The sequence below is a fragment of the Nocardioides coralli genome (genome assembly GCF_019880385.1).
GTDB lineage: Bacteria > Actinomycetota > Actinomycetes > Propionibacteriales > Nocardioidaceae > Nocardioides > Nocardioides coralli.
In genome coordinates this window covers 3,145,650-3,259,119 of record NZ_CP082273.1, presented here as the reverse complement: position 1 = coordinate 3,259,119, position 113,470 = coordinate 3,145,650, and the positions used below count along the sequence as shown (strand labels likewise).

Genomic DNA, 113,470 nt, shown 5'->3' with positions numbered 1-113,470 from the left:
ACCCACGGTCGTCGGCACCTCCGAGTCGCCGTCGATCGTCGAGGTGCGCCCCGAGGCGAGGTCGACGACGGTCGCGACGTTCGGCTGCTCGGCACGCTCGTGCTCGGCCACGACGACGGCGTGGTCGGTGTCGAGGAGCGCGTCGGTGACCCGGAAGTCCCGGGGGACGTCGAGCGCGACCTCGCGGGGGCCGGTCAGCGTGGCCTCGCCCCCCTCGGTGAGGCTGAGCCGCCACCTCCCGCTCACCGTGGTCTCGGCGGTCGGATCACCCTCGACCGGCTGCCAGTCGAGGACCGCCGGGGCGTCCGGCTCGCCGGACGCCGTCGGCGACGGGGTGTCCGACGGCGGTGCGGTGGTCGGTTCGGCGCTCGGCTGGCGGCCCAGGTCGTAACCCGGGAGAGTTGACGAGTCCGAACCGGAGCACCCGGCCAGCAGGAGGGCCGCGGCGAGCACGGCGGCGACGCGGCGCACTCAGACCCCGATGTTCTGGTGCGGGTGAGCTCGGTTGGCGCGGTAGCTCTTGTAGGCGTCGCGCCACTGCACCCGGCGGATGTAGGGCTCCGAGGGGTCGAAGCGCTGCTGGTTCCACGGCTCGAAGTAGCCGATGTGGGGCGGCTTGTCACCGCGCTTGTCGTAACCACGGCCGACCTGGAAGTGCCCCGAGGCATCGTCGTCGAGGTAGGGGTAGTACTTCTTCAGCAGCATCGGGTGGAGCACGACCGGCGCCCGGTAGTCGTGGATGTGTCGCATCTGCAGCAGGAGCCACCGGTGGAAGTTCCAGTCGGAGATGTCGAGGACGATGTAGGTGCCGGCGTACTTCTTCCGGTCGTAGCCGGTGTCCCGGTTGACGAGGCGCACGATGTCGGAGATGGCCGTGCCGCTCGTGGTGGTGCCGAGCTGGCGGGCCCAGTGGCGCTGTGTCCTCTTCCGGCCCTGCCACCCCCACGCGATGGCCTGCATCGTGGTCGGGCCGCACCAGTAGGTGGTGTGCTGCTCGCGCATCTGCCGGGAGTTCAGGATCTTGGACCGCTGCGGGTAGTCCTTGATCAGCTTGTTCTTCTTCCTCGGGGAGGTGGGGGTGCTGGCGCTCGCCCGCGCCTCGGGGTGGCGCTCGAGGAAGCCCTCGGGGAGCGGCTCGCCGAGCAGCTGGTGGCGCAGCAGCACGACCTTGGCCACCGACCGCGCCGCCTCCTCGAGCTCGGCACGCTCCACGGCAATCCGCTCCGCGGTCGGGAGGGCCGCGCGCTGCGCCAGCAGGTCGGCGGTGGCGAGGTCGCCCGTGGTCTCGCCACCGGGGCGGGTCGGGCGGGCGAGGGCACGGCCTGCGGCCTGCTGCGGAGTCACCTCGGTCCAGCCGACGCCGAGGCAGTACTGCTGGTCCTCGAACTCCGCGCACCGCACCAGGTCGCGGGCCAGGGCAGTCGGGGCCACCCGGGCGCTCAGCCGGGCAGGAGCGGTGGCGAGGACGCGGTCGATCTCCGCCTCCGCCTCCGGCGTGAGCACCCCACGCCCCGGGGCCGAGTCGAGGGCGACGTACTCGCGAGCCGTGGTGGGCGCGAGACCGTCGCCGGGGTCGTCGCCGGCTGGCACGAACAGCGCTCCGGTGACGATCAGGACCAGGGCGGCGGCGGCCGCGAGGGCGGCGCGGTCACGGCCGCGGAGCTCGGCGTAGGAGGGCAGGAACGAGGGTGTCCGAGACATGTGGGCAGGTCTCCGGTCGGGGAAGAGGGCAATACCACTGTCCCCATGAGTAACACAAGACGTCAAGCGTCACAGCCGAGGTGCGGACGTGTGTGGGAGTTGGCGAGGGGCGGCCCGGGGGTTTCGAGGCTCGCTGCGCTCGCACCTCAACCACCGGCGGTGTCGCAAGTGCGGGGAACGGAGGTCGAGCCTGTCGAGACCTGGTGCGGCACCGAACGGAGGTCGAGCCTGTCGAGACCTGGTTTCGACAGGCTCAACCAGCGTGTGGTTGACCAGTGGTTTCGACGAGCGCGACCAGCGGTGGGGCGTGTGGAGCGGATGACGAGGCTCGAACTCGCGACATCGACGGTTCGGCGGAGCGTCGCGCTCGAGAGCGCGACCAGCGGTGGGGCGTGTGGAGCGGATGACGAGGCTCGAACTCGCGACATCGACCTTGGGAAGGTCGCGCTCTACCAACTGAGCTACATCCGCGTGCGGTGCGGCCGGGTCTGGCCTCACTGCGGAGTGGATGCTACCCGACGTCCCGGCGCGCGGCGCACCGGCGGGTAGGTTACGTCGCGTGCTGCTGAGCGACCGCGACATCCTCGCCGAGATCGACGCCGGGCGGATCACCATGGAGCCCTGGGAACCCGCGATGATGCAGCCGTCGTCGATCGACGTGCGGCTGGACCGCTACTTCCGGGTCTTCGAGAACCACCGCTACCCCCACATCGACCCGGCCGCCGACCAGTCCGACCTGACGCGCATCGTCGAGCCGGAGGGCGAGGAGCCCTTCATCCTGCACCCGGGTGAGTTCGTGCTGGGCTCGACGTACGAGGTCGTGACGCTGCCCGACGACGTCGCGGCGCGTGTCGAGGGCAAGTCCTCGCTGGGACGCCTGGGGCTGCTCACCCACGCGACCGCCGGCTTCGTCGACCCGGGGTTCTCCGGGCACGTCACCCTGGAGCTGGCGAACGTCGCCACGCTGCCGATCAAGCTCTACCCGGGCATGAAGATCGGGCAGTTCTGCTTCTTCCGGCTCTCATCGGCCTCCGAGCACCCCTACGGCTCGGCGAAGTACGGCTCCCGCTACCAGGGCCAGCGCGGCCCCACGCCGTCGCGCTCGTTCCAGAACTTCCACCGCACCTCGATCTGACCGCCGAGCTCGGGATAGCCTTTGGTTAGGCATACCTAACCAACAGCGCAACGCGGCGCTGGACGGAGAGCTCGATGACGACGACCACCCACGCCCTGCCGATGATCCTCGACGAGGTCGAGGTCGTGTCCGTCGAACGGCTCTCGCCGACCTTCCTGCGGGTCGAGCTCGGGGCACCGGTGCTCGCCGACTTCGGGGTCGACGGGCCGGTGTACGACCAGCGCATCAAGCTGGTCCTCCCCAACGACCACGGCACGCTCCCGTCCTTCGAGGACGCCGACGAGTCGTGGTTCACCACCTGGCTCGACATCCCCCCGGCGGAGCGCGGCCACATGCGCACCTACACGATCCGTGAGGTGCGCGGCACCGGCAGCGGCACCACCCTCGTCGTGGACTTCGCGCTCCACGTCGACGGGGGCGACACCGGCCCGGGCTCGGACTGGGCTGCGCGGGCACGCGTGGGCGACCGCGTGGTGCTCGTCGCGCCCCGGAGCGGCCAGTTCTTCGGCGGCATCGAGTTCGTGCCGGGCGAGGCCGAGCGGCTGCTGCTGGTGGGCGACGAGACCGCCGTGCCGGCCATCTGCTCCATCCTCGGCTGCCTGCCAGCCGACGCCACGGGGGCGGCGTTCCTGGAGGTCCCGGTCGGCGACGACGTCCTCGGCGTCGATGCGCCCGCCGGGGTCGACGTGGTCTGGCTCCCGCGCGACGGCGCGCCACTCGGCGAGCGGCTGCACGCCGCGGTGGTCGAGCACCTCGGCGAGTCGGCGGGCGCGGCGCCAGCCGTCGAGGATGCGGAGGTCGACCCCGACCTCTGGGAGACCCCGACCTACTCCTCCTCGGGCGAGCAGCTCGCAGAGGACGTTTCCGCGGCCTCGCCGTACGCCGGGCTCTACGCCTGGATCGCGGGGGAGTCGAAGGTCGTCACCGGGTTGCGCCGCCACCTCGTGACGGAGCTCGGCATCGACCGCCGCCAGGTCGCCTTCATGGGCTACTGGCGCCGCGGCGTCGCCATGCGGTCCTGATCCACCGCGCCCGCGAGGCGGTGGTCCCCGGCGTGGTGGCCGGCGTGGTGGCGGCCGATCGGCAGCACCAGCGGCTTGCCCGAGACCGGGTCGCTGATGACCTGGCTCTCCATGCCGAACACGTCGCGCACCACCTCGGCCGTCAGGACGTCGCCCGGCTCGCCCACCGCGTGCAGCCGCCCGTGGGAGATCGCGATCAGGTGGTCGGCGTACCGGGCCGCGAGGTTGAGGTCGTGGAGCACCATCACGATGGTGGTGCCGCGCCGCCGGTTGAGGTCGGTGAGCAGGTCGAGGACGTCGACCTGGTGGCTCACGTCGAGGAAGGTCGTGGGCTCGTCGAGGAGCAGGATGTCGGTCTGCTGCGCGAGCGCCATCGCGATCCACGTGCGCTGGCGCTGACCTCCGGAGAGCTCGTCGACCGGCCGGTCGGCCAGCTCCGTGGTATCGGTGAGCCGCAGCGCCTCGACGACCGCCGCCTCGTCCTCGGGCGTCCACCGCGACAACATCCGCTGGTAGGGGTGTCGTCCGCGTGAGACCAGGTCGGCGACGGCGATCCCCTCGGGCGCGATCGGCGACTGCGGCAGCAGGCCGAGCACCCGCGCCACCTGCTTGGTCGGCAGCCGGTGCAGCTGTTTGCCGTCGAGCACCACCTGCCCCTCACGCGGAGCCAGCAGCCGGGCCATCGCCCGCAGCAGGGTCGACTTGCCGCAGGCATTGGCGCCGACGATCGCGGTGATCCGACCGGGAGGGACGACGAGGTCCATCGACTCGACGACGGTGCGCTCGCCGTAGCCGAGCGTCGCTCCGTCGACGACGAGGGTGTGGGTGTCGGTCACAGGGAACCTCCCGCGCGGTTGGTGCGGATCAGCAGGTAGACGAGATAGGGCGCACCGAGCACCCCGGTGATGACACCCACCGGATAGCGGGCGTCGAAGGCGAACTGCCCCGCGAGGTCGGCGCACAGGACCAGCAGCGAGCCGGTGAGTGCCGCCGGCACCATCAGCGACCCGCCGGGGCCCACCAGCCGGGCTGCGATCGGTCCGGACAGGAAGGCCACGAAGGCGATCGGACCGGCCGCCGCCGTGCCGAAGGCGACGAGGGCGACCGCGGTGAGGATCGCCAGCAGCCGGGTCCGCTCGACGCGGACGCCGACAGCGGCTGCGGCGTCGTCGCCGAGCCGCAGCAGGTCCAGGTTGCGCGCCTGCGTCAGCAGCATCGGTCCCGTCACGGCGACGGCGACGGCGAGGGGCAGCACCTGGTCCCAGCTGGCGTTGTTGAGGCTGCCGGTCAGCCACCGCATCGCGGTCTGCAGGTCCCAGACCGCGGCCCGGATGATGACGTAGGCGACCACGCTGTCGAGCATCGCGGCGATGCCGATGCCGATGAGGATCAGCCGGGTACCGACGACACCGTCGCGGAACGACAGCACGTAGATCGTCAGCGCGGTCGCCAGCGCTGCCGTGATCGCGAGCAGCGAGACCCGGGCCTCGTCGACGCCGAGCACCACGATGCCGATGACGGCCGCGGCGCTCGCGCCGGCGCTGATGCCGATCACGTCGGGCGCCGCCAGCGGGTTGCGGAGCATGGTCTGGAAGGTGACGCCGCCGAGGCCGAACGCTGCCCCCGCCAGCACCGCCAGGACGGCCCGCGGCAGCCGCAGCTCGCCCACGGTGAAGGACGCTCCGGGGACGACCTCGCCGAGGACGACCCGCACGACCTCGGCCGGGCCGTAGAAGGTGTTGCCCACCATCAGCGAGACGGCGAGGACGACGAGCACGGCGGCCAGCAGGGCGAGGGTGATCGCCCGTCGTCGTCGCTGTCGCCGCCGGCGACCGGTGCCGACGCTCTCGCCGGGGACGGCGGGTCCGGTCGGGGACGTGACGGTCAGGCTCACAGTGAACGCACCTTCTGGCGACGGACGATCCAGATGAAGACGGGGGCACCGACCAGCGCGGTGATGATCCCGACGTCGACCTCGGCCGGCCGCGCGACCAGCCGGCCGATCACGTCGGCACTGGTCAGGAGCAGCGCACCCACCAACGTCGAGAAGGGCAGCAGCCAGCGGTGGTCGACCCCGACGAGGAGTCGACACACGTGAGGGACCGCCAGGCCCACGAAGGCGATCGGTCCGGCCACGGCCGTCGCGGCGCCACACAGCAGGATGGCTCCGGCCGCTGCCAGCAGCCGGGTCGTCGCGACCCGCTGGCCGAGGCCGGCCGCCAGGTCGTCGCCGAGGGCCAGCGAGTTGAGGCCGCGGGCACTGCCGATGCTGATGAGGGCACCGACCACGAGGAACGGCAGCACCTGCAGCGTCTTCTCGGTGCTGGCGCCCCCGACGCCGCCGATCTGCCAGAAGCGGAAGGCGTTCATGACGTCGATGCGGGGCAGCAGGATGGCGCTGATCAGGGAGGCGAACGCCGCGGAGCAGGCGGCGCCAGCGAGCGCCAGCTTGAGCGGGGTCGCGCCGCCCCGGCCCGGCGACCCGACGGCGTACACGAGGACGGCGGCGACGGCCGCTCCGCCGACGGCGACCCAGATGAAGCCGTCGGGGGAGGAGAGGCCGAAGAAGGCGATGCCGGTGACGACCGCCAGCGAGGCACCCGTCGTGACGCCGAGGATGCCCGGGTCGGCGAGCGGGTTGCGCGTGACGCCCTGCATGACGGCGCCGGCCAGCCCGAGGGCGGCGCCGACGACCATCGCCAGCACGGTGCGGGGGACACGCTTCTGGACGGCGGCCTCGGCGATGGTCGCCTCACCGCCGCCGATGCCGGCGACGATCTCCGACCAGCTGACGGCCCGGACGCCGAAGGCCACGGACGCCAGGCCGGCGAGCACCAGGACGGCGATCGTCAGGGCCACCCACGCGAGCCGGACCGGCGCCGGACGCCGCTGCGGGGCAGCGGCCTCCAGCGCCGGTCCTGGTGCCAGCGTGGCGGTCACCGTGGTCAGGCCGCGGCCTCGGCCAGCAGCGCGAAGTAGTCGTCGATGCCCCACGGGATGGACAGCGGCGACGGGTTCGCGGACGCCGCCAGCGGCGTCGAGTCGACCAGCGTCGCCACGTTGCCGTTCCCGATGGCGTCGATCTTGGAGAGGAGCGGGTCGGACTCCAGGGTCTCCACCAGCTGGCCCTCGGCGTCGCCGTAGGTGACGAGGATGTCGGCGTCGTCGAGCTGGTCGCCCTTCTCCGCGCTGATGCTCGTGTAGAACTCCTCGGTCCCGGCGGACGCATCGGCGACCGCCTCCGGCACCTCCATGCCCACGGACTCGAGGAAGCCGGGCCGGGTGTCGTGGGTGGTGTAGAACCCGACCTGGCTCAGGTCGTTGGGGTCGATGTAGGTGAAGACCGCGCTCTTGCCGGCGAGCTCCGGGTGGGCCTCGTAGGCCTCGGTGATGGTGGCGTCGAGGTCCTCGATCAGCTGGTCGCCCTCGGCGGCCATGCCCATGGCCTCGCTGTTGAGGCGGATCATGTCCTGCACCGACGTACCCCACGCGACGTCGGGGTAGGCCACGACGGGCGCGATCTTGCTGAGGGTGTCGTAGTCCTCCTGCGTCAGGCCGGAGTACGACGCCAGGATCACGTCGGGCTGGGTGTCGGCGACGGCCTCGAAGTCGATGCCCTCGGTCTCGTCGAAGAGCACCGGGGTCTCGGCGTCGAGCTCGGCCAGCTGCTCCTCGACCCAGGGGAGGACGCCGTCGCCGTCGTCGTCGCCCCAGGTGGCCTTGCTCATGCCGACCGGGACGACGCCGAGGGCCAGCGGCACCTCGTGGTTGGCCCAGGCGACGGTGGCGACGCGCTCCGGCTTCGCCTCGATCGTGGTCTCGCCGTAGACGTGCTCGATGGTGACCGGGAAGGCGTCGGCCGACCCGGCCGCGACATCGTCGTCCCCAGCCTCGGAGGAGGTGGCGGACCCGCACCCGGCCAGGACCAGGGCGGTGGCGGCCGCGGTGGCGGCGGACAGCAGGCGCGTGCTGCGCATGACGGGCTCCTTCGTGAGATTAGGTAAGGCAACCCTAACCACACCGTCGAGCGATGCGTCAGTGGGGTGTCCACCCGTCGTCGGGGAGACGGCTCACTGGTCGAGCTGGTCTGCGACGCGACGCAGGGTGGCGGCCACGCGGGTACGCGGGCGCGGTCCCCGCTGGCGGGGAGGGCGGTGCCGGGCCTGCTCGAGCCGCGCCCTGCGGGCGAGCTCCTCGGCCTCGATGATCTGGATGCTCATAGTGGGACCTCCGGTGGTCGTGCTCAGTGCTGGACGAGGAAGACGTCGCCGCTGACCGTGGTCGCGCGCAGCTCGAGGTGGTCGGCACCGTCGGCCGGCTGGCCGGTGCCCTGCACGGCGTTGTGGATCCGACCGGTCACGGTCGAGATGTCGGTCCAGACGGGGAGCCCCGCGGGGATGCCGACGTGCACCGAGCCGGACGCACCCTTGGCGCTGAACCGTCCGCGACGCGCGGTGTCGACCTTGAGGTCGCCACTGCCCGTCGTGAGGGACAGGTCCGTGCTCGCCTCGACGACGTGGACGTCGCCGGAGCCCGTCTTGACGACCGCAGGCCCGGCGTGGCTGCCGATCTCGACGTCGCCCGACCCGGTGGAGATGCCGACCGCGCCGTGCGCCCGGCCCAGGGAGACGTCGCCGGAGCCGCACTTCACCCGCAGCTCGGCCCTGGCCTCGTCGATCGCGACGTCGCCGGACCCGGTCTCGACGCTGCCGGTGCCGGCGACCAGGTCGAGCCTCACGTCGCCGGAGCCGGTGCGGACCATGCACATCCCGACCTCACCCGTGGCCGACACCTGGGCGCTGCCGCTGTGCACGGCCAGGTCGGAACCCGTGGGCACGGTCACGGCGATCGAGAGCCGGTCGTCCCCGAGGAAGAAGCCGCTGCGTCGGCGTGGCACGACGATGCTGAGCTCGCGGCCCTCGTGGCGGACCTCCACCTCCTCCGCCTCCCGGCCCGTGATCTGGACCCGGCTCTCCGTGGTGGCGGTGGCGGTGACCCGGACATCGCCAGACCGGGTGTCGACGTACAGCGCCACGGGGTCGGGAGTGTCGAAGTGGTGCTCGGTCATGGCTGCTCCTGGGTGTGCTCGGCCAGGGGGCCGGCCGGCGGCCGGTCCCTTGGCGGGGTGCTGGTCGTGGTGTGGTGTCAGAGCCAGCCGGTCAGGCGGCGGCTGCCCTTGCCCTTCCCGAAGGGGTCGAAGCCCCCTCCGAACGGGATGCTCGTCAGATCGATGTCGACGTCGACGGCGTGCTCGCGGGTGGCCGCGCGCACCACCCGGACGAGCCAGGTGTTGAGGCTGTCGCCTGCCTGGGCCGCTTTCTCCTCCGCGCGTGCCTTGACCGCCTCCGGGAGGCGGAGCGTGATCCGGGCCAGGGAGCCCTCCTCGGCCTCCTCCGGGGCCGGGGGCGGGTGTGGCGCGGGCGGGGCCGTGGCGGCGCCGGTGTGGACGAGGAAGTCGAGGTCGCGTCCGGTGAGGCGAACGTCGACGCCACCGGCGGGCAGCTCGGCCGTGATCTCGGCGGCGGCCTGTGACACGGCTTCCATGAGCGCGAGCCGGGCAGCCGGGTCGAGGGCCAGGAGCAGCCGCTCCGCGGCCAGCCGGATCTCCTCGCCCCCGGCCTCGGCGGCGGCCAGCAGGTCGCGCCGGAGGCCGTCGACGTACGGCGTGATGTCCATGCGCACCACTATGGCGTCAGTATGACGTCACGTCAAGGCAGACATGGCGTCACCATGCCGTCGCCTCGCTCGAAGGGGTGAGTACGCCGGCCGCCCCGGGCCCTACCGTGGGCCCGATCACCTGCTCGGGAGGAGACCGCATGACGCCCCAGTCACCGCTGCTCACGGTGATGGCGGAGACGCTCATCGACGCGGACGTCGTCGACTACGCGATCCTCGCGATCTACTTCGCCTTCGTGCTGGGCATCGGGTTCCTCGCCCGCCGCCAGGTCTCCGACTCCGTCGACTTCTTCCTCTCCGGGCGCTCGTTGCCGGCCTGGGTGACCGGACTGGCCTTCATCTCCGCCAACCTCGGAGCGGTCGAGATCATGGGGATGTCGGCCACGGGCGCGGAGCTGGGGCTGCCGACCGTGCACTACTTCTGGGTCGGCGCCATCCCGGCCATGCTCTTCCTCGGCGTCGTGATGATGCCCTTCTACTACGGCTCGAAGGTGCGGTCGGTCCCGGAGTTCATGCTCCGGAGGTTCGGGCCCGGGGCCCACCTGGTCAACGGCATCTCCTTCGCCCTCGCCCAGCTGCTCATCGCGGGGGTGAACCTCTACCTGCTCGGCACGATCGTGCGTGCCCTGCTGGGGTGGCCGCTCCCGGTGGCGCTGCTGGTCGCGGCGGCGGTCGTGCTGTCCTACATCACCCTCGGTGGCCTCTCGGCCGCGATCTACAACGAGGTGCTGCAGTTCTTCGTCATCGTCGCCGCGCTGCTGCCCCTGACGCTGCTCGGCCTCCACCGGGTCGGTGGCTGGGACGGGCTCACCGGGCGCATCGCCGAGGCCGCCGCCGGAGGTGCCGGGCCGCCGGCCGAGCAGCAGCTCAACTCCTGGCCGGGCCAGGCGCTCTCGGGCTTCGACTCCCCGGTGCTGTCCGTGTTCGGCATCGTGTTCGGCCTCGGCTTCGTGTTGTCCTTCGGCTACTGGACGACCAACTTCGTCGAGGTGCAGCGGGCGATGGCGTCCGACTCGATCTCCAGCGCCCGGCGTACGCCGATCATCGGCGCGTTCCCCAAGATGTTCATCCCCTTCATCACGATCGTGCCCGGCATGATCGCGGCGGTGCTCGTCACCGAGATCGCCGACCTCAAGGGCGGGGGCTCACCGGAGGGAGTGGCGACCGGGGCGGCCGTGACCTACAACGACTCGCTGCTCTACCTGATGCGCGACCTGCTGCCCAACGGGCTGCTGGGCCTGGCGATCACGGGGCTGCTCGCGGCGTTCATGGCCGGCATGGCCGCCAACATCTCGGCCTTCAACACCGTCTTCAGCTACGACCTGTGGCAGGACTACGTGGTCAAGGACCGCGAGGACTCCTACTACCTGCGGGTCGGGCGGATCGCCACCGTGGGCGCGACCCTGGCTGCCATCGGCACCGCCACCTTCGCGGCCAGCTTCTCCAACATCATGCAGTACCTGCAGACCCTGTTCGGGTTCTTCAACGCCCCCCTCTTCGCGACCTTCATCGTCGGCATGTTCTGGCGGCGGATGACCGCCACGGCCGGCTGGACGGGCCTGGTCGCCGGAACGCTGTCGGCCGTCGTCGTGGCGTTCCTCAGCGAGGACGCCTTCGGCTCGCTGAGTGCGGGCGTGCTGCCGATCGGGGGACAGGGCGCCGCGTTCCTGGCGGCGTCGACCGCCTTCGTCGTGGACGTGCTCGTCAGCGTGGCGGTCACGATGGTGACCAGGCCCAAGCCGGCCGAGGAGCTGGTCGGCCTGGTCTACAGCGAGACCCCGCGGGAGATGCGCACCGACCCGCACGAGTCGTCCCACCCCTGGTACCGGCGTACCGTCCCCCTGGCCGCGGTCGCGCTGGCCATGGTCGTCGCCCTGAACGCGGTCTTCTGAGGAGGCACCGATGTCCGACACACAGACCCGCAGGAAGACCGCCGGCGCCTTCGACGTCAGGGCGATCATCGGCGCGCTGCTGGGCACCTACGGCGTGATCCTGCTGCTGATGGGGCTCTTCGCCGACACCGCACCCGACAAGACCGGTGGCGTCAACGCCAACCTGTGGGCGGGCCTGGCCCTGCTCCTCGTCGGCGGGACGTTCCTCGCCTGGTGGCGGCTGCGCCCCATCGTCGTGCCCGCGACCGACGACAGCGACGAGCTGCGGGGTCCCGGCCTTTGACCTGATCCCTCAGCGCATCGTCGACACCGGTCACGCCGTGAGGGACGTGACGTGGCCGGACCCGGTCCGGGTCGGTCGCCGCTCGGGGGGACGGGCGCGCAGGGGAGCCGCGTAGGCGACGGCGATCCCGAGGAACAACCACGTGGGCGGGTGGGGCACGGGAAGCCCGAGGCCACCCAGCATCGCGCCGAGGACCGCGACCGGGATCGCGGCCAGGCTCAGCGCTGGTCGCCACCAGGGCAGCAGCCGGTGCCGGAGGACGACGCCGGCCAGTGCCACGAGCCCGAGCAGGAACAGCGGCAGGCCGACCATGGCGAGCGGTGGGACCCAGGCGGCCCACCCGGAGTACGCCGCCTCGAGCCTGGACTCGACGGCAGCTGCGCCGCCGTCGGTGCCGATGAGGACCTCGACCGCGCTGTAGGGCCCGGCCCCGGCTGCGGTTCCTGCCGCCACGGCTCCGGCGGCGAGGAATCCCACCCGGCCGAGCGCCTGGCCGTGCCTGGCGGCCATGGACAGCATGCCCGCCACGAAGACCGCCACCGCCACGAGCTTGAGCACGTGAACCGCAGGATTGAGCTCGACGAGCGTGCGGAGCTCGCCGTAGGGAGCGGTGACCACTTCGGCTGCGGTGGTCACGGCGATCCCCAGGGCGCCGACGGCGACGTGATGATGCGAGTGTCTGGACAGTGGCACGGTGGTTCCTCCTTGTCGGCTGCTTCCAGCGTCGTGCGTCGCGCGCCACGGCCGCCACGGTGCTCGCCACCGACCCGTCGGCGGCTGGCCTCATGGGTTCCTCCGGCTGGCCTCCTCCCGGACCGGGGTCGGACGGCGCACAATGACCGGATGAGGGGGAGGGCGTTCGTGACGCTCCAGCTGGTCGTGGGCGCCGTCGGGGCGTTGCTGCTCCTCGCGTCCCCGGCGTTGTTCGCGACGGCCGGGACCGACGTCCTCTTCGCCGGGGTGCTGCCGGGGGCCTTCTTCGGCTGCGGAGCAGTGGCGCAGGTGCTGCGGCCGCAGCACGTGGTCGGTGAGCGGCTCCTGCAGACCGGGGCGCTGCACCTCGTGGCGATCTCGCTGGGGCTCCTCGCGTCCGGGACGACGGACAGCCGCTGGGCGTCGTTCGGCCTGGCCGGAGTCGCGATCCTGCTCTTCGCGCTCGGGTTCGTCGCCCTCCTCGACGCCCTGGCCCGGTTCCCGGACGGCCGGTACGGCCACCCGCTCGTCGTCCCGGTCGTCCGCGGAGCGGCGGGCGCCGGCCTCGGGCTGGCCGCGCTGGCACTGCTCGCCTCCGTCCGGGTGCCGTCGATGGTCGACGAGACCGGGCCGGCCAACCCGCTCCACGTCCCGGCCCTGGCCTCTACCTTCGCGGACCTCGGAGGGGCGGCCTTCCTGCTCCCGGTGCTCGGGCTGCTGCTCCTCGCGGTCCGCTACCGGGACGCCGACGCGGGCGAGCGCGGCCAGATGCGGTGGCCCCTCCTGACCGCTGCCGCGGTCGCGGTCGGGCTGCTCACCACCAGCCTCCTGGAGGAAGCCCTCGGGCCCGACGGGCAGGCCGCGCTGTTTGTGACGGCGGCAGCGGCCCTCCCGGCGTCCTTGCTCGTCGGACTCCTCCGGCACGACGAGGAGGCCGAGCGGCGGATGGCAGTCGAGGAGTCCCGCGCCCGTCTCGCCGAGGCCACCGCCGAGGAACGGCGACGGCTCGAGCGGGACCTCCACGACGGGGCCCAGCAGCACCTGATCGGGCTGCTGGCGCAGGTCGAGCTGGTCCGCGAGCGCCTCGACGCCGTCGATCCAGAGGCTGCGCGTCAGCTGGTCGAGATCCGCGACGGACTCAGCTCCGCACACCGAGAGCTGCGCGAGCTGGGTCAGGGGATCCATCCGTCCGCACTCACGGACCACGGGCTCGCCGAGGCCGTGCGCTCGGCGATGGCGCGGATGCCCGGCCAGCCGACCTTGACCATCGACCCCAGGGTCGAGTCCGCGCGCTACGGACCGGGTGTCGAGTCCGCGGTCTACCTGTTCATCCTGGAGTGCCTCACCAACGCGATGAAGCACACCGACGACGACGCCGTCCGGGTGGAGCTCGCTGCGTCTCCCCGTGGCCTCGTCGCCACGGTCGCCGACCGCGGTCCCGGGATCCCGCCCGACGCTGCGAACGGTTCCGGCCTGACTGGCCTGAGGGACCGGCTGGCCGCCGTAGGCGGCACGATCGAGGTGGCGAGCGGGCGGGACGGCACCACGGTGAGCGGCGTCGTTCCGGCGGTGCCCCGTGGCTGATGTCGAGGGTGAGGCTCGCGGGGATCGGCTGCGTGCGGTCGTGGCTGACGACGACCTGATCGTCCGGGAAGGCGTGTGCCGGCTCCTGCAGCGTGGCGGCCGGGTCGAGGTGGTTGCGGCCGTGGGTGACGCCGAAGCGCTACTGGCGGCGGTCGTCGAGACCGCACCCGACGCCGTGCTCACCGACATCCGGATGCCGCCTGGGCGTGCGACGGACGGGATCGTGGCGGCGAAGCGGATCCGCAACGACCACCCGGGCACCGGCGTGGTCGTGCTCTCCCAGCACGCCGACGCGTCCTACGTCGTCGACCTGCTCGAGGACGGTGCGGAGGGGCTGGGCTACCTCCTCAAGGAGCGGATCGGTGATCCCGTCCAGCTCGTCCACGCGCTCGAGGAGACCAGTCGAGGCGGGTCGGTCGTCGACCCGGTGCTCGTGGACACGCTCGTACGCCGACGTCGACTCAGCGCGGAGTCGGGCGTCGACACGCTGACTCCTCGGGAGCTCGACGTGCTGCAGCACATGGCCGCGGGGCTGTCCAACGCGGCCATCGCCCAGGCGCTCGCAGTCTCCGAATCGTCGGTCGAGAAGGCCAGCAACGCGCTCTTCGCCAAGCTGGGGCTGACGTCCGAGCCCACCACTCACCGCCGGGTGAGCGCCGTGGTCACCTATCTGCGGGCGATGGGCGGAGCCCGATAGTCGACGTCAGCGAGCTGGTGAGCCGGCAGCTCAGAGGTCGAAGAGCGATCCCGAGTCGTTGATGTCGACGTCGGTCTTCGGCTGGTGACCCGGACCGTCGGCGCGAGCGGCAGGCTTCGGCTCGTCGTCCTCCGGCTCGTCGCTGTCGCCGTCGCCGTCGTCGCCGTCGCCCGACGCCGGCTGCTCCGGCTCGGGCTCGGTGTCCACCGGCTCCGCAGCGGGCTCGTCGTCACTCGCAGCGGCCGTCGCCGCCTGGCTGAGGGCGGCCGGGTCCGGCCTGTCGTCCGCGGCGGACGGCGACACGGTCGGCTCGGGGTCCTCCGCGGCCAGGGCATCGGCGTCGGTCGAGACGTCGGTCTCCGTGTCCGCGTCCGCTCCCTGGGTCGACTCCGGTGCCGCGGGGGCGTCGATGTCGAAGAGCGACCCGCCCTCGGGGATGGAGGAGCCCGGCGAGGCGGGAGCCTCGGTGATCTCCGGCGCAGCGTTCTTCTCGGACTGGTTCGTCTCCGTGGGCGTGGGAGTCGCGGGCTCCGCGGTGTCAGTGCTGCCAGCGGTGTCAGTGCTGCCGGTGCCCCCGGGCTCGTCGGTGCCGAGGTCGAAGAGCGAGCCGCCGGCGCCGAGGTCCTGCGCCGGCTCGTCCGCGGGCGGTGGCCCAGGCTTTGCGGCCGGCTCCGCAGCTGCCGCCTCCGATGCCGCGGGGGCGGGCTCGTCGCTGCCCAGGTCGAAGAGCGAGCCCCCACCGAGGTCCTGCTCCGAGGACTGGGCCTTCGTCGCCTCGGGAGCTGCCGGCTCGTCGTCGCCACCGAGGTCGAAGAGCGAACCGCCGGAGCTCGCCGGTTCGGCAGCCTTCGCCTCGTCGGGGACGGACTTGTCCTCGGCCGTCGTGGCCGGCTCGGGCTCGTCCTCGCCGCCGAGGTCGAACAGCGAACCGCCACCCGAGGCCTTGGCCGCGGGGCCCGCGTCGGCGGTCTCGGTGACGGTGTCGGCGGTCTGGGTGGCGTCGCCGGCGGCGGGCTCGGCCGCGGTGGCCTCGTCGCGCTCGAGGGTCGCGGTCCCGGCTCCGCCACCGGCCGCGGCGCCGGCCTTGGCGGTCGCACCGGCGGCGGCCTTCCTGGGCTTCGTCGCCGGCTCGCCCTTGACCGAGGCCAGCAGCATCTGGGCGACGTCGAGGACCTCGACCTCCTCGCGGGCCTCGCCGGAGTCCTGCAGCGCGGTCAGGCCGTCGGACAGCATCACCCGGCAGAACGGGCAGCCTACGGCGATCTGGTCGGCGCCGGTGCCGACGGCCTCGGTGGTGCGGTTGAGGTTGATCCGCTCACCGATCGTCTCCTCCATCCACATCCGGGCACCGCCGGCGCCGCAGCAGAACGAGCGCTCGGAGTTCCGCTCCATCTCGACGAGCTCGGCACCGGGCATGATCTGGAGCAGCTCGCGCGGGGGCGAGTAGACCTGGTTGTGGCGGCCGACGTAGCACGGGTCGTGGTAGGTGATCGATCGCTTGTCGGTCCCGGCGCCGTCGGTGACGGGCGTGAGCTTCCCCTCGCGGACCAGCCGGTTGAGCAGCTGGGTGTGGTGGACCACCTCCAGCTCGATGCCGAACTCCTTGTACTCGTTGCGCAGCGTGTTGAAGCAGTGGGCGCAGGTGGAGACGACCTGCTTGACCTTGAACTCCTTGAAGGTCTCGACGTTCTGCTGGGCCAGGCCCTGGAAGACGAACTCGTTGCCAGCCCGGCGGGCGGAGTCGCCGGTGCAGGTCTCGCCCTTGCCGAGGACGCCGAACGAGACGCCGGCGATGTTGAGCAGCTCGGCCACCGCGCGGGTGGTCTTCTTGGCGCGGTCCTCGTAGGCGCCGGCGCAGCCGACCCAGAACAGCCAGTCGACCGACTCCAGCGACTCGAGGTCCTCGCCCACGACGGGCACGTCGAAGTCGAGGCCCTGGGCCCAGTCCATGCGCATGTTCGGCGAGAGGTTCCAGGGGTTGCCCTTGGACTCCATGCCCTTGAAGAGCTGGTTGAGCTCGGCGGGGAAGTTGGACTCCACCAGCACCTGGTAGCGGCGCATGTCGACGATGTGGTCGACGTGCTCGATGTCGACCGGGCACTGCTGCACGCACGCACCGCAGGTGACACAGGACCACAGCACGTCGGGGTCGATGACCCCGCCGCCGGTCGGGTGCCACGCCTCGCCCTCGGTCGCGCCGACCAGCGCCCGCTCCACCTCCGCGGCCAGCTCGGGGTCGGCCTCGAGCATCTTGTCGCGCTTGGCCTGGTCGGCCTGCAGGTAGGACCCGATGTGGAACGCGTGGTCCCGCAGGTTCATGATCAGCATCTTGGGGCTGAGCGGCTTCTCGGTGTTCCACGCCGGGCACTGGTCCTGGCAGCGGCCGCACTCGGTGCAGGTCGCGAAGTCGAGCATCCCCTTCCAGGAGAAGTCCTCGATCGAGCCGATGCCGAGGGTGGTGTCCTCGTCCATCTCCTCGATGTCGTCGAGCGTGACGGGCCGACCGCCGGAGGTGAGCGGCTTGGCGGCGCCCAGGGCGACCGGGTCGCGCTTGAACAGCACGTTGAGCGGCGCCACGAAGATGTGGAGGTGCTTGGAGTTGAGCACGATCACCAGGAAGACCAGCATGACGCCGATGTGGAGCAGCAGCCCGATGCCCTCGAGCACCCGCAGGGTGCCCTCGCTGAGACCGTCGAGCGCGTTGCCCAGCAGCACCGAGGCGAACGCCCCGATGTCGTAGGGCAGGTGGCCCAGCGCGGAGGCGGCGCCGCGGAACAGGAACATCGTCCAGATGACGTTGACGATCATGAACAGCACGAGCCACGCCCCACCGAGGTGCGAGCCCTTGAAGCGGGAGCGGCGGCCGAGCTTGGCCGGGTCGTTCTGCAACCGGATCTTCGCGAAGACGCCGAGGCTGACCAGGGCGAGCAGGGCGATCAGGTCCTGGGCGAATCCGAGCAGCTCCCACCGGCCGATGACCGGGATCGCGAAGTCGTCGGCGACCAGCAGCACGCCGTACGCCTCGACGTAGACCGAGCCGAGGATCACGAAGGCCCAGAACACGAAGAAGTGGGCGGCGCCGGGCACCGTCCACTTCAGCAGCTTGCGCTGGGCGAAAACCTCGGTCACCTGGTTGCGGACCGCCAGCCCGAGCCGGCCGGTGACACCCTCGATCCGGTCCGGCGCCGGCTGCCCGCTGGTGATCAGCCGGACCAGCCACACCACCCGTCGTGCGGCGATCGGGAGTGCGATCGCGTTGATCAGCAGGCCAACGATCAGGACCCAGTCCACTTCGGTCTCCTCGGTCCGGCGGGGGAGCGCCGGGTTGGTGCACGACTCGTCGCGCCGAGACTACGGCGAAGGGGACGCCGCGGTCAGTCGGGCGGACGTGTGAGAAAGGCTACTCCTCGGTAACCGGTGGCGGCGCGGGGGGTGCGCCGCCGCCTCAGCCGCGGCGTACGCCGGCGACGCGACCGGCCGGGGTGAGGTCGACGACCATCCGGTCGGCGCCCCCGCGGGTGCACCAGGTGTAGCTCAGGCCGCGCCGCTCGAAGGGCTGACCGAGCCGCCGCAGCAGCCGCGGCGTGGTGAGTCCCGGCTCCGCGGCTGCGCGGAGCTGCTCGGGGGTCATCCGCAGCTCGGGGTTGCGGCAGGAGTCGGGGTCGATGCCCTGCGCCCGCTCCCACGTCTGCAGGTAGGCCTCGGCACCGCGCGCCATGTCGGTCAGGATCGCCTCGCCGTCTCCCTGCTCGGCGTCGGCGACCTGCCGGAGGTCCTCGATCCAGTCCGGGTAGAGGCCGTACTGCGCCACCCCGTCGGCGTTGATGTCCCACACTCGTTCGCCGGCACGCTGCCGGTCGACGGTCACCCCGCCGAGCCCCTGGAACGGGTAGGTCACCGGGTTGGGCACGTCGGTGCCGCGCCGGTCGCCCTGCGCGCCCAGACCGTTCATGTCGGCACCGAACCCGAGCCCGAAGTAGAAGCGCGGGTTGGCCCACTCGACGTGGCGACGCCACTTCTCCACGAACCCGGTCGAGTCGCCGGCGTACGGCGCGATGAAGCCGCCCAGGTCGTAGATCCGCGGGTAGGCGTCAGGCGTCGACCACGAGTGGCTGCTGATCACGCCGGGGTAGGCACGCTCCTCGACCAGGTCGAGCAGCGAGTCGCGCGCCTTGACGCTCATGTGGTCGGGGTCGACGAGCATGTGGTGCTGCGCCAGCCGCTCGACCAGGTGGGCGCCGAGGCTGCTCAGGCCGCGCTGGTTGCAGTGGTCGGGGCGCGGGTAGACCGGCAGCGTGGTGCCGAGCGTGCCGTACAGCTTGCTGATGGCGCCGAAGAGGGCGTCCTGCTGCTCGGCCGAGATCTCGGGGGCGGCCATCTGGTTCTTGTCGTGCTTGCCCGGCTGCGCGGGCTCGCAGTGCTCCATGTCCCAGTAGGTGCGGGTCTCGAGGAAGTTGGCGCTGTTGACCGCCGTGCCGACCTCGCCGTTGTCGCCCGCGACGCCGGACAGCGCGTTGTCGAACTTGTTGACCAGCTCCATCTGCCGCACGCCGAGCTTGCGCACCTCGGCGAGCTGCCGGTCGATGGACTCGGCGGTGCACTCGGCGGCCGGGACGTCGCCACCGGGCCCGGCCTTGAACGTGCAACCGAAGGGCACGCTGGTCTCGATGCCCATGACGATCGCCATCTTGCCGGCGTTGATGACGCGGCGGGCCTGCCACGGGTTGCGCACGATGCGGTACCAGCCGCGCCCGGGGCCGCCCCACTGCGCGTCGATGTAGTCCTGGAACTCGTACATCCGCTGCGCCTGCAGCCGGATCGAGTCCATGTCGTCGCAGGAGTTCTTCCGGGGCGTGCCGTCGGGTCCGTAGGGGTAGAGCTGGCACAGCTGGTTGTTCTCGACGAGCAGGTTGACGAAGAGCCGCTGCCCGCCGCGCCAGGCCCGCTCCATCCACGTGTGGTAAGTGCCCTCGTGGGTCAGGGAGTTGGGGGCCGGCCAGTCACGGAACGTCGGCCAGCCCACGGGGTCGTGGTAGGGCTCCCCGGACAGGAGCGCCTCCAGCGGGTTGTGCCCGGTCTGGTGGTCCTCGCAGTCGACGAGGGCGTACGGCGCGCCGAACCGGTGCCACGGCCGGCCGCAGTGGGCACCGCCGCCGAGGAACTCGAAGGCCATGCCGTGGGTGTGGGCGTCGACGTAGCCGCGCACCTCCTGGAAGGGCGAGGTGCCGGCGAAGGGGTCGCCCGTCACGTTGACCTCCGGCTCGGGATAGGCCGTGCAGCCGTCGGTGAGGGTCAGCCGGAACGCGGAGCGGTTGCCCACCCGCAGCCGGCTGTCACCGTTGGTGAACGCCGTGCGGCCGCGACGCCGCGTCGCCCGCCACACGGTGTCGTCACCGGGCTCGGCCACCTTGTCGCCGGAGACGCTCACGAACCGGCGCTCGGCGTCGTAGAGCAGGTAGGAGCCGAGGTCGGTGGCCTGGAAGTGGAGCGGTTCGCCGCCCGGCACGAGGCGGTAGCAGCCGCCAGCCATCTCGTAGCGGGTGCGGGGGTGGCGGGCACGCGGCTGGCGCACCGGCGTGGTGGTGAGCTCGGGCTCCCGGGTCGTCTGCCGGCGCGCGGCAACCGCGGTGGCGTTGGCGACCTTCTCGGTGGGGCTGGTCGGGTCAGCCGTCCCCTCCGTCTCGCCGGACCGTGAGAGCGCGTTCTTGGTGGCGGGGTCGGCGTGGTCGTGGCCATGGCCGTCCTCCGCGGCGGCGTGGACCGCCGGGTCCTCCTCTGCCTGCGCGGCGTCCTGTGTCCCACGGTCGTAGCCGCGGAGCAGGTCGCCGACCCGGTCACCCGCGGTGGCGGTGGTGACCGCCCCGGTCACGAGGACGGCGGCGGCGGTGGCGCTGACGGCGAGCCGACGGACGGTCCTCCGGCGTTCGGACACGGTTACCTCCCGGTAGGCGATGCCGGTCCAACGAGCGGCCGAGCCGCAGGTCACTCCGCGCACGTCGGCCTGCTTCCGCCGTGCGCGAACAGCGGAATCCGCGGGTGGGGACGTCCGTTCTCCCGGCGTGGAGCCCGCGGACGCCATGGACGCCTACTCGTCGGTCGTGACGAGGGTGGCCGCCACGCTCACTCCCCGGGTCGCGGCGCTGCGGATGCGGGGCCCGCGCGGCACTGCCGCCGGCTCGGGGGTCGTGCTGACCGGCGAGGGCCACCTCGTCACCAACGCCCACGTCGTCGGGTCGGCGGAGGGCGGCGAGGCGGAGTTCGCGGACGGCACCAACGCCCGGATCTCGGTCGTGGGTCGCGACCCGTTGTCCGACCTGGCCATCGTGCGGGCCGACCGGGACGTGCCCGACCCGGCGGAGTACGGCGACGCGGACGCCCTCCTCGTGGGCTCCCTGGTCGTCGCTGTCGGCAACCCGCTCGGGCTGGCGGGCACCGTCACGGCCGGGGTGGTCAGCGCCCTCGGCCGCAGCCTGCCCGCGCGTGGTCGGTCGACCAGCCGGCTGATCGAGGACGTGATCCAGACCGACGCCGCGCTCAACCCGGGTAACTCCGGGGGCGCGCTCGCGGACTCCCGTGGCCAGGTGGTCGGCATCAACACCGCGGTCGCCGGCGTCGGGGTCGGCCTGGCCATCCCGGTCAACGCGACGACCCGGCGGATCATCCACGCCCTGATGCACGACGGCCGCGTGCGTCGCGCCTATCTGGGCCTGGTGACCGCACCCACGTCGCTGACGCCGGTCCTCGCCGAGCGGACCGGGCAGCGGACCGCGCTGCGCGTGGCCGAGGTCATCGAGGCGAGCCCCGCCGACCTCAGCGGGCTGCGCCGCGGCGACGTGATCCTGGCCGTCGACGGCGTCCCGCTGCGCGACGCGCAGTCGCTGCAGAAGCAGATGTTCGCCGAGGCCATCGGCCGGCGCACCGAGATCACCGTCGTCCGCAACGGCGCCCTGGTCGACGTCGTCGTGGAGCCGGCGGAGCTCACGGACTGACGCGGCCGCCGAGCCGGGTGGTGAGCGCCCGGGCGGTGCGGCGTACGTCGGGAAGCAGGGTGGTGGGCGCCGCCCCCTCGGCCGCGACGGTGACCGCGACCGCGGCGACCGGGTGGCCGGTGTGGTCGAGCACGACGTGCGCCACGCTCGCGAAGCCGGGGGTCACCTCGCCGTCCTCCACGGCGTAGCCACGCTGCCGTGTCTCCACGAGCAGCGCCCGCAGCGCGCTCGGGGAGGTCGGCCCGGTGCCGTGGCGGGAGGCGAAGGCGTCGCGTCCCGGGAAGAGCGCGCGCACCTGGGCGGCCGGCAGGGCCGCCAGGATCGCGCGGCCGCTGGCGGTGAGGTGCGCCGGCAGCCGCACCCCGACGTCGGTCACGAGGCTGGGGCGGCCCGGGGCCCGCTCCTCGATGACGTAGAGCACGTCGCGTCCGTGCAGCACCGCGAGGTGGGCGTTGTGGCCGGTGGAGTCGGAGAGGTCCGCGAGCGGTCGGCGTGCGATCCGGGAGAGCGGCGCCTGCCGCGCGTAGCCGCCGCCCACCTCGTGCGCCGCGGGCCCCAGGCCGTAGCGCGCGTCCTCGGGCAGGTGCACCACGAATCCCTCCTCGATCATCGCGTTGAGCAGGTGGTAGGCCGTGCTGCGCGGCAGCTCGCAGGCGCGCATGATGCGGTCGAGCGGCGCGGGGTCCGGCTGGGCGGCGAGGAACCGGAGCACCCGCAAGGTGCGGGTCGCGGCGGGGACCTGGTGTGGCACGCGCCCGACCCTAGTCCGGTTGTCTCGGATCCGAGACGACAGCACCCGGGCCAGCACTGGTCGGCATGCCGCGACGCGAGTTGGATGAGGGCCATGACCGACTCCCACGTGACCGTCGACGTCGGCCCGGTGTCCTTCGCCGACGTGGTGGCCGTGGCCCGCCGCGGCGCGGCCGTGACGCTGTCGGCCGACGCCGAGAGCGCGATCCAGCGTGCCCGCGCGGTGGTCGAGGAGCTGGCCGGGGCCGCCACCCCGGCGTACGGCATCTCGACCGGGTTCGGGGCGCTCGCGACCCGCCACATCCCCACCGACCTCCGGGCCCAGCTCCAGCGGTCGCTGGTTCGTTCGCACGCCGCGGGCTCGGGGCCCGAGGTGGAGCGCGAGGTGGTCCGCGCCCTGATGCTGCTGCGGCTCTCGACGCTGGCCACCGGGCACACCGGGATCCGGCTCGAGACGGCGCGCCTGATCGCCGACCTCCTGACGCACGGCATCACCCCGGTCGTGCACGAGTACGGGTCGCTCGGGTGCTCCGGCGACCTGGCGCCGCTGTCCCACTGCGCGCTGGCGCTGATGGGCGAGGGCGAGGCGCGCGACGCCGACGGCCGGCTGCTGCCGGCGGCGGACGCGCTCGCGGCGGCCGGGCTCGCGCCGCTCGAGCTCGGGGCCAAGGAAGGTCTTGCCCTCATCAACGGCACCGACGGGATGCTCGGCATGCTGGTGCTGGCGATCGAGGACCTGCGTACCCTGCTGCGCACCGCCGACGTCGCCGCCGCGATGTCGGTCGAGGCCCAGCTCGGGACCGACCGGGTCTTCGCCCCCGAGCTGCAGGCCATCCGGCCGCACCCGGGACAGGCCGTGTCCGCAGCCAACCTCACCGCGCTGCTGGCCGACTCCGGGGTGGTCGCCTCCCACCGCGGCCCCGACTGCAACCGGGTGCAGGACGCCTACTCGCTGCGCTGCTCGCCCCAGGTACATGGCGCTGCCCGCGACACCGTCGAGCACGCCGCGACGGTGGCCGGTCGTGAGCTGGCGGCGGCCGTCGACAACCCGGTGGTGCTGCCCGAGGAGCACCGGGTCGAGTCCAACGGCAACTTCCACGGCGCGCCCGTGGCCTACGTGCTCGACTTCCTCGCGATCGTCGCCGCCGACGTGGCCTCGATCAGCGAGCGGCGTACGGACCGGTTCCTCGACAAGGCGCGCAACCACGGTCTGCCGCCCTTCCTCGCCGACGACCCCGGCGTCGACAGCGGCCACATGATCGCGCAGTACACCCAGGCCGCGATCGTCTCCGAGCTCAAGCGCCTCGCCGTGCCCGCCAGCGTCGACTCCATCCCGTCCAGCGCGATGCAGGAGGATCACGTGTCGATGGGCTGGTCGGCGGCACGCAAGCTCCGGCGCTCGGTCGACGGGCTCTCCCGCGTCGTCGCGGTCGAGGTGCTGACCGCCGCGCGTGCCCTCGACCTGCGCGCCCCGCTGGAGCCCTCGCCCGCCACCGGCGCCGTGGTGCGGCTGCTCCGCCAGTCCGGCGTCGCCGGCCCCGGCCCCGACCGCCACCTGTCGCCCGAGATCGAGACCTGTGTCCACCTCGTCCAGTCCGGTGCCGTCCTCGCGGCGGTCCGCGACGTGATCGGAGAGCTGCCGTGACCGACCCGACCAACCCCCGCCTGCCGATCCAGGCCGCCACCGGCACCGAGCTGTCGGCCCGGTCGTGGCAGACCGAGGCGCCGCTGCGGATGCTCATGAACAACCTCGACCCCGCCAACGCCGAGAACCCCGCGGACCTCGTGGTCTACGGCGGCACCGGCCGGGCGGCCCGCAGCTGGGAGGCCTACGACGCGCTGGTCGAGACCCTGCGCACCCTCGAGGACGACGAGACGCTGCTCGTGCAGTCGGGCAAGCCCGTCGGCGTCCTGCGGACCCACGCCTGGGCGCCGCGGGTGCTGATCGCCAACTCCAACCTGGTCGGCGACTGGGCCACCTGGGAGGAGTTCCGCCGGCTCGAGCACCTCGGGCTCACGATGTACGGCCAGATGACCGCCGGCTCGTGGATCTACATCGGCACCCAGGGCATCCTCCAGGGGACGTTCGAGACGTTCGCCGCGGTCGCCGACAAGCGGTACGACGGCACCCTGGCCGGCACCATCACCCTGACCGCGGGCCTCGGTGGCATGGGCGGGGCGCAGCCGCTCGCCGTGACCATGAACGACGGCGTCGCGATCTGCATCGAGTGCGACCAGCACCGGATCGACCGCCGCCTGGAGACGCGCTACCTCGACGAGCAGGCCGACGACCTCGACGACGCCGTGGCCCGCGCGCTCGCGGCCCGCGAGGAGCGGCGGCCGCTGTCGATCGCCGTCCTGGGGAACGCCGCCGAGCTGGTGCCGGCCCTGCTGGAGCGTCACCTCGACCGGCTCGAGGCGGGTCACGGCCCGCTGATCGACATCGTCACCGACCAGACCTCCGCCCACGACCCGCTGGCCTACCTGCCGGTGGGTACCGCCTTCGCCGACTGGGACCGTGAGCGCGAGGAGGACCCGCGCGGCTTCACCAAGCGCGCGCAGGAGTCGATGGCGGTGCACGTGCGGGCGATGGTGGAGTTCCAGGACTCCGGGGCCGAGGTCTTCGACTACGGCAACTCGATCCGCGATGAGGCCCGCAAGGGCGGCTACGACCGGGCCTTCGCGTTCCCGGGCTTCGTGCCGGCCTACATCCGGCCGCTGTTCTGCGAGGGCAAGGGCCCCTTCCGCTGGGCGGCACTGTCCGGCGACCCGGCCGACATCGCTGCCACCGACCGGGCGATCCTCGAGCTCTTCCCCGACGACGAGAAGCTGCGCAAGTGGATCACCATGGCCGGCGAGCGGGTCGAGTTCCAGGGGCTGCCGGCGCGCATCTGCTGGCTGGGCTACGGGGAGCGCCACCGGGCCGGCCTGAAGTTCAACGAGATGGTGGCCTCCGGCGAGCTGAAGGCGCCGATCGTGATCGGCCGCGACCACCTCGACTGCGGCTCGGTCGCCTCGCCGTACCGCGAGACCGAGGGCATGCTCGACGGCTCCGACGCCATCGCCGACTGGGCGATCCTCAACGCGCTCGTCAACACGGCCTCGGGTGCCACCTGGGTGTCCTTCCACCACGGCGGCGGCGTCGGCATGGGCCGGTCGCTGCACGCCGGCCAGGTCTGCGTGGCCGACGGCACCGAGCTGGCGGCGCAGAAGATCGAGCGGGTCCTCACCAACGACCCGGGCATGGGCGTCATCCGCCACGTCGACGCGGGCTACGACCGCGCGGCCGAGGTCGCCGCCGAGCGCGGCGTCCACGTCCCCATGCAATCCCCCACCAGCTGACCCGTCACTTCTGCAGGCTCGAACCGGGCCGACCCGTCACTTGCGCAGCTTCGATCGCGGGTGAGCCGTCACTCCGGCAGGTCCTGCATCCGGTGCCTGCGTCGGCGTCGACAGGTCTGGGACAGTGGGGGTGTGGCGCACCCGCAGATGTTCGACGACGCCGACCCGTTCCTGGCCCGGGTGCGCGAGCTCGCGCTGGCCCTCCCGGACGCCGCGGAGAAGGTCTCGCACGGCCGACCTGCGTTCTTCACCACCAAGGTGTTCGCCTACTACGGGTGGTCGGTCAAGGCGGACGGCGAGTGGGTGCAGCGGCCTCACTGCGTGGTCGTCCTGCTCGACCCGGGCGAGCGGGAGGCGCTGCTGGCGGACGAGCGGAGCTTCGTGCCGCCCTATCTCGGTGGTGCGGGCTGGCTGGGTGTCGACCTCGACCTGACTGACGAGGCGAGCGTGAACGACGTCGACTGGGACGAGGTCGCCGAGCTGCTCGACGCGAGCTACCGGATGACCGCCGGCCCCCGGCGCGTGGCGGCGCTCGAGCAGCGCGGGTGAGTCAGGTGCGGCGCGCGGCCGCGACGGCCGCGGGCAGCCGACCGAGCAGCCAGGGCAGCAGGGTGCCAAGCTCGTACGCCGACGCCGGCTCGGTCGCCCGCCGGATCCGGTCGAAGGTGTCGGCCTGGAACACCAGGTCGGCCACGGGCGCGAGCCGGATCGCGTCGTCCACCCGGGCGTGCGGGAACGCGGCCCGCCACGGCGCGACGAAGGCGTCGATGAGCTCGTGGTCGGGTGGGTGCCGGTCGTCGAAGAGGGCGAGGTGGCAGCCGTCGAGGAACGGGTGGCTGATGCAGGCGTCGGTGAGGTCGTAGACCCGCAGCGCCGTGCCGTCCCAGGCGACGTTGCCGACGTGGAGGTCACCGTGGGCGAGCGTGTCGGGGATCCCGCACGCCCACAGCTCCCGCACCATCGCCGCGGCCTCGTCGGCCACGTCGAGGATCGCCACCAGCTCGTCGGGGGCGAGGCCCGGCAGGTCGGTGGCGGCGTCCAGCACCGTGCGGAAGTCGCGGACCATCACCTCCGCGTCGCGGACCAGCCCGCCGGCGGCGCGCAGGTCGTCGAGCATCCGCAGCGAAGCGATCTGGACCTCGGCCCACCGCGTTGCGAGCGCCGGGCCGGCGCCCTCCGCGCGGCTGCCCTCGGTCGCGCCTCCCATCTCCTCCATCAGCAGCCAGCCGCGCTCCTCGTCCACGGCGACCAGGACCGGCACGTCGTCGGGGAAGTGGCGTCCGATCGCGCGGTGGATCGCCCCCTCGGCCCGGAACAGGTCGCAAGGGGCCTTGAACCACAGCTCACCGTCCGACGTCGGGATCCGCAGGACCGTCGACAGCGACCAGGTGCGCACCAACCGCATCACGCCCGTACGCCGGCGGCCGGCCCGGTCGAGCGCCGCGTCGACCCACGCCTCGACGGCGTCGTACCAGCCCGGCCGGAACCACGCCGGACGGAGCGCGGGCGGGTCCACCTCGTGCTCCCGGACGCAGCGGGCCACGACCTCACCCACCTCGCCGACCTGGCCCGACAGCTCCGCCAGCGGGACCCACCGTCCCGGGGGCAGCGGCAGCGCGCGACAGCCGACCACGGCGAGGTAGCGCCGGGCCGCCAGCCGGACGACGGGGGCCAGGAAGACGTCGGCACCGACCAGCTCGAGCGCGAGCCGGTAGCCGTCGTCGGAGTCGTCCTCACCGAGCTCCTGCTCCGGCAGCAGCCCGGCGTCGGTGACGAGCACCTTCCCCTCGTGGGCGAGGGCGACCTGCTGCACCGCGGACATGCCGCCGATCGTGGCAGAGCCGGCGCCCGGTGTCGCCGGACTTGGGGTCAGTCCTGCAGGGCCACGATCGCCTCGTGGACCGCGAGGGTGCGGCGGGCCGATTCGACGTGGAGGTTCTCGATCATCCGGCCCCGGTAGGTGACCACCCCCGAGTCGCGGGCCTCCCAGGCCTCGAGGATGCCGCGGGCGTCCTCGACCGCCTCCCCGCTCGGGGCGAACGTCTCGTTGGCGCCCTCGACCTGGCCGGGGTGGATGAGGGTCTTGCCGTCGAAGCCCATCTCGCGTCCCTGCCGGCACTCGGCCAGGAAGCCGTCGGCGTCCTTCACGTCGTTGTAGACGCCGTCGAGGATCGCCTTGCCGCTCGCCCGGGCGGCGAGCAGCCCCAGCCCGAGCCCGGGGAGCAGCGGCTGGCGGCCGGGCACGTGCTCGGCGTAGAGCTCCTTGACGAGGTCGTTGGTGCCCATGACGAGCACGGTGAGCCGGTCGGCGGCCGAGGCGATCTCCTCGGCGTGCAGCATGGCGGCCGGCGTCTCGAGCATCGCCCAGAGCTTGGTGTGGTCGGGAGCGTCGTGGCCGGCCATGGCCTCCACCAGGGCGAGCACGGCATCGGCGCTGTCGACCTTCGGGACGACGATCGCGTCGGGCCCGGCGGCGCAGGCGGCCGCCAGGTCGTCGGCGTGCCAGGCGGTGTCGGCGCCGTTGACCCGGATGGTCACCTCGCGCCGCCCGTACTCGCCGGAGGCCACCGCCGCGCAGGCTGCGTCCCGGGCGGCGGGCTTGTCGTCGGGGGCGACCGCGTCCTCGAGGTCGAGGATCAGGCCGTCGCAGGGGATGCCCTTCGCCTTCTCCAGCGCGCGGGCGTTGGACGAGGGCATGTAGAGGACGGAGCGGCGCGGCCGGAGGACCCCGTCGTCGGCGGTCACTCCGCCACCTCGATGGCGTCGTAGGCCGCCTTGAGCTCGGGGTCGATCTCGGCCAGCTGCTCGGCGAGCTCGACCATGACCAGGCACTGCTTGAGGGAGGCGTCGTCCTCCATCTTCCCGTCGAGCATCACCGCACCGGTGCCGTCGCCCATCGCGGCCACGACCCGGCGGGCGTGGCGGATGTCGTCGACGCTGGGGCTGAACACCCGGTTGGCGATGGCGATCTGCTTGGGGTGCAGGCTCCAGGTGCCGACGCAGCCGAGCAGGAACGCGTTGCGGAACTGGTCCTCGGTCGCGACCTCGTCGGAGATGTCTCCGAACGGCCCGTAGTAGGGGTAGATGCCGTGCATCGCGCAGGCGTCCACCATCCGCGCGATCGTGTAGTGCCACAGGTCCTGCTGGTAGGTCGTGCGCGCCTGGTCGGGCTGCTCCGGGTCCGGGTCCTGGCGCACCAGGTAACCGGGATGGCCACCGCCGACGCGCGTGGTCTTCATCCGGCGGTCGGCGGCGAGGTCGGCGGGACCGAGCGAGAGACCCTGCATCCGGGGGCTGGCACCGCAGATCTCCTCGACGTTGGCGACGCCGCGGGCGGTCTCCAGGATGGCGTGGACCAGCAGCGGGCGCTGCAGTCCGGCCCGGGCCTCGAGCTGGGCCAGCAGCCGGTCGACGTAGTGGATGTCCTCCGCGCCCTGCACCTTCGGCACCATGATCACGTCGAGCTTGTCGCCAATCTCGGTGACCAGCGTCGTGAGGTCCTCGAGCACCCACGGGCTGTCGAGGGCGTTGATCCGGGTCCAGAGCTGGGTGGGGCCGAAGTCGGTCGCCTGTGCGATCTTCACCAGCCCGGCGCGGGCGGCCTCCTTGCGGTCGGCCTTGACGGCGTCCTCGAGGTTGCCGAGGAGGACGTCGACCTTGCCGACCATGTCCGGGACCTTGCCGGCCATCTTCTCGTTGCTCGGGTCGAAGAAGTGGATGGCCCGGCTCGGCCGCGCCGGGATCGAGCGCAGCGGCTCGGGGGCGCCCACGGCGAGGGGCCGGAAGAAGTCCTTGGCGGGTCGCATGCCGCGGAACCTAGCAGCGGCCTCGCCGGCGTCGGTATGACCAACCCGACACCCGGGAGAGCCAGCCGCGACGCCGCCCTGGAACCACCTCCGGAGTCGCCACCGAGGCGGACCTGCGCGCCTCGCGACGCTCGCGCCAGCGCTCGACCTCGGCGTCGACGTCGCGGGGCATGGTCACCAGGGGCGGGCCGTCGACGGGCGTGTAGCGCGCCCGGATCACCCGCGCGTTGAAGTCCTCGAGCTCCTCGCGCACCTGCCGCTCGGCCGAGATCGTGTCGAGCTTCCCGTCCAGCTCGGCGTCGTCCTTGCGCAGCTGCAGCGCGGGCGGCAGCACACCGGTGATCCGCTCCCGCTCGACGAGCTGCTTGAGCCACCAGTCGCCGTCGTGCTGCTGCCCCAGCCCCTCGATCGGCTTGCCCGCCCCCGGCAGGTGGTCGAAGTCGCCGCGGGCCATCGCCTGCTGCACCTGGAGGTCGACCCAGGTCTGCTGCTGCTGGATCCGTCGGCGGGCCGCGGCACGATCAGCCGCCCGCGAGGGCGGCTCGCGGCGCTCGTCGTCCGGGCCGGCCATGCCCCCAGTGTGCCCGCCGCCGGGTCGCGGGGCGTGGACGGAGGGTCACCACCGACCGCGGTGGACCACCTCAGCTGTCGGCACGCGCCGGCGGGTCGACGCAGAGCCACGCGCGCCCACTCCGTCGGCCGGGTGGCCGATGGTGATCGCGCCGATCGGGTCGTGGCTGTCGGGGATGGCGAACTCGCGTCGTACGTCGTCCTGCCGGTGGGCCGGGATGCCGAAGAACAGCGCCCCCAGGCCGGCGTCGACGACGGTCTGCAGGATCAGCAGGCTGGCCATCGCGGTGTCGAGGTGCCAGTAGGGCATCGGCCAGCGCGACTCGTCGCGGTCCGCCCACCCCTTGTCGGGCTCGGCGTAGCGGTCGAGGTAGGCGGCCTTGCTGGAGCACGGGATCACGATGACGGGAGCCGGCAGCATGCCGCGCAGCCACCGGTCGGGGTCGGCCAGGGCGGCGGGATCGGTGCTCGCCTCCCAGTAGCGGCGTACGGCGTCGGGCTGGTCGAGCAGCACGAACGCCCAGCCCTGGCTGAACCCGGCGCTGGGGGCCCGGGTGGCGTTGTGCAGCGCCCGGTCGACGACCGCCGGGTCGACCGGCTCGTCGGTGTAGCTGCGCACCATCCGGCGCCGGTCCACGACCTCCTGGAACTCCATGGCGGCAGGGTGCCACGTCTCGCATCCGAGACCGGGGCCGTGGGTCCGTGCTTGTGCGGGGGCACCCGCGGGCGCTGGACTGGTGCCATGGGCTTCGAGGAGATGTGGGCCGACCTCGCGCCGATCGGGCGGTCGGCCACGAGCGGCGGGTACTTCCGGCAGCCGTGGACCAGCACCGACGCCGAGCTCCGCGCTTGGTTCGCCGAGCAGGCGGGAGCCCGTGACCTCCACGTCGAGCCCGACCTGGTGGGGAACCTGGTGGCGTGGTGGCAGCCGCCGGCCGCCGAGGGTCCTGCGGTCCTGACCGGCTCCCACCTGGACTCGGTGCTCGACGGCGGTGCCTTCGACGGGCCGCTCGGCGTGGTCTCCGCGTTCGCGGCGGTCGACCTGCTGCGGTCGCGTGGCTTCGTGCCCACCCGCCCGATCGGGGTCGCCGCCTTCGTCGAGGAGGAGGGGTCGCGGTTCGGGTTGGCGTGCCTGGGGTCGCGGCTGGCCACCGGTGCAACCACGTGGGAGCAGGCCAGGGACCTGCGGGACCGCGACGGCGTGCGGCTCCGCGACGCGGTCGAGGCGGCCGGCTTCGGCGTGGCCGACGACCCCACATGGCGGGGCCTGTTCGACGGGAGGATCGGTTGCTACGTGGAGCTCCACGTCGAGCAGGGGCGCGACCTGGTCGACCGCGGCGCGGCTGTGGGGGTCGCTAGCGGGATCTGGCCGCACGGACGCTACCGCTTCGACTTCACCGGGGAGGCCAACCACGCCGGCACCACACGGATGGAGGACCGGCGAGACCCCATGCTCAGCTATGCGATGACGGCGCTGGCGGCCAACAAGCAGGCCCGGCTCGCCGACGCGCGGGCCACCTTCGGGCGGGTGCACGTCGAGCCCAACGGCACCAACGCCGTGCCCTCGCGGGTGACGGCCTGGCTGGACGCGCGGGCCGACACCGAGGAGGAGGTCGCCTCCCTCGTCGACGCGGTGACCCGGCAGGCGACCGAGCGGGCCGGGCGTGACGGCACGACCCTGGAGGTCACCGCCGAGTCGGTGTCGGGACTGGTCTCCTTCGACCCCGACCTGGCCGCCCGGATCGCCGCCGACCACGCCGAGGGTGACTGGCCGATCATCCCGACCGCAGCCGGCCACGACGCCGGGATCCTGTCGGCGGCGGGAGTCCCGACGGCGATGCTCTTCGTGCGCAACCCGACAGGGGTGTCCCACTCGCCGGAGGAGCACGCGGCCACGGCCGACTGCCTGGTCGGCGTCTCGGCCCTGGCCGACACCCTCGAGCGGCTGGCGTCGTGACGGCGTACCTCCTCGAGCGGGCGTTGGTCGACGGCGCGGTCCACGACGGCGTGCTGGTCGAGATCACGGACGGCCGCTTCACGCGCGTCGAGGTTGTCGGGGGATTTCCCACGTTGTCCGGTGTTGCAACGCCTGACAACGTCGGGTTTCCCCGGCCGACCGGGGAAACCGCGATCCCCCTGACCGGCCTCACCCTCCCCGGGTTCGCCAACACCCACAGCCACGCCTTCCACCGGGCGCTGCGGGGCCGGACCCAGCGCGAGCGGGGCACCTTCTGGACCTGGCGGGACCAGATGTACGCCGTCGCCGACCGGCTCGACCCGGGGACGTACTTCGACCTGGCCCGCGCGGTCTACCGCGAGATGGTGGCCGCGGGCATGACCGCCGTCGGCGAGTTCCACTACCTCCACCACCAGCCCGACGGCACGCCGTACGCCGACCCCAACGAGATGTCGCACGCCCTGGTCGCGGCCGCGCGCGAGGCGGGGATCCGGCTCACCCTCCTCGACACCTGCTACCTCTCCGCCGGCTTCGGCGAGCCCGTCGCGGGCGTGCAGCGCCGCTTCAGCGACGGCGACGTCGACCGCTGGCGCGAGCGCGTCGACGCGATGCCGGACGACGGCGTCGTCCTCGGGGCTGCGATCCACTCCGTCCGTGCCGTGCCCGCGGAGGCGATGCCCGCGGTCGCGGAGTGGGCGCAGGGTCGGCCTCTCCACGTGCACGTCAGCGAGCAGGTCGCCGAGAACCAGGCCTGCGTCGCGACGTACGCCCGCACCCCCACCGAGCTGCTCGCCGACCACGACGTCCTCGGGCCGATGACCACCGCCGTCCACGCCACCCACCTCGTCGAGGACGACGTGCGCATGCTCGCCGAGCCCGGTGCGTACGCCGGCTTCTGCCCGACCACGGAGCGCGACCTCGGCGACGGCATCGGTCCCGGCCGCCGACTGCACGAGGCCGGGGTCCGGCTGACCCTCGGCAGCGACAGCCACGCGGTGGTCGACCCGTTCGAGGAGATGCGCGCCCTCGAGCTCGACGAGCGGCTGGCCACCCAGCAGCGCGGCCACTGGACGGCGACCGAGCTGCTCGACGTCGCGACCGTCCAGGGCCACCGGTCCCTCGGCTGGGACGACGCGGGGGCGATCGCGGTGGGACAGCGGGCAGACCTGGTGACGGTCGACACCACCAGCCCCCGGACGGCCGGCAGCGGCGCCGACGAGCACACGGCGGTCTTCGCCGCGTCGGCGGCCGACGTCACGCACGTCGTCACCGACGGCCGGGTCGTGTTCCGGCAGGGGGACGGCGAGGAGGTCGGGCGCGAGCTCGACGAGGCGATCGGGAGGCTGTGGTCATGAGCACCGGGACGAGCGCGGGAACCAGCACCGTCATCACCAACATCGGCGAGCTGACCACCAACGCACCCGACGGGCCGCTGCACGACGCCGCGGTCGTGGTCGAGGGCAGCACGGTCGCCTGGGTGGGTCCGGCCACCGAGGCGCCCGCCGCCGACCAGCACGTCGATGCCGGGGGCCGTGCGGTGATCCCCGGCTTCGTCGACAGCCACAGCCACCTCGTCTTCGCCGGCGACCGCGCCGCGGAGTTCGCGGCCCGGATGGCGGGAGAGTCCTACGCCGCCGGCGGCATCCGGACCACCGTCGCGGCGACGCGCGCCGCGACGGACGAGCAGCTCACCAGCCACGTCGCCCGGCTCGTCGCCGAGATGCGCCGGCAGGGCACCACGACGATCGAGATCAAGAGCGGCTACGGGCTCTCCGTCCACGACGAGGCCCGCAGCCTGGCCGTGGCGCGGCAGTTCACCGACGAGACGACCTTCCTCGGCGCGCACGTGGTCCCCGCGGACGCGGACCCGTCGGCGTACGTCGACCTGGTGACGGGTCCGATGCTGGAGGCCGCCGTGCCCCACGCGCGCTGGATCGACGCGTTCTGTGAGGAGGGGGCCTTCGACGTCGACCAGGCCCGCGCCGTGCTGCGGGCGGGTGAGGCCGCCGGGCTGCGCGGTCGGCTCCACGCCAACCAGCTCAGCTACGGCGGCGGGGTCCGGCTCGCCGCCGAGCTGGGGCTGGCGGCCGTGGACCACTGCACCTACCTCACCGACGACGACGTGGACGCGCTCGCCGACAGCGGGACCGTCGCGACCCTGCTCCCGGGCGTGGAGTTCTCGACCCGGCAGCCCTACCCCGACGCGCGGCGGCTCCTCGACGCCGGCGTCACGGTCGCGCTGGCCAGCGACTGCAATCCGGGCTCGTGCTTCACCTCCTCGGTGCCGCTCTGCATCGCGCTGGCGGTGCGCGAGATGGGCATGACTCCGGCCGAGGCGCTGTGGGCAGCCACGGCCGGCGGCGCCCGGGCGCTGCGGCGCGACGACGTCGGCGTCCTGGCCCCCGGGAAGCGGGCCGACCTGGTGCTGCTCGACGCCCCGTCGCACGTGCACCTCGCCTACCGCCCGGGCGTCCCCTTGGTCGCGGGGGTCTGGGAGGGCGGTCGACCCGCCTGACCGGCCATCTGAGGTAGTCGCTCCCGCGAGATAGGGCACGCGCCCGATGGAGGGCCCTACCTCAGGGAGCGAATCTCGACCTCGTCACACGGATGAACGAGGAGCGAGAGAGATGCACCAGAACACCAACCCGTACCTGGACTACGAGCTGGCCTACCGCAGGGAGCGGATGCTGGAGGCCGGGACCGGCCGCCGTTCGGGCACCCGCAGGACCCGGTGGGCCCGCCCGGGCCGCCGGACGCGCTGAGAAGCGCCGCGCGTGATGACGGCGAGCCACGCCATGATGGACGGCGTGGCGACCCACACCAGCAGCGTCCTCGTCGGCCGCGACACCGAGCTCGACCAGCTCGTGGCGTGGCTCGACGAGGACCGCCGCGCCGAGCATCCGCGCGCCTCCTCGGTGCTCGTCGCCGGCGATGCCGGCGTCGGCAAGACCCGCCTGCTCACGGAGACCCGCGACCGCGTGGTCGCCGACGGCTGGCGCGTCGTGGCCGGCCACTGCCTCGACCTCGGTGAGAGCGCCCTGCCCTACCTCCCCTTCTCCGAGATCCTCGACCGGCTCGTGAGGGAGCTGCCCGACACCGTGGCCCTGGTGACCGAGCGACAGCCGACGCTCGCCCGGTTGCTGCCGGGCCGCCGGACCCTGGCCGAGGTGACCGACGAGCACGCCGCCGTCGACCGGTCGGCGCTCTTCGACGCCGTGCGGTCGCTGCTCGAGGAGGCGGCCCGCGACGCCCCGCTCCTGGTGGTCGTGGAGGACACCCACTGGGCCGACCAGTCCACCCGCGAGCTCCTCAGCTACCTGTTCACCCGCGAGTTCGCCGCCCCCGTCACGCTCGTCGTCTCCTACCGCAGCGACGACCTCCACCGCCGCCACCCGCTGCGCCGGCAGGTCGCGGAGTGGTCACGTCTCCCCGCCGTACGTCGCCTGCCGCTCGTGCCGCTGAGCGACGAGTCGGTGCTGCGTCTCATCGACGAGCTCGCCCCACCCGGTCTGGCCGCGGGCGACCGTGACGACATCGTCGACCGCGCGGAGGGCAACGCGTTCCTCGTCGAGGAGCTGATCAGCGCCGCCGTCGAGCCCGGGAGGTCGGTGCCGACCGACCTCGCCGAGGTCCTCCTGGTCCGGCTCGACCGGCTCGACGACGCCGCGCGTCAGGTCGTCCGGACCGCCAGTGTGGCCGGTCGCCGGGTGAGCCACGACCTGCTCGCGGCCGCCTCGGGGCTCGACCTGTCCGCGCTCGACGAGGGGCTCCGGCAGGCGGTCGAGATGAACATCCTGGTCCCCACCGGCGAGGACTACGCCTTCCGTCACGCCCTTCTCGGCGAGGCGGTCTACGACGACCTCCTGCCGGGTGAGCGGGTCCGCCTGCACGCCGCGTTCGCGAGCGCGCTCCAGGACGGCGACGCCACCGGTACCGCGGCCGAGCTGGCGCGCCACTCGCGGCTCGCCCACGACCTCACCACCGCGCTGCACGCCTCGATCCGCGCCGGCCACGACGCGCTCGCTGTCGGTGGCCCCGACGAGGCCGTCACCCACTACACGCAGGCCCTCGCGCTGCTCTCGGAGCCGCGACGGGCGGGTGAGCTCGATGTCGACCGGTCCCGGCTGGTGGCCAACCTCGCCGAGGCGCTGACCGCGGCCGGCAGTGTGCAGCGCGCCGCGTCGCTGCTGGCCGAGGAGCTCGACGCGTTGCCGGCGGACGCCCCCGACTCCTGGCGCGCGCGGATGCTCGCGGTGCGCGCGGCGGTGCTGCTGCTGACCGAGAGCGACCAGGACCCGGCGGAGCTGAGCGCCGAGGCGCTGCGCCTGGTCACGTCCTCCGACGGCGTGGAGCGGGCGCGCGTGCTGACCATCCACGCCCGCATCCTCGCTTCCTTCGGACGCTTCGAGGAGGCCGAGCCGTTCGCGATGGAGGCCCTCGCGCTGGCCGACCGGCTCGACCTGCCCGAGCTCGCGCTCGACCTCACGATCACCCTGAGCCAGACCCGCCACGTCGGACCTCGCGCCAGCCTCCGCAGCGCCCTCGCGGAGTCGATCGAGCGGGCCCGCGAGACGGGGGTGGCGGGAGCCGAGCTGCGGGCCCACTTCCTGATGGGCCGCTCCTACGAGGACCACGCCGACTGGGAGAACGCCGCCGAGTCGTTCCGCCGGGCGCTCGTCCTCGCCGAGAAGGCCGGTATCCCCTTCGCCCCCTACGGCTTCGACGCCCGGTGGCACCTCGTGTTCGGGCTGGTGGTCCGCGGCGCGTGGGAGGACGCGCTGGCGTTGCTGGCGGAGGTGCGCAACCCGCCCGTCATCCCGGCGGCGCTGCTCGACCTGTTCAGGCTGAAGATCCGTCAGGCCCGGGGGGAGGACGTCGCCGAGCCTGCGCGTGAGCTGCGGCGCCTGTGGCGCGAGGAGGGCATGATCGCCGTCCACTCGACCGCCCTCGAGATGGTCGCGGCCGGGCGGGCCGGTGATGCCGACGGTGTGCTCGCGGCCTACGACGAGGCCGTCGCCGTGCTGTCCTCGTTGTGGCAGCCGTGGTTCGGCGCCCGGATCCGCATGGCAGCGGTCGCGCTGGGAGCGCTCGCACCGATCCTGCCCGGGCTGCCGGCCGAGGACCGGGCTCGTCACCTCGCCCGGGCCGAGGAGCTCCACGGGGAGGGCCACCGCACGCTGGAGCGCCGTCCCGACCATGCCGGGTTCTGGGGACCGGAGGGGCAGGCGTGGATGAAGCTGCTCGACGCCGAGATGCTGCGGCTCCGCTGGCTGGCCGGCGAGCCGCCTCCGCTCTGGGCACTGGTCGACGCCTGGCGCGACGCGGAGGCCCTCTTCGTCGACTTCGGCGACGCCCACCAGCTGGCCTGCGTCCGCACCGTGCTCGCCTCGATCCTGCGCAGCGGCGGCGACGCCGCGGCCGCGCGCGAGGTCGCCGACCTCGCCCGAGCAGGTGCCGAGGCACTCGGCGCGGTGCCGCTGCTCGACGAGCTGCGCGACCTCGGGTCGCGCCCGGGCCGGAGCTCGGTGGCGAGCGTGCAGCTCACTCCCCGCGAGTCCGAGATCCTCACGCTCGTCGCCGACGGGCGCACCAACGGCGAGATCGGCAGGCAGCTCTACATCGCCACCAAGACGGTCTCGGTCCACGTGTCCAACATCCTGGCCAAGCTCGGCGCCGGCAGCCGCACCGAGGCGGCCGCGATCGCCCGGCGCCGGGGGCTCCTCGGCTGACCCGGCTTCACCCCCGGGAGGGTGGTCGCTCTCCCAGCGGCTCGGTAGGTTCGCCGTACGGGCGGACCGGCCGCCCGACCACCCCAGGAGGCTCGATGACTCCCGACGACCAGGGCAACCCGCTCAGCGACGACGACATGACCACCGGAGGTGGGCCCACGGCCTCCTCGATGCCCTCCGACGCGGACGCGACCGACGGCGACGCCGACGGCACCGACGGCGACGCGCACGACGCGAGCGACGGCGACGCGGACGGCACCGACGGCGACGCGACCGACGCCAGTGACGGCGACGCGGACGGAACTGACGGCGACGCGACCGACGCCAGTGACGGCGACGCGGACGGAACTGACGGCGACGCCGACGGCACCGACGGCGATGCGGCCGACGCCAGCGACGGCGACGCGGACGGGACTGATGCCTGAGTGGCCCTGAACGCCCTCGACCTCCTCAGCGGTGACGCCCAGACCTTTGTCGCGAAGGTCTGGGCGACCCGCGTCCACATCCACCACACCGAGCCCGAGCGGCTCGTGGGGATGCTCTCCCTCGACGACGTCGACCACCTGCTGACCGAGACGGCGATCCGCACACCCTCGGTCAGGCTCGCCAAGGACGGCTCGGTGCTCCCCGAGTCCGGGTACACCCGCCGGGGCGCCTCGCTCGCCGGCAAGGCCCTCACCGGGCTGGTCGACGCGCGCCGCCTCCTGGAGCAGGTCGAGGACGGTGCGACCGCGGTGCTGCAGGGGCTTCACCGCTACTGGCCGCCGCTGCGCGACCTCGTCGCCGAGCTCGAGCTCGAGCTCGGCCACCCCTGCCAGGCCAACGCCTACCTCACCCCGCCGGGCGCCCAGGGCTTCGCCGTGCACTCCGACAGCCACGACGTCTTCGTCTTCCAGACCCACGGCGACAAGCGCTGGGAGGTCCACACGGAGGACCGCGTCGACGACGTGCTCCTCGAGCCCGGCGTCTCGATGTACCTGCCGACCGGCACGCCGCACGCCGCTCGGTCCCAGGAGTCGATGTCGCTCCACGTGACGCTCGGCATCAACCAGCTCACGTGGCGCACCCTGGTGGAGCGCAGCCTCGCGGGCGTCCTGGCCCGGGTGCCCGACAGCCACCTGCCCGCCGGCTACCTCGACGACCCCGACGCCCTCGTCGCCGGGCTCCGCGAGCAGCTGACCGCGGTCGCCGACGACGTACGCCGGCTCGACCCCGAGGTCGCCGGGATGGCCCACGTCGAGCGGTTCCTCTCCCACCGCGGCACCCGGCTCGCCGGGGGCCTGCGCGACCTGGCGTCGCTCGACCGGCTCGACGACACCACGCGGCTCGTCCGCCGCGTCGGACATCCCTGCGTGCTGGTCGACACCGCCGACGGGCTGCGTGTGCTGCTCGGCGACCGGACCCTCGACGTCCCCGGCTACCTGCGACCCGCCCTCGAGCAGGTCCGCGCCGCCGAGGAGCTGTCGCCGGGTGACCTGGCCGGTCACCTCGACCCCGAGAGCCGCCTGGTGCTCTGCCGGCGGCTGGTCCGCGAGGGCCTGCTGCGGGTCGTGGGGTGACCGACTCGTTCCGCTGCGCGTTGGCCAGTGGCCTGCGCGGCGACGACCAGGCCGGCACCGCCTCGACGGTGCGGGCCTTCCTGCTCGTGGAGAACCCCGGTCCGTGGGGCCTCGACGCGGTCCGCGACAACCGCATGCCCGAGGCGGTCAAGCGCCCCCTGGCGGACGCTGCGCGGGCAGCGGGCGTGCGCATCAACCTGGTCCGGCGCCACCGCCGGGCGGCGCCCCGGCACGGGTTCCGGGTATTCGCGGCCTACGCCCACCCCCACCGGCCCTGGCTCGAGACCACGCAGCTCGAGGACGCCGAGCAGCTGCTCGATCTCGACCTCGCGGCCCTCGGCGCGGGTCGCTCGACCGGTCTCGAGGTGACCGCCGACCCGGTCCTCGGGGTGTGCACCCACGGTCGGCACGACGCCTGCTGCGCCGAGCGTGGACGACCGGTGGCGGCGGCACTGGCCGCCGCCCACCCCGACCTCGCCTGGGAGATCTCGCACATCGGCGGTGACCGGTTCGCCGGCAACGCGCTCTTCCTGCCGCACGGGCTCTACTACGGACGGCTCGACGCGGTCTCGGCCGTCGCAGTGGCCGGCTCCCACCTCTCCGGCGAGGTCGACCTCGACCACCTGCGCGGCCGGTCCGGTTACCCGATGCCGGTGCAGGCCGCCGAGATCGCCCTGCGTCGTCAGCTGGGCGAGACCCGGCTCGACGCCGTCAGGCTCCGGTCGCGGCGCCGCGGCGAGGACGGCGTGCTGCACGTCGTCTTCGACGTCGGCGGGGTGGGCTGGCAGCTGGCCGTCCGCACGAGCCACGGCGGGCCGCAGCAGCTGACCTGCCGCGCCGCCCGCACCAGCCCCGTGCCACGGCACGAGGTCATCGACGTACGTCGGCTGCCCTGACGACCGCTCGCGCCGCGGCCCTTCCGGCCCCACTCGCGTACTCGTAGTATGCCGAGCATGTCGATGCTCGAGGACGACATCACCAGGGCCACCCAGCGACGCCTGGAGAGGATGCAGCCCTTCGGCGGCGCCGCCCCGCCAGCGGTCGACGCCGGCGTGCTGCCGCCCGGACCCCACTGGCCGTGGCTCGCCCAGAGCGTGGCGCTGCTCCGCTTCCGCCACTCCTCCGTGCCGTGGCTCCACCGTCGTTACGGCGACGTCTTCACGGTGAGGATCCTCCCGAAGGGCCAGCCCCTCGTGCTGTTCACCCGGCCCGAGCACGCCAAGGAGATCTTCGCCGGCGACCCCGAGATCTTCCACGCCGGCAAGGGCAACGCGATCCTCGGCCCGATCATGGGCGAGCACTCGCTGCTCCTGCAGGACGGCGGTGAGCACAAGCGCGCCCGACGGCTGCTGATGCCGGCGTTCAACGGTCACGCGCTGCGCGGCTACCGCGACCTGGTGGCCGAGGTCGCCAGGTCGGAGGTGTCGGGCTGGCGGCCGGGTCAGACCCTCCGGGCCCTCGACCGGATGAACGCGTTGACGCTCGAGGTGATCCTGCGGGTCGTCTTCGGCGTCACCGACGAGGAACGCCTGGCCGCTCTGCGTCCTCGCGTGAACCGCACGGTCGACGTCGGCCCGGCCGTGCTGATGGGCTGGGGCTACCCGAGGCTGCAGCGGTTCGGCCCGTGGAAGGCGGCCGTCGACAACTCCTACGCCCTCGACCGGCTGATGTACGACGAGATCCGGGAGCGCCGGAGCGCGCCCGACCTCGCGTCCAGGACCGACGTCCTCTCGCAGCTGATCCTGGTCGACGAGGGGGGCGACCGGCTGACCGACGAGGAGCTCCGCGACCAGCTGGTCACGCTGCTGCTCGCCGGCCACGAGACGACCGCCAGCGCGCTGGCCTGGGCACTCCACGAGGTCGGACGCGACCCCGACCAGCTCGCCCGGGCGCGCGCCGCGGCGCGCGAGGGCGACGACGCCTGGCTCGAGGCGGTGCTGAAGGAGTCGATGCGCCTGCACCCGGTGATCCCGATGGTCGCCCGGACGCTGATGCGACCGGCCACGATCGGTGGCCACGAGCTGCCCGCGGGGGTGACCGTGGGTCCCTCGATCCTGGTGGCGCACGCCCGCGCCGACAACCACGACGATCCCGACCGGTTCCGTCCCGAGCGCTTCGTCGGGCAGAACCCCGCGCCCAACACCTGGATCCCCTTCGGCGGCGGGGTCCGCCGGTGCATCGGCGCGGGGTTCTCGCTGATGGAGGGCGTGGAGGTGCTGCGCGAGGTGTTCACGGCCTACGGCGTCGAGAGCGTCGGCCGCGACCGGCCGCTGGTCCGCAACATCACCAGCGTCCCCCGGCGAGGTGCCCGGATCCGCGTCACCACCTAGCGACGGGCGACCACCGGGTCGGTGGGTCCGCCCGTCTGGACGCGCGGACCCGCAAAATGGGGTGAGGCGCGGCGCGTCCCGGTGCCACCATGACCAGTTGTGACCCTGCGGGACCGGCTGCGCGCGATGCGGATGGACCTCACGCCGCTGCGGGAGTCCCGCGACTTCAGGCTGCTCTTCACCGCCGGCACCGTCTTCTACTTCGGCGCGATGGTCTCCTACGTCGCCATCCCCTTCCAGGTCTACCGGCTCACCGGTTCCAACCTCCTCGTCGGCGCGATCGGCCTGGCCGAGCTCGTGCCCCTGGTCGTCTTCGGCCTGTACGGCGGGGCGCTGGCCGACCACGTCGATCGCCGTCGACTGCTGGTGGCCTGTGGCGTCGCGCAGGCGGTGTTCACCGCGGTGCTGGCGGTCAACGCCTTCCGCGCCGACCCGAGCATCCCGCTGATCTTCGTGATGGCCGGGCTGCTGGCGGCGAGCTCGGCGATGCAGCGTCCCAGCCGCGAGGCGCTGATGCCGCGCACGGTGCGGCACGACCAGATCGCCGCGGCCAACGCGCTCAGCAGCTTCGGCATGCAGATCGGCGTGCTCGTCGGACCGGCCACCGGCGGACTCCTGATCGCCTTCGTCGGCATCGGCTGGTGCTTCGTCGTCGACGTGGTCGGGCTCGTCATCGCCTCGGTGCTGTTCTTCTTGATGCGCCCCTACCCGCACCGCGAGGAGACCACGCCCCCCAGCCTCGCCGGCATCCGCCAGGGGATCGCCTACGCCGTGCGCCGCCGCGACCTGCTCGGCACCTACCTCGTCGACATCGCCGCGATGTTCCTCGCCATGCCGGTGGTGCTGTTCCCGGCCCTGGTCGAGGACATCTTCCGGCGCCCCGAGCTGCTCGGCCTCCTCTACTCCGCCGAGACCGTGGGTGCGATCATCGCCACCGCCTCCAGCGGCTGGATCGGTCGGGTCCACCACCACGGGCGGGCCGTGGTGATCTCGGCGGCGGCGTACGGCGCCTGCATCGGTCTGGCGGGCCTGATGCCGAGCCTGTGGCTGGTCGCCCTGTTCCTCATGCTCTCGGGCACCGCCGACATGATCTCGGGGATCTTCCGCACCACCGTGTGGAACCAGACGATCCCCGAGTCGATGCGCGGTCGCCTCGCGGGGATCGAGATGCTGTCCTACTCCGTCGGGCCGCTCGGCGGCCAGGTGCGAGCGGGTCTCGTGGCCGACCTCTGGTCGGTGCGGGGATCGATCGCCAGCGGCGGCTTCGCCTGCGTCATGGGCGTGGCCATCACCGCCGCGATGCTGCGCGACTTCTGGGACTACGACGAGCGCACCGATCCGCACGCCGTGGCCGAGCGCGAGCGACGGCGTGCGGCCGGAGAGGTCATCGACTCCTGAGCCAGGTCACGTCCACGGAGGCCGCCACGGCCTCGAACACCTCGCACACCGCGAGGTAGTCCTCGCGCCGCACCGTCCCGGTCAGCACCCAGGAGGCTCCGTCGACCAGCCACGTCCACTCCTCGCTGAGCACCTCCACGCCCGCCTCGCGGTGGCCGAGGCGGCGGTAGTGGACGGAGTGACCCTCGACGTCGAAGTCGTCCTCGTCCTCCACCTCCACCACGCAGTACGCCGGCGGCCCACCGGCCCGCAGCTCCAGGCGTGCGGCCGGCCGCTGGTCGGGGGGCGTGGGCGCGGTCGCCGTGGTGACGTGCGAGGAGTGACGTCGTCGCCAGCCGGGCGGCCACACCACCGGGTCAAGTGAGCTCATCGGTCACGCCCCCGAGGCGCAGGCGTCGCCGGGGCCGGGGCGGGGGAGCCGGTCCACCGCCGCGTGCCCCGGGCGGCAGCACCGGTGTCTGCTCCCGCGACCCGGGCCCCGTCTGCGACGACGGGTCGCCGAGGCCGGCCAGGTCGGCCACGACCCCGGCGGCGTCGACGGCCGCGTGGGCCGAGCTGACCGCTCGCCGCCGGAACGCCTCGGCCGCCCGACCCTCGAAGTCGTCGCCGGGCAACCGGGACACCGAGACCAGCACCTCGGCCGCACGCAGCAGCCGGGTGGCCAGCTCGGCCAGCGCCGCGTCGTAGGACGGGGCACTCATGCCCGCCACCGCCGCCGGAGCCGCGCGCACTCCTCGGCCACCGCTTCCTCCCGGCCGGCCACGTCGCGGACCAGGGCGACCAGCCGCTCGGCGATCTGGTGCAGGTCTGCCGCCACGGCCTGGGCGGCGGCTCGCGCCCGGGCGAGCCGAGGATCGTGGCCGACCGGGATCGGCGAGCTCGACACCCAGCGGGCGTGCAGCCGGAGGGTACGTGCCGTGGCGAGCAGGACGTCGGGATCGATCCGGAGGCTCATGGGGAGGAGTCTGCGCCCGCCCGCCGTCGGTCCCGCTGGGCCGGCGTGCAGGCTGTGGACGACCGCCTGCCGGGCGTGCTCGCTCGCGCCGTCGGCTCCGGTGGGCGTCCGTTTGGCGGCGGTGAGGGCCCTCCGTGACAATGAGCGCGTGGCTGACCCCGAGGAGACCCAGGAGCACCCCGTCGCGGCGGGGCTGGTGGCGCTGGTCGGGGTGGCGCTCGTCGTCGGCCTGATCCTCGGCCTGGCGGCCCTGGCAGGGACGCGCGTCATGGGCGTGAGCGACGAGGCCACCACGGGCTCGACCCGGGGCGGCGAGGTGTCGATGTACCTGCCGCAGCCGCAGAAGACCACCGCCGACAGCGGTCCCGAGATCACCCTGGGCCCGGGTCAGCAGGCCAGTGGCAAGGGTGAGAAGAAGCCGAAGGACAAGAAGTCCGAGAAGAAGCAGAAGAAGACCATCTCGCTCTCGGCCAGCCAGACCTCGGTCTCGCCGATGGAGCAGATCGACCTCACCGGCGTCTACCCCGGTGGTGAGGGGGCGATCCTGCAGGTGCAGCGCTTCGAGGGCGGCAAGTGGAGGGACTTCCCGGTGACCGCCACGGTCCGCGACCAGACCTTCTCCACCTACGTCCAGACCGGGCGGTCCGGCGTCCAGCGCTTCCGGGTGGTCGACACCAGCTCCGACAAGCCCTCCAACGAGGTGCGGGTCGCCGTCGGCTGACGACCCGCGGCCCCGCTCACTCCGGGAGGTAGTCGAACTGGTCGGGGTGTGGCCCCCGGCGGCCATCCTCGCCGCGGTCGAGGCCGTCGATCGCCGCCATCTGGTCGGCGTCGAGCTCCCAGTCGAGGATGTCGAAGTTCTCGCGCATCCGCTCCGGCTTCGAGCTCTTCGGGAACACGATGTCGCCGCGCTGCAGGTGCCAGCGCAGCGTCACCTGCGAGGGCGTACGACCGAGCTGGTCGGCCACCTTGGTGACGACCGGGTCGTCGAGGACCGCACCCTGCGCGATCGGCGACCACGCCTGGGTGGCGATGTGGTGGCGCGCGTCGGCGGCGCGGACCTCCTCGTTGCGGAAGTAGGGGTGCACCTCGACCTGGTTGACGACCGGCACGACGCCGGTCTCGTCGATGATCCGCTCGAGGTGGGCGGGTTCGAAGTTGGAGACGCCGATGGAGGTGGCCCGGCCGTCCTCCACGAGCTCGGCCAGCGTGCGCCAGGTCGACACGTAGTCGCCGTCGTAGAGCGTGGGCAGCGGCCAGTGGACGAGGAACAGGTCGACCCGGTCGAGCCGCAGCCGGCGCAACGACTCCTCGAAGCTGCGGCGGGCGTCGTCGGGCCGGTGGAAGGCGTTGCTGAGCTTGGTGGTGACGTACAGCTCCTCGCGCGGCAGCCCGCTGGCAGCCAGTGCCTCACCGACTCCCTCCTCGTTGCCGTACATCTGGGCGGTGTCGATGTGCCGGTAGCCCACCTCGAGGCCGTCGGACACGACGCGAGCGGTCTCCTCGGCAGGCACCTGGAAGACGCCGAGGCCGAGCTGGGGGATCGACGTTCCGTCGTGCAGGGCGATGTTCGGGACAGCAGTCATGCCAGGTGTGACAAGTCGCGCCGCCGCACTATTCCGGCAGCAGCCCGTGTGCCCGGAACATGCGGTCGAGGATCTCGTGCACGACCGGCTCCTTGACGCGGTTGTAGTCCATCCCCGTGCCACCGGCCCTCACGGTGGCCCCGGAGGCGACCCGCTTGGCCTCGGCGTACCGCCGGCGGTCCTCGGCGTGCTCCCTGAGCCAGTCACGGAACATCCGGTGCCGCACCACCTCCGGCGAGTCGGGCCCGAAGACGTGCAAGTGGGTGAAGGGGTCGCGGAGCTTGAGCAACCGGTGCTCGTGCCACCACGGCTCCCGGAGCACGTGGTGGAAGCCGGCCGCCACCAGGTCCGGCACGTACGCCGCCTCGTCGGCCGGGTCGGCGACGACCAGGTCGACGTCGAGCACCGGCTTCGCCGGCAGGTCCGCCACCGCCGTGGACCCCACGTGCTCCAGCGCCAGCACCCGGTCGCCGAGGGCCGCGCGTATCGCCCCGGCGACCTGGTCGAAGGCGGCCGGCCAGCCCGGGTCGGGCTCGACGACCTCGAGCGGCGAGCGCCACGCCTCGTGACCGGGCAGCCACGGCGTGGGCGCACCGGGGGGTGGCTCGTCGCCGTGGTGGCGGGTGATCTCCTCGGGGGTGGGCACGGGTCGAGTCTGCCGGGAAGCCGTCGCCGGGATCCACGCAAGATCCGCACAGAAAGTCCCGGGCCCCGGGAACACCCGGCCACCACCCCTTCGTTACGCTGGCACACATAAGTTGAGCCGACAGGGCTCAACTCCCCGAACGGATCAGCAAGACCCCGCAAGGAAGGGAAACACCATCATGGCTCGTGCGGTCGGCATCGACCTCGGGACGACCAACTCCGTCGTCTCCGTCCTCGAGGGTGGCGAACCCACCGTCATCGCCAACGCCGAGGGCTCGCGCACCACGCCCTCCGTCGTGGCGTTCTCCAAGTCCGGCGAGGTGCTCGTCGGCGAGGTCGCCAAGCGACAGGCGGTCACCAACGTCGACCGCACCATCCGGTCGGTCAAGCGCCACATGGGCACCGACTGGGACGTGAAGATCGACGACAAGACCTTCACCCCCCAGCAGATCAGCGCCTTCGTGCTGCAGAAGCTCAAGCGCGACGCCGAGGCCTACCTCGGTGAGACCGTCACCGACGCGGTGATCACCGTCCCGGCGTACTTCTCCGACGCGCAGCGGCAGGCCACCAAGGAGGCCGGTGAGATCGCGGGCCTCAACGTCTCCCGCATCGTCAACGAGCCCACCGCGGCCGCGCTGGCCTACGGCCTCGACAAGGGTGACGACCAGACGATCCTGGTCTTCGACCTCGGTGGCGGCACCTTCGACGTGTCGCTGCTCGAGATCGGCGAGGGCGTCGTCGAGGTGAAGGCGACCTCCGGTGACAACCACCTCGGTGGTGACGACTGGGACACCCGCGTCGTCGAGTGGATGATCAACAAGTTCAAGATGGGCAACGGCGTCGACCTCGGCGCCGACAAGATCGCCAAGCAGCGCCTCCAGGAGGCTGCCGAGAAGGCGAAGATCGAGCTCTCGAGCTCCAGCGAGACCACGATCCACCTGCCCTACATCACCCACGGCGAGTCCGGCCCCCTCCACTTCGAGGAGAAGCTGACCCGGGCCGAGTTCCAGAAGATGACCAGCGACCTCCTCGACCGCACCAAGGCGCCGTTCCAGTCGGTGCTCAAGGACGCTGGCGTCGCGATCGACGACATCCACCACGTCGTGCTGGTCGGCGGCTCCACCCGGATGCCGGCGGTCACCGAGGTCGTCAAGGAGCTGCTCAGCGGCAAGGAGCCCAACAAGGGCGTCAACCCCGACGAGGTCGTCGCGATCGGCGCCGCCCTCCAGGCCGGCGTCCTCAAGGGCGAGGTCAAGGACGTGCTGCTCCTCGACGTCACCCCGCTCTCCCTCGGCATCGAGACCAAGGGCGGCGTGATGACCAACCTCATCGAGCGCAACACCACGATCCCCACCAAGCGGTCGGAGATCTTCACCACCGCCGACGACAACCAGCCGTCGGTGGAGATCAAGGTCGCGCAGGGCGAGCGTCAGATGTGGGCGCAGAACCAGCCGCTCGGCAACTTCGAGCTGACCGGTCTGCCGCCCGCACCCCGTGGCGTGCCGAAGATCGAGGTCACCTTCGACATCGACGCCAACGGCATCGTCCACGTGTCCGCCAAGGACCAGGCCTCGGGCCGGGAGCAGTCGATGACGATCTCCGGCGGCTCGGCGCTGTCCAAGGACGAGATCGACCGCATGGTCAAGGAGGCCGAGCAGTACGCCGAGGAGGACGCCAAGCGCCGGGAGACCGTCGAGACGCGCAACCAGGCCGACTCCCTCGTCTACTCCACCGAGAAGTTCCTCGAGGAGAACAGCGAGAAGATCCCCGAGGACGTGAAGACCGAGGTGCAGGCCGACGTCGACGCGCTCAAGGAGACCCTCGCCAAGGACGACGCCACCGCAGACGACATCCAGGCCGGGGTCACCAAGCTCGGTGAGTCCAGCCAGAAGATGGGTGCCGCGATGTATGCCGCCGCGGAGGCCGAGCAGGCCGCGGCGGGTGGCGCCTCCGAGGCGACGGGAGAGGCTGACGACGACGTCGTGGACGCCGAGATCGTCGACGAGGAGCCCGGCGAGACCGGTGAGTCGTCGGACGAGGCCGACGCGGGTGAGTCCAAGTGACCGATGCTCCGCTGACGCCTGAGGGCGAGCCGGAGCCCGAGGCTGCGGCGGACGCCGATCCGCCGCAGCCCTCGGCCGACGAGGTCGCGGGCGGGGAGCCCGCGGCCTCCGGCTTCGGTGACGCCGCCGCCGAGATGGCCAACGAGACCGAGGTCGAGCCCGGCGACGAGTCGGCGACCGAGCACGACGAGCTGACCGCCGCCCGGGTGGCCCTGCAGGAGCGCACCGTCGACCTGCAGCGGCTCCAGGCCGACTACCTCAACTACAAGCGGCGCGTGGAGCGCGACCGCGAGCTGATCGAGCAGAACGCGACCTACCGCGTGCTGTCGCCGATCATCGAGGTGCTCGACACCATCGACCGGGCGCGCGAGCACGGCGACCTCGACGAGGGGTTCACCGCCGTCGCCGACCAGCTCGAGCGGGTCGTGAGCAAGCTCGGGCTGACGAAGTTCGGCGAGCCCGGCGAGCCGTTCGACCCCAACCTCCACGAGGCGCTCTCCCACATCGGGGAGGATCCCGACGTGGAGGTGACCACCTGCAAGGTGGTCGCCAAGGCGGGCTACCGGATCGGTGAGCGCGTCGTCCGGGCTGCGCAGGTCCTGGTCGTCGACCCGGCGGCCGGCTGAGGCGGGTCGAGAGGAACGGGAGCGAGAAGGACAGGGGGTGGGTGAGTGAGCAGCAACGAAGGGGTGCGCGCGGACTGGGCGACCAAGGACTTCTACCAGGTCCTCGGTGTGAAGAAGGACGCCTCGGCCGAGGAGATCAAGAAGGCCTACCGCAAGCTCGCGCGCGACAACCACCCCGACTCCAACCCCGGCGACACCGCCAAGCACGACACGTTCAAGCAGGTCGCCGAGGCCTACGACGTCGTGGGTGACCCGGAGCGTCGCAAGAAGTACGACGAGGTCCGGGCCGCCTACTCCTCGGGGGGCTTCGGCTTCCCCCAGGGCGGCTTCGGTGGTGGCTTCGACGTCAGCGACCTGTTCGGCGACCGGGCCCGCGGGGGCGGTGGCGGGGGCGGCTTCAGCGACCTCTTCGGCGACATGTTCGGCGGCGGCACGCGGGCCCGCACCCAGCCGCGGCCGCAACGGGGGGCCGACGTGGAGACGACGGCCACCATCGGCTTCACCGAGGCGATGGACGGCGTCACGATCTCGCTGCGCCTCACCTCCGACGCCCCATGCCCGACCTGCTCAGGCACCGGGGGCAAGCCCGGGACCAAGCCCCACATCTGCACCGAGTGCGAGGGAGCGGGGTTCGTCGTCGTCTCCGCGGGCGGTGCGTTCTCGATGAACGAGACCTGCCCCGCCTGTGGGGGACGGCAGCTCGTCTACGACGAGCCGTGCCCGACCTGCCACGGCTCGGGGCGTGGCACGTCCGCGCGGTCGATCCAGGCCCGGATCCCCGCCGGGGTGCGCGACGGCCAGCGCATCCGGCTCAAGGGCAAGGGCGGTGCGGGCGAGAACGGCGGTCCGGCCGGCGACCTGTTCGTGACGGTGAAGGTGCGCCCCCACAAGATCTTCGGGCGCACGGGCGACAACCTGACCCTCGACGTCCCGGTCGCCTTCGACGAGGCGGCGCTGGGCGCCGAGATCAAGATCCCGACCCTCGGCGGGGCTCCCGTGACGCTGAAGATCCCGGCCGGGACTCCCAACGGCCGCACCTTCCGCGTGCGCGGCAAGGGAGCGCGGCGACGCGACGGCACCAACGGCGACCTGCTCGCCACCGTCGACGTCCAGGTGCCGGCGGTGCTCGACAGCGAGGCCCGCGAGGCCGTGGAGGCCTACCGCGCCGCGACCGTCGGGAAGCCGCTGCGGGCCAACCTCTTCGAGGGCGGAGGCGCGTGATGACCGGGCCGGTGTTCGACGCCCCGGGACCCGAGGCGGCCGTCTACGTCATCTCCGTCGCCGCGGAGCTCTCGGGCCTTCACCCGCAGACGCTTCGCGCCTACGAGCGGATGGGGCTGATCACCCCCGGTCGCACGGCCGGGGGCGGTCGCCGCTACTCCCACCGTGACATCGAGCGGCTTCGATCGATCGCCGAGCTGACCTCGGCCGGCGTGGGGGTCGAGGGCGTCCGACGGCTCCTCGAGCTCGAGAACCAGGTGACCGCGCTGCGGGCGCGCAACGCCGAGCTCGCCGCCGAGCTCGACGCGACCCGCGAGTCGCTGCGCCAGGCGATGGCGGCCCGACCGGTCCGCGACCGGCTCCCGGCCCTGCGCCCGCCCGACGTCGGCCAGTCCGTCGTGATCTGGCGCCGCGGCCGCTGAGCCCCCCAAGGCCGGGTAACGCAACGTCCGGCTCGCTCCCGGTACGCCACAACGTCCCGGGAGGGTCACGGACGTTGCGTTACCGAGCGCGCGATCGGTCGGCCCAGTGCGCGGGGCGGGTCAGCTGCGACGGGATCGTCGTGGCGCCGTCGCCGACGGACCCGTTGAGCTGGGGCTGGCTCACGAACCACGCCTGCCCGAGTCGCGCGCCACGTACGTCGGCGTCGCGCAGGTCCGCTCCGAGCAGGTCGGCCCGCGCCAGCTCGGCACCGCGCAGGTCGGCCCGGACCAGGCTCGCCCCGCGCAGGTCGGCGCGGGAGAGGTCCGCACCCGCCAGGTCGGCCCCGACGAGGTCGGCCGGCATCGGTTGCGCCCGCCCGTGCAGCCGGACGGTCGCGGCCCGCAGCACCGGGCTGACCCGGGACCGCAGCGTGTCGAGGTCCGCGGTGAGCAGCGTGATGGGCTCGGCGTGGGTGAGTGCGACGATCTCCGCGCTCAGGCGGGCGGCGTCCGGGTCCGGCGCGCGCCGGCCCACCTCAGCGAGGTGGGAGAGCATCTCGTGGAGCTGCCGCACCACCGACAGCACCGCGGCCATCTCCCCGAGGTTCGCGCCCTCGCGCCACGAGACCCCGCCGTAGATCACCTGGGAGACGTGCTGGCCGGCGCCGAAGCAGTCGAACGTCGCGCAGCCGCTCCAGCCGTCCCGGCGCAGGGTGTCGTGGATGGTGCAGTGGTCGTCGACGTCGAGGTGGCCGCACGGCACCCCGCCGGCCTTGTCGGCCCCGAAGCCACCCTCCCGCCGGAACGGCAGGAGCACGCAGCACAGGCCGAAGCATCGGCTGCAGTCGGCCGTCAGCCCGTGTGTCGTCTCCCCCGGCACCGCCCCATCGTGTCACGCCGGCTGAGTATCGGGGACCACCTGCGGAGGCCCACCCGCCCCTACGGTCTGGGCATGACCGTCTCCCGGGTGCTCCGCGTCCTCGCCAAGCTGGGCGCCGCCGTCGTGGGGCTGGTGCTCCTGGGCTACCTCTTCGTCAACGTCGGCGCACTGGTGGCGGCGAGCGCCCACCGGGACGAGCTCGCCGGCCAGATCACCCAGCGCCTCGCCGAGACGGTGCCGGCGGCACGGGAGCGACAGCAGCAGGTGAGCGCGACCGCGTCCCGCCGTCCCGACCGGACCTGGCTGGTCCAGGAGTGCTCCTTCGAGACCCGCGACGCGGGGTGGATGGTGCAGAGCTACCGGGAGGTGTGCACGCTGCGGTCGGTCGCGGCGTGGCAGGTCGAGGACCTGCGTGCTGCCCGGGCGCTGGTCGACGGCGTCCCCGGCCTCGAGGGTCTGCGCCAGGTGGAGTCGCTCGGCTGCACCGCCGTCGCGCACGGCCCCACCGGCACGGCGTCGTACGTCGCCGGCGGCTGGGACCGCGAGGTGGTCATGGACCGGCCGTGGTGCCTGGTCGGGGTCGAGCCGCGCGACAGCCAGCCGTCTCGAGCCGTCACGGGGAGCCCGGAGCTCTTCGACCCGGGGGTCGACTGGCTCGTGCTCGACCACGAGGTGGAGCTGGTCGAGGAGGACCTCGGCTGCGTGCACTGGTCGGTCCTCTTCTGCGACAACCCCTTCGGTGACGAGCTGGCCTGGGGCGACGCCCCCGCCTGAGCCGGCACGACGGCGGTACGATCCGGCTCCCGGTGCGTGCGTGACCTGGCCCGGTGCATCACCGTTGCTCTCGACGAGGAGGGAGGGTCTGGTCCGTGGACTGGGTGGTCTTCTGGTCGATCCCGGTGTTCACCGGCGTGGTCGGCTGGCTGATCAACTGGACCGGCCTGGTCATGCTCTTCCGGCCGGTGCGCTTCCACGGGATGCGGGTGCGCGGTCTGCGTGAGCTGTCCTCGGTGCTGCCGCGCAAGGCCCAGGAGGTGCCCGGCATCCTCCAGGGCGGCATCGGCTGGCAGGGGATCATCCCCGCCCGGGCCGCGAAGATGGGCTCGATCGCCGTCGACAAGGCCATCGCCAAGCTCGGCACCCCCGCGGAGTTCTACGAGAACCTCGAGCCCGACCGGATCGCCGAGCACATCGTCGAGCTGTTCGGGCCCGAGCTGCCGGGCCTCATCGACGAGGTCATGCAGGCCGAGCACCCGACGCTGTGGCGCGACCTGCCCCCGGCCGGCCGGCGCGCGGTCGTGGCCCGGGTCCAGGAGCAGCTGCCCGGCGTCGTACGCCGGATCACCACCGAGATCGGCAAGCACATCGACCAGCTGCTCGACCCCAAGCTGATGGTCATCGAGCACTTCCGGCAGAACCCCGCGCTCGTGGTCCGCATCTTCCGTGACTTCGGGCAGCGCGAGCTCAACCTCATGGTGTGGTTCGGCGGCGTCTTCGGCTTCCTGCTGGGCATCCCGGTCGCCGTCCTCGACTTCACCTTCCACCAGTGGTGGCTGCTGCCGGTGCTCGGCGTCATCGTCGGGTGGGTGACCAACGCGCTCGGCATGTGGTTGATCTTCGAGCCGCCGGAGCCGCGGCGGATCCTCGGCTTCCGGGTGCACGGGCTCTTCCCACGGCGCCAGAGCGAGGCCGCCGAGGTCTACGCCGGGATCATCGCCGAGGACGTGATCACGCTGCGCAACATCGGCGACTTCCTCCTCAACGGCCCGCGCGGCGACCGGACCCGCCAGATGCTCGGTGACGCGCTCGGGCCGGCCATCGACCAGGCCGCCGGCGTGGTGCGTCCCGCGGTCAAGGTGGCGCTGGGTCGGGGCCGCTACGACTCGATCCGCAGCGCGATCGCGCGCGAGGGGGTCGAGTACACCCTCACGCCGTTCCAGGACGAGGAGTTCAGCCAGGCCCAGGCCGACAAGATCCGCGCCCTCATCGCGACGCGGACCCGCGAGCTGCCGCCGCGGGACTTCGTGGAGATGATGCGGGCCGCGATCCGGGAGGACGAGTGGATGCTCTACGCCCACGGCGCCATCATGGGCTTCGGCGGGGGGCTGCTGCACCTGTGGATCTTCGGGGTGGGAGGCGGATGAGCCACGACGACAGGGAGCCGTCGCGGGTGAACGGTGCGGTCGGCGCCGTCCCCGGACTGGCCCGGATCGCTGCGGTGACGGGACTCAACGCCGCGCAGTGGAGCGTGCTCGCGTCGGCGCGGACCGTACGCCGACTGGTGGCCGCGACGCGTGACCCGGCCGTGGCCGTCGGGCTCGCCCAGGAGCTCGGCGTCACCGTCGGGACGATCACCGACATCGGCCGTGCGGTGGCCCGGGGTGTCCCTCTCCACCGGGCCCTGGCCACGGCCGCCGAGGTCGAGGCCGACGCGACCGAGCGGCAGGACCCGGTCGAGGACCACGCGACGCTGCGGGAGCGGGGCGCCGACCTGCTAAAGCGCTCACGCGACGTCTGGGCCGAGGAGGGGCAGCACCCGGCGTTCTCCCGGATCCTCGGCGACCTCGCACCCGACGAGGCCCGGGTGCTGCTGCTCCTGGTGCGCTCCGGCCCCCAACCCAGTGTCGACGTGCGGACCGGCGGGCCGGTCGGTGTGGTGCACAGCCGACTCGTCGCGGCCGGGTTGACGATGATCGGTCCTCGGGCCGGCTGCCGCTACCTGGAACGGGTGCACGCCTACCTCGACAACCTCCACCGGCTCGGGCTGGTGTGGTTCTCGCGCGAACAGCTGACCGACCCGATGGAGTACCAGGTGCTGGAGGCGCAGCCCGACGTGCTCGAGGCGATGCACGCGGAGCGGTTCACGAAGGTGGTGCGGCGCAGCATCCACCTCACCCCGTTCGGTGAGGACTTCTGCCGCGCGGTGCTGCTGCCGGCCGATGACGCCACGGAGTACCCGATGCACGGGCAGCCGGGGGACGGGGCGTCCTGAGGCCTAGGGATACTCGTGGTTGAGCGGGTAGGGGCGGACCACCTTGACCGAGCCGGCCGCGGCCACCTTCTGCAGGTGGAGGTTGATGCTGCGGGGGGAGACGCCCTTCTCGATGAAGCCGACCGCGCCGGCCTCCATCGCCGCCTCGACCATCCTGGTGGCGCCGATCGCCGAGACCACGACGTACTTGGCGGCCCAGTGGGCCTCCTTCAGCCTGGGCAGCAGCTCGAGCCCGCCGATGTCGGGCATGTGGAGGTCGACCAGGACGAGGTCGGGCTGGTGGTCCTGGACCGCCTGCAGCGCGGACGCGCCGTCGCCGCCCTCACCGACGACCTCGAAGCCGCCGACCTCGAGGCCCATGCGCATGAAGTCGCGGGCGTCCGGGTCGTCGTCGACGATGACGACCTTGAGGCCGGCGATCTCCTGGTCTTCCTCGACGGGGGCAGGAGCGGGCTCGGGATCCTTCCTGCCGAACAGCTTGCCCAGACCCATGGTGTTCCCCTTCGTCTCCGTCCGCCACGATCCTAGCGTCGGCGACTCTGAACTCGGAGGATTGCCCCACGCTTCGGGGATTCGCCGAAGTTGAGTGGAACAGACTCAACCTTCTCGACGTTGGGTGAGGTGTCGTCACCGTGGGTCGGCAGGGACCACTCGGGCAGTCAGGGCAGGAGGACCAGACGTGAGCCAGTTCGGGGCCGAGAAGTTCACCACGCGCAGCCGCGAGGTCATCGAGGCGGCGCAGCTGTCGGCGACCACGGCGGGCAACTCCACGACCGAACCGGTGCACGTGCTGCTCGCGCTGCTGCGCCAGGAGGACGGGACGGCGCGGAGCCTCGTGGCGCGCGCCGGGGCCGATGCCTCGGCGCTCACCGCTCGGGCCGAGCAGCTCGTCGACGGCCTGCCCCGCGCCACCGGCGCGACGGTGCAGCAGCCAGCGGCGTCGGCCGCGCTGACGCGCGTGCTGGCGGGGGCCCTCGACCTGGCCTCGTCGATGAAGGACGACTACGTCGCCACCGAGCACCTGCTGATCTCCCTCGCGACGGTGGAGTCGCCGGCGCGTGACGCGCTGACCTCCGCCGGGCTCACCGCCGACGGGCTCCGCGAGGGTCTGACGGCCGTGCGCGGCAACCGCCGGGTGACCAGCCAGGAGGCCGAGGCGACCTACGAGGCCCTTGACAAGTACTCCGTCGACCTGACCCGCGCCGCCGAGGAGGGAAAGCTCGACCCCGTCATCGGCCGCGACGCCGAGATCCGACGGGTGGTGCAGGTGCTCTCCCGACGTACCAAGAACAACCCGGTGCTGATCGGCGAGCCCGGCGTGGGCAAGACCGCCGTGGTGGAGGGTCTCGCTCAGCGAGTCGTCGACGGCGACGTGCCCGACTCCCTCAAGGGCCGCCGGCTGCTCAGCCTCGACCTGGTCGGCATGGTCGCCGGCGCGAAGTACCGCGGCGAGTTCGAGGAGCGGCTCAAGGCCGTGCTCGAGGAGATCAAGGACGCCGGCGGACAGGTCATCACGTTCATCGACGAGCTCCACACCGTCGTCGGCGCCGGTGCCGGCGGCGACTCCGCGATGGACGCCGGCAACATGCTCAAGCCGATGCTGGCCCGCGGCGAGCTCCACATGATCGGGGCGACGACGCTCGACGAGTACCGCGAGCGGATCGAGAAGGACCCGGCGCTCGAGCGGCGGTTCCAGCAGGTCTACGTCGGTGAGCCGAGCGTCGAGGACACGGTGCAGATCCTGCGTGGCATCCAGGAGAAGTACGAGGCGCACCACGGCGTCCGCATCACCGACGCCGCCCTCGTGGCGGCCGCGACGCTGAGCGACCGCTACATCACGGGCCGCCAGCTGCCCGACAAGGCCATCGACCTCATCGACGAGGCGTCGTCTCGGCTGCGGATGGAGCACGAGTCCTCGCCGGAGGAGATCGACGAGCTCCGGCGCCAGGTGCAGCGGCTGCAGATGGAGGAGTTCGCCCTCGACAAGGAGACCGACGACGCCTCGCGCGAGCGGCTGGAGAACCTGCGCCAGGACCTCGCCGACAAGGAGGAGGCGTTGCGCGGCCTCGAGGTCCGCTGGGAGCGAGAGAAGGACCAGCTGCAGGGCGAGGGGGAGCTGCGCCGCCAGCTCGACCAGCTCCGCATCGAGGCCGAGCGGCTGCAACGTGAGGGCGAGCTGGGCAAGGCGAGCGAGATCCTCTACGGCCGGATCCCGGCGCTGGAGGACCAGATCCAGCAGGTGCAGGAGGCCGAGGCCGCCGACATCGAGCCGCTCGTCGGCGAGGAGGTCGGCGCCGAGCAGATCGCCGAGGTCGTGGAGGCCTGGACCGGTATCCCGACCGGCCGGATGCTGCAGGGCGAGACCGCCAAGCTGCTCGAGATGGAGGAGGTGATCGGCGAGCGGCTGATCGGCCAGCACGCCGCGGTCAACGCGGTCAGCGATGCCGTGCGCCGCTCGCGGGCCGGGATCAGCGACCCCAACCGTCCTACCGGCTCGTTCCTGTTCCTCGGTCCGACCGGCACCGGCAAGACCGAGCTGGCGAAGTCGCTGGCTGACTTCCTGTTCGACGACGAGCGGGCGATCGTGCGCATCGACATGAGCGAGTACTCGGAGAAGCACTCGGTGGCACGGCTGGTCGGGGCGCCCCCGGGCTACGTCGGCTACGAGGAGGGTGGTCAGCTCACCGAGGCGGTGCGTCGCCGCCCCTACTCCGTGGTGCTCCTCGACGAGGTCGAGAAGGCCCACCCGGAGGTCTTCGACATCCTGCTCCAGGTGCTCGACGACGGGCGGCTCACCGACGGCCAGGGGCGCACGGTCGACTTCCGCAACACGCTGCTGATCCTCACCAGCAACCTGGGCTCGAACTTCCTCGTCGACCCGACGCTCGACCCGGAGAAGCGCCGCGAGTCGGTGATGTCGGTGGTGCGGGCGTCGTTCAAGCCCGAGTTCCTCAACCGGCTCGACGAGGTCGTCGTCTTCGACGCCCTGTCCAAGGAGGACCTGGCGCACATCGTCGACCTGCAGCTGGCGCTGCTCGAGAAGCGGCTGGCTGTCCGCCGGATCGCCATCGCCGTCACCGACGCCGCGAAGCAGTGGCTGGCCGACACCGGCTACGACCCGGCCTACGGCGCCCGGCCGCTGCGCCGGCTGATCCAGACCGCCATCGGCGACCCGCTCGCCCGGCAGCTCATCGCCGGCGAGGTCACCGACGGTGGGGAGGTCACCGTCGACGTGACCGACGGCGAGCTGGTGCTGCGCTAGGCATCCCGGTGGCGCCGGCGGGGCAGGACTCCGCCCGCGACGAGTGCCCACAGGATCAGCACCGGCTGGAAGAAGAGCCGCAGGAACCGCTTGCGGTCGGTGTCGAGGCCGAACGCGTCGGTGCCCTCGACGTACTGCGCGACGTTGCCGGGGAAGATCGCGACGAAGAAGGCGGCCAGCAGGATGCCGATGGTGCGCTGGTGCCGCGGCAGCGCGACGAAGGCGGCGCCGAGGCCGATCTCGGCGACGCCCGACGCGACGACGACGAGGTCGTCGTCGACCGGCATCCAGTCGGGCACCTGGGCCCGGAACTCGCTGCGCAGCGACGTCAGGTGGGCCACCCCGGCCGCCACCATCGCGGTGCCGAGCAGCAGCCGGGCGCCGGTGCGCGCCAGGCTCATGCCGCCGAGCCTACGGGTCTCACGGGTGTTCCTCGTGCGGTCGTCACGGACCGGTCGAGGGCAGGAGGCCGGTGCCTACTCGAGCCTGGCCCGGTGTCGGATCCAGACGGGTGGTGGGTGGGCGTGCCGGGGCGGTGGCAGGAACTCGGGCTGCCGGTCGTCCGGGCTGAGCCGGACCTGCCACGGGGTGTGGTGCACCGTCCTGTGGTGATGGCCGCAGAGCAGCACGAGATTCTCGAGCGACGTGGTGCCGCCGTCGGCCCAGTGGCGGATGTGGTGGGCGTGTCCCATGACGGGTGGCCGGGTGCAGCCGGGGAAGGCGCAGTGGTGGTCGCGGGCGACCAGGGCGGTCCAGAGGCCCGGGGTGATGAGGCGGTGGCGGCGGCCGACGTCGAGAACCTCGCCGTCGGGTCCGAGGAGGACCCGGATCAGGTCGGCATCACACGCCATCCGGCGCACTGCAGTCCCGGCGATGTCCAGGCCGTCCTCGCTGACCCCGACCCCGGCGGCCCGGCCGCTGAGGACGTCGGCGGGAATCGTGACGGCGAGGCGGGGGCGGGTGCCGTGGCTGTGGGGGATCCGCTCGGTGTCGAGCGCGTGGTGGGCGAGCTCGGTGAGGGCGTCCCACACCGGGCGCCGTGGTCGCGGGGATCCGGCTGCTCCGCGCACGTCACCGGATCCATGGCGGCGACGGGCTTGGTGAGGGGGAGGAGGGCGGCGCGCAGCCACGCGGCGTCCTCGGTGGTGCCGCGGCCCTTGAGACGGACCCCACCCGCGCCGTCGTCGGTGATGGTGAGGAACCGGCCGAGGTGGGCGGCGCGGTCCTCGCGGTCGAGCGCTTGCTCGGCCTTGCGTTCGTCGCGGTCGGGGTCGATGACGGCGGCGAGGTGGCGCCCGGCACGGTGGAGGTCGCTGGCGTTGAGCCGGCCGGCGTGGTCGAGCAGGAACGCCTCACCGCGGTCGCGGACGTCGGCGGCGTGCGGGAGTTGCTCACACGCGTCGAGGACGATCGCCGCTTGGGCGGGTGACACCGCGCCGGCACGCAGCGCGTCGTGGGTGGCGGTCCGCTCGGTGACCATGATCGCGGCGTGGTGGACGGTGCGGCGGCCCGCGCGGCGACTGGTGCCGGCGGTGTGGGTGTACCAGTCGGCGGTGGACCCCCAGCCGAGGTCCTGCTTGGCGGTGTGGCGGGCGTCGATCTCGGTGAGCAGCTCAGCCTCCAGGGCGGCGGCCTTGGCCTTGAGCCGCTGCAGCTCCACGACGGTCTCGACAAGCTCGCCGCTGTCTCGGGCGGCCCAGAACTGGCCGGACAGCAGGTCGATCTCCGCGCACGCCGACCCCACCACACCGGGTGGTGTGGGGTTGGGGAGCGGGGTGATCGCCATGACCCGATTCAACCCGGGACCACTGACACTCCGACCGCCTCAGAACCCCGTCTCCACAGGGCTTGCGTCGTCACGCGCGCGGGCATCAACGTCTGGCACATCAGCCGGGCACGAGGCTGACGCTGTCCCCCGTCGCGACGTGGCCCGGGCTCACGACGTCCGCGTCGATGCCGAAGGTGACCGACTGCTGCTGGCGCTGCGCGAGCACGGGCAGCAGGTCGAGGTCACGGACTCCGGAGGTCGGGTGGACGTCGATCACGCGACACCGGGGGACCGCCTGACGCACCCGGACCACCGCCGTTCCGACGCGGACCGTGCGGCCGACCCAGCCGACCTCCTCGAAGGGACGCACGTCGCCGTCCACCTGGAAGGTCGCGCGGAACCGGGCCGGGTCGACGGGCGCCCCGACGTCGGCCGCGAGCTGGTCGAGCGACGCGCTCGTCACGATGGTCACCGCGGAGCCGTAGACGACGTCGCCGGGGCGGCTCGCGGCCAGGAGGACGGAGCGGCCGAGGTGGTCGGAGAACGCCGAGGCCCACGGCCCGTCCACGACCTCGACGGCGACGGCCCGGCCCCAGTAGTCCACGGTGCGTCGGTCGTCGCTCGGAGCCGGTGTGCCGAGGACGTCGCCCGACGGGAGGGCGACGGCCAGCGTGCTCCCGTCCCAGGATGCACGAGTCCTGAGCAGCTCCGGGTGGTCGACGGTGCGCAGGCAGCGGTCAGTCGCCGGGTCGAGCAGGCAGAACGCCCGGTCGCCGACGGGGCCGGACGCTGCGAGGCTGGTCGAGCGCCGGGTCACGTGCTGGCTGCCCTTGATCGGCGAGAGACCGATCCGGGCGACCTGCATGCGGCGATCCTGTCACCGTCGCCGCGCGACGCGCGGCTGGGACCGTGGAGCGGTCGTACTCTCCTCTCATGGACGAGGCCCAGCGAACCACGTACGTCCTCGTCGACGGGGAGAACATCGACGCCACCCTCGGCACCGCCATCCTGAACCGGAGGCCGCGACCGGAGGATCGCCCGCGCTGGGAACGGCTGCTGCGCTTTGCGGAGGAACGCTGGGACCAGCCGGCCAGCGGGTTGTTCTTCCTCGCCGCCAACAACGAGCTCCCCATGGCGTTCGTCCAGGCCCTGCTGGCCATCGGCTACCGGCCGATCCCGCTCTCGGGTGGTGCGGGCGACAAGGTGGTCGACATCGCGATCCAGCGGACTCTCGCGGAGATCCGGCGGCGGGACGCGGACGTCCTCCTCGTCAGCAACGACGGCGACTTCGTCGACGAGGTCGGCGACCTGCTCGATGGTCGGCGCGTCGGGGTCGTCGGGTTCGTCGAATTTCGCAACCACGCCTTCGTGGAGCTGGCGGAGCGCGGTCTCCTGACGTTCGACCTGGAGTACGACGTGCTGGCGTTCAACGAGCGGCTGCCGCGCGTGCGGGTCATCCCGATCGACGAGTTCGACCCCGCCCAGTTCCTGTAGCAGGCTCCCGGTCTGCCAACCGGAGGGTCTCGGGGGCAATCTCCCGAGCGCGTGACGCGACGCACTCCGCCGACGGTTGCCCCTCCGGGGGTCGCGGCTGTCACGATGCTGGGGTGACCACCCAGACCCGTGCCCGCACCTCGACGCGGGCTGCCTCGATGCCCGTGCTCGACCTCGCGATGCGGATCGGCGACCACCTGCTGGCGTCCGGCATGTCGGCCAACGACGTGGTGGTGCAGATGCTGCGGGTCACGCGCGGTTACGACCTGACCGGGGTCCACGTCGACCTCACCTACACCTCGATCACGGTGACCCACCACCGGGGACCGAAGCGCCAGCCGTTGACGGTCAGCCGCGTGGTGCAGCCGCTGGTGGTCAACTACACGAAGGTGGGGGGCCTCGACCGGCTCCTCGACGCGATCGAGGCGCACGAGCTGACGATCACCGAGGCGACGGAGGCCTACGAGAAGCTCTCCTACGACCCCACGCCCTACCCCCGGTGGGTGTCGATGTTGGGCGCGGGTGGCATCGCCTCGGGCGCGGCTCTCATGTTCTCCGCCTCCTGGGTGCTGGTCGTGGTGTCCTTCGCGGCCGCAACGACGATGGACCGGTTGCAGTGGTTCCTCGGTGAGAAGCGGGTGCCGCCCTTCTTCAGCCAGGCGCTGGTGGCTGGTGCGATGACGATGGTCGCCGCCGGCGTCCACCAGCTCGGCCGGCGGGGCGTGTGGCCCTTCGTCGGCATCGATCCCACCCTGATCGTCGTCGGCGGCATCGTGATGCTGCTGGCCGGCGTGATGATCGTCGGGGCGGTGCAGGACGCGATCGACCAGTTCTACGTCACGGCGTCCGCGCGGGTCCTCGAGGTCGTCATGCGGACGGGCGGCATCGTCGCGGGGATCCTGGTCGCCCTCGACATCCTGGAGAGCCAGGGCATCGCCTTCGAGATCCTCAACAACCCCGTCTCCGAGGCCCCGCTGTGGGCACAGTTCGCCGGGGCCGGGCTGATCTCGCTGTCCTTCGCGGTCTACGGCTACGCCGACTGGGTCATGGCCGCGCTGACCACGGTGATCGCGCTGATCGGCTTCGGGGCCTACCTGTTCTTCACCTCGCTCGACGGCTCAGAGGTCGTGGCCAACACCCTCGGGGCGCTCGCGGTCGGCTTCCTCGCGACGCTGGTGGTGCGGCGTACCCACGCACCCGGCTTCGGCATGGAGAGCGGGGCCCTGCTGCCGCTGGTGCCGGGGCTCACCCTGCTCAACGGGCTGCTGCAGATGATGGCCCGCGACCCGGCCAACCCCGCCATCGTGGCCGGGGGCCGGACCCTGCTCGTGGGCGTCCTGACCGCGCTCGGGATCGCGGCCGGCGCGACGCTCGGCACCTACCTCGGCCGTCCGGTGAGCGAGCAGGTACGCCGGCTGCGCCGCCGGGTGAAGGCCGCCGGCCGGGTCCGCACCGAGGCCTCGTTCACCGAGCCGCCGCGCCCCTGACCGTCAGGGTGGTCCCGCGGCTTCGCCGGCCGGTTCGGGCCCGCCCCGCATCGGCAGCTGCGCCGACGTCCGGTGCTCGTTGTCGCGGAACCGCGGCTCGTAGTGCGTGAAGAACAGCCGGGCCACAAGGTCGCCGCGGCTGCGCACGCCGACCTTGTCGAAGATGCTCGTCAGGTGCTGCTGGACGGTGCTGGTGGACACGAAGAGCCGCCCGGCGATCCGGGCGGTCGGCAGGCCCTGCAGCACCAGCCCGACGACCTGCTTCTCCCGCTCCGTCAGGCCGTAGACGGACATCAAGAGCGGCAGGATGCGGTCGGGGTTCGCGGGCTCGATGATGACGGCGACGCGACCGTCGACGTCGCCGCGCAGGGGCGCCCCGTGGAGCACCACCCAGGCGCCGTGGCGCGAGAGGGCTCGCGCCATCGAGACCTCACCGGCCGCCGCGCCGGCGACCGCGGCCTTCGCCACCGACAGGACGGCGGGCGGCAGGTGGCCGGGCCCGCTGTCGGCAAGCTCGTCCAGCCACTCCTCGGCTCCCGGCGACAGCGAGTCGACCTCGAGGTCGGGCCCGAGGATCACCAGCCCCGGGGAGTCGGGCCACTGGGGTTCGGTCGCCTCGCCGAGCAGGAGCGCGCGGCGTACGCCGTCGGCCAGCGCCGGTGAGGCCTCACGGAGGAACGTCTGGTCCGCGGCGTCGAAGAGCGGCCGGTCGGGCTCGCGGTAGAGCCCGACCACGCCCCAGGTCTCGCCCGACCGCGTCCGGAGCCGGGCGAGCATCTCCTGGTCGCCGCCGAGCTCGATGTTCTGCTGCCACCGGCGCGTGGACCGCGGCTCGCCACCGGTCACCTCGTGCAGCGTCGTGACGCCCGACGGGGAGGCGACGACGTCGGCGATCGTGTGCACGTCCTGGCCGTCGTACTCCTGGCGCAGCCACTCCGCCGGGAACTCCGCCAGTCCGTCGTGGAAGTGGCTGGTGACGAGGATCGACGCCGGGTCGACGGTGTAGAAGCACGGCGTCCAGTAGAAGGGGATCGTGTCGGCGAGCACCTCGGTGACGCCCGTCCACAACGTCGCGAGGTCTCCCGCCTGGGCGGAGATCCGGGCGACCTTGTCGAGGGCCCGCTGGTGGTCGCGAGCGGTCACCCCAGCAGGCTACGGCCGCCGCCCATGCTGCGGAACTGGAGAAATCTGGGATGTCGTCCGCCCGGCAGGTCGCCCTAGCGTCGTGGCTCCACGAGAGGAGCACCCGATGAGCACGATGGTCGTCCGCATGACGTGTCAGCCAGAGTTCCGCGACGAGGTGGTGCGGCACCTGCGCGCCGACGTGGTGACCTGGGCGCACGAGCAGGAGGGGTTCGTGGCGGGGTCGTGGCACGTGAGCGTCGACGGCCGCCGCGGGATCGGCGTGGTCGAGTTCGACTCCGGGGCCGCGGCGGAGGCCGCGGCCCGAGCACCGCGGGAGTACCACGACCCCGACGTGCCCTTCCGCATCGACAGCGTCGAGATCTACGACGACGTCGCGACCTCCCGACCGGGCGGAGGGCGGCCGTGACGCGCCGGGTCCTCGGTCCCCGCGACGGGCTGGTGCTCGGGCCGAAGGCCGGTGTCCGGGACCGGTTCCTCGTCGACTCGGCGGACTGGGGCGGAAACCTCGCCGTGGTCGAGCACCTGCTGGCGCCGCACGCGATCGCCGCTCCGTTGCACCGGCACACCCAGGAGGACGAGTTCAGCCTCATCCTCGAGGGGCGCGTCTGGTTCCTTGCCGAGGGCCAGGAGGTCGTGGCCGGCGTGGGCGACCTCGTCTTCAAGCCGCGTCACGAGTGGCACACCTTCTGGAACGCCGGCGACGAGCCCGCGCGCGTGCTGGAGCTGATCACGCCCGGCGGACTGGAGGAGGCGTTCAAGGTGCTGGACACCGCGACCGACGAGGTCGACCTCGACGCCTTCATGGCGCCGTACGGGTGCGAGGCCGACATGGCGGCGACGCTCCCCCTGCTCGAGCGGTACGGCCTGACCTTCGGCTGAGCCTTTCCGCTCGCGTGATGCAATGACCGGGTGAGCGAGACCGCGCCCCGCCCGTCCCACACCACCGTGGCCGCCGCCGTCGTGATCGGCGGCTCGGTCGGCGTGGTCGTCGGCGTCGCCGACCAGCTCTCGGGGCTGTACTCGCTGGAGAACCGGGAGGCTGTCGCGAGCTTCCTGAGCGAGCCGCCGGGTGACGGCCTCGGTCTGGACGTGCCGGGTGCGCTGCGACTGCTCCGGGTGGCGCTGATGGTCGTGGCCGGCTGCGCTACGGCGGCCGCCATCCTCGGCTACCACGTGCTGCGACGCAGCCACCGTGCCCGCCTCGGGCTGACGCTGCTCGCGGCGCCGCTGTTCATCGGCGGCCTCGCCACGGGCGGGTTCCTCACCTCGCTGGTCGCTGCCTCCTCGCTGCTGCTGTGGCTGGGGCCCTCCGGCGAGTGGTTCCGTGGGGAGACCCCCGGGCGCCGTGCGGGGGCCGGCTCCTCGGTGCCGGACACCGCGACGACAGCCCGCCCCGACCCGTGGGGAGCTGGGAGCGGCGCCCCGACGACCTCGGACCCGCCGCCCCGCACCGGCGCGCCCGCGTGGCCGACGGAGCCGCCGCGGGCCCGGCGCCGCCCGGACGCCCTCGTGTGGGCCTGCGTGCTGACCTGGGCCGTCAGCAGCGTGGTGCTGCTGACGATGCTGGCCAGCGTGGCGCTGCTGGTCACCAACACCGACCTCGTGCTCGACGAGCTGCAGCGACAGGGCCGCGAGGTCTCGGCAGCCGACCTCGACCTGCTGCGCACCGCGACGTACGTCACCGTCGGGGTGGGGGCGGTGTGGACCGTGGCCGCGATGCTGCTGGCCGTCGCCGCCTACCGCGGTGTCGGCTGGGGCCGCGTGGCGCTGGTCGTGTCGGCCGTCGCGAGCGCGGTGCTGTGCCTGCTCGCGGCCCTCACCTCTTTGCTGACACTCATCCCGGGCGTGGTCAGCCTCGTGACCGTCCTCCTGCTGAACCGGCCGGAGGTCCGAGCATGGTTCAGGCGCGACGTGGTGCAATGAGGCCATGAGTGAATCGACCGGCAACCCTCCGCCGCACGAGCAGTCGGGCAACGACGCCGAGCAGCCGCCGGCCTACCCGCCCCCCTCGCAGAGCCCGTACGGCCAGCCGCCCCAGTACAGCCAGCAGCCGCAGTACGGCCAGCCGGAGTCGCCCTACGGGGCGGTTCCCTACGGCCAGCAGCCCTACGGCGCGGGCTACGGCCAGGCCGGCTACGGTCAACCGGCGTACGGCGCCCCCGGCCAGGGGTCCGGCGGGCGTCCCGGGACGGTCACGGCCGCAGGTGTGATCACCCTCGTCATGTCCGGGGTGACGCTGCTGGTGCTGGCCCTCACGCTGGTCGCCCTCGGGATCGCCCGGGAGACGCTCGTCGACGAGCTGCGCAACCAGCAGGGCTTCGAGGCCATCGACCCCGGTGACATCGTCTCGGTCATGGCTGTCGTCGTCGTGGTCTTCCTGCTCTGGTGCGTGGCGGCGATGGTGCTCGCGGTGTTCGCGATGCGCCGTTCCAACGGTGCCCGGATCGGGCTCGTCGTCTCCTCGGCGCTCACGGCGCTGCTCTCCCTGGTCAGCATCATGTCCGGGCTGTCGGTGATCCCGCTGATCGCGGCTGTGGCGGTCATCATCTGCCTCTTCGCCGGCGGTGCCAGCGACTGGTACGCCGGGCGCGACGGCCAGCCCAGCCACGGGCACGGCCCCGTGGCCTGAGCCGCTCCCCGCTCACTTCTCGAGGGCGGCCTCGCGCAACCGGCGCAGGCCGTCCTCGATCACGTCCGGTTCCTTGCAGAAGGCCCACCGCACGAGGTGGCGTCCCGCGTCGAGGTCGTCGTGGAAGGCCTGGGCCGGGATCGCGACCACGCCGGCCCGCTCGGGCAGCGTCTCGCAGAACTCCAGCCCGTCGTCCCAGCCGAGGTGGCCGACGTCGGTGAGCGCGAAGTAGGTGCCCTCGGGGACCCGCGGCGCGAGCCCGACCTCGGCGAGACCGGCGCAGAGCAGGTCGCGGCGCCCCTGCAGGTCCTTGGCGAGGGCCAGGGGGAAGTCGGCCTCGTGGTCGAGCGCGTGTGCGACCGCGTGCTGGAAGGGGGTGCCGGAGCTGAAGCTGAGCCACTGCTTGGCGGCCAGCAGCGACTCCACCAGGGGGGCCGGCCCGGTCGCCCAGCCCACCTTCCAGCCGGTGACCGACCAGGACTTGCCGGCGCTCGACAGCGTCAGCGTCCGCTCGGCCATGCCCGGCAGGGTCGCGATCGGGACGTGCTCGTGGTCGTCGAAGACCAGGTGCTCGTAGACCTCGTCGGTGATGACCACGAGGTCGTGCTCGATCGCCAGGTCGGCCACGGCCTGCAGCTCCTCGCGGGTGAGCACGGTGCCGGTCGGGTTGTGCGGGGAGTTGAGCAGCACGAACCGGGTGCGGGGCGTGACCGCGGCCCGCAGCTCGTCGGCGTCGAGGCGGAAGTCGGGCGCGCGCAGCGTCACCGGTCGGCGTACGGCGCCGGCGACCTGCAGCATCGCGACGTAGCTGTCGTAGTAGGGCTCGAGGACCACGACCTCGTCGCCGGGATCGACCAGCCCGAGCAGAGCCGCGGCGACGGCCTCGGTGCAGCCCGTCGTCACGCACACCTCCCGGTCGGGGTCGAGCTCGATGCCGTAGTGGCGCTGCTGGTGGGCGGCGATCGCGGCCCGCAGCGGGGGGATGCCGATGCCGGGCGGGTACTGGTTGTGGCCGTCGGCGATCGCGGTGCGCGCGGCGTCGAGGACCCCCGCGGGTCCGTCCCGGTCAGGGAACCCCTGACCCAGGTTGACCGAGCCCGTCCGCACCGCGAGCGCGGACATCGTGCTGAAGATGGTCGGCGGGATGCCGTCGAGTCGCGTGGCACGCATGTCCGCCACCGTACTAACCGACGGCCGCCCTCACCGGGTCGGTCAGCCGGCCGTCCTCGAGATGGACCACGGCGTCGGCGAACTGCTGCATCGCCGGGTCGTGGGTCGCGACGACCGCCGTGGTGCCCTGCTCCACCACCAACGTCCGCAGCAGTGCCATCACCTGCGCCCCGGTCTCCGAGTCGAGCTGGGCGGTCGGCTCGTCGGCGAGGAGCACGTGCGGTCGGATCGCGAGCGCCCGCGCGATGGCGACCCGCTGCTGCTGCCCACCGGAGAGCTCGTCGGGCCGCTGCCGGGCATGGGCGGACAGCCCGACCCTGTCCAGCAGCGCGGCCACCGTGGCGTCGCGCTCCTGGGCGGCCGCACGCGTGATCCGCAGCGGCAGCCCCACGTTCTCCTCAGCCGTCAGCAGCGGGAGGAGCGCGAAGTCCTGGTAGATCACGCCGACCGTACGCCGCCGCAGCTCCACCAGCTCGCGCTCCGAAGCAGCGGTGACGTCGTGGTCGGCCACCGTGATCTGGCCCTGGTCGGCCCGGCGCAGACCGGCGACGAGGCTGAGCAGCGTGGTCTTGCCGGCTCCCGAGCGACCCGTGAGCAGCAGCAGCTGCCCGGGCGGCACGTCGAGGTCGACCCCGCGCAGCGCGTGCACGTCCTGGCCGCCGTGACGGTAGGTCTTGTGCAGGTCGCGGACGCAGATCATCGGTCCGGCGTGGTCGCTCATGACGGGTCCCCCTCGGGCCGGATCTGGATGTGGTCGTCGGCCAGCTCGACCCGGACCCGGTGGCGCAGCCCGAGCGCAGCCACGAAGTCCTGCGGCAGCTGCAGCCGCCCGGCGCGGTCGAGCACCGCGAACTCCTCGGCCACCACGTGGTGGCCGCCGTCGGCTCCGGCGGCCGTGCGCCGCAGCGTCTCCGAGGAGGTGCGGCCGTCGCGGATCGCCACCGTGCGACGTACCTCGTCGGCGACCGCCGGGTCGTGGGTGACCACGACGACCGTGGTGCCGTGGGCCTCGTTGACCTGTTGGAGCGCGCCGTAGACCTCGTGGGACTCAGCGGTGTCGAGGTCTCCGGTCGGCTCGTCGCAGAACAGCACCTGGGGCTCGTTGGCCAGGGCGACGGCGATCGCGAGCCGTTGCTGCTGGCTGCCCGACATCGCGGTGGGCAGCAGGTCGGCGGTCTCGGCGATCCCCAGCTGCTCGAGGAGGAGAGCAGTGCGATGGGCGCGCTCGGCGCGGCGCTGCCCGGCGAGCCGCTGGGGGAGGTCGACGTTCTGGGTGGCGGTGAGGTAGGGGACCAGGTTGTCGGTGGCGCGCTGCCACACGAAGCCGCAGGTGCGCAGCCGGTAGTGGCGACGCTCGGCGCGCCCCATCCCGAGCAGGTCGTGCCCGGCCACCACCGCCCGTCCGGCGCTGGGGCTGTCGAGGCCGGAGAGGATGTTGAGCAGCGTCGACTTGCCGCTGCCCGACGCGCCGACGACGGCGACCAGGTCGCCGCGCCCCACGCGCAGGTCGAGCCCCTGGAGGGCGACGACCTCGACCCCCTTGCGCTTGTAGATCCGGACCAGGCCCTCGCACTCGATCTGGGTGGCCTCGGCGACCGTGCTCGTCATCTCTGCTCCTGGTCGGTCTGGTCGATGATGTCGGCGCCGGGTCGGGCGTTGCGGGCCAGCAGGCTCGCAACCGCGACGAGGACGACCAGGGCGCCGGCCACCGCCAGGGCCGTCGTGGTCGTCGGTCGCACCGGCAGGTCCCCCTGGGTGGCGGTGAGGGCCGCGAGGTCGAAGCCGTGGTCGACGATGCCGGTCAACAGCACGCCGCACCCGGCCGCGGCGACACCGGCCGCGAGCAGGACCGGCAGCAGGGCGACCACGTCGACGCGGCGTACCTGCCGGACGTCGGCGCCGATCGCGCTGAGCACCGCGCCGGTCCGTCGCCGTGTCGGTGCCCCGAGCCCGACCACCAGCAGCACGGCGAAGACAGCCAGCACGGCGGTGGCGACGGTGGTCACCGCGAGCATGCCGAGGGTGCGCGTCGCGGCGGGTCCCTCGAGGATGGCGGTGGTGATCGCGGCACGGGACTCCACGACGGCCTGCGGGTCGACCGACCTGGCCACCTCCGTGACGCGGTCCGGGTCGGCGGTTCCGGAGAGGAGGATGGTGCTGTAGGAGTCGAGCCGACGGTCGACGACCTCCGAGAGTGCCGCGATGTCGACCAGCAGGAACGAACCGTCGGTGACTCCCGGGATGCGGTCGACGCGGTCGATCACCCGGACCGGGATCGTCGACTGCGCGTAGCGCAGCACGGCCCGGCCGTCCTCGATGTCGAGGTCTGAGGACACGACCGCGGTGAGCTCTCCGGCGGGAGCCGCCGGCAGCTCCAGGTCGCGGACACGCTCGTCGCCGACCAGGCGGAGGCTGGCGACGTCCGTCGCGACCAGCTCCACGCCCTCGACCCCGGTGCGGGTGTCGAGCGAGATGCTGCCGGTGGTCGCGACCGGGGCCACGGTCTCGACCCCGGTGACGTCGGCGAGGCGCGCCACGGTGTCGTCGTGGACGCCGGTCGTGAGGACCGCGGTGTCGGCGCCGACCTCGTCCCAACCCGCGCGCTCGGCACCGGTGCGCAATGTGTCGGCCGCCGCGACCGCCAGCCAGCCCGACGAGACCGCCAGGACCAGGGCGGCGCTGGCCAGCACCACCTGGCGCGCGAGGTCGGTGGCCGAGCTGAGCCCCACGACGGGGGCCAGGCGCCGGGTCCCACGGACGGTGCGCCGCAGCGCGGTCAGACCGATCTGGAGCAGCCGGGTCAGCACCACCGCGGCAGCAGCCCCGACCAGCACCGGCACCGCCAGCAGCACCGGGTCGTCGGCGGCGAGGTCGTCGTCGAGCAGCACCAGGGCCGTCGCGGCGCCGGCCAGGCCGACGGCCACCAGCTGGGCGGCATCCCTCGCGACCGCCTGGAGCCGCCCGCCCGCCGTGTCCTGCGGGACCGTCTGCGCGGCCGTCACCAGCGTCGCGCAGACGAGAGCTGCGGCCAGTGCCACCAGCGCATCACGGGTGGTGAGCGACCCGCCGACGAGCCGGACGACACCGAGCGCCACCGCCGCGCCCGGCACCGTGAGGAGGAGCGCCTCGCCGCCGCGCTGGACGACGAGCCACCGCCTGGAGGCACCTCGGGCTCGCGCGACGGTCGTCACGGCCCGGCGTCCACCCGCGAGCACCACCGCGGCGGCGAGCAGCACCGCGAGGGCCGCCGCACCGAGGGCCGTGAGCACGAGGGCGAGCACCCCGTCGCTGGTGTTGCGCTCGGCGAGGACGCGTTGCGCCAGACCTCCGACCCCGGTCGCGGTGGTGAAGCTCTCCGCCTGCACCACCGGTGGCCAGGTCTGGAGGGTCAGCCGTCGCGCGTCCTCGATCAGCCGCGCGGCGTCGTCGGCCGCCGGGCTGCCGGCGAGGTCGAAGGTGTAGCGGACCTCGGGCTCGCCCTCCCACGTGGCACCGAGGACGGTCTCCTCGTCGGCAGCGAGGGCGGTCGCCCGCACGAGGTTGAACTCCGGCGTTCGCGAGATCGACGGCCTCCGGGCGGAGTCGGCGTCGTCGAGCGCGGTGGGGGCCGGGCCCGCCGGACGGAAGGTGCCGACCACGTGGAGGACGGCGGACTGCTGCCGGTCGAAGGTCAGGCTGCTGCTCGACACCTGCACCCAGCTGCCCACGGGCATCCGCAGCTCGCGTGCGGCGGTCTCCTCGAGCACGATCTCCACCACGGCGGTGCGGGTCGGGTCGGGAGGCACGTAGTCGGCGTCGGCGAACGGGTTGTAGGTCTCGCCGACCTCGTCCGGCAGCGCCCGTCGCGGGCTGCCCGGGTCGGGCATCCGCCCCTCGACGATCTCGACCAGCCCCGTGAGGTCGGGGAACCCTGCCACGGAGAGGAAGGCCGGGGCCGATGGTCGGGGCGGCAGCACCTTGGGGACCATGTCGGGCGTGATGACCGCCGGCCGCGGAGGACCGAACGCCGACCGCGCGGTGGTCGGCATCGCCGCCACCAGCGCGTCTCCGGCGGTCGCGGGCAGCCGGGGGTCGCTCACCTCCTGGTAGGCGACCTGCAGCTGGCGGGCGTCGGCACCGGCGTCGGCGAAGACGGCCGCCGCCATGTCGTCGGCGCTGGTCCGCAGCCACCACGCCGTGCTCGTGGCGGCCACCGTGAGGCACGTGCACAGCACCGCGACCAGCAGCACCAGGCCGCGGTCGGCCCGGGCGGCAGCTGGGAGGAGGCGTCTCACCGGCCACCCCGGTGACGGTCGAGAGCGCCCAGTCCGTGGCCGTGGCCGCGCCGGGTCAACCACACCAACGTCAGCAGGGGCAGCGTGACCATGACGAGGGGTGCCACCACGACCGTCAGCCACGGCACGAGCATCTCGGGCGCGGGGACGAGCGGCTCCCCGTCCGGCCCCAGCGTCATCGACACCAGCGTGAGGCCGGCGACGACACCACCGGCCAGGACGCCGACGAGGACGCCGGCACCGGTCGTCACGGCGTACTCCCAGCCCAGGGCGCCCACCAGCAGCCGACGGTCGCCACCGGCGGCACCGATCCGACGGGCCTGCTCGGCGTGCTCGGGCCGCCGGAGCAGCACGACGGAGACCAGCAGCAGCGCCCCGACCACCAGGCACCCCGTGCCGGTGAGGAGCAGCACCTGGCCGAGCGCGGCGCCTCCGGTGCTGGGGTCGGCGGCGAGCTGGTCGAGGACCCGGGAGCGGGTGATCACGTCGGCCGCCACGGTCGGCTCGTCGGCGAGCGTCGTGGCGACGGGGGTGGCAGCGGCGCCGTCCTCGATCGTGAGCCACCACTCGTCGGGATCGGCGTCGAAGCCGGACGCCAGCAGGGTCGGGAGCGCCGTGCCGAGGTCGGCCAGCACGCCGCCGCCGCCCACCACGGTCCGCAGCGCCGGGACGGTGGCGGTGACCCGGGCCTGCACCGGGGTGCCGAGGAGCGGCATGGTCAGGGTGTCGCCGACGTCCAGGGAGGCAGCCGCGGCGAGCCCGTCGGTGAAGACGACCGGCACCGGAGCCGGCATCTCGAGGGGGCGCGACCCGAAGCTGACGCGGGTGCTCCCTCCGGGAGCGAACCAGTGGCTCCCGGTCTGCAGACGTACGCCGTCGGCGGTGACGGTCGCGGCGGGCCGGCGCCCCTGCGGGTCGGCGTCGGCCGGCAGGTCGGTCCCGACGCTGACCAGGCGCAGCCCCTCGCGGTGGGGGACCGCGAAGCTGCCGCTGCCCTGCCGCAGTCGCCCCGGCACCACCAGCACCTCGCCGTCGGGCCCGGCCAGCCACAGGTCGGTGCCGCCGGTGTCGCCGCCGCCGAGGGACACCGTGACTCGGTCGGTGCCGTCCGGCAGCGCGACGCCCACCCCCTCGGCGTCCCAGGGAGGCGCGACGACGTCCCGCCAGCCCGGGTCGCCGGGATCGAGCAGGGTGGGTGCGGTCACCTCCGAGACGTCGGTCAGCACGACCTCGGTGGGCAGGTCCTTGATGTAGGTGTCCGCGCGGTGCGCGGGTGCCACCCGCGCGACTCCCGGGAGCGACGCCAGCAGCTGCCGCTCACGCGTCGACCCGGCACGCTGCGCGCTCGGGGGCGTGAGGACCCGGACGTCGGCCCCGGCGACGTGGTCGGCACGCGCCTGCCGCGCCGCCACGCTGCTCGCGCGCTCGACGGCGGCGAAGGCGAGGACGCCCGAGGCGAGTGCGACGGTGAGGGCCAGGGGGACCGTCGCCACCGGCGCGCGGGCGGCGAAGCGTGACCCGAGCGAGGGCGCCAACCCGCGGCCGTCGAGCAGCGCTGCGACTCCCCGGAACAGGAGGGGCAGCAGCACGAGGGCCGCGACGACCACGAGGGCCAGGAGCAGCAGCGCCGGTGAGGACACCAGGAGCGGGTCGACGGTGGGCGAGGCGCTCGCCTGACCGACGACGTCTCCGAAGCCACGCAGGGTGACCACGGCCAGCAGCCCGAGGGTGCCGCTCAGCAGCGCGACGGCGACCAGCCCGGTCAGCAGCCGTCGGCGCTGGCGCTCCGCGGTGCCCTGCTGGCCCCGGTCGCCGGTGAGCGCGCGGACCGCGACGGGGACGCACAGCGCCGCCGCGCACACGGCGGCGGCCACGACGCTGCCCAGCCAGGCGGCGACGTCGAGGGCGGGCCTGACCTCACCGATCCGCACGACGGCCGCCGCGAGGGGCGGCGCGACCAGCGCGGCCCCGCCGCAGATCAGCAGCGCCTCGGTCACGGTCGGTCCGACCAGCTGGCGGTGGCTGGCGCCCCGCGAGCGGAGCAGCCCCTCCTCCTCGCGGCGTACGTCGGCGAGGCCGGCGGCCACCAGCAGCAACCCGGCCGCGGCGACGAGGACCAGCAGCCCGCCGGGGACGAGCAGCAGCGCGCGGAGCACCGTGAGCTCGCGAGCCCGGTCGTCGAGGACCTCGGGCAGGTCGGTGGTGACGTTGATGCTCGTCGAGAGCCGGGTGGCGGCGACCTGCAGCTCGGTCGTCGTTGTCGTCACGGCGTCCAGGAGCGACCCGAGCCGGGCAGGCTCGAGGTCGGTCGAGGGCACGGCCCGCCACCGCGCCTGGGTGCCGCCCGAGGCGACCTCCCCGATCTGCTGCAGCGGCACGACGGCCGCCGTGGGGCCCAGGTCCGCCAGCCATCGGGCGTCGGTGGGGGCGACCTCCCAGGTGCCCGTGATCGTGGCGTCGACCTCCCGACCGTCGGTCCGGCTCCGCAGCGTCACCGCGTCGCCCGTGGCGAGGCCGGAGCCCGGAGGGGCGGCGACCTCCAGCGGCCCGGACGACGTCGCCTCGGGCAGCCGGCCCGCCGCAGCCCGGACCCGCCCTCCGTCGCCGGTCACCGCGGCGAACGCGAGACCGGTGGGGGAGCCGACCACGTCCCAGGTGCCGGTCTCCACGACGCTCACCACGTCGCCGCCCGACACCTCCACCACCGGCTGCAGGGCCGCCCGCACCTCCCGGTCCTGGTGGCGGGGGTCCTCGTCGTCGTACGGCGAGGAGGCCGTCACCACGGTCCGGTCGGGAGGCTCGGCCGCGAGGGTCGAGGCCAGTGCGTCCTGCTGGAGGTGGGTCAGGCTGGCGACCAGCCCCGACACCAGGGTGCAGACCACGAGCACGTTGACGGCCACGGAGGCCACCGGGGCCGGGAGTGCCCGGGCACGACGCAGCACCATCGACAGCGTCGCGGGCGCGCTCACGTGCCCCGTCCGTCGGTCATCCGGCTCTCCGTCGTCCCCTCGTGCCCCGCTCGGGGCACAGGTGACTATCGCATCGACCAGGTGTGGTGCGGCAACGGGTTATCCCCGCCGCCCGGCTGCTCAGCGCAGGGTGTGTCCGCTCGAGCGCAGGTTCTCGCAGGCCTCGACGATGCGGGCCGCCATGCCGGCCTCGGCGGCCTTGCCCCACGCCCGCGGGTCGTAGGCCTTCTTGTTGCCGACCTCGCCGTCGATCTTGAGCACGCCGTCGTAGTTGGCGAACATGTGGTCGACGACGGGGCGGGTGAAGGCGTACTGGGTGTCGGTGTCGACGTTCATCTTCACCACGCCGTAGTCGACGGCGGCGCCGATCTCCTCCGCGGTCGACCCCGAGCCGCCGTGGAAGACGAGGTGGAAGGGCTTGGCGTCGTCGCCGAGGTCGAACTCCTTGGCCACGGCCTGCTGGGCCTGCTGGAGGATCTCGGGGCGCAGCTTGACGTTGCCCGGCTTGTAGACGCCGTGCACGTTGCCGAAGGTCAGCGCGGTCATGTAGTAGCCCTGGTCGCCGGTGCCGAGCGCCCGCGCGGTGGCGATGGCGTCCTCGGGCGTGCTGTAGAGCTTGTCGTCGATCGCGCCGACGACGCCGTCCTCCTCGCCACCGACGACGCCGACCTCGATCTCGAGGACGATCCGGGCCGCGGAGCACTTGGCCAGCAGCTCCTCGGCGATCTGGAGGTTCTCCTCCAGCGGGACCGCCGAGCCGTCCCACATGTGCGACTGGAAGAGCGGGTGCTCCCCACGCGCGACGCGGTCGGCGGAGATCTCGACCAGCGGCCGCACGAAGTCGTCGAGCTTGTCCTTCGGGCAGTGGTCGGTGTGGAGCGCGATGTTGACGGGGTAGGCCTTGGCCACCTCGGCGGCGTACGCCGCGAAGGCGACCGAGCCGGTCACCATGTTCTTCACCGAGGGGCCCGAGAGGTACTCGGCGCCGCCGGTGGAGACCTGGATGATGCCGTCGGACTCGGCGTCCGCGAACCCCTTGAGGGCGGCGTTGAGGGTCTGCGAGGACGTCACGTTGATGGCCGGGTAGGCATACGACTTCGACTTCGCGGAGTCGAGCATCTCGGCGTACTTCTCAGGCGTTGCGATCGGCATGCCGCCCACCCTAGTGGCTACCCGCGGGTCGCTTACGGGCCCGGATCGGGTGGCCGGATCGTGGACGGGCATAGGGTTCGCTCGACCACGACGACGGGAGAGAACCTGACATGGCCCAGCACGACGGACCCACCGGCGGGCGCACGCCCGTGCGCAGGATGTTCGACCCGACGACCAGGGCGCTCGCCGGGCTGGTGCTCGCGGTGTCGGGGCTGCTCGGCGCCAACGGCTTCACGACCGGCCTGCAGTTCCTGTCCGAGGTGCAGTTCGGCGGCGCCCCCTCGACCTTCATGTTCTGGCGCGCCGTGGCCACCGCCGTGCCTCTCGCCCTGGGCCTGTGGCTGGCGCTCGAGCCGGCTCGTAGCCCGGACCACGGTTGGGTGACGTCCGTGGCCCGCGCGGCGCTGGTGGCCGCAGCGTTGGGCCTGACCGGCTCCCTGCTGCTGCTGGCGGGTGTCTTCCTGACCTGAGCAGGATGGTCGGCCGACGTGACCTCCGGGGTGGTCGGCCGTTGAGAGGTCGCCGCGACGTCGGCGCGGGGGATCCGTGGGCGGGACGTCGTCGGGGTCCAGCCCGATCCCGGGACGTACGGCGTCCCGCCCCACCCTCAGCCGCGCCAGGCGGTGTCACCGGACAGGTCGGCGTACTCCCGCACCCACGCGTGCATCGCCACGGCCGCGGCGGCGCTGGCGTTGATCGACCGGGTCGAGCCGAACTGCGCGATCGAGAACGTGCCGTCACACACGGCCCGGGCGGCCTCGCTCAGGCCGGGTCCCTCCTGGCCGAAGAGGAAGCAGACGTGGCGCGGGAGCACCATGGTCTCGAGGTGGTCCGACCCCGGCAGGTTGTCGATCCCGAGCAGCCGGACCGGTTCCGCCAGGCCGTGGAGGTAGGCCGCCAGCCCGGCGGGGGTCTCGTGGTGGCGCAGGTGCTGGTAGCGGTCGGTCACCATCGCGCCGCGGCGGTTCCAGCGTCGGTTGCCGACGATGTGGACCTCGGCAGCCAGGAACGCGTTGGCGGTCCGGACGATGGTGCCGATGTTGAAGTCGTGCTGCCAGTTCTCGATGGCGACGTGGAAGTGGTGCCGGCGCGTGTCGAGGTCGGCGCGGATCGCCTCGACGGTCCAGTAGCGGTAGCGGTCGACCACGTTGCGCCGGTCGCCGTGGCGCAGCAGCTCGGCGTCGTACTGGTCGCCCTCGGGCCACGGTCCCTCCCACGGGCCGAGCCCCACCTCGGGCTGGCCGTGCGGCATGGGGTCGTACGGCGCCCGCGGTTCGCCCTCGTCGGACATCTCAGAACGCGGAGACCGTGGCCGGTGCGCGCTGCGGGCGGCTCAGGGCCCGGACCACGGCGACCTGCCCGTGCCGGTCGACCGCGACCTCGCCGAGCAGACCCACCACCAGCCGCACCGCCTCGCGGGGGAACGCCGGCGTCGGCAGGTCGACGCTCGCGGCGAGGTCGTCGCCGTGGACGACCATCTCCATGAGCCGGGTCACCACCAGGTCGTGCGCCGTGAGCGCCCAGCCCTGCCACGGGACGAGGACAGCCGTGTCGTCGTCGACCCCGTCCAGCACGTCGGCGAGCCGGGGGATCTCCTCGTCGAGCTGCGCCAGCACCGCGGCGTGGCCACGTCCGGCAGCCTCGTCGGAGCCCTCGCGGATCGAGACGTTGACCTCCGCGTCCAGCGAGCTGTTGGCCCACGGCGCCTGGCGGTAGTGCTGCGCGACGGGGATCGGCTCACCGGCGTACGGCTCGGAGGAGAGGAGGCCGATCGCCGTGGTGGCCTGCGCCGCCAGGTGGTGGGTGAGGCCGCCGACCGTCATGCCGGCGCACGCGCTCTCGTCCCGCCAGCGCCGCGCCACGGCGTCGTCGGCCACCAGCTCGCGCACCACCCGGGCGGTGGCCAGGACGTCGTCGGCGATGCTCAGGCTCACGGGAGCAGGCTAACGGGACGGGAGGGAGGCTCAGGGGCCGGAGTTACGCTTGACGAGGTGACGGGGGCGCAGTTCGGACCCGGGGTCTCGGCCGAGCCACTCCTGTCCCAGTCGGCCCTGCTGCCGGGGCTGCTCGGCATCGAGTGGATGGATCTCGGCTGGTGGCTCGAGAGCTCCGGCTCCGTCTTCTTCTGGGTCTGCCTGGTCATCCTGTTCGTCGAGTGCGGCCTGCTCTTCCCGTTCCTGCCCGGCGACACGCTGCTGTTCGGCGTGGGGCTCTTCGTGGCCACGGGCAGGCTCGACCTGATCCCGGGAGCGGTGTGGGTGGACCTCACCGTCGCCCTGGTGCTGATGACGACCGCGGCGTTCGTCGGCAACGTGGTGGGGTACGAGATCGGCCGACGGGTGGGCCCGCCGCTCTACCGGCGGGACGGACGGCTGCCGAGCCGTCGCCACTTCGACCGGACGCACGCCTTCTTCCGGCGGCACGGGCCGCTGGCCCTGGTCGCCGGACGCTACGTCGCGTTCGTGCGCACCTACATCACCGTGGTGGCCGGGGCGATCGAGATGGAACGCCGCCGCTTCCTGCTCTGGTCGCTCGTGGGAGCGGCGTCGTGGGTCCTCTCCCTCGGGCTGCTCGGCTACTTCCTCGGGGCCAGCGCGCCGTGGCTGCAGGAGAACCTCGAGCTGGCGATGCTGGCCATCCTCACGGTGTTCGCCGTGCCGCTGGTCTACGAGGCCTGGCTCGCACGACACCGCGACCGCGAGACGGAGGAGGGGTCGCTGGCCGCGGAGCTGCGGGAGCGCCCTCAGCGGGGCTCGGACGGGTGGTGACGCGACTCGACGACCACCAGCACCGTCACCACGACCGCACCGAGCAGGGCCAGCAGCACCGGTCCGGCGACGGGCGCGGTGGGGACGAGCAGGGCGCCGGGGCCGTGGCCGTCCTCACCGGAGGACTGCCAGGGCCACAGTGCGCGGAGCGACCCCACCATCAGTCCCGCCATGGCGAGGAGGGTGGTACGCCGGTGCTGGTGGAGCAGGTGGTGGAGCAGACGGACGAACAACGCCAGACCGGTGATCGCGCCGAGCGCGAAGACCGCCATGTAGCCGAGGTCGCGCTCGTGGACCGCGTCCAGCGTCGGTGTGTAGAGGCCCACCGCCAGCAGGAAGAACGAGCCGGAGACCCCCGGGACGACCAGGGCGCAGATGGCGACGGCCGCGGCCGCGAAGACCACCACAGGTGCCGGCTCGGCCACGACCCCACCCGCGGCGAAGCTGGTCAGCACGAACGCCGCGACCGCCGCCGCGACGAGGACGGCGACGTCGAACCACGCCGGCCGGTGAGCGGCCGGCAGCATCCGGATCGGTACCGCGACGCTCGCCGCGACCAGGCCGAGGAACAGCCCGCGTGCGTGCTCGGGGTGGTCGGTGACGAAGCCGCTCATCACCCCCGCCATGGTGAGCACCGCGGTCGCCATCCCCACGAGCACAGGCAGGATCAGCCACCAGTCGGTCCGGCGGATCTCCACGCCGACCGCGCGTGCCCGGTCGGGGCCGGTCACGAGACGGCGTACGGCCGAGAGGACGTGGGAGGCGGAGTCGATCAGCTGCTCGTAGACCCCCGTGACGAGGGCGACGGTGCCGCCGGAGACCCCCGGGACCAGCTCGGCCATGCCGATCAGGAAGCCGCGGACGAGGTCGAGCGGCAGCAGTCGTCGTGGCCTCCGGGTGACGGGGGCGTCGACGGTGTCAGCCACGGGCCTCGTCCAGCATCGCCTTGGTGAGGACGGGTCGTACGTCGAGCCCGACGTCGGCCAGCGGGTTCTCGCCCTCCGGCGACCGGTCGATGGCGCAGACGACGTGGTCGACCATCGCGCCGTACTCGCGCAGGGAGCGGGTCGCGTCGCGCACCGCGCCGCCCGTGGTGATCACGTCCTCGACGAGGGTGATCCGCCGGCCGGAGACGTCCGGGCCCTCGGCCAGCTTGCAGGTGCCGTAGGTCTTCGCCTCCTTGCGCACGAAGAGCGCCGGCAGCCCGGTGCGGGCGCTGAGCACGGTCGCGATCGGGATGCCACCCATCTCGAGCCCACCCAGCAGCTCGGTGCCGTCCGGGAGGAGCTCCTCCATCTGGCGGGCGACCCGGGCGAGGAGGGCGGGGTCGGCCTCGAAGAGGTACTTGTCGAAGTACTCGCTCGACACCTGGCCCGACCGCAGCGTGAACTCGCCGGTGAGGCGGCAGCGCGCGTCGATGTCCCTGGCGAGGTCCGGGTCGGTCATGGGCGAGACCCTAGTGGCAGGCTGGGGGCCATGAGCCACGTGGACCTGATGGCCGGCCCGCCGCCGACCCACCTGCCCGCCGACCCCGCCGCCGACGAGCTCGCCGAGGGCGTCGCACCGGTCGACGTCGTACGCCGCCACCCGGCCTCCCCGATCGCCTGGGCCGCGCTCGCCGCGCTCTCGGCGGAGGAGGGGGCCGACGACGTCACCACCTACGCCTACGCCCGGGTCGGCTACCACCGCTCGCTCGACCTGCTGCGGCGCAACGGCTGGAAGGGCCACGGCCCCGTGCCCTGGTCCCACGAGCCCAACCGCGGCTTCCTGCGCTGCCTGGCCCTGCTCGCCCTGGCCGCCCGAGCCGTCGGCGAGACCGAGGAGTGGGAGCGCTGCGCCCAGTTCCTCCGCGACTCCTCACCCGAGGCCGCCGCCGAGCTCCTGCCGGAGTGACGTTCGGTGGGTTTCTGCGGGTAACGCAACGGTGTTCACGCTCCCGGCACGTTCTGACGTACCGGGAGTGAGCACCAGGTTGCGTTAGCCAACCTCCCGACGGCCCTAATCCACAGGCCACCCGGTCGGTCAGCTGTCCACAGGGTGACGGCGGACGGCGTCGGAGGAACCACTGCGAGGCCACCGTGGTGGCGTGGAAACGAGGATGCGCGCCGTGGTCGGGGCCGGCGACGGCCTGGCGACGGCACAGGCATTGCGCGCGGCAGGGATCCCGCCTCGGCTCACGGCCACCTGGGTTCGCGACGGGACGCTGGTCGCGGTACGTCGTGGCGTCTACACGACGCGAGAGCTCTGGCAGTCATGGGACGTCCATCGACGCCGTCCGCTGGCTCGCGTCCGCGCCGTGTCACGAACCCTCCGAGTGCCGCACGTCTTCAGCCACGACTCGGCAGCGCTGATGCACGGCCTACCCGTCCTGTGGCCCCAGGACTCAGCCGTGCACGTGACGCGACGTCACCTCCGCGCCTCGATCACCAGTGCCGGCGTCCACCACCACGGGGCCCGGTACGACGACGGCCAGGTCGTGGAGATCGACGGGCTCGCGGCCCTCGACATCGCCCGGACCGTCGTGGACGTGACCCGCGAGCACGGGTACCGGGCGGGGCTGGTCGCGGCGGACGGGGCCATGCAGCGGGGCGTCTCGCGTGCTCAGCTCGCCGCGGCCGCTGAGGCGATGCGCGGCTGGCCCCGCAGCCTGGTCGTGAGGGCCGTCGTGGAGGACGCCGACCCGGGTGCGGAGTCGGCGGTGGAGACGCTCGGGCGTGAGCTGCTGATGGAGATGGGCCTGCAGCCGATCGAGACCCAGTTCCCCGTCCCGATTCCCGGGGGAGTCGCCTGGTGCGACCTGCGGGTCGGCTGCCATGTTGTCGAGTGCGACGGACGGCAGAAGTCCCGGCCGGTCGCGGACGGTGGACTCGCGCACGGTGACCTCGAGCAGCTGCTGTGGGACGAGCGACGGCGTCAGCGAGAGGTCTGCGCCACCGGGCTGGGCATGTCCCGACTCGTCTGGGCCGACTTCTGGGGCGACGCCCGGGAACGCGCCAAGGAACGCATCCGGAGGGAGGAGGCAGTCACGCGCGACCGGTTCGGCGCGCACCTCCCGGCACACCTCGAGGAGTTCGCCCGACGCGTCCGCGGTCGTCGGTACCGCGCGACGGGGTGAGGTGCCGGCCGGTTGGGTAACGCGAAGCCCCTGTCGGTCCCGGGATGCTCTGACGTCCCGGGAGCAGCATGATCTTTGCGTTACCCAGAGAGAGTCAGCCACCCAGCAGCGAGCGGACCCGCTCCGCCCCGAGGGCGACGATGAGGGTGGGCAGCCGCGGCCCACGGTCGGCGTCCACCAGCAGGTTGTAGAGGAGCCGGAAGAACTCCTTCTGGTCGGACTTCACCTCGTCGGTGGGCGCCGCGTCGAGGTCGAGGCCGCGGGCGAGCTTGGGTACGCCGTAGACCAGCGAGGTCACGGGGTCGAGGTCGAGCTCGTCGGACCCGAGGCCGGACAACAGCAGCGAGAGCCACTCCTGCTCCTGCGGCGACAGCGACGCCAGGCGAGCGGTGTCGGGGGCGCTCCGGACCGTGGTGCGGTCCGCCGGCGGCACGTAGTCGGTGGTCCACCGCATCGCCTTGGTCAGCCGCGGCTCCAGCTCGGCCACGGAGTCGTGGGCGTGGCCGACGTGGGACACGATCCGGCTGATCTGGTCGGCCGACCCCGCGGTCACGTCGGTCACCGACGACAGCACCCGGAACGGGACGGTCACCGGGGACGTCGGCAGCTGCCCGGCCATGGCGGTGGCCGAGGCACGCTCGTGGGCGAGCACGGCGACGTCACGCTTGCCCGAGGCCGCCTTGCGGCCCAGCGCGTCCCACTCGTCGTAGAGCCGCACCACCTCGGGCCCGAAGTCGATGTCGAAGGTCTGCCGGGGGTTGCGGCGCACGTAGAGCCACCGCAGGATCGGCGCCTCCAGCACCTCGAGCGCGTCGCTCGCGGTCGGTGCCCCGCCCGCGGACGACGACATCTTCTGCATGCCGGCGAAGCCGACGAAGCCGTAGCCGAACCAGGCGGGTCGGGGCATCTCGAAGACCGACTCGACGAGCTCGTGGCCCACCGTGAAGGACGACCCCGGCGTCGCGTGGTCCATGCCGGCCGGCTCGAAGTCGACGTGCTCGAAGGCCCACCGCATCGGCCAGTCGACCTTCCACACCAGCTTGCCCTCGTGCTGGGTGGTGAGGTTGGTGACGCCGCTGAACCCGCAGGAGGAGCAGTCGTAGGCGAGGTCGGTGCTCTCCTCGTCGTACGACGCCGCCGTGGTCGTGTCGCGCCCGCACTGCCGGCAGTAGGGCTTGAACGGGAACCGGGCCAGGTCGTCGACCGTGGCCGCGCTGTCGGCGTCGACCTCCTTGGTGCGGTGGCGGGCCAGCACCTGCTCGATGTCGTCGCGGTGCGAGACGGCCCGGAGGATCTGGTCGCGGTAGACCCCGGCGCGGTAGCGCTCGGTCTGCGACACCTCCTCCATGTCGACGCCCAGCTCGTGGAGCGCGTCGCGCAGCGGCTCCTTGAAGTGCTCGGCCCACGAGGGGTGGCACTCCCACGGGTCGGGGACGGCGCTCAGGGGTCGCCCGATGTGGTCGGCCCACGAGGGGTCGACGCCCGCCGGCACCTTGCGGAACCGGTCGTAGTCGTCCCACACGTGGAGGTGCCGCACCGGGACGCCGCGCCGCGCCAGCTCGTCGGCGACGAAGTGGACGGTGAGGAACTCCCGCAGGTTCCCCAGGTGGACCGGACCGGAGGGGGACGCCCCGGAGGAGCAGGTGACCTGCTCGCCCTCGCGGGCGTGACGGAGGGCGTCGTCGGCGGCCCGGGTCACCCAGTCGGTGGGTGGCCCCTGCTGGCCTCGTGCCATGGGTGGTCGCTCCTGGCGGTCGGTCGGGTGGCCGCCCGCGCGGCCGCGAGTACGTCGCGCAAGGCTAGCGCCCGGCCGGACCGGGCCGACAACGCGCCCGGACGAGAGCCGAAATGACAGTCGGTGCGGGAGCGATCCCCTGCATCACTCCCGCACCGACACGCCCCGAGTCGAGGCTCCGGGCCGTATCCCCCGCGGTCGGCCCGACGGGGCAAGTATCGGGGTGGCCTCCTCCTGCCACGTGGCTCGCGGGTGCCGTTGTCACTAAGATGCCAACCATGATCTCGGGCCGCGCTTCCACCGTCCTGACCGCTCTCGGTCTCGACCGTGACCAGGAACAGCTCTACTTCCGCCTCGCCCCCGTCTCCGGCCACACCGTCGAGGGTGTGGCCAACCTGCTCCAGACCGGACGCGAGGAGCTGGCGCAGGAGGCGTGCCCGCTGGTCGAGCTGGGCCTGGTCCGGATCGACGGTGAGCGCATCGTCGTCCCGCCGCTGGCCGAGGTGGTCGCCCGGCTGGTGCAGCGCGAGTCGCGGGTCGCCGCGACCGCGGCCGGCCGGCTGGATGCGCTGGCACTGGCGGTTCCCCACCTGGTCGCGGCGGCGAGTCGGCCCGACGACGAGGAGTACGAGGAGGTGCACCCCCTCGACGGCGAGCTCAGCTCGGGCGGCAACCCGTTGCAGCTGATCGGCGAGATGCTCCGCACCACCCAGGGGGAGATGCTGTGGCTGCGCCCCGACGCGTGGGCGATGGAGCGGGAGGCCCTGGTCACCAAGATGCTCGGCGAGATCCTCGCCACCGGGCGTACGTCGCGGGCGATCTACCCCGTTCGCGCGGCAACGGAGGCCCCCGACGCCCTGCTCGCGCGCGCCCGGCTCGGCGAGCAGATCCGGGTCATCTCCGACCTGCCGACCCGGATGTTCATCCTCGGCGACGCCCACGCCGTGCTGCCGGAGCCGATCGGCTACACCGACTCGCCCCGCGTCCACGTGCGCCAGCGGGCGGTGGTCGCGGCGTTGCGGTTCTGGTTCGAGGCGCTGTGGGAGCGCGCCACCCCGATGCCGGAGTTCGACCTGGGCGAGGCCCGACCGGACCTGCGCCGGTTCCTGCTCGAGCAGCTGGTCGCCGGCGCCACCGACGCCGCGGTGGCCCGGACCCTCGGGGTCAGCCTGCGGACGGTCCGGCGTCGGATCGCGTCGATGATGGAGGAGCTCGGCGTCGACTCCCGGTTCCAGCTCGGCGTCGAGGCCGCCCGCCGCGGCTGGATCTGAGCCGCGGGCGCGACCCCCGCTGGGGTCAGGGCAGCACCATCGAGTACGCCGCCGGCTCCACCCGCCAGGAGCGTCGCCGCTCCGGTCCGGAGATCTCCCCGTCGGCCGCACACCAGAAGTCCTCACCGGACACGGTGACCTCCCGGGCCCGGAGGTACTCGACGTCGTCCCGCTCGTGGTGGCGGGAGCGGGCCATCTGCGCGACGTACCCGAGCTTGGCCAGCGGCCCCACCGAGCGGGAGATCATCACGTCGACCAGCCCGTCCTCCGCGTCGGCCTCCGGCGTCAGCTCGGTGCCGCCGCCGACGCTGGTGCCGTTGCCGACCGCGACCATCAGCACGGGCTCGTCGACGTCGCACACGACGCGGCCGTCGACCTCGACCCGGAGCCGGACCTGGGGCGGCTTGACGGCGGCCAGCAGCGCCCCGATCGGGTAACCCAGCCGCCCGAGGTTGACCTTCTTGTAGCCGACCTGGCCCAGCCGCTGCTTCCACCGGTCACCCCGGCGGCTGGCCTGGGCGCCGGCGCCCACGTGCACGTTGTTGACCACGACGCCGCCGCGCTCGTCGACCAGCATGTCCACCGGTCGCACGTCGCCGGTGACCAGCAGCGCGGCCGCCTCCTCCGGGTCGAGGGGGACGTCCATCGCGCGGGCGAAGTCGTTGCCGGTGCCGAGCGGGATCAATCCGAGGACGGCGGAGGCGAGGTCGCGGCGCCGGTGGAGGGCGGCCACGACGGCGTGGAGGCTCCCGTCGCCGCCCGCGACCACGATCCGGCGGCCGCCGGCGCGGTGGAGCACGCTGTCGAGCTCGCCCGGGTTCGAGGTCGCCACGACCTCGACCGAGGTGTGCTCCGAGAGCAGGTCGACGGCGCACTTCAGCGACGCCTCGTCGGCGGTCCCGGCGCCCTCGTTGGTGATCACCAGGCAGGACTCCACGCGGTGAGCCTAGCCCGGGGCGACGCAGGAGCTCCCGGGGTGGCGAGGCGGGTCGAGCAGGCCCGCGACGGGGCCGACGAGGTCGCGGCGACGCGTCGGGGCCCGGAACACTAGTCTTTGCGTGTTCACCGACCCCGATGTGAAAGGTGGCCCGATGCCGGCCATCATCATCCTGGGCGCCCAGTGGGGCGACGAGGGCAAGGGCAAGGCGACCGACCTGCTCGCGACGAACGAGACGATCGACTACGTCGTCCGCACCAGCGGCGGCCACAACGCCGGCCACACGATCGTCGTCAACGGCGAGAAGTACGCGACCCACCTGCTGCCCTCCGGGATCCTCACGCCGGGGGCCACCTCGGTGATCGGCAACGGCGTGGTGGTGTCGCCCGAGGCGCTCTTCCGCGAGATCGACGGTCTGGGAGCCCGCGGTGTCGACGGTGTCGAGGACCGGCTCGTCGTCTCGGCGAGCGCCCACGTCATCGCGCCCTTCCACGTCACGGTCGACAAGGTGACCGAGCGGTTCCTCGGCAAGAACCGGATCGGCACGACGGGGCGCGGCATCGGGCCGGCGTACGCCGACAAGGTCAACCGGCTCGGCATCCGGGTGGCGGACCTCTTCGACGAGGGGATCCTGCGTGCCAAGGTCGAGGGGTCCCTCGACGTGAAGAACCAGCTGCTCGCCAAGGTCTACAACCGTCGTGCGGTCGAGGTCGACGCGGTCGTGGAGGAGCTGCTGTCTCACGCCGAGCGGCTCCGGCCGATGGTGCGTGACACCTCGCTGCTGCTCAACCAGGCGCTCGACGCCGGCGAGACGGTGCTCTTCGAGGGCGCGCAGGCCACGATGCTCGACGTCGACCACGGCACGTACCCGTTCGTGACGTCGTCCTCACCGGTCGCCGGCGGTGTGTGCACCGGCGCCGGCGTCGGCCCCACCCGCATCGACCGGGTGATCGGCGTCATCAAGGCCTACACCACCCGGGTCGGGTCCGGACCGTTCCCGACCGAGCTCTTCGACGCCGACGGCGAGAAGCTCTGGGAGGTCGGCGGCGAGGTCGGCGTCTCGACGGGGCGCGACCGCCGCTGTGGCTGGTACGACGCGGTCATCGCCCGCTACGCCAGCCGGGTCAACGGCCTGACCGACCTGTTCCTCACCAAGCTCGACGTGCTGTCCAGCTGGGAGCGCGTGCCGGTCTGCGTCGCCTACGACGTCGACGGCGTGCGTCACGACGAGATGCCGATGACCCAGACCGAGTTCCACCACGCCCAGCCGGTCTACGAGTTCCTCGACGGCTGGGGGGAGGACATCTCCGGGTGCCGCAGCTTCGCCGAGCTGCCCAAGAACGCCCAGCGCTACGTCACGGCGCTGGAGGAGATGTCGGGCACCCCCATCTGGGGTGTCGGGGTCGGCCCGGGCCGCGAGCAGACGCTGGTCGTCCACGACCGCTGACCCTTCGTAGACTGGCCGCCCGTGAGGACCCTCGTGATCGGTACCGGTGGCCGCGAGCACGCGCTCGCCCGTGCCCTCTCCCGCGATCCCGGCGTGGAGGAGGTCCATGCCGCCCCCGGCAACCCCGGCATGGCCACGGTGGCCACCTGCCACGACGTCGACCCGATGTCGGGCGACGGTGTGGCCGCGCTCGCCGAGAAGCTGGGTGCCGACCTCGTGGTCATCGGTCCGGAGGCGCCCCTCGTGGCGGGGGTCGCCGACGCGGTGCGGCAGCGCGGCATCGCCTGCTTCGGGCCGAGCCGCGAGGCGGCGGAGCTTGAGGGCTCCAAGGCGTTCGCCAAGCACGTGATGGCCGCCGCCGGGGTGCCGACCGCCGCGGCCCGGGTGTGCACCACCCGCGCGGAGGCCGAGCAGGCGCTGGCCGAGCTCGGCGCGCCGTACGTTGTCAAGGACGACGGCCTCGCCGCCGGGAAGGGCGTCGTGGTGACCGACGACCTCGAGACCGCGATCGCCCACGCGGTCGCGTGCGAGCGGGTCGTCATCGAGGAGTACCTCGACGGACCCGAGGTCTCGCTGTTCGCGATCACCGACGGGACGACGGTCCGTCCGCTGCAGCCGGCCCAGGACTTCAAGCGGATCCACGACGGCGACCAGGGCCCCAACACCGGCGGGATGGGCGCCTACACGCCGCTGACGTGGGCGCCGCCGGGGCTGGTCGAGGAGGTCACGCGCGACGTCCTGCAGCCGACCGTCGACGAGATGGCGCGCCGCGGCACCCCCTTTGCGGGGCTGCTCTACGCCGGCCTCGCACTCACCCGGCGCGGCGTGCGGGTGGTCGAGTTCAACGCACGCTTCGGCGACCCGGAGACCCAGGCGCTGCTGGCCCTCCTCGACTCACCGATCTCGCCGCTGCTCCACGGCGCCGCGACCGGCAGCCTGGCCGAGGTGCCGCCGCCGACCTGGCGGAGCGGCGCGGCGGTGGCGGTGGTCATGGCCAGCCGGGGCTACCCCGAGACCTCCTCCAACGGCGACGTCGTCACCGGCGTCGAGGCCGCCGAGTCCCTCGACGGCGTCCACGTCATCCACGCCGGCACGGCCCTGCGCGACGGCGACCTCGTCACTGCGGGCGGTCGGGTGCTGGCTGTCGTCGCGACCGGGGCCGACGTCGCGACCGCCCGTGAGACGGCGTACGCCGGGGTGGCCGCCCTAGACTTCGAGGGCGCCCAGCACCGCACCGACATCGCCCGCCGGCTGCCGAGCAGCCCGACGGTCCAGGAGCCGACGCCGTGACACCGACCGTCCCCAACGTGCTCGCCCACCGCTACGCCGGTGCCGACCTGGTCGCCATCTGGTCCCCGGAGCACAAGATCGTGCTCGAGCGGCGGCTCTGGGTCGCGGTGCTGCGAGCGCAACGCGACCTCGGCGTCGCGGTTCCCGACGGGGTCGTCGAGGCCTACGAGGCCGTGGTCGACAAGGTCGACCTCGACGGGATCGCGGCACGGGAGCGCGTCACCCGCCACGACGTGAAGGCGAGGATCGAGGAGTTCTCGGCGCTGGCCGGTCACGAGCACATCCACAAGGGCATGACCAGCCGCGACCTGACCGAGAACGTCGAGCAGCTGCAGGTGCGCCAGAGCCTCGAGCTGCTCCGCGACCGTGCCGTCGCGACGCTGGCCCGACTCGCGCGGCTCGCCGCCGAGCACGAGACCACGGTGATGGCCGGCCGCTCCCACAACGTGGCGGCCCAGGCGACCACGCTGGGCAAGCGGTTCGCGACCGTCGCCGACGAGCTGCTGGTCGCCGTCGCCCGCCTCGAGGAGCTGCTGGCCCGCTACCCGTTGCGTGGCATCAAGGGCCCGATGGGGACGGCGCAGGACATGCTCGACCTGCTCGATGGGGACGAGCAGCGGCTCGCCGACCTCGAGGACCGCGTGGCCCACCACCTCGGCTTCCGGCGCGTCCTCACCAGCGTCGGTCAGGTCTACCCCCGCAGCCTCGACTTCGACGTCCTCTCGGCCGTCGTGCAGCTGGTCGCAGCACCGTCCAACCTGGCGACGACGATCCGCCTGATGGCCGGCCACGAGCTCGTCACCGAGGGCTTCGCGGAGGGCCAGGTCGGCTCCTCGGCGATGCCCCACAAGATGAACACCCGCTCCTGCGAGCGGGTCAACGGCCTCGCCGTGATCACCCGTGGCTACCTCTCCATGGTGGGGGAGCTGGCCGGCGACCAGTGGAACGAGGGCGACGTGTCGTGCTCGGTCGTCCGCCGGGTCGCGCTGCCCGACGCGTTCTTCGCGGCCGACGGGCTCTTCCAGACCTTCCTGACGGTGCTCGACGAGTTCGGCGCGTTCCCCGCCGTCATCCAGCGCGAGCTCGACCGCTACCTGCCCTTCCTCGCCACGACCAAGGTCCTCATGGCCGCGGTGCGCAACGGGGTCGGCCGCGAGACCGGCCACGAGGCGATCAAGGAGGCGGCGGTCGGCACCGCCCTCGCGATGCGTGGCGGGCAGGCCGCCAACGACGTGCTCGACAAGCTCGCCGCCGACGACCGGCTCGGGCTGACCCGCGACCAGATCGACGCGCTCGTCGCGGACCCGATCACCTTTACGGGTGCCGCGGTCGCCCAGACCCAGACGGTCTGCCGGCAGGTGGCCGACCTGGTCTCGCGGCACCCCGACGCGGCGGCGTACTCACCCGGCGCCATCGTCTGACAGTCCCCGCGCCACGGCTCAGTCGCCCGCGCGCCAGGACCGGATGGAGGCCGCCAGCGCGACCGACAGCACCACGAGCGCCGCGGCCAGGGCGAGTCGCGCCGCCGTCGTGGCGGACGTGGTGGCGACGGCCGCGTGGTAGACGGTCATCAGCAGGGCCGCGCCGAGCGCCGACCCGATCCGCTGCCCGGTCTGCAGCGCCCCTCCCGCGGCCCCGCCCATGTCGGCCGGGACCTGCTGCAGCGTGAGGGTGAAGTTGGGCGAGATGACGCCGCCACCGCCCATGCCCGCCAGGAGCATCGCGGGGGCGAGCGTCCACCACAGGTCACCCGGGTCGCTGCCGACCGCGAGCAGCGCCAGCGCGGTGCCCGTCATCATCACGCTGAGGGCCACGAGCGTGACCGCGCGACCGATCCGCCCCACCAGCCGGCCGGCGACGAGCGAGGTCCCCGCCGCGCCGACGGCGAACGGGGTGAGCAGCAGTGCCGTCTGCAGCGGGCTCAGGCCGACTCCGTCCTGCAGGTGCACCGACAGCATGAGGAAGATGCCGGTGAACCCGGTGAAGTAAAGGGTGCCGACCAGCAGTCCGTTGGCGTAGCCGGGCAGCCCGGACAGCAGCGACACGTCCAGGAGCGGGGGACGCCGGTGCCGGACCGTGCGTCGCTCCCAGCGCACGAACAGCCACGCCAGCAGGGGGGCGGCCGCCACGAGGACGAGACTGCCGCCGGCGCCGCCCTCGAGGTTCACGAGCGGGTAGAGCACCGACAGCACGAGAGCTCCCAGCAGCAGCGCCCCGGTCAGGTCGATCCTGGGGTCGCGCTCGTCCGCACCCGGCGGTCGCTGGGGGACCAGCCGCCACACCAGAGCCAGGGCGACCAGACCGAGCGGCACGTTGAGGAGGAAGAGCCACCGCCAGCCGTTTTCGGTGCCGACGAGCCCGATGATCGCGCCGCCGATGAGCGGCCCGGTGGCCGCGGCGACCGAGACCGTGAACCCGAAGAAGCCGAAAGCCCGTCCGCGCTCCTCCCGCTGGAAGAGCTGTTGGATCAGGCCGGAGCTCTGCGGCGTCAGCAGCCCGGCGAAGGCGCCCTGCACCAGGCGCGCCACGACGACGGTTCCGGCGGTGGGGGCGAAGCCCGCCACCGCGCTCGCCGCGATGAAGCCCACCAGCCCGATGACCATCATCCGGCGCCGGCCGAGGGCGTCGCCGAGCCTCCCGCCCGCGACCAGCGTCAGCCCGAAGGTCAGGGCATAGCCCGAGACCACCCACTGGATGGTCGCCGCCGACGTCTCGAGCCCGGCGCGCATCGAGGGCACCGCCACGTTGACGACGGTGACGTCGAGCAGCGACATGAACCCGACGAGCAGCGTCACCCCGAGGATCCGCCATCGCAGCGGATCGGGCTGGTGGGTCTCGGTGGCCCCCACCACCTCGCGCTGCGCCATGCGCCCCAGCCTGTCACTAGGGTGGGAGCGTGAGCGTGGACGTGCAGGTCGAGACCGTCATCGGTCGGCCCCGCGTCGACGTGGCGGCCTACGCGGGCGACCCCTCCCACGCGCCGGAGTGGTACGCCAACATCCGTGACGTGAGCTGGCAGACCGAGCCGCCGGTGGCGGTGGGGTCGCGGATGGACTTCGTCGCCCAGTTCCTGGGTCGCCGGCTGGCCTACACCTACGAGGTCGTCGACCTGGTCGACGGGGAGCGGCTGGTGATGCGCACGGCCGACGGACCGTTTCCCATGGAGACCACCTACACGTGGGAGCCCGCCGGCGACGACGCGACCCGGATGACGCTGCGCAACCGCGGCAACCCCTCGGGCTTCCAGGGGCTGGCGGCGCCGCTCCTGGAGAAGGCGATGCGGCGGGCGACGACCCGCGACCTGGCGCGGCTGAAGGCCTTGCTGGAGGGCTAGGGTCTCCGCGTGAGCCTCCAGCACGTGCACTCCGGCAAGGTCCGCGACCTCTACGCGTGGCCCGACGATCGGTTGCTGATGGTGGCCAGTGACCGGATCAGTGCCTTCGACCACGTGCTCGAGACCGAGATCCCCGACAAGGGCGAGATCCTCACCCGGATGTCGCTGTGGTGGTTCGAGCAGCTGGCCGAGCTCGTGCCCAACCACGTCGTCTCGACCGACGTCCCGGAGCAGTTCCGCGGTCGTGGCCTGATCTGCGAGCGCCTGCAGATGTTTCCGGTCGAGTGCGTGGCCCGCGGCTACCTCACCGGGTCGGGGCTGCTCGACTACCAGTCGACCGGAGAGGTGTGCGGCATCGCGCTGCCCCCGGGCCTGGTGGACGGGAGCCGGCTGCCGGAGCCGGTCTTCACCCCCGCGACCAAGGCCGAGCTGGGCGAGCACGACGAGAACGTGTCCTACGACGCGGTCGAGCGCACGGTGGGTGCCGACGCGGCCGCGGAGCTGCGGGCACTGACGCTGGCGGTCTACGAGCGGGCCGAGCAGGTGGCACGCGAGCGCGGCATCGTGCTGGCCGACACCAAGCTGGAGTTCGGGCGCCGGGACGACGGCACGACGGTGCTCGCCGACGAGGTCCTCACCCCCGACTCCTCGCGCTTCTGGCCGGCCGAGTCATGGGCACCGGGCCGGGCCCAGCCGTCCTACGACAAGCAGATCGTCCGCAACTGGCTGCTGTCGGAGGAGTCCAGGTGGGACCGTGCGTCCGGGGAGGCCCCGCCGCCGTTGCCCGCGGACGTGGTCGAGCGCACCCGCAGCCGCTATGTCGAGGCCTTCGAGCTGCTGACCGGGGAGCGGTTCTGAGCGCCCACGAGGGATCGGTGTTCGCGGCGACCGTCGACGTCGCCCACCCGCCCGAGACGATGTTCCGCTACCTGGTCGACCCGCGGAACCGGCCCGAGTGGCAGTCGTCCCTGCTGTCGGTGAAGCTGCACGACCGTGGTGAGCCGCGGGTGGGCACGACGTGGCGCGACAACACCCTCGCCGGCGTCCGGCCGCAGATGGAGATCACCGTCCTCGAGCCGTTCCGCGTCTTCGAGGAGGTCGGCACCTGGCGCGGCATCCGGGCGCGGCTGGAGATGCGGTTCACCGCCCACGGCAAGGGCTGCCGCATCGACGTCACCGGTGAGGTCCAGGGCACCGGGATCTGGGCGGCTCCTGCTCGGGTCGCGGCTCGCCTCGCGCCTCGGGCGACACGTCACGACCTTCTCCGAGCCGGCGCCGTCCTGACCCGCCGGCCCCGCTGACACCCACGCCGTCCTGCGACGTGGGAGGTCCGGGGCGACCCCTGTCGTCCACCGTCGGGCTCACCTAGGTTGAGGTCATGCTGAACCTCGCATCCCTCCTCGAGACCTCCGCCGCGCAGCACGGCGACCGCGCGGCGGTCGTGCTGGGCGACACCCGGATGACCTACACGGAGGTCGACGGAGCAGCCAACCAGGTGGCCAACCTGCTCACGTCCCGCGGGATCGGGCCGGGGGACAAGGTCGCCCTGAGCTGCCCGAACCTGCCCTACTTCCCGATCGTCTACTACGGGATCCTCAAGGCCGGCGCGACGGTCGTCCCCCTCAACGTGCTGCTCCGGGGTCGGGAGGTGGCCTACCACCTGCAGGACTCGGGCGCGAAGGCCTACTTCTGCTTCGAGGGCACCGCCGAGCTGCCGATCGGCGAGGCGGGCCACGAGGGATTCGAGGCCACGGAGGGATGCGAGCACTTCTTCGTGATCACCGCCGACCCCACCGCCGCCTCCCCGATCGAGGGTGCGGAGACCCTCGGCGCCGGGATGAAGGACCAGCCGCCGACCTTCGACACCGTCGCCACCGACGCCGACGACACGGCCGTCATCCTCTACACCTCGGGCACGACCGGCCAGCCCAAGGGTGCGGAGCTGATGCACCGCAACATGCACTCCAACGCCCTCACCGGCGAGGCGCTCTTCGGTGCCGACGCGACCGAGCCGGACACCTACCTGTGCGTGCTGCCGCTGTTCCACTCCTTCGGCCAGACCGTCATCATGAACGGCGGGTTCGCCTACGGCGGCACGGTCGTGCTGCTGCCCCGCTTCGACGCGCTCGCTGCCCTCCGGACGATGGCCAAGGAGCGGGTCACCTTCTTCGCCGGCGTGCCGACGATGTACTGGGGACTGCTCGGCGCGCTCGACGATTCCGGCGTCGACGTGGACCAGCTGGCCGCCGACCTGCGGATCGCCGCCGCCGGCGGCTCGGCCCTCCCCGTGGAGGTCCACAAGGAGTTCCAGCGCCGCTTCGGCGTGACGATCCTGGAGGGCTACGGGCTCTCGGAGACCTCGCCGGTGGCCAGCTTCGCCCCCCGCGGGCAGGAGGTCCGGGTCGGCTCGATCGGCACCCCGATCCCCGACGTGGAGATGCGGCTGATCGACCCCGCCGACTGGTCCGAGGTCGACGACGACCCCGACGCCGTCGGGGAGATCGCCATCAAGGGCCCCAACATCATGAAGGGCTACCACGGGCGGCCGGACGCAACGGCCGAGGCGATCCGCGACGGCTGGTTCCGCTCCGGCGACCTCGCCCGACGGGACGCCGACGGCTTCTACTACATCGTCGACCGCTCGAAGGACATGATCATCCGCGGCGGCTACAACGTGTACCCGCGCGAGGTCGAGGAGGTGCTGATGACCCACCCGGCCGTGTCGCTGGCGGCGGTCATCGGCGTCCCCCACGAGAGCCATGGGGAAGAGATCAAGGCGGTCGTCATCCGGGAGAAGGACCACGACGACGTCACCGAGGACGACCTCGTGGCGTGGGCCAGGGAACAGATGGCGGGCTACAAGTACCCGCGCATCGTGGAGTTCGTCGACGAGCTCCCGATGACCGCGACCGGCAAGATCCTCAAGCGCGAGCTGTCCTGATGGGTCGGTCGCTCGCCCTCGTGACGGGCGTGCTGCTGATCCTCGTCGGCGGGCTGTGGACCTTTCAGGGGCTCGGCTACGTCGAGGGCAGCTTCATGACCGGGTCGGCGACGTGGGCCATCGTGGGTCCCGTCGTCGCGGGTCTGGGCGTGGCACTGGTCATCGTCGTGGTGCAGCGCCGTCACGGCTGACCCGACCGGACCCTTGACGCGCTCCCTCGCAGGGAGCACCGTGGTCCGGCGGCCGGGATCTCGCCCGGCCCGACGGGGGAAGTGGGTCGGTCATGCGCGTGCTCGTCGTGGGAGCCAACGGTGACGTGGGGAGCCGCACCTGTGCGGCCCTCCTGGACCGTGGCGTCGAGGTCCGGGGCTCGGTGCGGGAGCTCGCCCGCGGCGACGGCCAGGCCGAGCAGGGGGTGGAGCTCGTCGAGGCCGACCTCACCGGCTCCGAGGGCTGGATGCCGGCCCTGGTCGGTGTCGACGCCGTCGTCCTCACCGCCAACCCGGTCGTGCCGCGCCGGGGCGACGACCCGCGCGAGGTCGTCGCGGGGACGAGCCGCCTGATCGACGACATCCAGCTCGCCGGCGTACGCCGCGTGGTGCTCGCGTCGGTGCCGGTCGGTGGCGTCGACGACCGCGTGCCCTTCATCCGCTCCCGTCGCCGGCTCGAGCAGCGGCTGTTCGAGAGCGGTCTCGAGACCGCGATCCTGCGGTTCCCGCCCTTCATGGGTGCGTGGCTGGCCCTGGTCGGTTCCTCGATCCCCCTGCGTGGGGCGATGCACAACACCATCGGCCGGCCCTCGCCGTTCCTGCAGACCTTCCGCCGGGCGACCGGCACGCTCGTCGAGGACCGCGGCGTGATGCTGGTGCCGGGGTCGCCGTCGATGCGCAACGCCTTCATCGACGAGGCCGACGTCGCCCTCTCGCTGGCCCACGCCGCCACGGCCGACACTGCTCCCGACGCCCCGCTCGAGGTCGGCGGGCCCGAGGTGCTGACCTGGCGCGACGTCGCCGACACCTACGCCGAGCTGCTGGGCCGCCGGGTGCGGATCCTCTCGACCCCGGCTCCGGTCTACGCGGGTCTGGCGGCGCTGATGCGGCCGGCGGGTGTCGTGCCGGCGCACACGATGGGGCTCAACCGTTACCTCGCCTCGACGGAGGCCGCCTACGCACCGGGCGGCCCGGGCCTCGACCCGTCGTCGATGACGACCGTCCGCGACTACCTCCTCACCAAGCTCGCCATGTCGCCCGAGCTGCCCGAGGTCGTCTGACACCGACCTCGGCCCTCGACCGTGGTGGTGACGGGCACCCCATAGACTCCTGAGCGGTTCGCCGCCTACCGAGGAGAGTCCAGCCGTGGCCCGTGTCGTCGTCGACGTGATGCCCAAGCCCGAGATCCTCGACCCCCAGGGCAAGGCGGTGCTCGGGGCGCTGCCCCGGCTCGGGTTCACGGGGGTGACCGAGGTCCGCCAGGGCAAGCGGTTCGAGCTCGAGGTCGACGGCGAGGCCACCGACGAGATGCTCGCCGAGGTCCACCAGATGGCCGAGACGCTGCTGTCCAACCCGGTGATCGAGAACTTCACCGTCCACGTGGATCCCGCATGAGGGTCGGGGTCGTCACCTTTCCGGGGTCGCTCGACGACGTCGACGCCCAGCGCGCCGTCCGCCTGGGCGGCAACGAGGCGGTGCCGCTCTGGCACGGCGACCACGACCTGCGGGGCGTCGACGCCGTGGTGCTGCCCGGCGGCTTCTCCTACGGTGACTACCTGCGTTGCGGGGCGATCAGCCGCTTCGCGCCCGTGATGACCGAGGTCGTCGAGGCCGCCCGCCGCGGACTCCCCGTGCTCGGGATCTGCAACGGCTTCCAGATCCTCTGCGAGTCCCACCTGCTGCCCGGCGCGCTGATCCGCAACGACCACCGCAAGTTCGTCTGCCGCGACCAGCGGTTGCGCATCGAGAACGCCCGCACTCCCTGGACCGCCGCCTACGACGATGGCGCCGAGGTCACGATCGTCCTCAAGAACGGCGAGGGCGGCTACGTCGCCGACGAGGCGACCCTCGACCGGCTGGAGGGCGAGGGTCGGGTCGTGGCCCGCTACCTCGACGACAACCCCAACGGCTCGATGCGCGACATCGCCGGCATCTCCGACGAGCGCGGCACCGTGGTCGGTCTGATGCCGCACCCCGAGCACGCCGTCGAGGAGCTGACCGGCTGCGGGACCGACGGGCTCGGGTTCTTCAGCTCGCTCGCAGCCGCCGCCTTCGACCCGGCTTCCTGACGGCCAGGTGCTCGGCTTCCTCGACGCGTGAGGTCGGTCAGAGCTTGCCGCGGCGCAGCGCCCGCCAGTTCTTCGCGATGAGGATGCCGTTGGCGCGGTGGCCGACCGACTTCTGCCACGCGGTCACGGCCTGCGCCGTACGCCGGGTGTAGCGGCCGTTGATCGGAAGCCGCAGCCCCCGGTCGGCCGCGTGGAGCGCCCGCTGCAACCGGCGCACGTCGTCGCTGGCGGAGCCGAACTTGAGCACGGGGCTGCCGCCGGCGGCGAGCAGGCTCATCCAGTGCCGCCGGGTCCACCGGGAGGAGACGGCGAAGCCGTGGTCGGCCTGCCACTCGCCGACGGCAGCGACGGTCTTGCGGTTGTAGCGGCCCGTGAGCCGACCGTCGTAGACCCCCTGCTCGTCGAGCAGGCACTGCAGCGTCCGGACCTGCTCACGCTGGGTGGTGCCCTCGTCGAGCACGAGGTAGTCGCGGTGGTCGACGTCGACGCCGCCGCAGTGCTTCACCGGTGGGGTCCACGACCCCTTGCCGAGGTCGAGCCAGTTGCTGTCGATGTTGATGGTGACGCCGCCCCACGTCTCGTTGTGGCCACCGCGGTACTGCTTCATCCGGCCGCCGGGGCGCCAGCCGTCCTTGCGGATGTAGTCGGTGTGGGTGTTGGCCTGCCCGTCCCAGCGGGCGATCCAGATCCGGTCGGGGAGGTTGAACTTCCCGGGCCGGTCGACGCGGGCGTCGTCCAGCATCTTGATGCCGGAGCTGGCGCTGGAGTAGACGCCGGAGACGTAGCCGAGGTCGCGGATCCGCCAGGTCCAGCCGGAGAGGAACGCGAGCGCTGACTCGCGGCAGTGGCGCTTGCTGGCGTCGAAGCCCTCGAGGTCGTACCACAGCGTGCTGCCGGGCACGATCCCGAGCTTCTTGGCGGCCGTCACCGCCGAGCCCGCCTCACGGCGCCCCTGCTTGCGCGCCGCGGGGTAGTTGCCGCTCTTGCCCGGCTTGGGGTTGATCGTCGGGTCGTTGCCGTAGCGGGGGAAGTGGGGGCTGCAGGACGCCTGCGGGCCGAGCGTGATCGGCAGCAGCCGCCAGCCCTTCCGGAGCTGGGTGCTGACCCAGGTGGGTGTCAGGTTCGGCTGGTCGCGGCAGCCGCGGCTCGCTCCGGAGATGTAGATGCCGACGGCGAGGAACGGACTGTGCTTCAGCCAGGTGTTCATCGCCTTCTGTGTCGGCGCCACGCACTGGTCGAAGCCGTAGCCACGGATGTGGCCGGGGGTGACCACGTTGCCGGCGTGCGCCGGGGTGGGGGAGGTGAGGAGAGCGCCCGCGACCAGGAGGGCGGCGAGGCCGCTGTGCAGCGGACGGCGGAGGGGACGCCGGAGGGCGGTGGATCGCATGCGGTTGCTCCAGGAGCTCAGGGAAAGACATGCAACGTTAAACCCACGAGTCACAGCAGTCACAGCACTTCGCCCGAACTACACCTCTGTTCTTACTCCGGCCTCCCGGACCCTGCGACCGGCCGCCGACCACGGCCCGGACGCCAGCCGGGCCGTCGGTAGATTGGCGCCCGTGCTCGACACCGTGAAAGCAGCCGCGCAGGACGCCGACCGCGAGCAGCCGTGGGCCGAGCTCGGTCTCAAGGCCGACGAGTACGAGCGGATCCGCGAGATCCTCGGCCGTCGCCCAACCAGCAGCGAGCTGGCGATGTACTCGGTGATGTGGAGCGAGCACTGCTCCTACAAGTCCAGCAAGGTCCACCTCAAGCAGTTCGGCGAGCTCGCGCAGGAGACCCCGGTGGGCAAGATGCTCGCAGGCATCGGCGAGAACGCCGGCGTCATCGACATCGGGCAGGGCTGGGCGGTCACCTTCAAGGTCGAGAGCCACAACCACCCCTCCTACGTCGAGCCCTACCAGGGCGCGGCGACGGGCGTGGGCGGGATCGTCCGCGACATCCTCGCGATGGGGGCGCGGCCCGTGGCGGTCATGGACCCGCTCCGGTTCGGGCCGCTGGAGGCCGACGACACCCACCGGGTGCTGCCCGGGATCGTGGCGGGCGTCGGGGGCTACGGCAACTGCCTGGGTCTGCCCAACATCGGCGGTGAGGCCGTCTTCGACGAGACCTACCTCGGCAACCCTCTCGTCAACGCGCTCTGCGTCGGCGTGCTGCGCCACGAGGACCTCCACCTCGCCAAGGCCTCCGGGGTCGGCAACCGGGTCATCCTCTACGGCGCCCGGACCGGGGGCGACGGCATCGGCGGCGTCTCTGTGCTGGCCAGCGAGACCTTCGAGGACGGTGGGCCGGCCAAGCGCCCGAGCGTCCAGGTGGGCGACCCGTTCATGGAGAAGCTGCTCATCGAGTGCACCCTCGAGCTCTTCGCCGCCGGCCTGGTCACCGGCATCCAGGACCTCGGCGGCGCCGGCCTGTCCTGCGCCACCTCCGAGCTCGCCAGCGCGGGTGACGGGGGCATGCACGTCGACCTCGACCTGGTGCCGCTCCGCGACTCGACCCTCGCCCCCGAGGAGATCCTCATGAGCGAGTCGCAGGAGCGGATGATGGCCGTGGTCGCACCCGACGACGTCGAGGAGTTCCTCGCGATCTGCCGCAAGTGGGACGTCGAGGCCACCGACATCGGCGAGGTCACCGACACCGGGCGGCTCCACATCGACTGGCACGGCGAGCAGGTGGTCGACGTCCCGCCCCGCTCGGTGGCCCACGACGGCCCGACGTACCACCGGCCCTTCGCCCGGCCCGACGCGCAGGACGCGCTCCAGGCCGACGTGGCCGAGGCCCTGCCGCGACCGACCACCGGAGAGGAGCTGCGGGCGACGCTGCTGCAGCTGGCTGCCAGCCCCAACCTCTGTGACAAGTCGTGGATCACCGACCAGTACGACCGATACGTGCGCGGCAACACCGTCCTCGCCCAGCCCTCCGACAGCGGCATGGTCCGGGTCGACGACGAGACCGGTCTGGGGGTTGCGGTGTCGACCGACTGCAACGGCCGCTTCGCCCGCCTCGACCCGTACGCCGGCGCGCAGCTCGCGCTCGCGGAGAGCTATCGCAACGTGGCGACCGGGGGTGCCCGGCCGCTCGCGGTCTCCGACTGCCTCAACTTCGGCTCGCCCGAGGACCCCGGGGTGATGTGGCAGTTCGCGGAGGCCTGCCGCGGCCTCAAGGACGGCTGCGCCGAGCTCGGGGTCCCGGTCACCGGAGGCAACGTGAGCCTCTACAACCAGACCGGCGAGACGGCGATCCTGCCCACGCCGGTGGTGGCGGTCCTCGGCGTGATCGAGGACGTCCGGCGGCGCACGCCCACGGGCTTCACGGGCGCCGGCGAGCGGGTGCTGCTCCTCGGCGAGACCCGCGAGGAGCTGTCCGGGTCGGAGTGGGCCCACGTCGTGCACGGCCACCTCGGCGGCCGGCCGCCGCAGGTCGACCTGGCGGCCGAGCGCTCCCTGGCCGCGCTGCTGGTGGAGGCCGGCGGCGCCGGGCTGCTCACCTCGACCCACGACCTCTCCGACGGCGGTCTGGCCCAGGCGCTCACCGAGTCGGTGCTCCGCGCGGACGTCGGCGCCACGGTGTCGCTGCCGGGTGACCCGTTCATCGGGTTGTTCGCGGAGTCGACGGCACGGGCCCTGGTCACGGTGACCGACGAGCTGGCCGACCGCCTCGTGGCGCTGGCCGGCACCCACGGCGTCCCCGTGACGCCGATCGGCACCACCGGCGGCGACGCCCTGGTCGTCGAGGGGCACTTCGACGTACCCCTCGACGAGCTGCGGCAGGCCTGGAGCTCCACGCTTCCCGACGCGCTGGCGTGAGCGGCATCGCGTGCGGCGGCGGACCCTGCTCGGTCTGCCCGCGTTCGCCGCACTGGGGGCGTGCGGGGCTGCGGCGCCGATCGGCAGGGGCAGCCCGGACGTGAGCGGGACGACGACCCATCGCTACGGCACGCACCCGAGCCAGCTGGCGGAGCTGACGCTGCCCGCCGGGAAGCCGCGGGGAGTCGTGGTGGTGGTCCACGGCGGCTTCTGGAAGCAGGCCTACGACCTCTCGCTCGGGCGGCCGCTGGCCGCGAGCCTCGCCGCGGAGGGGTGGGCTGCCTGGAACTTGGAGTACCGCCGCGTCGGTGGTGGCGGCGGCACACCCGAGACCTTCGACGACGTGGCAGCGGGGATCGACCTGCTGGCCGAGGTCGGGGGCCTCGACACCTCGACCGTCATCACCCTGGGTCACTCGGCCGGCGGCCACCTCGCCACCTGGGCGGCGGCCCGTCCCGAGCCCGTCGTGCCCGTGACGGGCGTGGTCGCCCAGGCGGGGGTGCTCGACCTGGTCCTGGCCCACGAGCTCGGCCTCGGCAGCGGGGCGGTCGAGGCGTTCCTCGGCCACCCCCCGGGTCCCGCCGACCGGGCCCTCGACCCCTTCCGGCAGCTGCCGCTCGGCGTACCCGTCCGCTGCATCCACGGGCGGGCTGACGCCGACGTGCCGCTGGAGCTCTCGGAGCGCTACGTCGCCGCGGCGGCGGCCACCGGCGCCGACGCCGCCCTCACCCGGGTCGACGGTGACCACTACGTCCTCATCGACCCCGCCTCCGAGGCCTGGGCGCAGACGCTCGGGCTGCTCGCCGACCTGGGGTAGGCCCGACGACCCACGTCGCAGCCGCCACACCTGCGGCCAGTTCCTGGCCGCTATGCGACCTATCCTCGGGCCATGTCCACCAGCTCCCGGATGCTGCGGCTGCTGTCCCTGCTCCAGACCCACCGCTACTGGCCCGGGCCGGAGCTCGCCCAGCGGCTCGAGGTCAGTCCGCGCACCCTGCGGCGCGACGTCGACCGGCTGCGCGAGCTCGGCTACCAGGTGGACGCGGTCCGCGGTGTCCTGGGCGGCTACCAGCTGCGCGCCGGTGGTTTGCTCCCTCCGCTGCTGCTCGAGGACGACGAGGCGGTCGCCGTCGCTGTCGGCCTCCGTTCGGCCGCGGCCGGCAGCGTGGGCGGAGTGCAGGAGACCGCCGTGCAGGCCCTCGCCAAGGTGGTCGCCCTGATGCCGCCGCGGCTGCGGCGCCGGATGGACGCGCTCGCCTCGCAGACCGACGCCCCCGCCCCGTGGGCGGGCGGGCCGCAGGTGGACGCGGCGGTGCTCACGACCCTCGCCCAGGCCTGCCGCGACGACGAGCCGGTCGGCTTCAGCTACACCGCCCGCGACGCGGAGCCGACCGACCGACGCGTCGAGCCCCACCGGCTGGTCACCCTGGGACGGCGCTGGTACCTCGTCGCCTACGACCGCGACCGGCAGGACTGGCGCAGCTTCCGCGTCGACCGGATCACTGACCCGGAGCCGACCGGTCAGCGGTTCCGGCCGCGTCGGCTCCCGGCCGACGACGCGCTCGCGTTCGTGCAGGCCGGGATCCGCCGCATGCCCCAGCGGTACGCCGTCCGCGTCCGGGTGGCCGCGGACCCGGAGGCCGTCGCACGCGCCGCCCGGGGGTGGGGCGAGGTGACACCCTCGAGCGGTGGGGCCGTCCTGGAGATGAACGCCGACTCCCTGGCGTGGCCGGTGATGGTGCTGGCGGAGCTGGGCGCGCCCTTCGAGGTCGAGTCGCCCGAGGAGCTGCGGGAGCAGTGCGCACAGGTGGCCCGCTCCTTCGGCGCCGCCTCCTCCTGAGGCGGCGCTCGCCGAGGGGGGTCGTGGCGATCTGCGAGGGCCCGGGCTAGGTTGGCAGGGGAGTGGAAGGGGGCCACCGTGGCCGACTCGATTCTCAGCATCCTGCCACCGGTCGTGGCGATCGTCCTGGTGATCGCCACCCGCAAGGTCGTCCTGAGCCTGGGACTGGGCGTCCTCAGCGCCGCCTTCCTGGTCAGTGACTACCAACCCTGGGACACCCTCGTCCTCGTCTGGCGATCCTTCGCGGAGCTCTTCTGGGCCGACGGGGCCGTCAACACCGGCAAGGTCTACATCCTGCTCTTCACCCTGGCGCTCGGGGTGATCGCGGCCGTCGTCCTCATGAGTGGCGGTAGCGCCGCCTTCTCCGAGTGGGCCTCGCGGCGGGTCCGCTCGCGTCGCGGTGCCCAGGGTCTCGCCGGTGGCCTCGGTGTCGCCATCTTCATCGACGACTACTTCAACGCCCTCGCCGTCGGCCAGGTGGCCCGCCCGGTGACCGACCGGCTCAACGTGGCCCGCGCCAAGCTCGCCTACCTGATCGACTCGACCGCGGCGCCGGTCGCCGTGCTGGCGCCGTTCTCGAGCTGGGGCGCCTACATCATCGGGCTGATGAGCCCGCTCATCGCCGCAGCGGCCCTCGACCAGAGCGACCTCGAGGTGTTCGTCCTCTCGGCCGGCCACAACTACTACGCGATCGCGGCGCTGCTGACCGTCGGCATCGTGATCCTGCTCCAGCTCGACGTCGGGCCGATGCGGCGCGAGGAGCGCCGCGCCATTGCCGAGGGGGAGACCTTCGACAGCTCCGAGGACGTGCCCGGCGAGCTGGCGGAGGACCTCCCGGTCCACGAGCCCGGCCACAAGCGGGCCCTGGTGATCCCCTTCGCGGCCCTCGTCGTCGGCGTCGTGGGCGGCATGATCTGGACCGGCGGCACGGCCGCGGGTTCGTGGGGCGTCCTCGACGTGATGGCCAACGCCGACGTCACCGAGGCACTGATCTACGGCGCCGTCCTCGGGCTCGGCACCGCGCTCTACTACTACTTCCGCTACACCACGCCCAACGACGAGTTCGACCGCGGGGTCCTCGGCAAGGGTGTCGCCGGGGGCGCGCAGTCGATGCTGCCGGCCATCTACATCCTGCTGCTGGCCTGGATGCTCGGTGCACTGATCGAGTCGCTCGGGACCGGCGAGTACCTCGCCGGGCTGGTCGAGGACGCCGGCATCGCCGCTGCGTGGCTGGTGCCCGCGATGTTCGTGATCGCCGGCGCCATGGCCTTCTCCACCGGCACCTCGTGGGGCAGCTTCGGCATCCTGCTGCCGATCGCCGGGACGCTGATGGCCTCGGTCGGCGAGCCGGAGCTGCTGGTGCCCGCCTTCGGCGCCGTGCTCGCGGGCGCCGTCTTCGGTGACCACTGCTCGCCCATCTCCGACACCACGATCCTCTCCTCGACCGGGGCCAGCTGCAACGTGATCACCCACGTGACGACGCAGCTGCCCTATGCCCTCACCGGTGCCCTCGCGGCGCTCGTCGGCTACGTCGCCCTCGCGGCCACCGGCAGCTGGCTGCTCGGCTTCCTGCTGATGGTGGCCACGCTGGGTGGGCTGGCGGTCGTCGCCGGGATGGTCAACCAGTCGGTGCAGGACGAGGTCAGCGAGCCGGCGCCCACCACCGGCTCCTGAGGAGCCCCGCGGCCGTGGTCGAATGACCGCGTGCCCCGACGACTCCAGCCCGGTGACCCCGCCGCGGTGGCCGAGGCCGCCACGCGCCACGTGAGCGGATCGTCCTCCCCGGCTGACGTGCGGCTGCTGGTGAAGCACTACCTGGCCCTGCTCCAGCAGCGCGCGCCCGGCACCTCGGTGGAGGTGCGGGTGCCGCCCTACGCCGCCGCCCAGGTGGTCGAGGGCGTGCGGCACACCCGCGGCACGCCGCCGGCGGTCGTCGAGACCGACCCCGCGACCTGGGTCGAGCTGGCCACCGGCCGGCTCGCCTGGGGCGACGCGGTGGCAGCCGGCCGGGTCCGGGCCTCGGGCGAGCGCACGGACCTGTCGGCGTACCTGCCCCTGGGGGAACCGGCGTGATCGCGTCGGTGCCGTCCGCGGAGCTCCGCGACGCCGTCGGCGAGGTGCCCGGGGTCGAGGTGGTGGTCTGGGACGGCGAGGACGCCCCCGACCCGCGCACCGAGGTGATGGTCCCGCACTACCGCGACACCCCGGCGTTCCTGCGGCGTCTCGACGAGCTGCCCGCGCTGCGGGTGGTGCAGACACAACTGGCCGGGTTCGACGGCCAGGTGGAGCTGCTGCGGCCGGGCGTGACGCTGTGCAACGCCACGGGTGTCCACGACGACGCCACGGCCGAGCACGCGGTGGGGCTCGCGCTCGCCGTGCTCCGTCGGATCCCGGAGGCGGTCCGCCACCACGGGAGGTGGTCGTCGCTGCGCGAGGGGATGCGCTCCCTCACCGACTCGCGCGTCCTGGTGCTGGGCTACGGCTCGATCGGTCGGGCGCTGGCGCGTCGGCTGCTGGCGCACGGCGCCGAGGTGACCGCGGTCGCACGCTCCCGCCGCGACGACGACCTGGTCGGCACGGTCCACGGGGTGGAGGACCTGCCCGGGCTGCTGGGTGACCAGCACGTCGTCGTCGTGCTGCTGCCCCTCGACGACGCGACCCGTGCTTTCGTCGGCGCCGACCTGCTGGCCCGGTTGCCGGACCGCGCGGTGGTGGTCAACGTGGCCCGGGGTGGTGTCCTCGACGTCGGCGCCGTCCTCGCCGAGGCCGGCCGGCTGCAGTTCGCCCTCGACGTCACCGACCCCGAACCGCTCCCCGACGACCACCCGCTGTGGCGGGCCCCCGACGTGCTGATCACGCCCCACGTGGCCGGCGGCACCACCGCGATGCTGCCCCGGATCGCCGCCCTGGTGCGCGACCAGCTCCAGCGGTACGCCGCGGGGGAGCCGCTGCGCAACGTGGTCCACGACGGGGCCCGGTGAGGGCTCGCCCGGTGGCTCCGCGCGCAGAGCCGGACCCTAGGGTGAGGGCCATGACCGACCAGCTCCGTGACCGTGTCGCCGCCGTCCTCCCGGGCATCCGGAAGGACCTCGAGGACCTGGTGAGGATCGAGTCGGTGAGCGCCGACCCGGCCCGGTCCGGGGAGGTCCGCCGGAGCGCCGAGGCGGTCCGGGCGCTGCTCGAGGCCGAGGGGTGCACGGTCGACATCGTCGACGTCGACGGCGGCGCGCCCGCGGTCATCGCTCACAAGGCGGGCCCGGAGGGCTCGCCGACGGTGCTGCTCTACGCCCACCACGACGTGCAGCCCGAGAACGACCCGGCCGACTGGGACAGCGCCCCCTTCGAGCCCACGGAGCGGGGCGAGCGCCTCTACGGCCGGGGTGCGGCCGACGACAAGGCCGGGATCGTGGCCCACCTGGCTGCGCTGCGGGTCTTCGGCGACGACCTGCCGGTCGGCGTCACGCTCTTCGTCGAGGGCGAGGAGGAGATCGGCTCGCCGACGCTGCCCGCGCTGCTGGCCGAGCACCAGGAGCGGCTGGCCGCCGACGTCATCGTCATCGCCGACTCCGGCAACTGGGACATCGGCGTCCCTGCCCTGACCACCAGCCTGCGCGGGCTCGTGCGTGCCGACGTCGAGGTCCGCACCCTCACCCATGCCGTCCACTCCGGCATGTGGGGCGGCCTGGTCCCCGACGCCCTCATGACGCTCAGCCGGCTCATCGCCACGCTCCACGACGACGCCGGCAACGTCGCCGTCGCCGGGCTGCACAGCGGTGCGGCGGCCGACGTCGACTACCCCGAGGACCGGCTGCGGGCCGAGTCGGGCGTCAACCCGGGCGTGGAGTGGGTCGGTGACGGCTCGGCCGTCGAGCGGCTCTGGACCCGTCCCTCGCTCAGCATCACGGGTCTCGACGCCCCCCAGGTCGATGGCGCCAGCAACACCCTGGTCCCGGCGGCCCGGGCCCGGATCTCGATGCGGATCGCGCCCGGCGACACCACCGCCAACGCGATCGAGTGCCTCCGCCGCCACCTCGAGCAGCACGTCCCGTGGGGTGCCGAGCTCGGCTTCACCGTCGTCGACACCGGCGAGGCCATGCAGATCGACGCCACCGGCCCGGCGTACGACGCTGCGCGGAGCGCGTTCGCCGAGGCGTGGGACGGCACCGCCCCGATCGACATGGGGGTGGGCGGCTCGATCCCGTTCATCGCCGAGTTCCTCGAGGCGTTCCCGCAGGCCAGCGTCCTCGTCACCGGGGTCGAGGACCCGGACACGCGGGCCCACGGGGCCAACGAGGGGCTCCACCTGGCCGAGTTCGAGCGGGTGGTGCTGGCCGAGACGCTGCTGCTGGCGCGGCTGGGCGAGGGCGGCTGAGAGCGGTCAGCCGGCGGCGGGCAGCGTGACGGTGAAGGTGCTGCCCCGCCCCAGCTCGGAGTCGACCGTGATCGTCCCGCCGTGGCGGTCGACGATCCGCTTCACGATCGCGAGCCCGAGGCCGGTTCCCGGGCGGCTGGTCGCGACGGGGTTGCTGGAACGGAAGAACTCCGTGAACAGACGAGCCTGGTCGTCGGCCGAGATCCCGAGCCCCTCGTCGCTGACCTGGAGCACCGTCACCGAGCCGTGACGCTCCACGGTCACGACGACCTTGCCGAGATCGGTGTACTTCACGGCGTTGCTGATGAGATTGGTGACCAGGCAGGCCAGCTCGTCGCGATCGCCGTCGGCCAGCACGCCTCCCTCAGGAGTGTTCGTGACGACGTCGACCTGCCCCTGCGTGATCGTCACGTCCAGCAGCTCGAGCGTGTCGGCGACGAGCCGGCTGAGGTCGACGGGGACGGGCTCCAGCGGTCGGTGGGGGTCCTCGACCTTCGAGAGCACCAGCAGGTCGTCGATCACCCGGTTGAGCCGCCCGGCGCCGCGGACGATCGCGTCGACGGCGCTGCGCGAGCGTGCCGCGAGCTCGGGGGCCGACTCCAGCACCTCGGCGTACCCCGCGACCGCGGCGAGCGGGTTCTTCAGCTCGTGGCTCACCGTGGCGATCAGCTGGCTCTTGTAGCTGTCGAGGGCGCGCAGCTCCAGCACCAGCTCGTGCTCGCGCTCGAAGGTCCGCGCGTTGAGCACGACCCGGCCGAGGTCGTGCCCGATGTCGAGGGCGGCCTGCCGGTCGAGGTCGGTCCAGTCGCGGTCGTCGGTGCGCGTGAGGACGAGGTTGCCGAGGCACTCGCCGCCGGCACCGAGGGGGACGAAGAGCAGCGAGGTGATGCGGATGTCGTCCATGAAGGCGAGCACCGCGTGCTGCTCGGCGTCCGAGAGGACCGAGGGCACGGGGTGACCGGGAGCGATCACGACGGTGCGCTGCTCCGACCAGCACGTCTGTGCCGCCGAGGTCGCCACGCCGATGAGCTCCACCGGCAGGACGACCTGGCTCGAGGAGGAGGTGTGGATCGCGCCGGACCCGCGCCCGTCCTCGTCGAATGTCTGGATCCACGAGCCGTGGCAGCGGAAGCCCTCGACCAGCCCGGCCTGGCACTGCTGCAGGACCGCCGAGAGACCGTCCTGGGCGCTGGCGCTGCGCACGATCGTCCGGGCGGTCTCGGCCAGCCGCACCTGCTCGGCGAGCTCCTCACGCTCGAGGTGCGTGACCACCGCGCGCTCCGCCTGGACGGCGAACTTCTCGAGCAGGCGCCGCTGCTCGGCGTCTGGCCGCAGGCCGTTCTCCGGAAGGTCGATGGCCAGCGAGCCCCGCAGGTTTCCGTGGTCGTCGTGGAGCAGGGCGACCAGCAGGTCGAGCGGGTGCCAGGCGTTGGGTCCCTCGCCCGGCACGAGGTCGGGGACGACCCAGCCGTAGGCGTTCTCGACGTCCTCGGTGTCGAGCAGCTCGTGGGGGAGGAACCGGAACCGGCCCCAGTCCTCCGCCTTGGCGAGCTCCCCCAGCAGGCCGGCCAGCGGCGTACGCCGGCCGACGACCATCTCCGCGCTGTAGTCGCTGCCCCCGAGGGCGAGGACCTCGAGGTCCTGGCTGCCGTCGGGTGCGGTCCGGACGACGCTGATGCACGCGAGGTTGAAGCCGACCATGTCGGTGACGCCCTCGGCGATGAGCTCCAGCCCGTCGCGGAACGTGCCGTCGGTCAGGTGCTCCTCGCGGTCGGCGTCGGTGGTCGTCGAGAGTCGCTGTGTCACGTGCGCTCCTCGGTCTGGCTCGTCTCCCCCTGCACCGGCAGGTTACGTCGCAGTGCGAGTGCTGTCCGCCACACGCGACAACTGTGTCCGATCGGACGACCCGCGTAGACTGCGCGGCGTGCTCCGCCCCCGCTGGAACCGCCCGGGCGACGGTCGACTCTCGGCCGGGCTCGACCCCCACGAAGCCGCGCCGCAGGATGCGTGCGGCGTCTTCGGCGTGTGGGCGCCGGGCGAGGACGTCGCCAAGCTGACCTACTTCGGGCTCTACGCGCTCCAGCACCGGGGCCAGGAGTCGGCCGGGATCGCGGTCAGCAACGGCCGGCAGATCCTGGTCTACAAGGACATGGGGCTGGTCTCGCAGGTCTTCGACGAGACCACGCTGGCCTCGCTCAAGGGCCACCTCGCGGTGGGGCACTGCCGCTACTCCACGACGGGCGCCAGCATCTGGAAGAACGCCCAGCCGACGTTCCGGCCCACCGCCGACGGGTCGATCGCGCTCGGCCACAACGGCAACCTGATCAACACGCGGGAGCTGGCTGACGAGGTCGGCTCGCTGCCGAGCGCCAGCGACGAGCTCGACATCCACGCCCGCAACCTCGAGACCTCCACCAACGACACCGGGCTGGTCACGGCCCTGCTCGCCCACCACCCCGACACCTCGCTCGAGCAGCGGGCGCTCGAGGTGCTCCCCAAGCTGCGCGGCGCCTTCTGCTTCGTCTGGATGAACGAGGACACGCTCTACGCCGCCCGCGACCCGCAGGGGATCCGCCCGCTGGTCCTCGGCCGCCTCGAGCGTGGCTGGGTCGTCGCCTCCGAGGACGCCGCGCTGGCCACCATCGGCGCCAGCGTGGTCCGCGAGGTGGAGCCGGGCGAGCTGCTGGTGATCGACGAGCAGGGCCTGCGCAGCCACCGGTTCGCCGATCCGGCGCCCAAGGGGTGCGTGTTCGAGTACGTCTACCTCGCCCGGCCCGACGCCACCATCAGTGGTCGCAGCGTCCACGAGGCCAGGGTCGAGATGGGCCGGCGCCTGGCCCGCGAGTTCCCGGTCGACGCCGACCTGGTGATGCCGGTCCCCGAGTCCGGGACCCCGGCAGCGGCCGGCTACGCCGAGGAGAGCGGGATCCCCTTCGGTCAGGGGTTCGTCAAGAACGCCTACGTCGGTCGTACCTTCATCCAGCCGAGCCAGACCCTGCGCCAGCTCGGCATCCGCCTCAAGCTCAACGCGCTCGAGCACATGATCCGCGGCCGTCGGGTCGTCGTCGTCGACGACTCGATCGTGCGGGGCAACACCCAGCGTGCCCAGGTCCGGATGCTGCGCGAGGCGGGAGCGCTCGAGATCCACGTGCGGATCTCGAGCCCGCCCGTGAAGTGGCCCTGCTTCTACGGCATCGACTTCGCCACCCGGGCGGAGCTGATCGCCAACGGCCTCGACGTGGAGGAGATCGCGGCCAGCATCGGCGCCGACAGCCTGGGCTACATCTCCCTCGACGGCATGGTCGAGGCGACCGGTCAGCCCACGGAGCGGCTGTGCCGCGCCTGCTTCACCGGCGACTACCCGATCGAGCTGCCCGACGAGAGCCTGCTCGGCAAGCACCTGCTGGAGTCGTCGATCGCGACGGAGTCGTTGCCCGTCCTCAACAACCCCTGACCCGCACCGTCGATGCAAGGAGAGCCCGTGACCGACCGACCGGGGCACGCGTACGCCGAGGCCGGCGTCTCGATCGAGGCGGGTGACAAGGCCGTCGAGCTGATGAAGGGCTGGGTCGAGAAGGCTCGTCGTCCGGAGATGATCGGCGGCATCGGGGGGTTCGCGGGCCTCTTCGACGCCTCGGCGCTCAAGGACTACGACCGCCCGCTGCTGGCCACCTCCGCCGACGGCGTCGGCACGAAGGTCGCCATCGCACAGGCGCTCGACAAGCACGACACGATCGGCTTCGACCTGGTCGGGATGCTGGTCGACGACCTCGTCGTCTGTGGCGCCGAACCCCTCTTCCTCACCGACTACATCGCCACCGGACGGGTGGTGCCCGAGCGGATCGCCGCGATCGTCAAGGGCATCGCCGAGGCGTGTGTCGCCGCTGGCTGTGCACTTATCGGCGGGGAGACCGCCGAGCACCCGGGGCTGCTGGGGCCCGACGACTACGACGTCGCCGGCTCGACCACCGGCGTCGTGGAGGCCGACCGCCTGCTGGGCCCGGGCCGGGTGCGCCCCGGAGACGCCGTCATCGCCATGGAGGCCAGCGGTCTGCACTCCAACGGCTACTCCCTGGTGCGCCACGTGCTGCTCGGCGGTGCCGGCTGGACGCTGGACCGCCACGTGGAGGACCTCGGCCGGACCCTGGGGGAGGAGCTGCTGGAGCCGACCAGGATCTACGCCAAGGCCTGCCTGGCGCTGGCCGCGGCCACCGACACCCATGCCATGTCCCACGTGACCGGCGGCGGACTGGCCGCCAACCTCGAGCGGGTGCTGCCGGTGGAGGTCGACGTGACCATCGAGCGGGGGACGTGGACCCCGCAGCCCGTCTTCGACCTGGTGCGACAGGTCGGCGGCGTGTCCCAGGCCGATCTCGAGCAGACCCTCAACTGCGGCGTGGGCATGGTCGCCCTGACGTCGGCCGGCGACGTCGAGGAGGCACTGCGGGTGCTCGGGCTCCACGGGGTGCGGGCGTGGGTGGCTGGCGAGGTCACCGGCGCAGGCTCCGGCCGGGTGCGGCTGGTCGGCAACCACCCGGGCTGGTAGCAGCGGTCCGGATCGCGTCCGCGAATTGCCGACCTCGGTGTGCGGGAACACCCACCGAACGGGTAGCGTTGTCCCCACGAGAGACCAGACCAACAGACCGGACGTCGCGGCTGCCGCGGCCCGGCCAAGTGTGCGAGGGGGTCGACCCTATGGGGCGCGGCCGAGCCAAGGCTAAGCAGACGAAGGTCGCTCGCGAGCTGAAGTACCGCACTCACGAGACGGACTTCGGCGCGCTGGCGCGAGAGCTGCACGGCGAGGAGCAGGACGAGAAGACCGAGATCGACCCGGACGAGGCCGATCCGTGGTCTGACTACGCCGACAGCGAACGCGACTGACACGGCTCCCTCGCGGGTGACGCCCCGGTGACCCGGGAGCGTCGCCCGCGCTCTCGTCCGACCCGAGCCTCTCTCCGTGTCCTGCGGTGCCCGGGTGCGGGAAGGCGCTGTGGGCTGCCCTGCCCGGTCAGCCCAGCCAGATCCCGCGCAGCCGACCGACCTCACGGATCCGTCGCTCGGCGAGCCGGTCGGCTGCCACGGCCGGCGGCACCCCGTCGCGACGGGCGGTCTCGAAGACAGCCCGGGTGGTGTCGAAGATCTTGCTGGCGCGCTGCTGGGCCCGGTCGAAGGAGAAGCCCTCGAGCTCGTCGGCGACCTGGATCAGGCCGCCGGAGTTCACGCAGTAGTCGGGGGCGTACAGCACGCCCTTCTCCTCCAGCACCTTCTCCACCCCCGGGTGGGCGAGCTGGTTGTTGGCGGCGCCGCACACGATCTTCGCCGACAGCGTCTGCACCACCTCGTCGGTGAGCGCGCCGCCGAGTGCGCACGGGGCATAGACGTCGAGGTTGGCGGCGACCATCGCGTCGGTGTCGGCGACCGCCTGCACCTGCGGGTTCTCCTCGCGGACCCGTTCGACCGCCGCGGCCGACACGTCGGTCACCACGACGGTGGCGCCGTCCTCGAAGAGGTGCCGGACCAGGTGGTGGCCCACCTTGCCGACCCCGGCGACCCCGACGGTGCGACCGGCCAGGGTCGGCTCGCCCCAGACCGCCTCGGCGGCCGCGCGCATCCCCTGGAACACGCCGTACGCCGTCAGCACCGAGCTGTCGCCGGCACCGCCGTGGGCGACGGTGCGACCGGTGACGTAGTCGCACTCACGGGCCACGTGGTCCATGTCCTCGCTGAAGGTCCCCACGTCGCAGGCGGTGTGGTAGCGCCCGCGCAGCGACTGGACGAAGCGGCCGTAGGCGCGCAGCAGGGCTTCGCTCTTGAGCGTGGCCGGGTCGCCGATGATGACCGCCTTGCCGCCACCGAGGTCGAGGCCCGCGAGGGCGGCCTTGTAGGTCATGCCCCGGGAGAGGGCGAGCACGTCGCGCAGCGCGTCGTCGGTCGAGGCGTAGGGGTAGAAGCGGGTGCCACCCAGCGAGGGCCCCAGGGCGGTGGAGTGCACGGCGATGATGGCGCGCAGCCCGGTGGCCGGGTCGTTGGCGAAGACGACCTGCTCGTGCTCGGAGCCGAGGTCGAAGAGGTCGACGGTGCTGGACATGGCGGTGACCACTTTCTGTTGGTGTCACGGGGTGGGTGACGGCTGCCGGTCACAGGGGTGGCGTGGCCGACGGGTCAAGCCTAGGCCGCACCGCCCGTTACCCAGAAGTACGGGGTCAGGCGCGCGCTGCCCGGGCCCGCTCGAGCGCGGCGACCGCGAGCTGGACCTCCCGCGAGAGCATGGACAGCGCGGCGGTGGACGCGCCCAGGTCGCCGCTGCGCCCCTGCTCCTCCAGCTCCCTCGCGACCTCGCCCACCCGGGGAAGGCCCAGGTTGAGCGCGCTGCCCTTGAGCTTGTGGGCGGTGGCGGTCAGCTCCTCGGGGTCGCCGGCCTCGACCGCGGCCCCGATGGCGGTGAGGTGGTCGGCCGCGTGGGCGATGAAGTTGCCCGAGCT

At 72.9% G+C, this 113,470-nt stretch carries 107 protein-coding genes, 1 tRNA gene and 1 pseudogene (2 of these 109 only partly in view); 61 read left to right on the top strand and 48 right to left on the bottom strand.

Annotated elements, in window-relative coordinates:
- From K6T13_RS16060 to K6T13_RS16050, 3 genes are all read right to left on the bottom strand, one after another.
- Positions 1–471, bottom strand: partial view of a hypothetical protein gene (locus K6T13_RS16060; protein WP_222895525.1) — the 5' end (the start) only. The gene continues 621 nt to the left of window position 1, outside the view; the window shows 471 of its 1,092 coding nt (coding positions 1–471); the start codon lies at positions 469–471; the stop codon falls past the left edge of the window.
- Positions 472–1,701 (bottom strand): C39 family peptidase, encoded by a 1,230-nt coding sequence (locus tag K6T13_RS16055; RefSeq protein WP_222895524.1) that lies wholly within the window; start codon positions 1,699–1,701, stop codon positions 472–474. It lies immediately after the preceding gene.
- Positions 1,702–2,096: 395 nt separating this feature from the next.
- Positions 2,097–2,172, bottom strand: a tRNA-Gly gene (locus K6T13_RS16050).
- Between the two features lie 88 nt (positions 2,173–2,260).
- Here K6T13_RS16050 and dcd point away from each other — a divergent pair.
- Together dcd and K6T13_RS16040 are read left to right on the top strand one after the other, a co-directional pair.
- On the top strand, positions 2,261–2,836 hold the full coding sequence (dcd, locus tag K6T13_RS16045) for a dCTP deaminase (RefSeq protein WP_222895523.1): 576 nt from the start codon (positions 2,261–2,263) through the stop codon (positions 2,834–2,836).
- Between the two features lie 74 nt (positions 2,837–2,910).
- A complete protein-coding gene (locus tag K6T13_RS16040) occupies positions 2,911–3,858 on the top strand; it encodes a siderophore-interacting protein (RefSeq protein WP_249423830.1) in 948 nt (315 codons plus the stop codon).
- Here K6T13_RS16040 and K6T13_RS16035 read toward each other — a convergent pair.
- The 7 genes from K6T13_RS16035 to K6T13_RS16005 form a co-directional block, all read right to left on the bottom strand.
- On the bottom strand, positions 3,825–4,694 hold the full coding sequence (locus tag K6T13_RS16035) for an ABC transporter ATP-binding protein (protein ID WP_430227613.1): 870 nt from the start codon (positions 4,692–4,694) through the stop codon (positions 3,825–3,827). The two genes, K6T13_RS16040 and K6T13_RS16035, sit on opposite strands and share 34 nt — an antisense overlap.
- The gene (locus K6T13_RS16030; RefSeq protein ID WP_249423829.1) at positions 4,691–5,752 is read right to left on the bottom strand and encodes a FecCD family ABC transporter permease; all 1,062 of its coding nucleotides are present in this window, start codon (positions 5,750–5,752) and stop codon (positions 4,691–4,693) included. The genes K6T13_RS16035 and K6T13_RS16030 overlap by 4 nt, the downstream gene beginning before the upstream one ends.
- Positions 5,749–6,798: a FecCD family ABC transporter permease gene (locus K6T13_RS16025; protein ID WP_249423828.1), complete on the bottom strand. Its 1,050-nt coding sequence runs from the start codon at positions 6,796–6,798 to the stop codon at positions 5,749–5,751. Before K6T13_RS16025 ends, K6T13_RS16030 begins: the two co-directional genes overlap by 4 nt.
- 5 nt (positions 6,799–6,803) lie before the next feature.
- Positions 6,804–7,835, bottom strand: coding sequence for an iron-siderophore ABC transporter substrate-binding protein (locus tag K6T13_RS16020; protein WP_222895522.1), 1,032 nt, complete (start codon positions 7,833–7,835; stop codon positions 6,804–6,806).
- 93 nt (positions 7,836–7,928) lie between these two features.
- Entirely contained in the window at positions 7,929–8,078 is a 150-nt protein-coding gene (locus tag K6T13_RS16015) for a hypothetical protein (protein WP_222895521.1), read from the bottom strand.
- Between the two features lie 23 nt (positions 8,079–8,101).
- Positions 8,102–8,926, bottom strand: a complete 825-nt coding sequence (locus tag K6T13_RS16010) for a DUF4097 family beta strand repeat-containing protein (RefSeq protein WP_222895520.1) — start codon at positions 8,924–8,926, stop codon at positions 8,102–8,104.
- 77 nt (positions 8,927–9,003) lie between these two features.
- The gene (locus K6T13_RS16005) at positions 9,004–9,534 is read right to left on the bottom strand and encodes a toxin-antitoxin system HicB family antitoxin (RefSeq protein WP_222895519.1); all 531 of its coding nucleotides are present in this window, start codon (positions 9,532–9,534) and stop codon (positions 9,004–9,006) included.
- Between the two features lie 167 nt (positions 9,535–9,701).
- On the opposite strand from K6T13_RS16005, the gene K6T13_RS16000 reads away from it, so the two are divergent.
- Both K6T13_RS16000 and K6T13_RS15995 read left to right on the top strand, forming a co-directional pair.
- Complete coding sequence (locus K6T13_RS16000; RefSeq protein ID WP_222898336.1) at positions 9,702–11,426, top strand: sodium:solute symporter family protein; 1,725 nt, start codon at positions 9,702–9,704, stop codon at positions 11,424–11,426.
- A gap of 10 nt (positions 11,427–11,436) precedes the next feature.
- On the top strand, positions 11,437–11,709 hold the full coding sequence (locus K6T13_RS15995; protein WP_222895518.1) for a hypothetical protein: 273 nt from the start codon (positions 11,437–11,439) through the stop codon (positions 11,707–11,709).
- 30 nt (positions 11,710–11,739) lie between these two features.
- Here K6T13_RS15995 and K6T13_RS15990 read toward each other — a convergent pair whose 3' ends face one another.
- A complete protein-coding gene (locus K6T13_RS15990) occupies positions 11,740–12,345 on the bottom strand; it encodes a hypothetical protein (RefSeq protein WP_222895517.1) in 606 nt (201 codons plus the stop codon).
- Between the two features lie 207 nt (positions 12,346–12,552).
- On the opposite strand from K6T13_RS15990, the gene K6T13_RS15985 reads away from it, so the two are divergent.
- Both K6T13_RS15985 and K6T13_RS15980 read left to right on the top strand, forming a co-directional pair.
- Positions 12,553–13,986 carry a sensor histidine kinase gene (locus K6T13_RS15985; RefSeq protein WP_222895516.1) on the top strand — a complete coding sequence of 478 codons (1,434 nt, stop codon included), beginning with the start codon at positions 12,553–12,555 and terminating at the stop codon, positions 13,984–13,986.
- A gap of 40 nt (positions 13,987–14,026) precedes the next feature.
- On the top strand, positions 14,027–14,683 hold the full coding sequence (locus K6T13_RS15980) for a response regulator (protein WP_222895515.1): 657 nt from the start codon (positions 14,027–14,029) through the stop codon (positions 14,681–14,683).
- Between the two features lie 30 nt (positions 14,684–14,713).
- On the opposite strand, the gene K6T13_RS15975 is transcribed toward K6T13_RS15980, so the two are convergent.
- A complete protein-coding gene (locus tag K6T13_RS15975) occupies positions 14,714–17,974 on the bottom strand; it encodes a heterodisulfide reductase-related iron-sulfur binding cluster (RefSeq protein WP_222895514.1) in 3,261 nt (1,086 codons plus the stop codon).
- A gap of 154 nt (positions 17,975–18,128) precedes the next feature.
- On the bottom strand, positions 18,129–20,678 hold the full coding sequence (locus K6T13_RS15970; protein WP_222895513.1) for an amidohydrolase family protein: 2,550 nt from the start codon (positions 20,676–20,678) through the stop codon (positions 18,129–18,131).
- Positions 20,679–20,742: 64 nt separating this feature from the next.
- On the opposite strand from K6T13_RS15970, the gene K6T13_RS15965 reads away from it, so the two are divergent.
- On the top strand, positions 20,743–21,672 hold the full coding sequence (locus tag K6T13_RS15965) for a S1C family serine protease (RefSeq protein ID WP_249423827.1): 930 nt from the start codon (positions 20,743–20,745) through the stop codon (positions 21,670–21,672).
- Here K6T13_RS15965 and K6T13_RS15960 read toward each other — a convergent pair.
- Positions 21,662–22,423: an IclR family transcriptional regulator gene (locus tag K6T13_RS15960; protein ID WP_222895512.1), complete on the bottom strand. Its 762-nt coding sequence runs from the start codon at positions 22,421–22,423 to the stop codon at positions 21,662–21,664. The genes K6T13_RS15965 and K6T13_RS15960 overlap by 11 nt on opposite strands.
- A gap of 93 nt (positions 22,424–22,516) precedes the next feature.
- Between K6T13_RS15960 and hutH the strand changes: the two genes are divergently transcribed.
- The 3 genes from hutH to K6T13_RS15945 all read left to right on the top strand — a co-directional run bounded on the left by hutH (position 22,517) and on the right by K6T13_RS15945 (position 26,313).
- A complete protein-coding gene (hutH, locus tag K6T13_RS15955) occupies positions 22,517–24,067 on the top strand; it encodes a histidine ammonia-lyase (protein WP_222895511.1) in 1,551 nt (516 codons plus the stop codon).
- Positions 24,064–25,764, top strand: a complete 1,701-nt coding sequence (hutU, locus tag K6T13_RS15950) for a urocanate hydratase (RefSeq protein WP_222895510.1) — start codon at positions 24,064–24,066, stop codon at positions 25,762–25,764. The genes hutH and hutU overlap by 4 nt, the downstream gene beginning before the upstream one ends.
- Positions 25,765–25,896: 132 nt before the next feature.
- Entirely contained in the window at positions 25,897–26,313 is a 417-nt protein-coding gene (locus K6T13_RS15945) for an MmcQ/YjbR family DNA-binding protein (protein ID WP_222895509.1), read from the top strand.
- Between the two features lies 1 nt (position 26,314).
- Here K6T13_RS15945 and K6T13_RS15940 read toward each other — a convergent pair whose 3' ends face one another.
- The 5 genes from K6T13_RS15940 to K6T13_RS15920 are packed head-to-tail and all read right to left on the bottom strand — an operon-like array spanning position 26,315 to position 30,795.
- Complete coding sequence (locus K6T13_RS15940) at positions 26,315–27,586, bottom strand: aminoglycoside phosphotransferase family protein (RefSeq protein WP_222895508.1); 1,272 nt, start codon at positions 27,584–27,586, stop codon at positions 26,315–26,317.
- 47 nt (positions 27,587–27,633) lie between these two features.
- The gene (locus tag K6T13_RS15935; protein WP_283247931.1) at positions 27,634–28,509 is read right to left on the bottom strand and encodes an HpcH/HpaI aldolase/citrate lyase family protein; all 876 of its coding nucleotides are present in this window, start codon (positions 28,507–28,509) and stop codon (positions 27,634–27,636) included.
- Complete coding sequence (locus K6T13_RS15930; protein ID WP_222895507.1) at positions 28,506–29,570, bottom strand: HpcH/HpaI aldolase/citrate lyase family protein; 1,065 nt, start codon at positions 29,568–29,570, stop codon at positions 28,506–28,508. The genes K6T13_RS15935 and K6T13_RS15930 overlap by 4 nt, the downstream gene beginning before the upstream one ends.
- A gap of 10 nt (positions 29,571–29,580) precedes the next feature.
- Entirely contained in the window at positions 29,581–30,141 is a 561-nt protein-coding gene (locus K6T13_RS15925; RefSeq protein ID WP_222895506.1) for a DnaJ family domain-containing protein, read from the bottom strand.
- 45 nt (positions 30,142–30,186) lie between these two features.
- Positions 30,187–30,795, bottom strand: coding sequence for a nitroreductase family protein (locus K6T13_RS15920; RefSeq protein WP_222895505.1), 609 nt, complete (start codon positions 30,793–30,795; stop codon positions 30,187–30,189).
- An 87-nt stretch (positions 30,796–30,882) separates the two neighbouring features.
- Between K6T13_RS15920 and K6T13_RS15915 the strand changes: the two genes are divergently transcribed.
- The 10 genes from K6T13_RS15915 (at position 30,883) to K6T13_RS15875 (ending at position 43,113) form a co-directional block, all read left to right on the top strand.
- Complete coding sequence (locus K6T13_RS15915; protein ID WP_222895504.1) at positions 30,883–32,097, top strand: allantoate amidohydrolase; 1,215 nt, start codon at positions 30,883–30,885, stop codon at positions 32,095–32,097.
- Positions 32,094–33,452 carry a formimidoylglutamate deiminase gene (locus tag K6T13_RS15910; RefSeq protein ID WP_222895503.1) on the top strand — a complete coding sequence of 453 codons (1,359 nt, stop codon included), beginning with the start codon at positions 32,094–32,096 and terminating at the stop codon, positions 33,450–33,452. The genes K6T13_RS15915 and K6T13_RS15910 overlap by 4 nt, the downstream gene beginning before the upstream one ends.
- Positions 33,449–34,612 carry an imidazolonepropionase gene (hutI, locus tag K6T13_RS15905; protein WP_222895502.1) on the top strand — a complete coding sequence of 388 codons (1,164 nt, stop codon included), beginning with the start codon at positions 33,449–33,451 and terminating at the stop codon, positions 34,610–34,612. The genes K6T13_RS15910 and hutI overlap by 4 nt, the downstream gene beginning before the upstream one ends.
- 112 nt (positions 34,613–34,724) lie before the next feature.
- Positions 34,725–34,859 (top strand): hypothetical protein, encoded by a 135-nt coding sequence (locus K6T13_RS17605; protein ID WP_283247930.1) that lies wholly within the window; start codon positions 34,725–34,727, stop codon positions 34,857–34,859.
- Between the two features lie 15 nt (positions 34,860–34,874).
- Positions 34,875–37,826, top strand: a complete 2,952-nt coding sequence (locus K6T13_RS15900) for a helix-turn-helix transcriptional regulator (protein ID WP_249424053.1) — start codon at positions 34,875–34,877, stop codon at positions 37,824–37,826.
- Between the two features lie 95 nt (positions 37,827–37,921).
- A complete protein-coding gene (locus K6T13_RS15895; protein ID WP_222895500.1) occupies positions 37,922–38,251 on the top strand; it encodes a hypothetical protein in 330 nt (109 codons plus the stop codon).
- On the top strand, positions 38,252–39,385 hold the full coding sequence (locus tag K6T13_RS15890) for a cupin domain-containing protein (RefSeq protein WP_222895499.1): 1,134 nt from the start codon (positions 38,252–38,254) through the stop codon (positions 39,383–39,385).
- Complete coding sequence (locus K6T13_RS15885) at positions 39,382–40,281, top strand: ferredoxin family protein (protein WP_222895498.1); 900 nt, start codon at positions 39,382–39,384, stop codon at positions 40,279–40,281. The genes K6T13_RS15890 and K6T13_RS15885 overlap by 4 nt, the downstream gene beginning before the upstream one ends.
- 57 nt (positions 40,282–40,338) lie before the next feature.
- Entirely contained in the window at positions 40,339–41,715 is a 1,377-nt protein-coding gene (locus K6T13_RS15880; protein WP_222895497.1) for a cytochrome P450, read from the top strand.
- 99 nt (positions 41,716–41,814) lie between these two features.
- Complete coding sequence (locus K6T13_RS15875) at positions 41,815–43,113, top strand: MFS transporter (RefSeq protein ID WP_249423826.1); 1,299 nt, start codon at positions 41,815–41,817, stop codon at positions 43,111–43,113.
- Here the strand turns inward: K6T13_RS15875 and K6T13_RS15870 are convergent.
- Genes K6T13_RS15870 through K6T13_RS15860 form a run of 3 tightly spaced genes read right to left on the bottom strand, consistent with a single transcriptional unit; the run spans position 43,100 to position 44,068 of the window.
- On the bottom strand, positions 43,100–43,483 hold the full coding sequence (locus K6T13_RS15870) for a hypothetical protein (protein WP_222895496.1): 384 nt from the start codon (positions 43,481–43,483) through the stop codon (positions 43,100–43,102). The two genes, K6T13_RS15875 and K6T13_RS15870, sit on opposite strands and share 14 nt — an antisense overlap.
- Entirely contained in the window at positions 43,470–43,814 is a 345-nt protein-coding gene (locus K6T13_RS15865; protein ID WP_222895495.1) for a hypothetical protein, read from the bottom strand. The genes K6T13_RS15870 and K6T13_RS15865 overlap by 14 nt, the downstream gene beginning before the upstream one ends.
- A complete protein-coding gene (locus K6T13_RS15860; protein WP_222895494.1) occupies positions 43,811–44,068 on the bottom strand; it encodes a hypothetical protein in 258 nt (85 codons plus the stop codon). The genes K6T13_RS15865 and K6T13_RS15860 overlap by 4 nt, the downstream gene beginning before the upstream one ends.
- Before the next feature lie 148 nt (positions 44,069–44,216).
- On the opposite strand from K6T13_RS15860, the gene K6T13_RS15855 reads away from it, so the two are divergent.
- Positions 44,217–44,789, top strand: a complete 573-nt coding sequence (locus K6T13_RS15855; protein WP_222895493.1) for a hypothetical protein — start codon at positions 44,217–44,219, stop codon at positions 44,787–44,789.
- 16 nt (positions 44,790–44,805) lie between these two features.
- On the opposite strand, the gene K6T13_RS15850 is transcribed toward K6T13_RS15855, so the two are convergent.
- On the bottom strand, positions 44,806–45,654 hold the full coding sequence (locus K6T13_RS15850) for an aldo/keto reductase (RefSeq protein WP_222895492.1): 849 nt from the start codon (positions 45,652–45,654) through the stop codon (positions 44,806–44,808).
- A 28-nt stretch (positions 45,655–45,682) separates the two neighbouring features.
- Complete coding sequence (locus K6T13_RS15845) at positions 45,683–46,300, bottom strand: GrpB family protein (RefSeq protein WP_222895491.1); 618 nt, start codon at positions 46,298–46,300, stop codon at positions 45,683–45,685.
- A gap of 178 nt (positions 46,301–46,478) precedes the next feature.
- Here K6T13_RS15845 and dnaK point away from each other — a divergent pair, with 178 nt between their 5' ends.
- Genes dnaK through K6T13_RS15825 form a run of 4 tightly spaced genes read left to right on the top strand, consistent with a single transcriptional unit; the run spans position 46,479 to position 50,631 of the window.
- The gene (dnaK, locus tag K6T13_RS15840) at positions 46,479–48,362 is read left to right on the top strand and encodes a molecular chaperone DnaK (RefSeq protein ID WP_222895490.1); all 1,884 of its coding nucleotides are present in this window, start codon (positions 46,479–46,481) and stop codon (positions 48,360–48,362) included.
- Positions 48,359–48,988: a nucleotide exchange factor GrpE gene (gene grpE, locus K6T13_RS15835; protein ID WP_249423825.1), complete on the top strand. Its 630-nt coding sequence runs from the start codon at positions 48,359–48,361 to the stop codon at positions 48,986–48,988. The genes dnaK and grpE overlap by 4 nt, the downstream gene beginning before the upstream one ends.
- 45 nt (positions 48,989–49,033) lie before the next feature.
- Positions 49,034–50,209 carry a molecular chaperone DnaJ gene (dnaJ, locus tag K6T13_RS15830; protein WP_222895489.1) on the top strand — a complete coding sequence of 392 codons (1,176 nt, stop codon included), beginning with the start codon at positions 49,034–49,036 and terminating at the stop codon, positions 50,207–50,209.
- The gene (locus tag K6T13_RS15825; protein WP_222895488.1) at positions 50,209–50,631 is read left to right on the top strand and encodes a heat shock protein transcriptional repressor HspR; all 423 of its coding nucleotides are present in this window, start codon (positions 50,209–50,211) and stop codon (positions 50,629–50,631) included. The genes dnaJ and K6T13_RS15825 overlap by 1 nt, the downstream gene beginning before the upstream one ends.
- Before the next feature lie 79 nt (positions 50,632–50,710).
- Here K6T13_RS15825 and K6T13_RS15820 read toward each other — a convergent pair whose 3' ends face one another.
- Positions 50,711–51,448 (bottom strand): pentapeptide repeat-containing protein, encoded by a 738-nt coding sequence (locus K6T13_RS15820; RefSeq protein ID WP_249423824.1) that lies wholly within the window; start codon positions 51,446–51,448, stop codon positions 50,711–50,713.
- 135 nt (positions 51,449–51,583) lie between these two features.
- Between K6T13_RS15820 and K6T13_RS15815 the strand changes: the two genes are divergently transcribed.
- The 3 genes from K6T13_RS15815 to K6T13_RS15805 all read left to right on the top strand — a co-directional run bounded on the left by K6T13_RS15815 (position 51,584) and on the right by K6T13_RS15805 (position 54,503).
- Entirely contained in the window at positions 51,584–52,285 is a 702-nt protein-coding gene (locus K6T13_RS15815) for a hypothetical protein (protein ID WP_222895487.1), read from the top strand.
- 95 nt (positions 52,286–52,380) lie between these two features.
- Entirely contained in the window at positions 52,381–53,655 is a 1,275-nt protein-coding gene (locus K6T13_RS15810) for a DUF445 domain-containing protein (RefSeq protein WP_222895486.1), read from the top strand.
- Positions 53,652–54,503, top strand: coding sequence for an Abi-alpha family protein (locus tag K6T13_RS15805; protein WP_222895485.1), 852 nt, complete (start codon positions 53,652–53,654; stop codon positions 54,501–54,503). The genes K6T13_RS15810 and K6T13_RS15805 overlap by 4 nt, the downstream gene beginning before the upstream one ends.
- A 3-nt stretch (positions 54,504–54,506) precedes the next feature.
- On the opposite strand, the gene K6T13_RS15800 is transcribed toward K6T13_RS15805, so the two are convergent.
- Positions 54,507–54,995 carry a response regulator gene (locus tag K6T13_RS15800; RefSeq protein WP_222895484.1) on the bottom strand — a complete coding sequence of 163 codons (489 nt, stop codon included), beginning with the start codon at positions 54,993–54,995 and terminating at the stop codon, positions 54,507–54,509.
- A 187-nt stretch (positions 54,996–55,182) separates the two neighbouring features.
- On the opposite strand from K6T13_RS15800, the gene clpB reads away from it, so the two are divergent.
- Positions 55,183–57,765: an ATP-dependent chaperone ClpB gene (clpB, locus tag K6T13_RS15795; RefSeq protein WP_222895483.1), complete on the top strand. Its 2,583-nt coding sequence runs from the start codon at positions 55,183–55,185 to the stop codon at positions 57,763–57,765.
- On the opposite strand, the gene K6T13_RS15790 is transcribed toward clpB, so the two are convergent.
- The 4 genes and pseudogenes from K6T13_RS15790 to K6T13_RS15775 all read right to left on the bottom strand — a co-directional run bounded on the left by K6T13_RS15790 (position 57,762) and on the right by K6T13_RS15775 (position 60,398).
- A complete protein-coding gene (locus K6T13_RS15790) occupies positions 57,762–58,166 on the bottom strand; it encodes a DoxX family protein (RefSeq protein WP_222895482.1) in 405 nt (134 codons plus the stop codon). The genes clpB and K6T13_RS15790 overlap by 4 nt on opposite strands.
- A gap of 75 nt (positions 58,167–58,241) precedes the next feature.
- Positions 58,242–58,511, bottom strand: coding sequence for an HNH endonuclease signature motif containing protein (locus K6T13_RS17515; RefSeq protein ID WP_283247965.1), 270 nt, complete (start codon positions 58,509–58,511; stop codon positions 58,242–58,244).
- Positions 58,512–58,556: 45 nt separating this feature from the next.
- A pseudogene (locus K6T13_RS15780) lies at positions 58,557–59,551 on the bottom strand (DUF222 domain-containing protein); the annotation flags it as partial.
- A gap of 100 nt (positions 59,552–59,651) precedes the next feature.
- Positions 59,652–60,398, bottom strand: coding sequence for an MOSC domain-containing protein (locus tag K6T13_RS15775; protein ID WP_222895479.1), 747 nt, complete (start codon positions 60,396–60,398; stop codon positions 59,652–59,654).
- Positions 60,399–60,466: 68 nt separating this feature from the next.
- Between K6T13_RS15775 and K6T13_RS15770 the strand changes: the two genes are divergently transcribed.
- Both K6T13_RS15770 and K6T13_RS15765 read left to right on the top strand, forming a co-directional pair.
- A complete protein-coding gene (locus K6T13_RS15770; protein ID WP_222895478.1) occupies positions 60,467–61,027 on the top strand; it encodes an NYN domain-containing protein in 561 nt (186 codons plus the stop codon).
- A 113-nt stretch (positions 61,028–61,140) separates the two neighbouring features.
- Positions 61,141–62,514: a threonine/serine exporter family protein gene (locus K6T13_RS15765; RefSeq protein WP_222895477.1), complete on the top strand. Its 1,374-nt coding sequence runs from the start codon at positions 61,141–61,143 to the stop codon at positions 62,512–62,514.
- Between the two features lie 3 nt (positions 62,515–62,517).
- On the opposite strand, the gene K6T13_RS15760 is transcribed toward K6T13_RS15765, so the two are convergent.
- Positions 62,518–63,657 carry a helix-turn-helix domain-containing protein gene (locus K6T13_RS15760; protein WP_222895476.1) on the bottom strand — a complete coding sequence of 380 codons (1,140 nt, stop codon included), beginning with the start codon at positions 63,655–63,657 and terminating at the stop codon, positions 62,518–62,520.
- 106 nt (positions 63,658–63,763) lie between these two features.
- On the opposite strand from K6T13_RS15760, the gene K6T13_RS15755 reads away from it, so the two are divergent.
- The 4 genes from K6T13_RS15755 to K6T13_RS15740 are packed head-to-tail and all read left to right on the top strand — an operon-like array spanning position 63,764 to position 66,289.
- Entirely contained in the window at positions 63,764–64,066 is a 303-nt protein-coding gene (locus K6T13_RS15755; RefSeq protein ID WP_222895475.1) for a hypothetical protein, read from the top strand.
- On the top strand, positions 64,063–64,539 hold the full coding sequence (locus K6T13_RS15750; protein ID WP_222895474.1) for a cupin domain-containing protein: 477 nt from the start codon (positions 64,063–64,065) through the stop codon (positions 64,537–64,539). The genes K6T13_RS15755 and K6T13_RS15750 overlap by 4 nt, the downstream gene beginning before the upstream one ends.
- Positions 64,540–64,569: 30 nt before the next feature.
- Positions 64,570–65,583, top strand: a complete 1,014-nt coding sequence (locus K6T13_RS15745; protein WP_222895473.1) for a hypothetical protein — start codon at positions 64,570–64,572, stop codon at positions 65,581–65,583.
- 4 nt (positions 65,584–65,587) lie between these two features.
- Complete coding sequence (locus K6T13_RS15740; protein WP_222895472.1) at positions 65,588–66,289, top strand: hypothetical protein; 702 nt, start codon at positions 65,588–65,590, stop codon at positions 66,287–66,289.
- Between the two features lie 12 nt (positions 66,290–66,301).
- Here the strand turns inward: K6T13_RS15740 and K6T13_RS15735 are convergent, their stop codons facing one another.
- The 6 genes from K6T13_RS15735 to fbaA all read right to left on the bottom strand — a co-directional run bounded on the left by K6T13_RS15735 (position 66,302) and on the right by fbaA (position 75,854).
- Positions 66,302–67,459, bottom strand: a complete 1,158-nt coding sequence (locus K6T13_RS15735; protein ID WP_222895471.1) for a pyridoxal phosphate-dependent aminotransferase — start codon at positions 67,457–67,459, stop codon at positions 66,302–66,304.
- A 13-nt stretch (positions 67,460–67,472) separates the two neighbouring features.
- Entirely contained in the window at positions 67,473–68,180 is a 708-nt protein-coding gene (locus tag K6T13_RS15730; protein ID WP_222895470.1) for an ABC transporter ATP-binding protein, read from the bottom strand.
- Positions 68,177–69,067 (bottom strand): ABC transporter ATP-binding protein, encoded by an 891-nt coding sequence (locus tag K6T13_RS15725; RefSeq protein ID WP_222895469.1) that lies wholly within the window; start codon positions 69,065–69,067, stop codon positions 68,177–68,179. The genes K6T13_RS15730 and K6T13_RS15725 overlap by 4 nt, the downstream gene beginning before the upstream one ends.
- Complete coding sequence (locus K6T13_RS15720; RefSeq protein ID WP_222895468.1) at positions 69,064–71,733, bottom strand: FtsX-like permease family protein; 2,670 nt, start codon at positions 71,731–71,733, stop codon at positions 69,064–69,066. Before K6T13_RS15720 ends, K6T13_RS15725 begins: the two co-directional genes overlap by 4 nt.
- On the bottom strand, positions 71,730–74,702 hold the full coding sequence (locus K6T13_RS15715) for an FtsX-like permease family protein (RefSeq protein ID WP_222895467.1): 2,973 nt from the start codon (positions 74,700–74,702) through the stop codon (positions 71,730–71,732). Before K6T13_RS15715 ends, K6T13_RS15720 begins: the two co-directional genes overlap by 4 nt.
- Positions 74,703–74,822: 120 nt before the next feature.
- Positions 74,823–75,854, bottom strand: a complete 1,032-nt coding sequence (gene fbaA / locus K6T13_RS15710; protein WP_222895466.1) for a class II fructose-bisphosphate aldolase — start codon at positions 75,852–75,854, stop codon at positions 74,823–74,825.
- A 110-nt stretch (positions 75,855–75,964) separates the two neighbouring features.
- On the opposite strand from fbaA, the gene K6T13_RS15705 reads away from it, so the two are divergent.
- On the top strand, positions 75,965–76,324 hold the full coding sequence (locus K6T13_RS15705) for a hypothetical protein (RefSeq protein WP_222895465.1): 360 nt from the start codon (positions 75,965–75,967) through the stop codon (positions 76,322–76,324).
- 137 nt (positions 76,325–76,461) lie between these two features.
- Here the strand turns inward: K6T13_RS15705 and K6T13_RS15700 are convergent, their stop codons facing one another.
- Complete coding sequence (locus tag K6T13_RS15700) at positions 76,462–77,145, bottom strand: TrmH family RNA methyltransferase (RefSeq protein WP_249423823.1); 684 nt, start codon at positions 77,143–77,145, stop codon at positions 76,462–76,464.
- Position 77,146: 1 nt separating this feature from the next.
- Positions 77,147–77,788 (bottom strand): maleylpyruvate isomerase N-terminal domain-containing protein, encoded by a 642-nt coding sequence (locus K6T13_RS15695; protein WP_222895464.1) that lies wholly within the window; start codon positions 77,786–77,788, stop codon positions 77,147–77,149.
- A 57-nt stretch (positions 77,789–77,845) separates the two neighbouring features.
- Here K6T13_RS15695 and K6T13_RS15690 point away from each other — a divergent pair, with 57 nt between their 5' ends.
- Positions 77,846–78,622 (top strand): DedA family protein, encoded by a 777-nt coding sequence (locus tag K6T13_RS15690; protein ID WP_249423822.1) that lies wholly within the window; start codon positions 77,846–77,848, stop codon positions 78,620–78,622.
- Here K6T13_RS15690 and K6T13_RS15685 read toward each other — a convergent pair.
- Complete coding sequence (locus K6T13_RS15685; protein ID WP_222895463.1) at positions 78,598–79,548, bottom strand: DUF368 domain-containing protein; 951 nt, start codon at positions 79,546–79,548, stop codon at positions 78,598–78,600. The genes K6T13_RS15690 and K6T13_RS15685 overlap by 25 nt on opposite strands.
- Entirely contained in the window at positions 79,541–80,068 is a 528-nt protein-coding gene (pyrE, locus tag K6T13_RS15680) for an orotate phosphoribosyltransferase (protein WP_222895462.1), read from the bottom strand. The genes K6T13_RS15685 and pyrE overlap by 8 nt, the downstream gene beginning before the upstream one ends.
- 30 nt (positions 80,069–80,098) lie before the next feature.
- On the opposite strand from pyrE, the gene K6T13_RS15675 reads away from it, so the two are divergent.
- Together K6T13_RS15675 and K6T13_RS15670 are read left to right on the top strand one after the other, a co-directional pair.
- Positions 80,099–80,515: a DUF3151 domain-containing protein gene (locus K6T13_RS15675; RefSeq protein WP_222895461.1), complete on the top strand. Its 417-nt coding sequence runs from the start codon at positions 80,099–80,101 to the stop codon at positions 80,513–80,515.
- Positions 80,516–80,708: 193 nt separating this feature from the next.
- Positions 80,709–81,737 (top strand): type IV toxin-antitoxin system AbiEi family antitoxin domain-containing protein, encoded by a 1,029-nt coding sequence (locus K6T13_RS15670; protein WP_222895460.1) that lies wholly within the window; start codon positions 80,709–80,711, stop codon positions 81,735–81,737.
- Positions 81,738–81,831: 94 nt separating this feature from the next.
- Here the strand turns inward: K6T13_RS15670 and lysS are convergent, their stop codons facing one another.
- Positions 81,832–83,472, bottom strand: a complete 1,641-nt coding sequence (gene lysS, locus K6T13_RS15665; RefSeq protein WP_222895459.1) for a lysine--tRNA ligase — start codon at positions 83,470–83,472, stop codon at positions 81,832–81,834.
- A gap of 278 nt (positions 83,473–83,750) precedes the next feature.
- On the opposite strand from lysS, the gene K6T13_RS15660 reads away from it, so the two are divergent.
- A complete protein-coding gene (locus K6T13_RS15660; protein WP_222895458.1) occupies positions 83,751–84,743 on the top strand; it encodes a helix-turn-helix transcriptional regulator in 993 nt (330 codons plus the stop codon).
- Positions 84,744–84,768: 25 nt separating this feature from the next.
- On the opposite strand, the gene K6T13_RS15655 is transcribed toward K6T13_RS15660, so the two are convergent.
- Positions 84,769–85,680, bottom strand: coding sequence for a diacylglycerol/lipid kinase family protein (locus K6T13_RS15655; protein ID WP_249423821.1), 912 nt, complete (start codon positions 85,678–85,680; stop codon positions 84,769–84,771).
- A gap of 154 nt (positions 85,681–85,834) precedes the next feature.
- Between K6T13_RS15655 and K6T13_RS15650 the strand changes: the two genes are divergently transcribed.
- The 3 genes from K6T13_RS15650 to purB are packed head-to-tail and all read left to right on the top strand — an operon-like array spanning position 85,835 to position 89,838.
- Complete coding sequence (locus tag K6T13_RS15650; protein ID WP_222895457.1) at positions 85,835–87,127, top strand: adenylosuccinate synthase; 1,293 nt, start codon at positions 85,835–85,837, stop codon at positions 87,125–87,127.
- Positions 87,128–87,148: 21 nt separating this feature from the next.
- Complete coding sequence (gene purD / locus K6T13_RS15645; RefSeq protein ID WP_222895456.1) at positions 87,149–88,417, top strand: phosphoribosylamine--glycine ligase; 1,269 nt, start codon at positions 87,149–87,151, stop codon at positions 88,415–88,417.
- On the top strand, positions 88,414–89,838 hold the full coding sequence (gene purB, locus K6T13_RS15640; RefSeq protein ID WP_222895455.1) for an adenylosuccinate lyase: 1,425 nt from the start codon (positions 88,414–88,416) through the stop codon (positions 89,836–89,838). The genes purD and purB overlap by 4 nt, the downstream gene beginning before the upstream one ends.
- 18 nt (positions 89,839–89,856) lie before the next feature.
- Here the strand turns inward: purB and K6T13_RS15635 are convergent, their stop codons facing one another.
- Positions 89,857–91,284, bottom strand: coding sequence for an MFS transporter (locus tag K6T13_RS15635; protein ID WP_222895454.1), 1,428 nt, complete (start codon positions 91,282–91,284; stop codon positions 89,857–89,859).
- Positions 91,285–91,313: 29 nt separating this feature from the next.
- Here K6T13_RS15635 and K6T13_RS15630 point away from each other — a divergent pair, with 29 nt between their 5' ends.
- The 8 genes from K6T13_RS15630 to purQ all read left to right on the top strand — a co-directional run bounded on the left by K6T13_RS15630 (position 91,314) and on the right by purQ (position 96,970).
- The gene (locus K6T13_RS15630; protein WP_222895453.1) at positions 91,314–91,751 is read left to right on the top strand and encodes an SRPBCC family protein; all 438 of its coding nucleotides are present in this window, start codon (positions 91,314–91,316) and stop codon (positions 91,749–91,751) included.
- A 9-nt stretch (positions 91,752–91,760) separates the two neighbouring features.
- Positions 91,761–92,609: a phosphoribosylaminoimidazolesuccinocarboxamide synthase gene (locus tag K6T13_RS15625; RefSeq protein ID WP_222895452.1), complete on the top strand. Its 849-nt coding sequence runs from the start codon at positions 91,761–91,763 to the stop codon at positions 92,607–92,609.
- A 17-nt stretch (positions 92,610–92,626) separates the two neighbouring features.
- Positions 92,627–93,052: an SRPBCC family protein gene (locus K6T13_RS15620; RefSeq protein WP_222895451.1), complete on the top strand. Its 426-nt coding sequence runs from the start codon at positions 92,627–92,629 to the stop codon at positions 93,050–93,052.
- Positions 93,053–93,129: 77 nt separating this feature from the next.
- Positions 93,130–94,692: a long-chain-fatty-acid--CoA ligase gene (locus tag K6T13_RS15615; RefSeq protein ID WP_222895450.1), complete on the top strand. Its 1,563-nt coding sequence runs from the start codon at positions 93,130–93,132 to the stop codon at positions 94,690–94,692.
- On the top strand, positions 94,692–94,883 hold the full coding sequence (locus K6T13_RS15610; protein WP_222895449.1) for a hypothetical protein: 192 nt from the start codon (positions 94,692–94,694) through the stop codon (positions 94,881–94,883). The genes K6T13_RS15615 and K6T13_RS15610 overlap by 1 nt, the downstream gene beginning before the upstream one ends.
- A gap of 92 nt (positions 94,884–94,975) precedes the next feature.
- Complete coding sequence (locus tag K6T13_RS15605; RefSeq protein WP_222895448.1) at positions 94,976–95,962, top strand: SDR family oxidoreductase; 987 nt, start codon at positions 94,976–94,978, stop codon at positions 95,960–95,962.
- Between the two features lie 85 nt (positions 95,963–96,047).
- Positions 96,048–96,296, top strand: a complete 249-nt coding sequence (purS, locus tag K6T13_RS15600) for a phosphoribosylformylglycinamidine synthase subunit PurS (RefSeq protein ID WP_222895447.1) — start codon at positions 96,048–96,050, stop codon at positions 96,294–96,296.
- On the top strand, positions 96,293–96,970 hold the full coding sequence (gene purQ / locus K6T13_RS15595) for a phosphoribosylformylglycinamidine synthase subunit PurQ (protein ID WP_222895446.1): 678 nt from the start codon (positions 96,293–96,295) through the stop codon (positions 96,968–96,970). The genes purS and purQ overlap by 4 nt, the downstream gene beginning before the upstream one ends.
- Positions 96,971–97,007: 37 nt before the next feature.
- Here purQ and K6T13_RS15590 read toward each other — a convergent pair whose 3' ends face one another.
- Positions 97,008–98,357, bottom strand: coding sequence for a glycoside hydrolase domain-containing protein (locus K6T13_RS15590; protein ID WP_222895445.1), 1,350 nt, complete (start codon positions 98,355–98,357; stop codon positions 97,008–97,010).
- Positions 98,358–98,529: 172 nt separating this feature from the next.
- Here K6T13_RS15590 and purL point away from each other — a divergent pair, with 172 nt between their 5' ends.
- The 7 genes from purL (at position 98,530) to K6T13_RS15555 (ending at position 106,988) form a co-directional block, all read left to right on the top strand.
- Entirely contained in the window at positions 98,530–100,776 is a 2,247-nt protein-coding gene (purL, locus tag K6T13_RS15585) for a phosphoribosylformylglycinamidine synthase subunit PurL (protein WP_222895444.1), read from the top strand.
- Between the two features lie 10 nt (positions 100,777–100,786).
- The gene (locus K6T13_RS15580; protein ID WP_222895443.1) at positions 100,787–101,593 is read left to right on the top strand and encodes an alpha/beta hydrolase family protein; all 807 of its coding nucleotides are present in this window, start codon (positions 100,787–100,789) and stop codon (positions 101,591–101,593) included.
- A 72-nt stretch (positions 101,594–101,665) separates the two neighbouring features.
- Complete coding sequence (locus K6T13_RS15575) at positions 101,666–102,616, top strand: helix-turn-helix transcriptional regulator (RefSeq protein WP_222895442.1); 951 nt, start codon at positions 101,666–101,668, stop codon at positions 102,614–102,616.
- 78 nt (positions 102,617–102,694) lie between these two features.
- Positions 102,695–104,290: a Na+/H+ antiporter NhaC family protein gene (locus K6T13_RS15570; RefSeq protein ID WP_222895441.1), complete on the top strand. Its 1,596-nt coding sequence runs from the start codon at positions 102,695–102,697 to the stop codon at positions 104,288–104,290.
- A gap of 30 nt (positions 104,291–104,320) precedes the next feature.
- Complete coding sequence (locus K6T13_RS15565) at positions 104,321–104,689, top strand: sterol carrier family protein (RefSeq protein ID WP_222895440.1); 369 nt, start codon at positions 104,321–104,323, stop codon at positions 104,687–104,689.
- Entirely contained in the window at positions 104,686–105,597 is a 912-nt protein-coding gene (locus K6T13_RS15560; protein ID WP_222895439.1) for an NAD(P)-dependent oxidoreductase, read from the top strand. Before K6T13_RS15565 ends, K6T13_RS15560 begins: the two co-directional genes overlap by 4 nt.
- 50 nt (positions 105,598–105,647) lie before the next feature.
- Complete coding sequence (locus tag K6T13_RS15555; RefSeq protein WP_222895438.1) at positions 105,648–106,988, top strand: dipeptidase; 1,341 nt, start codon at positions 105,648–105,650, stop codon at positions 106,986–106,988.
- 6 nt (positions 106,989–106,994) lie between these two features.
- Here K6T13_RS15555 and K6T13_RS15550 read toward each other — a convergent pair whose 3' ends face one another.
- The gene (locus tag K6T13_RS15550; protein ID WP_222895437.1) at positions 106,995–108,794 is read right to left on the bottom strand and encodes a sensor histidine kinase; all 1,800 of its coding nucleotides are present in this window, start codon (positions 108,792–108,794) and stop codon (positions 106,995–106,997) included.
- 118 nt (positions 108,795–108,912) lie between these two features.
- On the opposite strand from K6T13_RS15550, the gene purF reads away from it, so the two are divergent.
- The 3 genes from purF to K6T13_RS15535 all read left to right on the top strand — a co-directional run bounded on the left by purF (position 108,913) and on the right by K6T13_RS15535 (position 111,869).
- Complete coding sequence (gene purF, locus K6T13_RS15545) at positions 108,913–110,442, top strand: amidophosphoribosyltransferase (protein ID WP_222895436.1); 1,530 nt, start codon at positions 108,913–108,915, stop codon at positions 110,440–110,442.
- A 12-nt stretch (positions 110,443–110,454) separates the two neighbouring features.
- Positions 110,455–111,534: a phosphoribosylformylglycinamidine cyclo-ligase gene (gene purM / locus K6T13_RS15540; protein WP_222895435.1), complete on the top strand. Its 1,080-nt coding sequence runs from the start codon at positions 110,455–110,457 to the stop codon at positions 111,532–111,534.
- Positions 111,535–111,683: 149 nt separating this feature from the next.
- Positions 111,684–111,869, top strand: a complete 186-nt coding sequence (locus K6T13_RS15535; RefSeq protein WP_222895434.1) for a DUF3073 domain-containing protein — start codon at positions 111,684–111,686, stop codon at positions 111,867–111,869.
- Between the two features lie 127 nt (positions 111,870–111,996).
- On the opposite strand, the gene K6T13_RS15530 is transcribed toward K6T13_RS15535, so the two are convergent.
- On the bottom strand, positions 111,997–113,076 hold the full coding sequence (locus K6T13_RS15530) for a Glu/Leu/Phe/Val family dehydrogenase (RefSeq protein ID WP_222895433.1): 1,080 nt from the start codon (positions 113,074–113,076) through the stop codon (positions 111,997–111,999).
- 115 nt (positions 113,077–113,191) lie between these two features.
- Positions 113,192–113,470: the 3' portion of a PAS domain S-box protein gene (locus K6T13_RS15525; protein WP_222895432.1), read on the bottom strand. The gene runs 2,493 nt beyond the window's last position; 279 of the gene's 2,772 nt are visible here — the last part of the coding sequence; its start codon lies off the right edge, out of view — the gene reads right to left on this strand; it ends in the stop codon at positions 113,192–113,194.

Coding starts and splice junctions, on each gene's coding strand:
- K6T13_RS16010 (WP_222895520.1), bottom strand. CDS start 8,926: ATGACCGAGCACCACTTCGACACTCCCGACCCCGTGGCGCTGTACGTC.
- K6T13_RS15705 (WP_222895465.1), top strand. CDS start 75,965: ATGGCCCAGCACGACGGACCCACCGGCGGGCGCACGCCCGTGCGCAGG.
- K6T13_RS15700 (WP_249423823.1), bottom strand. CDS start 77,145: ATGTCCGACGAGGGCGAACCGCGGGCGCCGTACGACCCCATGCCGCAC.
- K6T13_RS17605 (WP_283247930.1), top strand. CDS start 34,725: ATGCACCAGAACACCAACCCGTACCTGGACTACGAGCTGGCCTACCGC.
- K6T13_RS15925 (WP_222895506.1), bottom strand. CDS start 30,141: ATGGCCGGCCCGGACGACGAGCGCCGCGAGCCGCCCTCGCGGGCGGCT.
- K6T13_RS15770 (WP_222895478.1), top strand. CDS start 60,467: ATGGACGAGGCCCAGCGAACCACGTACGTCCTCGTCGACGGGGAGAAC.
- K6T13_RS16020 (WP_222895522.1), bottom strand. CDS start 7,835: ATGCGCAGCACGCGCCTGCTGTCCGCCGCCACCGCGGCCGCCACCGCC.
- K6T13_RS15865 (WP_222895495.1), bottom strand. CDS start 43,814: ATGAGTGCCCCGTCCTACGACGCGGCGCTGGCCGAGCTGGCCACCCGG.
- K6T13_RS15660 (WP_222895458.1), top strand. CDS start 83,751: ATGATCTCGGGCCGCGCTTCCACCGTCCTGACCGCTCTCGGTCTCGAC.
- K6T13_RS15590 (WP_222895445.1), bottom strand. CDS start 98,357: ATGCGATCCACCGCCCTCCGGCGTCCCCTCCGCCGTCCGCTGCACAGC.
- K6T13_RS16040 (WP_249423830.1), top strand. CDS start 2,911: ATGACGACGACCACCCACGCCCTGCCGATGATCCTCGACGAGGTCGAG.
- pyrE (WP_222895462.1), bottom strand. CDS start 80,068: ATGACCGACCCGGACCTCGCCAGGGACATCGACGCGCGCTGCCGCCTC.
- K6T13_RS15940 (WP_222895508.1), bottom strand. CDS start 27,586: ATGTCCGCGGTGCAGCAGGTCGCCCTCGCCCACGAGGGGAAGGTGCTC.
- purQ (WP_222895446.1), top strand. CDS start 96,293: ATGAGGGTCGGGGTCGTCACCTTTCCGGGGTCGCTCGACGACGTCGAC.
- hutI (WP_222895502.1), top strand. CDS start 33,449: ATGAGCACCGGGACGAGCGCGGGAACCAGCACCGTCATCACCAACATC.
- K6T13_RS16005 (WP_222895519.1), bottom strand. CDS start 9,534: ATGGACATCACGCCGTACGTCGACGGCCTCCGGCGCGACCTGCTGGCC.
- K6T13_RS15775 (WP_222895479.1), bottom strand. CDS start 60,398: ATGCAGGTCGCCCGGATCGGTCTCTCGCCGATCAAGGGCAGCCAGCAC.
- K6T13_RS15735 (WP_222895471.1), bottom strand. CDS start 67,459: ATGCGTGCCACGCGACTCGACGGCATCCCGCCGACCATCTTCAGCACG.
- K6T13_RS15790 (WP_222895482.1), bottom strand. CDS start 58,166: ATGAGCCTGGCGCGCACCGGCGCCCGGCTGCTGCTCGGCACCGCGATG.
- K6T13_RS15995 (WP_222895518.1), top strand. CDS start 11,437: ATGTCCGACACACAGACCCGCAGGAAGACCGCCGGCGCCTTCGACGTC.
- lysS (WP_222895459.1), bottom strand. CDS start 83,472: ATGGCACGAGGCCAGCAGGGGCCACCCACCGACTGGGTGACCCGGGCC.
- purM (WP_222895435.1), top strand. CDS start 110,455: ATGCAAGGAGAGCCCGTGACCGACCGACCGGGGCACGCGTACGCCGAG.
- K6T13_RS15915 (WP_222895504.1), top strand. CDS start 30,883: ATGGGCTTCGAGGAGATGTGGGCCGACCTCGCGCCGATCGGGCGGTCG.
- K6T13_RS15800 (WP_222895484.1), bottom strand. CDS start 54,995: ATGGGTCTGGGCAAGCTGTTCGGCAGGAAGGATCCCGAGCCCGCTCCT.
- K6T13_RS15575 (WP_222895442.1), top strand. CDS start 101,666: ATGTCCACCAGCTCCCGGATGCTGCGGCTGCTGTCCCTGCTCCAGACC.
- K6T13_RS15755 (WP_222895475.1), top strand. CDS start 63,764: ATGAGCACGATGGTCGTCCGCATGACGTGTCAGCCAGAGTTCCGCGAC.
- K6T13_RS15615 (WP_222895450.1), top strand. CDS start 93,130: ATGCTGAACCTCGCATCCCTCCTCGAGACCTCCGCCGCGCAGCACGGC.
- K6T13_RS15860 (WP_222895494.1), bottom strand. CDS start 44,068: ATGAGCCTCCGGATCGATCCCGACGTCCTGCTCGCCACGGCACGTACC.
- K6T13_RS15895 (WP_222895500.1), top strand. CDS start 37,922: ATGACTCCCGACGACCAGGGCAACCCGCTCAGCGACGACGACATGACC.
- K6T13_RS15870 (WP_222895496.1), bottom strand. CDS start 43,483: ATGAGCTCACTTGACCCGGTGGTGTGGCCGCCCGGCTGGCGACGACGT.
- K6T13_RS15555 (WP_222895438.1), top strand. CDS start 105,648: ATGACCGACCAGCTCCGTGACCGTGTCGCCGCCGTCCTCCCGGGCATC.
- K6T13_RS15650 (WP_222895457.1), top strand. CDS start 85,835: ATGCCGGCCATCATCATCCTGGGCGCCCAGTGGGGCGACGAGGGCAAG.
- K6T13_RS15675 (WP_222895461.1), top strand. CDS start 80,099: ATGAGCCACGTGGACCTGATGGCCGGCCCGCCGCCGACCCACCTGCCC.
- dnaK (WP_222895490.1), top strand. CDS start 46,479: ATGGCTCGTGCGGTCGGCATCGACCTCGGGACGACCAACTCCGTCGTC.
- hutH (WP_222895511.1), top strand. CDS start 22,517: ATGACCGACTCCCACGTGACCGTCGACGTCGGCCCGGTGTCCTTCGCC.
- K6T13_RS15930 (WP_222895507.1), bottom strand. CDS start 29,570: ATGCGACCCGCCAAGGACTTCTTCCGGCCCCTCGCCGTGGGCGCCCCC.
- K6T13_RS16055 (WP_222895524.1), bottom strand. CDS start 1,701: ATGTCTCGGACACCCTCGTTCCTGCCCTCCTACGCCGAGCTCCGCGGC.
- K6T13_RS16015 (WP_222895521.1), bottom strand. CDS start 8,078: ATGAGCATCCAGATCATCGAGGCCGAGGAGCTCGCCCGCAGGGCGCGG.
- K6T13_RS15725 (WP_222895469.1), bottom strand. CDS start 69,067: ATGACGAGCACGGTCGCCGAGGCCACCCAGATCGAGTGCGAGGGCCTG.
- K6T13_RS15605 (WP_222895448.1), top strand. CDS start 94,976: ATGCGCGTGCTCGTCGTGGGAGCCAACGGTGACGTGGGGAGCCGCACC.
- K6T13_RS15920 (WP_222895505.1), bottom strand. CDS start 30,795: ATGGAGTTCCAGGAGGTCGTGGACCGGCGCCGGATGGTGCGCAGCTAC.
- fbaA (WP_222895466.1), bottom strand. CDS start 75,854: ATGCCGATCGCAACGCCTGAGAAGTACGCCGAGATGCTCGACTCCGCG.
- K6T13_RS15740 (WP_222895472.1), top strand. CDS start 65,588: ATGAGTGAATCGACCGGCAACCCTCCGCCGCACGAGCAGTCGGGCAAC.
- K6T13_RS15900 (WP_249424053.1), top strand. CDS start 34,875: ATGACGGCGAGCCACGCCATGATGGACGGCGTGGCGACCCACACCAGC.
- K6T13_RS15850 (WP_222895492.1), bottom strand. CDS start 45,654: ATGACTGCTGTCCCGAACATCGCCCTGCACGACGGAACGTCGATCCCC.
- K6T13_RS15815 (WP_222895487.1), top strand. CDS start 51,584: ATGACCGTCTCCCGGGTGCTCCGCGTCCTCGCCAAGCTGGGCGCCGCC.
- K6T13_RS15985 (WP_222895516.1), top strand. CDS start 12,553: ATGAGGGGGAGGGCGTTCGTGACGCTCCAGCTGGTCGTGGGCGCCGTC.
- K6T13_RS15730 (WP_222895470.1), bottom strand. CDS start 68,180: ATGAGCGACCACGCCGGACCGATGATCTGCGTCCGCGACCTGCACAAG.
- K6T13_RS15880 (WP_222895497.1), top strand. CDS start 40,339: ATGTCGATGCTCGAGGACGACATCACCAGGGCCACCCAGCGACGCCTG.
- K6T13_RS15805 (WP_222895485.1), top strand. CDS start 53,652: ATGAGCCACGACGACAGGGAGCCGTCGCGGGTGAACGGTGCGGTCGGC.
- K6T13_RS15610 (WP_222895449.1), top strand. CDS start 94,692: ATGGGTCGGTCGCTCGCCCTCGTGACGGGCGTGCTGCTGATCCTCGTC.
- K6T13_RS15635 (WP_222895454.1), bottom strand. CDS start 91,284: ATGGCGCAGCGCGAGGTGGTGGGGGCCACCGAGACCCACCAGCCCGAT.
- K6T13_RS15825 (WP_222895488.1), top strand. CDS start 50,209: ATGACCGGGCCGGTGTTCGACGCCCCGGGACCCGAGGCGGCCGTCTAC.
- K6T13_RS15535 (WP_222895434.1), top strand. CDS start 111,684: ATGGGGCGCGGCCGAGCCAAGGCTAAGCAGACGAAGGTCGCTCGCGAG.
- K6T13_RS15530 (WP_222895433.1), bottom strand. CDS start 113,076: ATGTCCAGCACCGTCGACCTCTTCGACCTCGGCTCCGAGCACGAGCAG.